Here is a 114,999-nt window from a genome sequence, read left to right on the forward strand (position 1 = left end):
GACTTCGAGGTCGTGGTGGTCGACGACGGGTCGAAGGACGACACGGTCGAGATCCTGGTGCGCGAGTTCGACATGGTCGAGGTGCCGCTGGTGCCCGGCGGCTCGATCCCGACGAAGGGCGAGGTGCTCAGCACCTGGGTGAGCCGGCGCGGCGCGCACAACCTCGCGCTGGTGGTGAAGGGCAACGGCGGCAAGGCCGACGCGCTCAACGCCGGCATCAACCACTCCCGCAAGGAGCTGGTGTGCATGGTCGACGCCGACTCCCTGCTCGACCCCTCCGCCCTGCTCAACGTCGCGCGGCCCTTCGCCGACGACCCCGGCCGGGTGATCGCGGCCGGCGGCGTGGTGCGCGTGGCCAACGGCTCGCGCGTGGAGCGGGGCCGTGTGTCCAACCCCCGCATGCCGCGTCGCTGGCTGGCCCGCATCCAGGTCGTCGAGTACCTCCGCGCCTTCCTCGTGGGCCGCGCCGGCTGGTCGCGCGCCGGCGGGCTGCTCATCATCTCCGGCGCCTTCGGCGTCTTCCGCAAGGACGTGCTGCTCGAGGTCGGCGGGATGGCCACCGACTGCATCGGCGAGGACGCCGAGCTCGTCGTGCGGCTGCACCGGCGCCTCGGCGACGAGGACCTCGAGGGCGACGTCGTCTTCGTGCCCGAGCCGGTCGCGTGGACCGAGGTGCCGGAGGACCGCGGCGTGCTGCGCAAGCAGCGGCGCCGGTGGCACCGCGGGCTGGCCGAGATCTTCGTGCGCCACCGCGGCATGCTCTTCCGGCCCCGCTACGGCGTCATCGGCACCGTGACGATGCCCTGGTTCTTCTTCTTCGAGCTCCTGGCGCCGGTCGTCGAGGTGCTCGGCCTGGTCTACTTCGCCCTGCTGCTGGTCGCGCTGCTCCTCGACCCGTTCGTGGCCTACGAGCTGCAGACCCTGAACGTGCCCTTCGCCTCGCTGCTGCTGACCGCCTCGATCCTCTTCGCGATCTTCGTGACGCTGGTGGCCCTCCTGGCCGAGGAGGTCTCCTTCCGCCGCTACCGCGGCGTGCCCGACCTGCTGCGCGCCGTGCTCGCGGCGGTCGAGGAGAACTTCGGCTACCGCCAGCTCAACGCCTTCTGGCGCCTCGGCGGCATCGTCGAGGTGCTCCGCCGCTCCGCGCACGACTGGGGCGACATGCAGCGCAAGGGCTTCCAGACCGGTGACTAGCACCCGGTCCGGACGTCGGCCCCGACCCGCGCCCGCGGGCGGGTCGACCGGCACGGTCGCGGGCCTGCTGCGGCGCGTGCAGGCGCTGGCGCTGGTCGGTGTGCTGCTGCTGGGCGTCCTCGGTCTCGCGGGCGCCGTGCTGTCGCTGCGCGCCACCTCCACGCTGACCGACGAGCTCATGCCCGTGCAGTCGGCCAACGACTCCGTCCTGCAGGCACTCACCGACGCGGAGACGGGCGTGCGGGCCTACAGCCTGACCGGGCTCCGGACGACCTTGGGACCCTACTTCGCCGGCATCGCCGAGCTGCCCGGCCACGAGCGCGTCCTGCGCCAGTACGCGGAGGGCGACGCCGAGCTCGCCGAGCTGGTCGCGGCGCAGGAGGACGCCGCCCAGGCGTGGCTCGACGGCTACGCCGCGCCCAAGCTCGCCGGGCCGGGAGGGCCGGGGGCCTTCGACGCGGAGCTCTTCGCGACCGGGAGGGCCCGCTTCGACGCGTTGCGCACGCGGCACGCGGCGGTGAGCGAGGCCTTGACCGACCGGGTCGTGGCGATCGAGGAGGACACCCGGCGCCGCCTGGTCGCCCTGGTCATCGGCACGGGGCTCGTCCTCGCCGCCCTCCTCGCCGGTGCCCTGGTCGGCACGCGCCGCCTCGACCGCGAGGTGGTGGTGCCGCTCGCCCGGCTCGAGGACACCGTGCACGCCCTCACCCAGGCCCGGCAGGGCGCCCGGGCGCCCGAGGCCGGACGCCGCGAGGTGCGCTCGGTCGCCGTCGCCCTCAACGAGCTCGCCGAGGCGCAGGAGCGGGCCCGCGCCGTCGAGGAGCAGGTGCGCGACGAGCTGCGCCGCCTCGACGCGGCACGCACCGACTTCGTCTCCAACGTCTCCCACGAGCTGCGCACCCCGCTCACCACCATCGCGGGCTACGTCGAGATGGTCGCCGACGAGTTCGAGGGCGAGCTCTCGCCGCGCCACGAGCGGATGCTCGACGCCGGCCGCCGCAACGTCGAGCGGCTGCGCAGCCTCATCGACGACATCCTCACCCTCTCGCGCGCCGAGAGCCCGAGCACCGACCTGCAGACGGTGTCGCTGCGCGACGTGGTCGCCGACTGCGTCGTCGACCTGCGCATGACGGCGAGCGGTCGCGGGGTCGACCTCGCGCTCGCCCAGGACCGTCGCGACCCGCTGCTCGTGCTCGCCGACCCCGGTCAGCTCTCCCGCGCCGTGCTCAACCTGCTGAGCAACGCGGTGAAGTTCAGCCCGGAGGGCGGCAGCGTCGAGGTGACCAGCCGCCGGGAGGGCGAGGCGCTGGTGCTGACCGTCGCCGACCACGGCATCGGCATCCCCGCGGCCGAGCTGGCGCAGCTCGGCACCCGCTTCTTCCGCGCCTCCAACGCCGTCGACCAGTCGATCCCCGGCACCGGCCTGGGGCTGCGCATCGTGCAGACGATCCTCGAGCACCACGGCGGCCGGCTCCACCTGGCGTCGGTGGTGGGGGAGGGCACGACCGCCACCGTGCGGCTGCCCGCGCAGGCGCGGGAGCAGGGGGCGGAGCTGCAGGGACCGCAGCCGCAGTCGGAGCCGGAGCCGCAGCCAGAGCCGGAGCCGCAGCCGGGAACACCGTGATTCGCGTCGGTGTTCGCACCAGTGGCACACTTGCGTGCTGGTTCCGGCTCACACCGCGCGCGCCCGGCGCACGGTGACCCGGCGACTGAGAGGACACCCCGTGCAGAAGGACATCCACCCCGACTACGTGCCGACCCAGGTGACCTGCACCTGCGGCGCGTCGTTCACCACCCGCAGCACCGCGACGAGCGGCACGATGCACGCCGACGTCTGCTCGCAGTGCCACCCGTTCTACACCGGCAAGCAGAAGATCCTCGACACCGGTGGTCGCGTCGCCCGCTTCGAGGCGCGCTACGCGAAGGCCAAGCAGGCCCAGAAGTAGCACCTCCACGAGCGCCGGTCACCGCCCCTGCGGTGGCCGGCGCTCGTGCGTCCGGCCCTGCTCGCCCGTCCGTTGGAGGAGACCGCCCGTGTTCGAGGCCGTCCACGCCCTCGTGGAGGAGCACGCCACCCTCGAGGAGCGGCTCGCCGACCCGGCCGTCCACGCCGACCCGCGCCTGGCCAAGCGCCTCAACCAGCGCTACGCCGAGCTGTCGGCGGTCGTCCGCACCTGGCAGGAGTGGCAGCAGCTCGGTGACGACGCCGCCGCGGCGGCCGAGCTCGGCGCGGAGGACCCCGCCTTCGCGGCGGAGGCCGAGGAGCTCGCCGCGCGTCACGGCGAGGTCGCCGAGCGGCTGCGCCAGCTGCTGGCCCCGCGCGACCCCGCCGACGCCAAGGACGCGATCCTCGAGCTGAAGTCGGGGGAGGGCGGCGAGGAGTCCGCGCTGTTCGCCGGCGACCTGTTGCGCATGTACACCCGCTTCGCCGAGCAGCGCGGGTGGCGCACCGAGGTCCTCGACGCCACCGTGTCCGACCTCGGGGGCTACAAGTCGGTCACGCTCGCCGTGCAGGCCACGGGCACGCCGGGGCCCGGCGAGGCGCCGTACGCCCTGCTGAAGTTCGAGGCGGGCGTCCACCGCGTGCAGCGGGTGCCCGTCACCGAGTCGCAGGGGCGGGTGCACACGAGCGCCGCCGGCGTGCTGGTGCTGCCCGAGGCCGAGCCGGTCGACGTGGAGGTCGACGACGCCGACCTGCGCATCGACGTCTTCCGCTCCTCCGGCCCCGGTGGTCAGAGCGTGAACACCACCGACTCGGCCGTGCGCATCACGCACCTGCCGTCCGGCATCGTCGTCAGCTGCCAGAACGAGAAGAGCCAGCTGCAGAACAAGGAGCAGGCGCTGCGCATCCTGCGCTCGCGGCTGCTGGCGGCCGCCGAGGAGCAGGCCGCCGCCGCGGCCTCCGACGTGCGCCGCAGCCAGGTGCGCACGGTCGACCGCTCCGAGCGGATCCGCACCTACCACTACCCGGAGAACCGCATCTCCGACCACCGCACCGGCTACAAGGCGCACAACCTCGACCAGGTGCTCGACGGCGACCTCGGGCCGGTCGTCGAGTCGTGCGTGCGCGCCGACACCGAGGCGCGGCTCGCCGCGCTGGAGACCTCGTCGTGACGCCGCGCGGGCTGCTCGCCGCCGCGGCGGTGCAGCTCGCCGAGGCCGGGGTCGCCTCGCCGGAGGCCGACGCGCGGCTGCTCCTCGCCCACGTCCTCGCCGTGCCGCTCGGCCGGCTCCCGCTGGTCGAGGCGGTCGACGCCGACCACCAGGAGCAGTACGCCGCGCTCGTCGCCCGCCGCGCCGCCCGGGTGCCGGTGCAGCATCTCACCGGCACCGCGGCCTTCCGCCACGTCGAGCTGGCGGTGGGCCCGGGGGTCTTCGTGCCGCGCCCCGAGACCGAGCTGCTCGCGGGGTGGGCGGTGGAGCAGCTGCGCGCGCGGGTGGCAGCGGGGGAGGAGCCCGTGGTGGTGGACCTGTGCACCGGGTCGGGCGCGATCGCCCGCGCGCTCGCCGACGAGGTGCCGCAGGCGCGGGTGCACGCCGCCGAGCTGGACCCGGGCGCCCACGCCTGGGCGGAGCGCAACCTCGCCGGCACCGGGGTCGTGCTGGAGCTGGCCGACCTGGCCGCGGCCTTCCCCGAGCTCGACGGCGGGGTCGACGTCGTCGTCAGCAACCCGCCGTACGTCCCGCTCGAGGCGTGGGAGTCCGTGGCGACCGAGGCCCGCGAGCACGACCCCCACCTCGCGCTCTTCTCCGGTGACGACGGCCTCGACGCGATCCGCGCGCTCGAGGTGCGCGCGGCCGCGCTGCTGCGACCCGGCGGCCGGCTGGGCTTCGAGCACGCCGACGTGCAGGGCGCGTCCGCCCCCGCGGTGCTCACCGCCACCGGGCGGTGGGCCGAGGTGCGCGACCACCGCGACCTCGCCGGGCGTCCGCGCTTCACGACGGCGCGGCTGGCACGATGAGCCCCATGAGCGAGCGCTACCCCACCGGCACCGACGAGGAGCGCGAGGCGGCGGTCGAGGCCGCCACCCTCGCCGTGCGCCGCGGCGAGCTGGTCGTGCTGCCCACCGACACCGTCTACGGCATCGGCGCCGACGCCTTCGACCCGGCGGCCGTGCGCGCGCTGCTGGCCGCGAAGGGCCGCGGGCGCGACATGCCGCCGCCGGTGCTCATCAGCGCGGCGACCACGCTCGACGCGCTCGCGACCGCGCTGCCGGGCTACGCCCGCGCGCTGGTCGAGGAGTTCTGGCCCGGGCCGCTCACCCTCGTGTGCCGCCAGCAGACCTCGCTGCAGTGGGACCTCGGCGAGACCCGCGGCACCGTCGCCGTGCGCATGCCCGACCACCCCGTCGCGCTCGAGGTGCTCGAGCGCACCGGGCCGCTCGCCGTCAGCTCGGCCAACCTCTCGGGCAGCCCCGCCGCGACGTCCGCCGACGACGCGGAGCGGATGCTGGGGGAGTCGGTCGCGGTCATCGTCGACGACGGCCCCTCGCCGCGCCGCGACGCCTCCACCATCGTCGACGTCACCGGGGCCCAGGGGCGGGTGCTGCGCGAGGGCGCGCTGCCCCTCGAGGCGCTCAACGCCGTGCTCGAGCCGCTCGGCGCCACCCTCACCGAGGAGGGCGCGGAGGAGGAGGCGGAGGAGGCGGAGGTCGACCCCGTCCACGGCGCCGACGCACCCGCTGAGGGCACGGACCACCCCGAGCGGGCCTGACGGTCGCGTGCGCGAGTACCTCCTGGTCTTCCTCGTCGCCGCCTCGGTCACCTACCTGCTGACCGTCGTGGCCCGCGAGATCGCGCTGCGCACCGGCGCGGTCGCCGCCGTGCGCGACCGCGATGTGCACGCCGAGCCCATCCCCTACCTCGGCGGGCTCGCGATGCTCGGCGGCCTCGTCGCGGCGTACGTCGTGGCGCGCGAGCTCCCGTTCCTCTCCCGCGGGGGCGAGGAGGTGCTGCGCCCGGCCGGGGTCGTGCTGGTCGCGGGTGCGCTGATCTGCTTCGTCGGGGTGCTCGACGACATCTTCGACCTCGACGCGCTCACGAAGTTCGGCGGGCAGGTGCTCGCGGCCGGGCTGATGGCCGCCCTGGGCGTGCAGTACGTCTTCTTCCCGGGCCCGGGCGGCACCTTCTTCTCCCTCGACGCGACCCAGGGCGGCCTGCTGACCGTGCTGGTCGTGGTCGCGACCGTCAACGCGGTCAACTTCGTCGACGGCCTCGACGGCCTGGCCGCGGGGGTGGTCGGCGTGGGCGCCGTGGCGTTCTTCGCCTTCTGCTACCAGCTGGCCAACGTCAACGGCCAGAGCCTCGCGATCACCGGGGCGATCTTGAGCGTCGCGCTCGCGGGGGCCTGCACGGGCTTCATCCCGCACAACTTCCACCCCGCCCGGCTCTTCATGGGCGACTCGGGGTCGATGCTCATCGGACTGGTGCTCTCGGCGTCGGCGATCACGCTGACCGGCCAGTTCCCGGCCGGTGACCTCTCCCAGGGCGCGGGCGGCTCGGAGGCGAGCCTGCTGCCGACGCTGCTGCCGATCCTGCTGCCGGTCTCGATCCTCGTGGTGCCGCTGGTCGACCTGGTGCTGGCCGTGGTGCGCCGCACCCGTGCCGGGCGCTCGCCCTTCGCCCCCGACAAGCTGCACCTGCACCACCGGCTGCTCGAGATCGGGCACTCCCACCGCCGCGCGGTGCTGATCATGTGGTCGTGGGCCGCGCTCTTCGGCTTCGGCACGGTGCTGGTGAGCCTCGCGACCGGACCGCGGATGTGGGCCCTCCTGGGCACGATGGTCGCCGCCACGCTGGCGGCGACCTTCCTGCTGCCCGTCGTGCGCGGCGTGCCGATGCTCGACGAGGACGACACCCCCGCGCCCGAGGACGCCGCCGGCCCGCTCCCGGGCTGACCGGACCGGGGGAGCGGTCTCGAGGTACCCCGGGTACGGCCGCCCCCAGACTTTGTGCTAACTTTCACAAGCGCCCACCGAGAGGGTGGGAGCACTCGCCCGACCCCCAGCAGAACGGCCGCCACCATGACGACCGAGTCGACGCAGGCACCCCGCGGAGCAGCCGCTCCCGGCAGCGTGACCGTGCTCCTCGGCGCCGCCGTCGCCGCCCTGGTCGCCGGGCTCGTCCTCGCGCTGGTGGGTGGCACGACCACCGGCACGGCCGCGGCCTTCGGTGCCGTGGCCGGCACGCTGCTCGTGGTGGTGGTGCTGGCCGCAGGGGCCCTGACCGTGGGCCTCGTGGCCGGTGCGCTTCCGACCGCCTCGCTGCTGGTCGCGCTGCTGACCTACACCCTGCAGGTGCTGCTGCTCGGCCTGGCCTTCCTGGCGCTGCGCGACTCCGGGCTGCTCGACGGCACCCTCGACCCCCGCTGGGTCGCCGGCGGCGTCGTGGCCGGCACGCTGGTGTGGCTGGTGGCCCAGGTGGTGCTCACGGTGCGCGTGCGCATCCCCGTCTACGACCTCCCCGCGTCGAGCCCGACGCAGCCCGCTCCGAGCCCCTCGCCGGCCGCTCCGGAGGCGCCCGAGGCAGGTGCGCGGTGACCCGGCGCGGCTGCTACAGTCCGGCACGCGATGGCTCAGCCAGGACCCTCCTCCCCACGAGCGCCGCACGAGAGCTCCGACGGTCACCAGGGCGATCCCTGGCACGCCTTCGGCTACCTCGTGGCCGGTGTGCTGGTGTACGGGCTGGTCGGCTGGGGGCTGGACCGGTGGCTCGGGACCTCGTTCCTGGTGGTCGTCGGGATCCTGCTCGGTGCGGTCCTGGGCCTCTACATGACCTGGGCCCGGTTCAACCGGCCGCCCGCAGACGAGACGTAGCAGTGCAGACGACACAGGAGACACCGTGAGCCTGATCGCCACGACCGTGGTCCGTGCCGCCGAGGGCGAGGGTTTCACCGCGCCGGGGCCGAGCAGCTTCGAGTACCCCCCGATCGGTGGCTCCACCTCGGTGGACGTCCTCGGCCTCAGCATCGACCTCGCGGTCACCAAGCCGATGCTGCAGCTGGTGCTGGCCGCCGTGCTCGTCTTCGGCTTCTTCTACGCCGCGGCCCGCAAGGGCGCGATGGTGCCGGGCAAGCTGCAGTACGTCGGCGAGGAGGCCTACGGCTTCGTCCGCAACTCGATCGCGCGCGACATCATCGGCAGCCACGACTTCGCGCGGTTCGTGCCCTACCTCTTCGCGCTCTTCTTCTTCATCCTCTTCAACAACTTCATGGGCTCGATCCCGGGCATCAACTTCCCGACGTTCTCGCGCTCGGGCATGGTCTACGGCCTGGCCGCCCTGAGCTGGGTCATCTACAACGCGGTCGGCATCAAGAAGCACGGCTTCGTCGGCTACTTCAAGCTGCAGTCGGTGCCCTCCGGCGTGAAGGGCCCCATCCTCGCGCTGCTGATCCCGCTGGAGTTCCTCTCCAACATCGTCGTCCGCCCGGTCACCCTGGCGCTGCGACTCTTCGCGAACATGCTCGCGGGCCACCTGCTGATCATCCTGTTCGCGGTCGGCGGCGAGTACCTCCTGCTCGAGATGTCCGCGGCCTACGCGCCGGTCGGCATCCTCGCCTGGATCATGTTCATCGCGATCTCCTTCCTGGAGCTGCTGGTGCAGTTCCTGCAGGCCTACGTCTTCGTCCTCCTCAACGCCATGTACATCCAGGGCGCGCTGGCGGACGAGCACTGAGGCGCACGACCCGCACGACCGGCACCTCCCTCCCGACCCCCTAGTTCTCGCACCGAGAAAACCCGAAAGGAAGCATCGTGGAACTCACTGGCTCCATGAACATGATCGGCTACGGCCTGGCCGCCATCGGCCCCGGCGTCGGCATCGGTCTGATCTTCGCCGCCTACATCAACGGTGTGGCCCGGCAGCCGGAGGCCCAGGGCCGCCTGCAGTCGATCGCCATCCTGGGCTTCGCCCTCGCCGAGGCACTCGCCATCATCGGCATCGCGCTCGCGTTCGTGCTCTGACCTCGTAGGACGACAAGAAGGACCGGCCCATGCAGACGAAGAACGTGCTGGCGGCGGAGGAGCTGAACCCGCTCGTCCCGGCCACGATCGAGATCATCCTCTCGCTCGTCGTCTTCGCCATCCTGTTCTACCTGGTGAAGAAGTACGTCGTCCCGAAGTTCGAGGCGACGTACGCCGAGCGCACGCAGGCGATCGAGGGCGGCCTCGCCGCGGCCGAGACCAAGCAGGCCGAGGCCGACGCCAAGCTCGCCGAGCTCGAGAAGCAGCTCGCCGACGCCCGGCACGAGGCGGCACGCATCCGCGAGGAGGCCCGCGAGCAGGGGGCCGCGATCGTCGCGGAGATGCGCGAGCAGGCGCAGGCCGAGTCCTCGCGCATCGTCGAGCACGGCAAGACGCAGATCGAGGCCGAGCGCCAGCAGGCGATCACCTCCCTGCGTGCCGAGGTCGGCTCGCTCGCGACCGGCCTGGCCGGTCGCATCGTCGGGGAGAGCCTGGACGACGAGGCTCGCCAGAGCCGCGTGGTCGAGCGCTTCCTCGCCGAGCTCGAGAGCGACCAGTCCGCCGCGGGCGGAGCGCGCTGATGGCCTTCCGCGGAGCCTCGGCCGAGGCCGTCGCCACCCTGACCGACGCGCTGTCGGCCCGGGTGGACGGCGGGGCCGACGCCGCTCGGGTCGGCGGTGACCTCTTCTCGGTCGCCGGCGTCCTGCGCACCGAGCCGGGCCTGCGCCGGGTCGCGACCGACGCGTCGCTCGCCGCGGAGGCCAAGTCGGGGCTGGTCCGCCAGCTCTTCGCCGGCAAGGTCGACGACGCCGCGCTCGACCTGGTCGCCTCGGCCGTCGAGCGGCGCTGGACGACGACCCGCGACCTCGCGGACGCCGTCGAGCACCTGGGCGTCATCGCGGTCGTCCGCTCCGAGGCTGACGCCGGCCGCCTGGCCGACGAGCTCTTCGCCGTGGCCCAGACGGTCAAGGGGGAGCCGCAGCTGCGCGACGCCCTCTCCGACCCGTCGCGGTCCGCTGCGGACAAGCGCGGACTCGTCCGCACGCTCCTCGAGGGCAAGGCGCTCCCCGCGACCGTCGCCCTGGTCGAGCAGTCCCTGGCCGGCACCTACCGCACCGTCGGTGTGGCGCTGGCCGCGTACTCCCAGGTCGCCGCCCAGGTGCACGGGCAGGGGGTGGCCACCGTCCGCGTGGCCCGCCCGCTCTCCGACACCGACCGGCAGCGTCTGACCGACGCCCTGTCCCGCCAGCACGGCCGCGAGGTCCACCTCAACGTCGTGGTCGAGCCCGGGCTCATCGGCGGCATCCGCGTCGAGATCGGCGACGACGTGATCGACGGGACGGTGCGCAACCGCCTCGACGAGGCCACGCGCGCGCTGGCCGGCTGAGCCGACCCGTCCGCACCCCCCGGTCCCGACCGGACACCCACCCCGCCCTCGCACCGGGCACCTACAACGTGAAGGAAGAGTGATGACGGAGCTCTCTATCCGTCCGGACGAGATCCGGGACGCGCTCCAGCGCTTCGTGTCGGACTACCAGCCCGAGACCGCGAGCCGCGAGGAGGTCGGCACCGTGGCCGAGGCCGGCGACGGCATCGCCCGCGTCAGCGGCCTGCCCTCGGTCATGGCCAACGAGCTCCTCGAGTTCGAGGACGGCACGCTCGGCCTGGCGCTGAACCTCGACACCCGCGAGATCGGCGTCGTCATCCTCGGCGACTTCGCCGGCATCGAGGAGGGCCAGACGGTCCGCCGCACCGGCGAGATCCTCTCCGTGCCCGTGGGCGACGGCTACCTCGGTCGCGTGGTCGACCCGCTCGGCACCCCGATCGACGGCCTCGGCGAGGTCGAGACCGTCGGCCGCCGCGCGCTCGAGCTGCAGGCGCCCACCGTGGTGCAGCGCAAGTCGGTGCACGAGCCCCTCGCCACCGGCATCAAGGCCATCGACGCGATGACCCCGATCGGCCGCGGCCAGCGCCAGCTCATCATCGGCGACCGCGCGACCGGCAAGTCGACGATCGCGATCGACACGATCATCAACCAGAAGCAGAACTGGGAGTCGGGCGACCCGACCAAGCAGGTCCGCTGCATCTACGTCGCCATCGGCCAGAAGGGCTCCACCATCGCCTCGGTGCGCGGTGCCCTCGAGGAGGCCGGCGCGCTCGAGTACACGACGATCGTGGCCTCGCCCGCGTCCGACTCGGCCGGCTTCAAGTACCTCGCGCCCTACACCGGCTCGGCCATCGGCCAGCACTGGATGTACGAGGGCAAGCACGTCCTCATCGTCTTCGACGACCTGACCAAGCAGGCCGAGGCCTACCGCGCCGTGTCGCTGCTGCTGCGCCGCCCGCCGGGCCGCGAGGCCTACCCGGGCGACGTGTTCTACCTGCACTCCCGGCTGCTCGAGCGCTGCGCGAAGCTCTCCGACGAGCTCGGCGCCGGATCGATGACCGGTCTGCCGATCATCGAGACCAAGGCCAACGACGTCTCGGCGTTCATCCCGACCAACGTCATCTCGATCACCGACGGCCAGATCTTCCTGCAGTCCGACCTCTTCGCCTCGAACCAGCGCCCGGCCATCGACGTCGGCGTCTCGGTCTCGCGCGTGGGCGGTGCGGCGATGACCAAGGCGATGAAGGCCGTCACCGGCTCGCTCAAGGTCGACCTGGCGCAGTTCCGCGCGATGGAGGCGTTCGCGATGTTCGCCTCCGACCTCGACGCGGCCTCGCGCCAGCAGCTCGAGCGCGGCCAGCGCCTGATGGCCCTGCTCAAGCAGCCGCAGTACTCGCCGTACCCGATCGACGAGATGACGGTGTCGCTGTGGACCGGCACCACCGGCCGCCTCGACAAGGTCCCGACCGACGACGTGCTGCGCTTCGAGCAGGAGTTCCTCGACTACCTGCGCCGCTCGCACGACGGCGTGCTCGCCTCGATCCGCGAGTCGCTGAAGTTCGACGACGACACCGCCGCCGCGCTGGCCTCGGCCTACGACTCCTTCCTCGACCAGTTCCAGACCTCCGAGGGCCACTCCCTCAAGGCGGGACGCGAGGACCACGAGGCGCTGGCCGACGAGGACGTCGAGCAGGAGCAGATCGTCAAGCAGAAGCGGGGCTGACCCATGGCCGTATCGCTGCGTGAGTACCGCGCGCGGATCCGATCGACCGAGTCGATGAAGAAGATCACGCGCGCCATGGAGCTCATCGCTGCGTCCCGCATCATCAAGGCGCAGCAGCGGGCGCAGGCGGCCGCGCCGTACGCCCGCGAGCTGACCCGTGCGGTCTCGGCCGTGGCGACGTTCTCCAACGTCGACCACGCGCTGACCACCGAGCCCACCGACCCCCGCCGGGCGGCGCTGCTGATCGTGACGAGCGACCGCGGCCTCGCCGGTGCCTACAGCGCCAGCGTGCTGAAGGAGGCGGAGCGGCTCACCGAGAAGCTCCGCGAGGAGGGCAAGGAGGTCGACGTCTACGTCAGCGGCCGCAAGGGCGAGGCGTACTTCAAGTTCCGCCAGCGCCCGGTCGTGCGGGCGTGGACCGGTCACTCCGACCAGCCCACCTACGACGTCGCGGCCGAGATCGGGGCCACCCTGATCCAGGCGTTCCTCGCCGAGACCGGCGAGGCCGCCGGCGACGACGAGGCCGTGCGGGGCGTCGACGAGGTCCACGTGGTCTACACGCGGTTCCGCTCGATGCTGGTGCAGGAGCCGACCGCCGTACGCCTGCTGCCGCTCGAGGTCGTCGAGGGCACCGAGGCGCCCGGCGAGGCCGAGCTGCTCCCGCTCTACGAGTTCGAGCCGTCGCCCGCCGACGTGCTCGACTCCCTGCTCCCGCGCTACGTCCAGAGCCGCATCTTCTTCGCCCTGCTGCAGGCCGCCGCCTCCGAGCTCGCGGCCCGCCAGAAGGCGATGAAGTCGGCCACGGACAACGCCGACGAGCTCATCAAGAAGTACACACGGATCGCCAACCAGGCCCGCCAGGCCGGCATCACCCAAGAAATCAGCGAGATCGTCGGTGGCGTCAACGCCCTTGCCGACGCACAAGCCGGGAGTGAGTGAGAAATGACTGCCACTGTTGCTGAGGGCACCGAGACCAAGGGCGGCGGCGTCGGCCGGATCGCCCGCGTCATCGGCCCGGTCGTGGACATCGAGTTCCCGACCGACGCCATGCCCGACATCTACAACGCGCTCAAGGTCGAGATCACCCTCGGCGGCGAGACCAACACGATCACGCTCGAGGTCGCCCAGCACATCGGCGACGGCATGGTGCGCGCCATCTCGATGCGCCCCACCGACGGCCTGGTGCGCGGCGCCACCGTCACCGACACCGGCGAGCCGATCACGGTCCCCGTCGGCGACGTGACGCTCGGCAAGGTGTTCAACACCACCGGCGAGTGCCTCAACCTCGAGGAGGGCGAGCGCCTGGAGGTCAACGAGCGCTGGGGCATCCACCGCAAGGCGCCGGCCTTCGACCAGCTCGAGGCCAAGACCCAGATGTTCGAGACCGGCATCAAGGTCATCGACCTGCTCACCCCCTACGTGCAGGGCGGCAAGATCGGCCTCTTCGGCGGTGCGGGCGTCGGCAAGACCGTGCTGATCCAGGAGATGATCGCGCGCGTCGCCAAGGACCACGGTGGTGTGTCGGTCTTCGCCGGCGTGGGTGAGCGCACCCGCGAGGGCAACGACCTCATCGCGGAGATGGAGGAGGCGGGCGTCCTCGGCCAGACCGCGCTCGTCTTCGGCCAGATGGACGAGCCGCCGGGCACCCGCCTGCGCGTCGCGCTGTCGGCCCTGACGATGGCGGAGTACTTCCGCGACGTGCAGCAGCAGGACGTGCTGCTGTTCATCGACAACATCTTCCGCTTCACCCAGGCCGGGTCCGAGGTCTCGACCCTGCTCGGCCGCATGCCCTCCGCGGTGGGCTACCAGCCCAACCTCGCCGACGAGATGGGTCAGCTCCAGGAGCGGATCACCTCGACGCGCGGTCACTCGATCACCTCGCTGCAGGCGATCTACGTGCCCGCCGACGACTACACCGACCCCGCGCCGGCCACGACCTTCGCGCACCTCGACGCCACCACCGAGCTCTCGCGCGAGATCGCCTCGCTCGGCATCTACCCGGCCGTCGACCCGCTGACGTCCACCTCGCGCATCCTGGACCCGCAGTACATCGGCCAGGCGCACTACGACTGCGCGATCCGCGTGAAGCAGATCCTGCAGCGCAACAAGGAGCTCCAGGACATCATCGCGATCCTCGGTGTCGACGAGCTCTCCGAGGAGGACAAGGTCATCGTGACGCGGGCGCGCCGCATCCAGCGGTTCCTCTCGCAGAACACCTACGTCGCCAAGCAGTTCACCGGCATCGAGGGCTCCACGGTGCCCGTGGCCGACACCATCGAGGCGTTCAACAAGATCGCCGACGGTGAGTACGACCACGTGGCCGAGCAGGCGTTCTTCATGTGCGGCGGTCTCGACGACGTCGAGGCCAAGTGGGCGGAGATCCAGAAGAACCTGTGACCGCCACCCACCCGACAACCCCAGGAAGGACAGCACCGTGACCGACGCGCTGCAGGTCGAGCTGGTCTCCGCGGACCGCCTCGTGTGGTCGGGCGAGGCCACGCAGGTCATCGCCCGCACCACCGAGGGCGACGTGGGCATCCTGCCCGGCCACGCCCCGCTGCTCTCGCTGCTCGTCGACGGCGTCGTCGACGTGCAGACCGCCGAGGGGGAGACCTGGGTGGCCGCGGTCAGCTCGGGCTTCCTCTCCGTGGCGGCCGGGCGGGTCTCCGTGCTCGCCGAGTACGCCGAGATGTCGCACGACATCGACCTCGAGAAGGCGCGCCACGACCTCGAGCGAGCGCAGGCGGCCGGCGAGGACGACGAAGCCGCGATCCAGGCGGTCCGCCTGGCCGAGGCCCGGATCCGGGCGGTCGAGAAGGCCTCCTGAACCACCCCGGACGGGCGCGGCGCACGCCACGCGGCCACGCCGTCGCCCGACCGTCGTCACCGGCGCCGACCCCCTGCGGGGTCGGCGCCGGTGGCCGTTAGGGTGAGCGCACCCTCGCAGGCGCGGTCGGGACAGGCGCGGTCGGGACAGGCGCGGTCGGGACAGGAAGGCGGTGCGGCGATGCCGTGGTGGCAGTGGCTGCTCGACGTCGCGGGCCTCCTGCTGCTGCTGCTCGTCCTCTACGGTGTCGCGCTGGTCGTGCGCCGGCGCTACCTCTCGCGCCACGGCGGCACCTTCGAGCTCAGCCACCGCGTGCGTGCCGACCGCCACGGTCGCGGCTGGGTGCTCGGGCTGGGGCGCTACTCCGGCGAGGAGCTCGAGTGGTTCCGCATCTTCTCGCTCTCGCCGCGACCGCGCCGGGTCTGGCGCCGCCGCGAGCTGCGCTACACCGACCGCCGCGAGGCGCGGGGCGTGGAGCAGATGAGCCTCTACGCCGAGCACGTCGTCGTGCGCTGCGCGACGCCGCACGGCGAGGTCGAGATGGCGATGAGCCCCTCCTCGCTCATGGGCTTCCAGTCGTGGCTGGAGTCCGGACCGCCCGGGGCGAGCTGGGAGTCCGGCCCCGTCCGCTGAGCCGGGCGAGGGGCTGCGGCTCAGTCGCGGCCGAGGGCCGCCTGGGTCTCGACGACGAGGGTGACGAGAGCGTCGAGGTGGGCCTGCACGCGCTCCTCGAGGGGGAGCGGCACCTCGTCGTCGCCGAGGTGGTCGACGACCGGCACGACCATGACGACCGCGGTCGTCGGCCCGTCCTCGGGGTAGGCCGCGAGCGTCGCCTCCTCGGACTCGCGCACGACCACGTGCAGCGCGACGTCGTCGACGAGCGCCCGGCGGCGCTGGAACTCCGGGTCGACCGCGAGCAGTGCGACAGCGGCGTCCCACGCCGGATCGGCGCTCGGCAGGGGGTCGGCCGCGGGGTCGTCCTCGGCCTCGCCGACCCGCGGTGCCTCGACCTCCGGCGGCACGACGGCCGCGCGCCAGCGCAGGGTCAGGCCGAGCGCGGTGTCCAGCGCGTCGTCAGCCACGCTCGCCACCGGGCACCCACAGCACGTCGCCGCGCTCGAGGTTGGCGTGGCGGGCGAGGATGAAGAGCAGGTCGGAGAGCCGGTTGAGGTAGGTGATCGCGACCTTGTTCATCGTGGCCTCGTGCTCCGCCCAGGCGGCCCAGGCCGAGCGCTCGGCGCGCCGGCAGACGGTGCGGGCGACGTGCAGCTGCGCCGCGGCCGGGGTGCCTCCGTTGAGGATGAAGGAGCGCAGTGGAGTGAGGTGCTCGTTGTACTCGTCGCACCACGCCTCGAGCCGCTCGACGTAGTCGGGGAGGACCCGCAGCGGCGGGAACTCCGGGTCGGGCACCACCGGCGTCGCGAAGTCGGCGCCCACGTCGAAGAGGTCGTTCTGCACCCGCGTCAGGAGGGTGACGACCGCGTCGTCGAGCCCGCCGGTGGCCAGCGCCACGCCGACGTGCGCGTTGGTCTCGTCCACGTCGGCGTACGCCGCGAGGCGGGTGTCGGTCTTCGACGTCAGGCTCATGTCGCCGAGCCTGGTCTCGCCGGCGTCGCCGGTGCGGGTGTAGATCCGGGTGAGGTTGACCATGAGCGCACCCTAGCCGCGGCACGCACGTCCGGCGCCCGCTCGTCGCACCACGAGCCCCAGCCGCCCCACGCGTCACGTACCGGACGGCGGAGGCCTCCGGTGCCCGGAAGCCGGTCGATCTGCTCCTGCGCGCCGCCGTGACGGTGTGGGTGCAACCCGACGGGGTACTTCTGCGTCACATTCGTGACAGGCGTCGCACGGGCGGCGTCGGCGCACAGGTGCCCGAGCGGCTCGGGCACCGGCAAGGGGCAGGCATGACCACGAGCGTCCACACCCTCTCCGACGTCGGCGCGACCGGCGACGCCGACGGCGCCACGATCCGGCTGGTCGGGTCCTTCGACGCCCGCTGCACCGCCGAGGTGCGCGACGCGCTCCACGCCCTGCTGGCCGAGCACCGCACCGTGGTGGTCGACCTCGCCGAGGTGCACGGGGTCGACCTCACCGCGCTGCGGGTGCTGGCCGCGGCGAGCCACCAGGCGCAGCGCGAGGGCCACCACGTCGTCCTGCGCGGCTGCGGTCCCGCGGTGCGCCGCCTGCTGCACCTCAGCCACCTGATCCGGGCCGTGGAGGTCGAGCGCGTGGCGGTCCCGGCCTGAGGTCCGCGCTGACTCCGGACCGACGAGGCCCCGCCGGCCGTGTGGCGTGCGTCGCACGGGGTTACCGACGAGTCGCCTGCGCCCTAGTCTGCCCCTCATGAGCAGCGAGAAGCGCGAGAAGGACCGTCCCTGGGTCATGCGGACCTACGCCGGCCACTCGACGGCGAAGGCGTCCAACGCGCTCTACCGCGGCAACCTCGCCAAGGGCCAGACCGGTCTCTCGGTCGCCTTCGACCTGCCGACGCAGACGGGCTACGACCCCGACGACGCGCTCGCGCGCGGCGAGGTCGGCAAGGTCGGCGTGCCGGTGCCGCACCTCGGCGAGATGCGCGCGCTCTTCGACGACATCCCGCTCACCGGGATGAACACCTCGATGACCATCAACGCCACGGCGATGTGGCTGCTCGCGATGTACCAGGTGGTGGCCGAGGAGCAGAACCCCGACCTCTCGCCCGAGGAGGTCGCCGCGCAGCTCGCCGGCACCACGCAGAACGACATCATCAAGGAGTACCTCTCGCGGGGGACCTACGTCTTCCCGCCCGAGCACTCGCTGCGCCTGATCAGCGACATGATCGCCTACACGGTCCACCAGATCCCGAAGTGGAACCCGATCAACATCTGCAGCTACCACCTGCAGGAGGCCGGGGCCACGCCGACGCAGGAGCTCGCCTACGCGCTGTGCACCGCGATCGCCGTGCTCGACCAGGTCAAGGCCGCCGGGCAGGTCTCCGACGAGGACTTCCCCCGGGTCGTCGGCCGCATCTCCTTCTTCGTCAACGCGGGGGTCCGCTTCGTCGAGGAGACCTGCAAGATGCGGGCCTTCACCCAGCTGTGGGACGAGATCACCCGCGAGCGCTACGGCGTCGAGGACCCCAAGATGCGCCGCTTCCGCTACGGCGTGCAGGTCAACTCGCTCGGCCTGACCGAGGCGCAGCCCGAGAACAACGTGCAGCGCATCGTGCTGGAGATGCTGGGCGTCACGCTCAGCAAGGACGCCCGCGCCCGCGCCGTGCAGCTGCCGGCGTGGAACGAGGCGCTCGGCCTGCCGCGGCCCTGGGACCAGCAGTGGTCGCTGCGGCTGCAGCAGGTGCTGGCCTACGAGTCCGACCTCCTGGAGTACGACGACATCTTCGCCGGCTCGCACGTCGTCGAGGCGAAGGTGGCCGAGCTCGTCGCCGGTGCCCGGGAGGAGATCGACCGGGTGCAGGCCATGGGCGGCGCCATCGCGGCCGTCGAGTCCGGCTACATGAAGCAGGCGCTCGTGAGCGCCCACGCGGCCCGTCGGGCGCGCATCGAGTCCGGCGAGGAGAAGATCGTCGGCGTCAACTGCTTCGAGACCACCGAGCCCTCGCCGCTGACCGCCGACCTCGACACCGCGATCCAGGTCGCCGACCCCGAGGCCGAGCGGGCCGCCCGGCGCAGCGTGGAGGAGTGGAAGGCGCAGCGCGACGAGACCGAGGTGACCGCCGCGCTCGAGCGGCTCGCCGCCGACGCGAAGAGCGGCGTCAACCTCATGGAGGCCACGCTCGCCGCCGCCCGGGCCGGTGCGACGACCGGCGAGTGGGCCGGCACGCTGCGCGAGGTCTTCGGCGAGTTCCGTGCCCCCACCGGCGTCAGCGGCGCCGTCGGCGTCGCCGAGGCGGGCGCCGACCTCACCACGGTCCGCGAGCGGGTCAGGGCCACGGGCGAGGAGCTCGGCGGTCGGCTGCGCCTGCTCGTCGGCAAGCCCGGTCTCGACGGGCACTCCAACGGCGCCGAGCAGGTCGCCGTGCGTGCCCGCGACGCCGGCTTCGAGGTGGTCTACCAGGGCATCCGGCTGACCCCGGAGCAGATCGTCGCGGCCGCGGTCGCCGAGGACGTCCACTGCGTCGGCCTGTCGATCCTCTCGGGCTCCCACATGGAGCTGGTCCCGACCGTCCTCGAGGGGCTGCGCGACGCCGGGCTCGGCGACGTGCCCGTCATCGTCGGCGGCATCATCCCGACCTCGGACGCCCGGCGCCTCGAGGAGCAGGGCGTGGCGGCGGTCTACACCCCGAAGGACTTCGGGCTGACCGAGATCATGGGCGGCATCGTCGAGGTCATCCGCCGGGCCCACGGCCTCGACTGAGCCCGGCCACGACCGGTCGGCCCCGGCCCCGCCCCCTCAGTCGGCCGGGCACGACAGCTCGCGGCACAGCCACGCGTCGAGGAGCCGACGTGTGGTGGCCGCGCTCGCCTCGAGCGGGAGGGCGCTGCCCGCGCCCTCGACCACGGCCTCGTCGATCTCGAAGGCGTTGGCGAACGACGCCCGGTGCGCCGCGCGTGCCTCGGGGGCGTTGAGCGCGTCTGCCCCGCCGTAGAGCAGGAAGAGCTTGGCCTGCAGCTCACCGGCGAGGGCGTTGTTGGTCGCGACGAGCGAGGCCAGGCTCAGCGCGTCGCCGCACGGGTCGGGGTTGCGCAGGCGGCTCGCGGTCGCCTGCACCGCGGGGGAGGCGGTGGCGAAGAGCAGGGAGCGGAAGTCCTCGGCGGTCGCGCCGAAGAAGGCGTAGTTGGTGCGCTCGTCGACGCGGTCGCCGCCGGAGGCGCAGCGCTGGTGCTGGTCGCCGACCTCCTGCACGGCCGCGGGGGTCGGACCCTGGTTGGTCCACGACATCTGCACGGTGCCCGCGACGTCGCGCCACGTGGCCGCCTCGAGCTGCGCGATGGCCGCGCCCACCGAGTGGCCGACGGTCACGACGTGCCCGGCCCGCTTGCGCGGGATGCGGGCGGTGCAGCGACCGGTGCGCAGCTGCTGCACCACCTGGTGGAGCATGTCGGCCTGCGCCCCGAAGCACGTGCCGCTGCCGTCGAGCAGGGCGCTGCCGCTGCTGTCGTAGCCGAGCCGGTCGAGCACCACCGAGACGTGCCCGCGGCGCGCCAATTGCCGGGCGTGGTCGACCGCGGGGTGCCGGCCGAGGTTCCAGAACCACCGGCCGGTCGTCACGTCGTGCACGTGCAGGAGCACCCGGAACATCTCGAAGGGGCGCTGCAGCTCGCGACGCTGCGCGAGGAGGCGACCGCGGAGCACGTAGGTCTCGCCGTCGGCGACGCAGGGCATCGCGGTGCGGTTGGTGTTGGTGACCCGGAAGGCGACGGGCCGGCTCACCACCTCGTCGAGGTCGACGCGTCGGCGCGGCGTCAGGGCGACCCGGGCCGCGGGCTGGGCGGACGCCGCAGCGGGCGCCGGCCCGCCGCTGGCGGGCGGGGTCGCGACCAACGCGACGGGCGCAGTCAGCAGCAGCGCGGTGGCGAGGCGGGTCAGGGCACGAGCGCGGCGGGGGGTCCGGCGGGTGCGGTGCAGGGGGGACACGGGGGCTCCTCTCGACACCGCGCTCAACGACCGGGTGTGACCTGCGTTACGCAGGCGTGGTGACCTGCGGCACACTTCCGGCGTGGGCGCGGGAGGCGGCAGCACGCGGGTGGTCGTGGTCGGGGCGGGCGTCGTGGGCCTCACCTGCGCCGTGCGGCTGCTCGAGGCGGGCCACCGCGTCGACGTGCTGGCGCGCGACCTCCCGCTCGAGACGACCTCGGCCGTGGCAGCCGCGCTCTGGTACCCCTACCGCGCCCTCCCGCAGGAGCGGGTCACCGCCTGGGCGGCGACGTCGTACGCCGTGCTCGACGCGCTCGCCGACACCGAGCCGGAGGCGGGGGTGCGGGTGCTCGAGGGCACCGAGGTGCTCGCCGCGCGCACGCCGGACCCCTGGTGGCGCCCGGCCGTGCCGGCGCTGACCCGCGAGACCGCACTGCCCGCGGGGTGGGGCGACGGCTGGACCTTCCGGGCGCCGGTGGTCGACACCGCGGTGCACCTGCCGTGGCTCGCCGCGCGGGTGCACGCGCTCGGGGGCACCCTCACGCGCGCCGCGCTCACGGCGCTGCCCCGCGCCGACGGTGTGGTCGTCGTCGACTGCGCGGGCCTGGGTGCCCGCCTGCTCGCCGGGGACCGCTCCGTGGTGCCCGTGCGCGGCCAGGTGGTCCACGTCGAGCAGTGGGGCCTCGAGCGCTGGTGGCTCGACGCCGCCGGACCGACGTACGTCGTGCCCCGGGGCGAGGTGGTCGTCGTCGGGGGCACCGCGCAGGAGGGGGAGTGGAGCCGCAGCCCCGACCCGGCCACCGTCGAGGAGCTGCTGGCCCGCGCGGCCCGGCTCGTGCCGGAGGTGCGCGGGCGCCGGGTGGTGGCGCACCGTGTGGGACTGCGACCCGTGCGGCCGGCCGTGCGGGTCGAGCGCGTCGGCGACGTCGTCCACTGCTACGGCCACGGCGGGGCGGGCGTCACGCTGGCCTGGGGGTGCGCCGAGGAGGTCGTGAGGCTCCTCGCCCGGAGCGGCGACGCGCCGGCCGCCCCGACGTCGTAACCTCGGGTCCGTCGGTGCCGTGCGGCACCCTGGAGCACCGTGCGGGACCGTGCGGCACCGTGCGGCACCGGGTCGAGCCGCCCGCGTGGCCGCGCGGGCGACGGCGAGAGGAGGCGGCGTGGACGACCAGGTCGACCCCGTGCTAGCCCAGGCGCTGCTCGAGCACAGCCCGGACGCCCACCTCGTGGTCTCCGCCGAGGGCGAGGTGCTGCACGTGAACGCCGCGGCCGAGACGCTGCTGGGCCGGTCGCGCGGCGAGCTGGTCGGCAGCAGCGTCCTCGCCCTGCTCCCCGAGCGGCTCGTGGAGCGCGTCGAGCTGGGACTGGGCCGCTACCTCGCCGACCCCGTGGCGGTGCCGATGGACGGCACCCACGGTGGTGGGCTGGCGCTGCTGCGCGCCGACGGGAGCGAGGTGGCGGTCGACGTCTCGACGACGCCGGTGCGCGACGCCGCCGGGCGCACGGTGCTCGGGATCGGGCTGCGCGACGCCGCACGTCGGCAGTCCACCGGCACGCTCTTCCGCGACCTGCTGGAGGCGGCCCCCGACGCCATGGTGATCGTCGACGCCGACGGCCAGGTCGTGCTCGTCAACGAGCAGGCCGAGCGGATGTTCGGCTGGTCCCGCGCCGAGCTGGTGGGTCAGCCGGTCGAGGTGCTCGTGCCCCACCGCTTCCGCGGTGGCCACCCCGAGCGCCGCGGCACCTTCTCGCGTGCCGCCACCCACCGCCCGATGGGCGACGAGCAGCTCTTCGCGCTGCGGCGCGACGGCACCCAGTTCCCGGCCGACATCTCGCTCTCGCCGCTCGCGACCGGCGACGGCGTGCTCTTCTCCGCCGCCGTCCGCGACGTGAGCGACCGCCAGCGGGTGCGCGACGAGACCGACCGCATCCGCGACGAGCTGATCGCGACCGTCTCCCACGAGCTGCGCACGCCCCTCACCTCGATCCTGGGCTACACCGAGCTGCTCGCCGACCTCGACGACGACGAGCTGGGCCCGGTGGCGCGCCAGATGCTGTCGGTGGTGCAGCGCAACGCCACGCGGGAGCTCAACCTGGTCAACGACCTCCTCACGGTCGCCTCCGTCCACGCCGAGCAGCTCGCGCTCGACCGCGAGCCGGTCGACCTCGGTTCCGTGGTCGCCGGGGCGGTCGAGTCGGCGCGCCCGCTGCTCACCGACGCGGGCCTGGAGCTCGTCGTCGACCTCGACGCGGTGCCGCCGGTGGCCGGCGACCCGCGCCGCCTCGGGCAGCTGCTCGACAACCTGCTCACCAACGCCGCGAAGTTCACCCCCCGCGGGGGGTCGATCCGGGTGCAGCTCGGCCGCGACGAGGACGAGGTGCTGGTCCGGGTCAGCGACACGGGTGTCGGCATGAGCGAGCAGGAGACGCGCCTGGTCTTCGAGCGCCTCTACCGCGCACCGTCGGCGGTCTCCTCCCACGTGCAGGGCGCGGGTCTCGGGTTGTCGATCGTGCGTGCCGTCGTCGAGGCCCACGGCGGGAGGGTCGAGGTGGCCAGCACGCCGGGGGAGGGGAGCACCTTCAGCGTCTGGCTCCCGGTGCCCGCCGCCTGAGCCGGACCGCCGGGTGCCGCCCTCGGCGACCCGGGTGCGGTGTCGGGCTCAGAAGAGGCGGTGCTCGGAGTCGTCCATGCCGCGCAGGGCGTCGTAGTCGACGACCGCGCACGCGATCCCGCGGTCGGCGGCGAGCACGCGGGCCTGCGGCCTGATCTCCTGGGCGGCGAAGATCCCGCGCACGGGCGCCAGCAGCGGGTCGCGGTTGAGCAGCTCGAGGTAGCGCGTGAGCTGCTCCACCCCGTCGATCTCCCCGCGCCGCTTGACCTCGACCGCGACCGAGGCGCCCGCGGCGTCGCGGCACATGAGGTCGACCGGACCGATGGCGGTGGGGTACTCCCGTCGCACGAGCGTCAGCCCCTCGGCCAGCGAGGCGGGGTGCTCGGCCAGCAGCTCCTGCAGGTGCTTCTCGACGCCGTCCTTGACCAGGCCCGGGTCGACACCGAGGTCGTGGCGGGAGTCGTGGAGCACCTCGTCGACGACGATGCGCAGGGTGTCGTCGTTCTTGCCGGTCACCACCCACTCGACACGGCCGTCCTCGCCGACGCCCTCGCGCACGGTGCACGGCGGCGACATCCAGTTCAGCGGCTTGTAGGAGCCGCCGTCGGAGTGGACCAGCACGCTGCCGTCGGCCTTCAGCATGAGCACCCGGGTGGCCATCGGCAGGTGGGCGGTGAGCCGACCGGCGTAGTCGACCTGGCAGCGGGCCACGACGAGTCTCACGGGCGGCAACCTACCCCGACGGGGGTCGGGGGTCGGGTCACGGTGCGGTCACGGTGTGCGCCTGCTCACCCGTGCGGGTTGCGCCCGCTGGGGCGGTGGGGTTGTGTGGTGGACCATGTCAGCGACCACACCCCTGCTGCCCCTCGCCGGAGGCCCCGCCGTCGCCACCCCCGACCGCGTCGCCCTGGCGGCCGAAGCCACCCAGGACGGCTGGCTCGGCGACCTGGAGACCGCGATCAGCGACGGCTTCGACCCGATCGCGACCGCGGTGGCCGACGTCATCTTCTTCAGCGTCACGATCGGGTCGGTCACCTTCCCGCTCATCGTCTTCTGGCTGGTGGCTGCTGCCGCGATCTTCACCGTCTACTTCCGCGGCATCCAGTTCACGAGCTGGCGCACCTCGGTCGACCTGGTGCGCGGGAAGTACTCCCGCCAGAGCGACCCCGGCGAGGTCAGCCACTTCCAGGCGCTCTCCTCGGCCGTGTCCGGCACGGTCGGCCTCGGCAACATTGCCGGCGTGGGTGCCGCGGTCGCGCTCGGTGGGCCCGGCGCGACCTTCTGGATGATCGTCGCCGGACTGCTCGGCATGTGCACGAAGTTCGTCGAGTGCACCCTCGGCGTGAAGTACCGCGAGATCCACGAGGACGGCACGGTCACCGGAGGCCCGTTCAAGTACCTCCCGGTCGCCTTCGCCCGCTTCGGCACCCTCACGAGCACCGTCTTCACCGGCATCTTCGCCGTCGCCCTGTTCTTCTTCGGCGCCGTGGGCGGCAACATGTTCCAGGCCAACCAGACCTTCGCGCAGGTGCGCGACGTCACCGGTGGCGAGGACGGCCCGCTCGGCTCGGCCGGCGCGGCCCTGGTCTTCGGCATCGTGCTCGCCGCGCTCGTGGGCGCCGTGATCATCGGGGGCATCACCTCGATCGGCAAGGTCACCGCGCGCCTCGTGCCGGCGATGGCCCTCATCTACGTCGTCGCCTGCCTGCTGGTGATCCTGGGCAACGTGGGGCAGGTGCCCGAGGCCATCGGCGCGATCGTCACGGGGGCGTTCGCCCCGGAGGGCGTCGCGGGCGGTGCCGTCGGCGTGCTGATCATCGGCTTCCAGCGCGCGGCCTTCTCCAACGAGGCGGGTGTCGGCTCGGCGCCGATCGCGCACTCGGCCGTCAAGACCAAGCACCCGGTCAGCGAGGGCTTCGTCGCGCTGCTCGAGCCGTTCATCGACACGGTCATCATCTGCACCATGACGGCGCTGACCATCGTCATCGCCGACACCGCCTTCTACGCCGACGCCCAGCAGCAGGCGCAGGAGGGCGACGTCCCCGACGGCGTGCTCGTGACGGCCGATGCGTTCGACACCTTCCTGCCCGGCTTCGACATCGTGCTGACGGTCGCCGTGGTGCTGTTCGCCTTCTCCACGCTCATCACCTGGAGCTACTACACGATGAAGGCGTGGACGACGCTCTTCGGCCGCACGCGGACGAGCGAGAACGTCTTCAAGGTGCTCTTCTGCCTCTTCACCGTCGTCGGCACGGTCATCTCGTTCGGCTCGGTGCTCACCTTCGCCGACTCGATGCTCTTCGTCTGCGCGATCTTCAACCTGCTGGCCTGCTACATCCTGCTGCCGAAGGTGCGCGACGAGCTGCGCAGCTTCCGCGAGGGACGGCGCACGGGCGAGATCGCCGAGGTCCCGGTGGAGGAGCGCGCCACCACGTGAGGCCACCGCGGGCCCGGCCCGGCCCGGGCGAGGCGTGACCGACGTCTCAGCCCGGGTCGCGGACGGACCCTTACTGACCGGTAGCACGCGGTGTCACACTGCCGCGCATGACCTCCTCCGGTGCCACCCCCGCCCAGCTGACCGACACCCTGGTCCTGCCCTACCTCAACCACGCCGTGCGGATGTACGAGTCGGGCTACGCCACGGGCGCCGACATCGACGCCGCGATGCGCTTCGGCTGCGGCTACCCGGTCGGGCCCCTGGCGACGATCGACCAGCGCGGGGCGGCCGCGGTCCGCGACGGGCTGGCGGCCCTGCACGCCGAGACCGGCGACCCGCTGCACCGGCCCGCGGACCTGCTGGAGAAGCTCGCGGTCGAGGGCCGCACCTTCGCCGAGGAGACGACCGACGGCACCGTCGACGAGCCCCGGCTGCGCCGGCCGGTCGCACGTGTCGGCGTGGTCGGCACCGGCACCATGGCCGCCGGTATTGCGCAGGTCTTCGCGCAGAGCGGGCTGGAGGTCGTCTACGTCGGCCGCACCGACGACAAGGTCGCCGCCGTGCGCGCCGGCATCGAGAAGGGCACGGCCAAGCTGGTCGAGAAGGGCCGCCTCGACGACGCCGCTCGCGAGCAGGTGCTCGCGCGGCTCACCGGTGCGACCACCCGCGAGGCGCTCGCCGACGTCGACCTGGTCGTCGAGGCGATCGCGGAGGACCTCGCGGTCAAGACCGAGCTCTTCGCCGACCTCGACCGCATCTGCCGGCCGGGCGCGATCCTCGCGACGACCACCTCGTCGCTGCCGATCACCCGCCTCGGCGAGGCGACCTCACGACCGCAGGACGTCGTGGGCATGCACTTCTTCAACCCCGCCACCATCATGAAGCTGGTCGAGGTCGTGACCACCGAGGCCACCGCCGCCGACGTCGACGAGACGGTCCAGGCGCTGTGCGCCCAGGTCGGCAAGGTGGCCGTGTCCTGCGGCGACCGCTCCGGCTTCATCGTCAACTGCCTGCTCTTCCCCTACCTCAACGACGCCGCGAAGCTCGCCGAGACCGGTGCCGCCTCCCTGGCGGAGCTCGACGCGGCCGTCAAGGAGCACGCCGGCTTCCCGATGGGTCCCTTCCAGCTGCTCGACGTCGTCGGCAACGACGTGTCGCTGGCGATCCAGCAGCAGCTGCACGCCGAGTTCGGCGAGCCGGGCTTCGCGCCGGCCGCCTCCCTCGAGCAGGCCGTCGCCGAGGGCCGGCTCGGTCGCAAGACCGGTCAGGGGTTCCACGACTACCGCTGAGCGGGCGTCGCGTCGGCGCGTCGGGGCTCAGGCCTCGGCGCGCCGCTGCCGCTCGCGGTAGGCCGCGACCGCGGCCCGGTTCGTGCAGCCGGTCGAGCAGTAGCGGCGCGAGCGGTTGCGCGAGAGGTCGAGGACGAGACCGTCGCAGTCCTCCTGGTCGCACACCGAGAGGCGCGACATCTCGTCGGCGCGCACCACGTCGACCATCGCCATCGCGGTCTCGACGCTGATGCGCACCGCCAGCGGGCTGTCGGGGTCGACGGCGTGCAGGTGCCAGTCGAAGCGGTCGTGGCGCACGAGCTGCGGCAGCGCACCGGCCTCGGCCAGCATCGCGTTGACCTGCTCGACGGCGTCGTCGCGGCTGCTGGTGAGCAGCCGGCGCAGGCGCGCGCGCAGGGCGCGCACCTCGTCGAGCTCGGCGCGGGTGCGCTCGTGGCGACCCGTGAACTCGTAGCGCTCGTAGAAGTCGTCGAGGTCGGCCACCTCGGTGAGGGTGTCGGGCTCGCCCGCGGAGTTCACCAGCTCGACGGCGGACTGCAGCGAGACCTCCGTGTCATGGGTGAAGAGCATTTTGACACCTTACCACCGCAGGCGTACCGTCATGTGCCATGACCGCCGTGACTCGTGACAGTACCGCCCGCTCCACCGTCGCCCCCGGGGCTGCGAGCGCGGCCGCGAGCGCCCACCCCGGGCTCGGCCCCGGTCTGCTCCTCGCCCTCGTGTCGGCGCTCGCGTTCGGCACGGCGGGCGCGGTCGCCCGCGGCCTGCTCGACAGCGGCTGGAGCCCCGGCGCCACGGTGCTGGTGCGCGTCAGCATCGGCGCGCTCGCGGTGCTGCCCTTCGGCGTCCACGCCCTGCGCGGTCGCTGGGTGCTGCTGCGCCGCAGCGCCGGGGTGGTGGTGCTCTACGGTGCCCTCGCCGTCGCGGTCGCGCAGTTCTGCTACTTCTCGGCGGTCCAGCACATGCAGGTCGCGCCCGCGCTCCTCGTCGAGTACGCCGCGCCCGTCGTCGTCGTCGGGTGGATGTGGTGGCGCCGGGGCGAGAAGCCCTCGGCCCTGACCCTTGCCGGCGCCGCCGTCGCCGTGGCCGGCCTCGTGCTGGTGCTCGACCTCTTCTCCGGGGCCGAGGTCAGCGTCGTCGGCATGGCGTGGGCCCTTGCCGCGATGGTCGGGCTCGCCGGCTACTTCGTCATCTCCGCCGACGAGCGCAACGGCCTGCCGCCCATGGCGTTGGCCTCGGGCGGGCTCGTCGTCGGCGCCGTGCTGCTCGGCCTGCTGGGCCTCACCGGCCTGATGCCGATGTCGGCCTCGACCGCCGACGCGCAGTACGCCACCTTCGCCGTCGCCTGGTGGGTCCCGCTGGTGGTGCTCGGCCTCGTCAGCGCCGGCTTCGCCTACGGCACGGGCATCGCCGCCAGCCGCCGCCTGGGCTCGCGCCTGGCTTCCTTCGTCGCGCTCCTCGAGGTGCTCGCCGCCGTCGGCTTCTCCTGGTGGCTGCTCGCCGAGCTGCCCGGGGCGGTCCAGCTGGCCGGCGGCGCGCTGGTCCTCCTCGGCGTGGTCGGGGTGCGGGCCGGCGAGCGCCGGGTCGTGCGGCGCGAGCCGCTGCCGGCCTGACCCGGCCCGGGTGCCAGGCTAGGCCCGTGATCGACCTCGACGCCCTGCGCCGCCAGCTGCCCGCGCTCGCCGACGGCCGGGCCCGCTTCGACGGCCCGGGCGGCTCGCTCGTGCCGCGGGCGGTGGCGCACGCCGTGGCCTCGACCCTGGCCTCCGGGATCTGCCAGCGTGGCCCCGGGGAGGTGGGCTCGCGCGCGGAGCGGGTGGTGGTCGAGGCCCGGTCCGCAGTCGCCGACCTGCTCGGCGGCGACCCCCGCGGTGTCGTCTTCGGCCGCTCGATGACGCAGCTGACCTTCGACCTGGCCCGCACCCTGGCCCACGACCCCGCACGGCCGTGGCGCGCGGGCGACGAGGTCGTCGTGACGCGGCTCGACCACGATGCCCACGTGCGGCCGTGGGTCACCGCGGCCGAGCGCGCGGGCGCGACCGTGCGCTGGGCCGACCCCGACCCGGCCACCGGTGACCTCCCGGACGAGGTCGTGACCGCCCTCGTCGGCCCTCGCACGCGCCTCGTGGCGATCACCGGCGCCTCGAACCTCATCGGCACGCGGCCCGACGTCGCCGCGGTCGCGGCGGCCGCCCACGCCCACGGCGCGCTGGTCAGCGTCGACGCGGTCGCGCTCGCCCCGCACGCCCCTGTCGACCGCGCAGCGCTCGGGGCCGACGTGGTGCTCTGCTCGCCCTACAAGTTCCTCGGCCCGCACCTCGGTGCCATGGTGGCCGACCCGGCGTGGCTCGAGACGCTGCACCCCGACAAGCTCGCGCCCTCCACCGACGCGGTGCCCGAGCGCTTCGAGCTCGGCACGCTGCCCTACGAGCTGCTCGCCGGCACGACCGCGGCCGTCGAGGTGCTGGCCGGGCTGGCGCCCGGCGGCGGCGACGGTGGCGCCGAGGCGCCGCGGCGCGCGCGGCTGCGCGCCTCGATGACCGCCGTCGAGGAGCACGAGCACGCTCTGCTCGCGCAGCTGCTCGCCGGCCTCGATGACCTCCCGCACGTGCGGGTGCAGCCGGCCCCGCCGCGGCGTACCCCGACGGTGCTGCTCCACGTCGACGGCCTCGCCCCCGCCGAGGTCACCGAGCGGCTGGCCGCGGCGGGCGTCGACGCCCCGGCCGGCACGTTCTACGCCCACGAGCTCGGGCAGCTGCTCGGCCTCCACCCCGCCGGCGGCGTGCGGGTCGGGCTCGAGTGCTACACCACCCCCGACGAGGTCGACCGCCTCGTCGCCGCGCTCGCCACGCTGGCGTGAGCGGGCTGTCCCGGCCGTCGCCCCCGCCCGGGTCGCCCCGCGACTCCTTCCGGCGCGGCGTGCGCGCGGGCGTGCCCCTGTCGCTCGTCTCCTTCCTCCTCGCGCTGTCCTTCGGCGTGCTCGCCGTGCAGTCGGGCTTCACCGTGGCGCAGGCGGTCGCGATGTCGGCCCTGGTGCACGCGGGCTCCGCCCAGTTCGCTGCCACCTCGATCGTGACCGCCGGTGGCGGCCTGCTGCCGGGGGTGCTCGCCGGCACGCTCATGAATGCCCGCTTCCTCGCGATGGGCATCGCGCTGGCACCGTCGTTGACGCGCGGGCCGGCGGTGCGCGCGCTGCAGGGCCAGACGGTCGTCGACCCGTCGTGGGTGCTGGCCAACCGCGGCGACGGCACCTTCGACCGGCACCTGCTGATGGGCGCCACCGTCCCGCAGTACGCCGGGTGGCTCAGCGGCACGCTCGCCGGGGCGGTGGCGGGCGACCTGGTCGGCGACACCGCCCGCTTCGGGCTCGACGCGGTCTTCCCCACCTTCTTCCTCGCCCTGCTCGCCGCCGAGCTGCGCGACCCGCGCTCGCGGGGTGTCGCCGTCGCCGGGGCGGTGGTCGCGCTCGCACTGGTGCCCGTCGCGCCGCCCGGGGTCCCGGTGCTGGTGGCCGCGGTCGTCGCGCTCGTGGGGCTGGCCCGGTGACGGTCTGGCTGCTGATCGCGGCGCTCGCGGTGAGCACCGCCCTGGTCAAGGCGGCCGGGCCCGTGCTCCTCGGCGGCCGGTCGCTGCCGCCGCGGTGGGCGGGCGTGGTGCGGCTGCTGCCGCCGGTGCTGCTGGCGGCGCTCGTGGTGACCTCCACCCTGGCCGACGGCGCGCGGCTGCAGGTCGACGCCAGCACCGCCGGCGTGGCGGTCGCGGCGGTCGTCATCTGGCGCCGCGGGCCACTGCTGCTGGCCGTGCTCGTGGCGGTCGGCGTGACCGCGGTGCTGCGCGCCGTCGGCTGAGGCGGGACGGGAGCTAGCGGGCGTCCTGGCGGCGGACGAACACCTCGCGGGTCAGCAGCAGCACCGCCGCGGCGGTCGGGATCGCGAGCAGCGCGCCCACCACGCCGAGCAGGCCGGCGCCGAGCAGCGCGGCGACCACGATGAGCGCGCCGGGCATGTCGACCGAGCGCGACATCACGCGGGGGTAGACCAGGTAGTTCTCGACCTGCTGGTAGATCACGTAGAACACCACGCACGCGATGCCGATGCGCACGTCGGTGGCGAAGCCGATGGCGCTCACGAGCACGGCGCCGAGCGTCGCCCCGATCATCGGGATGATGTCGAGGAGCGCGACGGTGAAGGCGAGCGCCACGGCGTACTCGCCGAGGCCCACCGCGAAGAGGAACACCAGCGAGGTCACCCCGGCGACGGTCGCCACGACGAAGGCGCCGGAGACGTAGGCGCCGATGTTGGCCAGGATCCGGTCGCCCAGCAGCGAGACGCGCTGGCGCCGGCTGGCCGGGGCGAGGCGGTAGACCGACTCGGTGATCGAGGGCAGCGAGGCCAGGAAGTAGAGGGTCAGCACGATGATGAAGAAGGTGTTGACCAGCGCCGAGAGCACGGCGATGCCGAAGCCGAGGACGCCGCCGAAGGCCGCGGAGGCGAAGTCGCCGTTGGCGACGTAGTCGCGCAGCTTGTCGACCACCTCGTACTCGGCGTTGAGCTCCTGGACCCGCGGGTTGTCGAGCAGCGCGTCGAACCAGCCGGGGGCGTTCTGGGTCAGCCGCTGCACCTGGTCGCTGATGACCGGCACGAGCGTGACGAGGAAGAGCGCGAGGGCGCCGAGCACGGCCAGCGTCACCGCCAGCACGGCCCAGCCCCGCCCGAGGCCGCGGCGGGTGAGGAACGTGACCGCCGGGCTCAGGCCGACCGCGAGGAAGGCAGAGACGACGATGAGCAGCAGGCTCGAGGTGACGGTCTGCAGCTGGGTGGCGAGGAAGATCGCGAGCAGCGCGCCCGAGGCGCCCAGGAAGCCGACGTAGAAGGGGGAGTGCGCCGCCAGCGGCACGCCCGGCGCCCCCAGCGGGTGCTCGGGCACGAAGACGTGCGCCCCCCGCGGGACGGGCTCGGGCTCCGGTGCCGGCGCGCGCAGCGGCTCCGGGTCGGGCCCGGACTGCGGCCCCGGCCGGGGCTCGGACCCGCCGCCGGGCGGGTCCGACGGCGGGGGCGCGGCGCCGCTCAGGACGCGTCCTCGTCCTCGGCGAAGCCCGCCACCACGTCGCGCAGCGCACCGAGCTGCGCCGCGATCGCGTCGCGGCGACGGGTCATGCGCGTGACCTCGGCCGTGACCTGTGCCAGGGCGCGCTCGGCCTCGGCGTTGCCGGAGGCGGTGATCGACTCGGCCTGGGTGCGGGCCGAGGCGACGACCTGCTCCGCCTCGCGGCGGGCGCGGGAGAGGATCTGCTCCGACTCGGTCTGCGCCTGCTGCCGCTGCGCGGTGGCCTGCTGGTTGGCCTCGGCGGCGCGGGCCTCGGCGGCGGCGGCGCGCTGCTCGGCCTCCTCGACGAGGCGGCGGGTCTCGGCCATCGCGCTCGCGTGGTGGTCGGTGGCCTCGCGCGCGAGGCGCTCCTTCTCCACCGCCAGCGTGCGCCGGGCCTCCTGCACCTCGCGGTCGGCACCGGCGCGCAGCTGCTCGGCCTCGCGGGTCGCGCCGGTGCGCAGCTCGTTGGCCTCCTGCTGGGCCGCGAGGCGCAGCTGGTCGGACTCGCGTCGCGCGGCGGCGCGCAGGTCCTCGGACTCGCTGCGGGCCAGCACGCGCTCGCGCTCGGCCTCGGCGAGCACCCGCGCACGCTGCTCCTCGAGGTCCTTCAGCTGCACCATGCGCATGTCCTCGGCCTCGCGCTCGGCGTCGGCGCGCGCGGCGCGGGCGTCGCGGGTGGCCTGCTCGCGGATCTCGAGGGCCTCGCGGTGGGCGGCCTCGCGGATCTCCGCGGCCTCCTCCTCGGCCAGGCGCAGCATCTCGCTCGCGCGGCCGCCGAGCCCGGCGTACGACGGCGACTCCGCCTCCGCCGCGCGGCGCTGCAGCTCCGCGACGTGGGCCTCGAGCTGCTGCGCGCGCTGCTGCAGGCCGGCCAGGGCGCCGCGCAGCTCCTCGCGCTCGCCCTGCAGGCGTCGCACCCCGTGGTCGACCGCCTCGCGGTCGTAGCCGCCGCGGCGCACGACGGGGAAGGTGACGGCCGCGGCCGGGGGCGGCGGCACGGCCGGGGCGGCGGCCGGGGCGGGGCTGCCTGCCGGGGTGCGGGCCGGGGGAGCGGCGGTCGCGCCCGAGGCCCGGGTCGGCGGGGTCGCCGGGCGGGGGGCGACGGCGGGGATCACCTGCGTGGCCTCGGCGTCGGGGCCCTCCACGTCGGCGCCCTCCCGGTCGGGCCCGTCCGCAGCGGTGGGGCGGGCCGGCGCGGCTCCGGCGGCGGTGCTGCCGCCCTTCGGGCGCTCGCCGTCGGGCTCGTCGAAGATGGACAGGCCTCGGTCGCTCATCGCGTCGCGTTCCTCTTCCTGGGTGCAGGTCGGTGCAGGTCGGTGCAGGTCGGTGCAGGTCGGTGCAGGTCGTGCGGGCCGGGGTGGCCGGCGAGGTCCCAGTCTGGCCGATGCCCCCACAGCACGACACCCCGGCGCGCGGGGCGGGCCGGGGTGTCGCGGGTGGTGCGGGTGGTGCGGGTGGCGCGGGTGGCGCGGCTCAGACGCCGCGGAAGCGGTTGATCGCCTCGAGGTGCTCCTCGCGCATCTCGGGGTTGCGCACGCCGAGGCCCTCCTCGGGGGAGAGGCAGAGGACGCCGACCTTGCCCTGGTGCTTGTTGTGGTGCACGTCGAGCGCGGCCTGGCCGGTCTCCTCGAGGGTGTAGGTGCGCGACAGGGTGGGGTGGATCTTGCCCTTCGCGACCAGGCGGTTGGCCTCCCACGACTCGCGGTAGTTGGCGAAGTGCGAGGAGACGATCCGCTTGAGGTTCATCCACAGGTAGCGGTTGTCGTACTCGTGCATGTAGCCGCTGGTGGAGGCGCAGGTCGTGATGGTGCCGCCCTTGCGGGTGACGTAGACCGACGCGCCGAAGGTCTCGCGGCCGGGGTGCTCGAAGACGATGTCGATGTCCTCGCCGCCGGTCAGCTCGCGGATGCGGGCGCCGAAGCGCTTCCACTCCTTCGGGTCCTGGGTGCGCTCGTCCTTCCAGAACTGGTAGCCCTCCTCGGAGCGGTTGATCACCAGCTCCGCGCCCATCGAGCGGGCGATCTGGGCCTTCTCCTCGTTGGAGACGACGCAGACGGGCGTCGCGCCGCCGTTGAGGGCGTACTGCGTCGCGAAGCCGCCGAGGCCGCCGGACGCGCCCCAGATGAGGACGTTGTCGCCCTGCTTCATCGCGCCGCCGTTCTTGGAGACCAGCTGGCGGTAGGCGGTGCAGTTCACGAGGCCGGGGGAGGCGGCCTCCTCCCACGTGAGGTGCTCGGGCTTCGGCATCAGCTGGTTGGCCTTGACCATCGCGACGTCGGCGAGGCCGCCGAAGTTGGTCTCGAAGCCCCAGATCCGCTGCTGCGGGTCCATCATCGCGTCGTCGTGGCCCTGCGGGTCCTCGAGCTCGACCGAGAGGCAGTGCGCGACGACGCGGTCGCCCGGCTTCCACTTCGTGACGCCGGGGCCGACGGCCAGCACGACGCCGGAGAGGTCCGAGCCGACGATGTGGTAGGGCAGGTCGTGGCGCTTGGTGAGGTCGGACTGGCGGCCGTAGCGCTCGAGGAAGCCGAAGGTCGAGACCGGCTCGAAGATCGAGGTCCACACGGTGTTGTAGTTGATGGCCGAGGCCATGACGGCCACGAACGCCTCGCCCGGGCCGAGCTCGGGCAGCGGCACCTCGTCGACGTGCAGGGACGCGCGGGGGTCCTTGTCGCGGGTGGCGACGCCCTCGAACATGTCGACCTCGTCCTTGTGCACCGTCACGGCGCGGTAGGACTCGGGCAGGGCGAGGGAGGCGAAGTCCTGGGCGGTGGAGTCCTCCGCCTGGATCGCGTCGAGGATGTGCTGCACGGTGCGTCTCCTGTCTGGTGGGTGGCGCGGTGCCCGCTGGCGGGGGCAGGGGCGAGGCGAAGGTACCGGGCGGTAACTTCGGGTGGGTCGAGGTGTGGCGCGACTCTCAGTGCGCGGCGGTGCCGTGGCCGCCCGCCGCCGGCTCCACGAGCTCCACCAGCACGCCGCCGGCGTCCTTCGGGTGCACGAAGTTGATGCGGCTGTCGGAGGTGCCGCGCTTGGGGGCGTCGTAGAGCAGGCGCACGCCGCGCTCGCGCAGCACGGCCGACACCGCCTCGACGTCGGTGACGCGGTAGGCGAGCTGCTGCAGGCCCGGGCCCGAGCGGTCGAGGAACTTCGCGATCGTCGACTCCGGGGTCAGGGGAGCGAGGAGCTGGATGCACGAGCCGGAGTCGCCGACCGCGACCATCGCCTCGCGCACGCCCTGCTCCTCGTTGACCTCCTCGTGCACCACGTGCATCCCGAAGGTGTCGCGGTAGAAGGCGGTGGCCTCGTCGAGGTCCGCCACGGCGATGCCGACGTGGTCGATCGCGGTGAAGAGGTGGCCGGGGACGTCCAGGGGTGCGGTCATGGCCGACATGGTGGCGCCGGGGCTCCGCCGCGCGCGAGGGGGTGTGACGAGCGCGACACGGCCGCGGGCGCTCCGGCTGGGCGGCAGGCCTGTCGGGGCGCGGCGTGCCGTGGGTATGGTCGCCGGACTGCCCGACCCCGTCCGCCCCGTCCTGTGGAGGCCCCTCATGTCCGACCGTTCCCCGAGCGTCATCGTCGCCGGCGCGCGCACCCCGATCGGCCGCCTGCTCGGCGGGCTCAAGACCCTCACCGCCGCCGACCTCGGCGGCGTCGCGATCAAGGGCGCCCTCGAGAAGGCCGGCGTCTCGGGCGACCAGGTCGACTACGTGATCATGGGCCAGGTCATCCTGGCCGGAGCGGGGCAGAACCCCGCCCGCGGCGCCGCGGTCGCCGGCGGCATCCCGATGAGCGTCCCGTCCATCACCATCAACAAGGTCTGCCTCTCGGGCCTCAACGCCATCGCCACGGCCGACCAGATGATCCGCGCCGGCGAGTGCGAGATCGTCGTCGCCGGCGGCATGGAGTCGATGACCAACGCCCCGCACCTGCTGCCGAAGTCGCGCGAGGGCTTCAAGTACGGCGACACCGCGCTGGTCGACTCGATGGCCTACGACGCGCTCTTCGACCAGGTCACCTCGCAGGCGATGGGCCTGCTCACCGAGGAGTGCAACGCGGCCTCGGCCAACCTGACCCGCGAGGAGCAGGACCACTTCGCCGCCCAGTCGCACCAGAAGGCCGCGACGGCGTGGAAGAACGGCGTCTTCGACGAGGAGGTCGTGCCCGTCGAGATCCCGCAGCGCAAGGGCGACCCGGTCGTCGTCGCCACCGACGAGGGCGTGCGCGGCGACACCACCGTCGAGTCGCTCGGCAAGCTGCGCCCCGCCTTCCGCAAGGACGGCACCATCACGGCCGGGTCGGCCTCGCAGATCTCCGACGGCGCCTGCGCCGTCGTCGTCATGAGCAAGGCCAAGGCCGAGGAGCTCGGGCTGGACTGGCTGTGCGAGATCGGCGCCCACGGCATGGTGGCCGGCCCCGACTCGACGCTGCAGCTGCAGCCGGCGGCCGCCACGGCGAAGGCGTGCGAGAAGGAGGGCATCAGCCCGACCGACCTCGACCTCGTCGAGTTCAACGAGGCCTTCGCCGCGGTCGGCATCTCCTCGGCCCGCGAGCTCGACCTGCCCGACGAGAAGGTCAACGTCAACGGCGGCGCGATTGCGCTGGGCCACCCCGTCGGGATGTCCGGTGCCCGGGTCGTGCTGCACCTCGCGCTCGAGCTCAAGCGCCGCGGCGGCGGCGTCGGCGCGGCCGCGCTCTGCGGCGGCGGTGGCCAGGGCGACGCGCTGATCGTGCGCGTCCCGGGCGCCTGAGCGCCTCCGACGTGACGCCCTCCTCGTCGCCGCGCGCCCCGCGCGGCGCGACGGGGAGGGCGTCGTCGCGCGCCGTCGACGTGCCCGCGCTCGTCGAGCAGGCACGGGCCGGGCAGCCGCGCGCCGTCGCCCGGCTCGTCTCGCTCGTCGAGGACGCCTCGCCGCTGCTGCGCGAGGTGATGGCGGCACTCACGCCGTACGCCGGTCGCGCGCACGTCGTCGGCCTCACCGGTGCCCCGGGCGTGGGCAAGTCGACCACCACGAGCGCCCTCGTCACCGAGCTGCGCCGCGCGGGCAAGCGGGTCGGCGTGCTCGCGGTCGACCCGTCGTCGCCCTTCTCGGGCGGCGCGCTGCTCGGCGACCGGGTGCGCATGGCCGAGCACGCCCTCGACGAGGGCGTCTACATCCGCTCGATGGCCTCCCGCGGCCAGCTCGGCGGGCTGTCGTGGTCGACCCCGCAGGCCGTGCGCGTGCTCGATGCGGCCGGCTGCGACGTCGTGCTGGTCGAGACCGTCGGCGTGGGCCAGAGCGAGGTCGAGGTGGCGGGCCTGGCCGACACGACCGTCGTGCTGCTGGCGCCCGGCATGGGTGACGGCATCCAGGCGGCGAAGGCGGGCATCCTCGAGGTCGGCGACGTCTACGTCGTCAACAAGGCCGACCGCGAGGGCTCCGAGGAGGTGCGGCGGCACCTGCGCGGGATGCTCGCGCTGGCCGACCGCCCGGCGGCGGCGTGGCGACCGCCGATCGTGCGCACCGTGGCCGCGCGAGGCGAGGGGCTCGACGAGCTCGCCGCCGCGCTGGCCGACCACCTCGCGTGGCTGGGGGAGGACGGGCGCCGGCGCCGGGCGCAGGTGCGCCGCGCCCGCGACGAGGTCGAGGCGATCGCGCTGGCCTCGCTGCGCGCCCGGTGGGGGGACCTCGGGGACCACCGCGGCCTCGACGAGCTCGCGGCCCGCGTCGTCGACGGCGACCTCGACCCCTACGCCGCGGCGGACTCGCTCCTCGTCGACCGCTGACGCCGGCACGCCCGCGCACCGCTGCGCGGCCGGGTGGTCCGGCGTGGCTCCCACCCCGCGGGGTGGCGCACTGCTAGACAGGTCGGGTCTGCGTCCCTTCCCCGACCGAGACGGAGCCGTGCGCGCATGAAGAAGGTCCTGCTCTGGCTGCTGGTGGCCTTCCTGGTCTTCTGGATGGTCACCGACCCGAGCGGCATGGCCGACCGCACCGGCGCCGGCGCGGAGTCGCTGCTCGGCCTGCTCGCCGACGGCGCCGCGGCGCTGCGCGACTTCCTCGGCGAGCTCTGAGCCCGGCGTGGGCCTGCGCACGGCCCTGACCGACCCCCAGGTGCACCGGCACCTGCTGCGGGAGGAGGGCGAGGTCGTCGTCGACGAGGTGCGCCACCACTGGGTGGTCTACGTGCGCCCGCTCCTCGAGGGCCTCGTCGCGATCGCCCTCCTCGCACTCGTGCCCTTCGCCCCCCTCGACCTCGCCTGGCTCCCGCTCCTCGCGGCGGCCGGGCTCGCACTGCACGCGACCTGGCGGGCGCTCGCGGCGCACGTCGACCGCTTCGTCATCACCAACATGCGCGTCTTCCGGGTGCACGGGGTCTTCTCCCAGCAGCTGTCGACGATGCCGCTCACCCGGATCCTCGACATCACCGTCGCCCGGCCGCTGCACGGCAGGCTCCTCGGCTTCGGCCACTTCGTCTTCGAGTCCGCCGCGCAGGAGCAGGGCCTGCGCGACATCCGCTACGTCGGTCGCCCGCACGAGCGCGACCTCGCGATCCAGCGCGTCGTGCAGCGCTCCGGGCTGCGCGGGCCGCGGGTCCCGTGACGACGCGGCCACCCGACTGAGGTTAGGCTGCCCTCACCTGGCCGTCTGCGCGGCCCAGACGAGGGGGAGACGTGTCGCTGCTCGACCGACCGGCGGGGGTCCCGGAGCTGCCGGGCACGCCCGGTGCGCCCGGTGCGCCCGGTACGTCCGGTGCTGCGGGCACGGCGGCGGGCACGGCACGCCGCGGAGCGGTGGGGACCGTCGTGCTGCTGGCCCTGCTCGGCCTCACCGTGCTGGCGAGCCTCGCGCTGGGTGCCCGCGACGTGGCCCCGGCCGACGTCTGGGCCGCTCTGGTGTCCCCGGTGCCGGGCGACAACGACCACCTCGTGGTGCGCGAGCTGCGCCTGCCGCGCACGCTGATCGGTCTCGTCGGGGGAGCGGCCCTCGGGGCCGCCGGCGCCCTCGTGCAGGGCGTCACGCGCAACCCGATCGCCGACCCCGGTCTGCTCGGCATCAACGCCGGCGCGTCGCTGGCCGTCGTGGTCGCGATCGCGGCGCTCGGCGTCGGCTCCGTCGGGGGCTACCTGTGGTTCGCCTTCGCGGGCGCCGCCGTCGCGGCCCTGCTGGTGCACGGAGCGGCGTCGCGCGGCTTCGAGGGCGCGACGCCGGTCAAGCTGGCGCTCGTGGGTGCTGCGGTGACCGCGACCTGCACCTCCCTGGTCTCGGTGGTGCTGCTGACCGACCGCAACACCCTGGACGAGTACCGCTTCTGGCAGGTCGGCTCGCTGGTGGGCCGCTCCCTGCCCGTGCTCGCCACGGTGCTGCCCTTCGTGCTGGTGGGCCTCGTGCTCGCCCTGGCCGCTGCACGCGTGCTCAACGCACTCGCGCTCGGCGACGACGTCGCACGCGGGCTGGGCGTCGACGTCGCGCGCGGCCGGCTCCTCGTCGTGGTGTCGGTGGTGCTGCTGTGCGGCTCGGCGGTCTCGCTCGTGGGTCCGATCGCCTTCGTCGGCCTGGTCGTGCCCCACGTCGCCCGGCTGCTCGTCGGCCCGGACCACCGCTGGACGGTCCCGCTCTCCGCGCTGGCCGGGCCCGTGCTGCTGCTGACCGCCGACGTGCTCGGGCGGCTCGTCGCCGGGCCCGCGGAGGTCGAGGCCGGGCTCGTGGTCGCCGTCCTCGGCGCCACGGTCCTCCTCGCGCTGGTGCGGCGGACGAGGAGCGTGGCCGCGTGAGCGCCCCGGTCCTCGACGCCCCCGCCCTGGCGCAGCGCGCCGCCGCGGCCGGCGACGCGGTGCTCCGCGCTCGCCGCCGCCGGGCGGGCCGCGCGGTCGGCGTCACGACCGGCCTGCTCGTCGTCATGGCGACGGTCTCGCTCGCCGCGCTCGTCCTCGGCGACTACCGCCTCACCCCGGTGCAGGTCGCCCAGGCGCTGCTGGGCGGCGAGGGGCCCGCACGCTTCGTCGTGGTCGACCTGCGCCTGCCGCGGCTGCTGCTCGGCCTCCTCGTCGGCGTCGCCTTCGGCCTGGCCGGCGCGCTCTTCCAGTCGGTCCTGCGCAACCCGCTCGCGAGCCCCGACGTCATCGGCGTGACCCAGGGTGCCAGCGCCGGTGCGGTGGCCGCGCTGCTCCTCGCCGGGGCCGGCGGCGCGACCGTGTCGCTCGCCGCGCTCGGGGGCGGCGCGGCCGTCGGGCTGCTGCTGTACGCCGTGGCGTGGCGCGCCGGCATGACCGGTCACCGCTTCGTCCTCGCCGGGATCGGGGTGTCCTACCTGTGCGCGAGCGTCGTCGGCTACCTGCTGACCCGCAGCGACGTGCGCGAGGCCCAGGCGGCGCTCTTGTGGATGACCGGCAGCACCGCCCAGGCCACGTGGCCGCTGGTGGCGGTGCTCGCCGTGGCGCTGGCCGCCCTGGTGCCCCTGGTGGCCCTCGTGGCCCGGGGGCTCGGGCTGCTGCTGCTCGGCGACGACCTGGCCGGGGGCCTCGGGCTGCGGACCGAGACGGTGCGGGCGCTGGTGGTCGCGCTGGGGGTCGCCCTCGCCGCCGTGGCGACCGCGGCCGCGGGCCCCGTCGCGTTCGTGGCCTTCGTCGCCGCTCCGGTCGCGCGACGCCTGCTCGGCGACGGCGGGCTCGGCCTCGTGCCCGCCGCGCTCGTGGGGGCGGCGCTGGTCGTCGGGGCCGACGTCGTGGCGCAGCACCTGCTGCCCGCCGACCTGGCGGTGCCCGTCGGCGTCGTCACCGGCGTCGTCGGCGGCCCCTACCTGGTGTGGCTGCTCGCCACCGGTCACGGGCGGGCCCGGTGACCGGGCTCGTCGCGCACGACCTGCACCTGGCCTACGGCGAGCACACCGTCGTCCACGGCGTCGACCTCGCCGTCCCCCCGGGCCGCATCACCGTGGTCGTCGGGGCCAACGGCTGCGGCAAGTCCACGCTGCTGCGCGCGCTCGGGCGCCTGCTCACCCCGACGCGGGGCCGTGTCGAGCTGGACGGCCAGGACCTCGCCCGGCTGCGCCCGCGCGACGTGGCGACCGTGCTGGGCCTGCTGCCGCAGCAGCCGGCCGCCCCCGAGGGCATCACCGTGGCGGACCTCGTCGGCCGGGGCCGGCACCCGCACCAGGGCGTCTTCCGCCGCTGGAGCGCCGAGGACACCGCCGCCGTCGCCCGCGCGCTCGCGCTCACCGACACCGAGGACCTCGCCGCGCGCCGCGTGGAGGAGCTGTCGGGCGGTCAGCGGCAGCGGGTGTGGATCGCGATGGTGCTGGCGCAGGACCCGGCCACGATGCTGCTCGACGAGCCGACGACCTACCTCGACATCGCCCACCAGGTCGACGTGCTCGACCTGCTCGCGGAGCTGAACGCCGAGCGCGGCACGACGGTGGTGATGGTGCTGCACGACCTCAACCTCGCCGCCCGCTACGCGCACCACCTCGTGGTGATGTGCGAGGGGCGGGTGCTGCGCGAGGGCGCGCCTGCCGACGTCCTCGACGAGGCCTGCGTGGCGGAGGCCTTCGGCCTGCGCTCGCAGGTGGTGCCGGACCCGGTGACCGGCTCGCCCATGGTGGTGCCCGTGGGGCGTCGCACCACGGCCGACCGCCCGCTGCCGCGGTCGGCTCCCGACATCTGTTAGGTTAGCCTCACCTAATCACCACGACCGGGCTCGGCCGGTCCCGTCACGGAGGAGCGGACGTGTCGTCCCTTCGCACCCGCGGCCTGCGCCGCCTCGCCCTGCCCACCGCCGTCGCCCTGCTCGCGCTGCCGCTCGCGGCGTGCGGCGGCGGCAGCAGCTCCGACGCGGGAGCCGACAGCGGCTCCGGCACGGACGAGGCCTACGAGCCCGTCACGGTCGAGCACGCCTTCGGCACCACCGAGATCACCGAGCGCCCCGAGCGCGTCGCCGTCTGGGGCTGGGGCTCCGCCGATGCCGCGATCGCCCTCGGGACCATCCCGGTCGCGATGCCGCGGAACTCCTACGGCGCGACGGAGGAGGGACTCATGCCGTGGCAGGAGGAGGCGCTGGCCGAGGCCGGGGCCGAGACGCCGACGCTGCTGAGCGAGACTCCCGAGGCGCCGCTGGAGGAGATCGCCGCGGCCGCGCCCGACGTGATCCTCGCGCACTACTCGGGCATCACCGAGGCGGAGTACGACAAGCTCTCGCAGATCGCTCCCGTGGTGGCCTACCCCGACGAGGCCTGGTCGACGCCGTGGCGCGAGGTCGTCACGACCACCGGCGAGGTGCTCGGCAAGAGCGAGGAGGCCGAGGCGCTGCTCGCCGACATCGACGAGGAGGTGGCCGCGGCCGCCGAGGCGCACCCCGAGTTCGAGGGCACCAGCATCGCCGCGGTCGCGATCGACCCCAGTGCCTTCTACGTCTACCGCGGCGCCGACCCGCGCGTGGAGTTCCTCACCGACCTCGGCTTCGAGCTGGCGCCCAGCGTCGACGAGCTCGACACCGCGGAGTCGACGTTCTTCTACACCCTCAGCACGGAGCGGGTCGACGAGCTGACCTCCGACGTGCTGCTGTCCTACGTGCCGAGCGAGGAGCGCGCCGAGGAGATCGAGGCGGACCCCGCCTACGACGCCATGGCGCAGTTCCAGGAGGACCGCGTCGCCACCGTCGTCGGCGAGGCGACCGTCTCGTCGGTCTCGCCCCCGACCGCGCTGTCGCTCACGTGGGGTCTCGACGCCTTCGTCGACGCCCTGGTGCCGGCCGTCGAGGCCGCGCAGGCGCGCTGAGGCGCGCCGGAGCCCAGGCCCCCGGGGTCGCCACACCACTGGGACCACGAGGCCGCTCGACCGCGGGGGTCGGGCGGCCTCGTGCCGTCCCCGGGGTGCTGCGCGGGGCGCGCCGGGGGATCGGCGATGATGGGCCCATGACGCAGCAGCCCTTCTCCCGTCCCGGTGCGATCGACCTCTCGGCGCTGAAGCGGCCGGCCCCGGCGGGTCCGCCGAGCGGTGCCGCGGGCGGCCCGGGAGCGGGCGGCCCGGGTGCGGGTGGCGCCCCCGGTGCCCCGGCGGCGGCGGGCGCCTCGGCGTACTCGCTGCGGCTCGACGAGCAGTCCTTCCAGTCCGTGCTGGAGGCGTCGATGACCGCGCCGGTGCTGCTGGTCTTCTTCTCGCCGAGCCGGATGCCCGAGAGTGCGCAGCTGGCGGCCGACGTGGCACAGGTCGTCGAGGAGCTCGAGGGCCGCTTCCTGGCCGGCCTCGTCGACATCGACGCCACCCCGGCGATCGCGCAGGCGATGCAGATCCCGAGCATCCCGCTGGTGGTGGCGGTGGTCGACGGCCGCCCGATGCCGCTGCTGCAGGACGTCGTGCCGCTCGACCAGCTGCGCACCGCGTTGCACCAGGTCGCCCAGCAGCTCACCACGCAGGGCATCACCGGGCGCCACCAGCCGCGCTCGGGCGCCCCCGTCGACGCGGAGGCCGGGGAGGGCCCGGCGGTCGACCCGCGCTACGCCCCCGCCCAGGACGCCCTCGAGGCGGGCGACGTCGACCGGGCGGTCGCGGAGTACCAGAAGCTCGTCGACGCCAACCCCGCCGACAGCGAGGCCGCCGCCGGCCTGGCCATGGCGCAGGTGCTCCAGCGCACCCTCGGCGTCGACCTGCACGCCGCCCGGGCCGACGCCGCGGCGCGCCCCGACGACGTCGACGCGCAGACGCTCTGCGCCGACCTCGACCTGCTCGGCGGCCACGTCGACGACGCCTTCGCCCGGCTCGTCGAGCTCGTGCGCCGCAGCGCGGGCGACGACCGCGACCGGGCGCGCCAGCACCTGCTCGGCCTCTTCGCCGCCGTCGGCAACGACGACCCGCGCGTCCTGCGCGGACGCCAGGCGCTCGCCTCCGCGCTCTTCTGAGCGCCGCGGGGCCGCGCTAGCGGCCCGACTCGGTGTACGCCGTGCCGCCGCCGTCGAGGGACGCGAGCGCGCTGCGGATGCGGCGCGCGGTGAAGTCGGCGCAGCGCTCCTCGACCTCGTCGAGGCTGCAGAAGGCGGCGTGCCGGATCTCGCGCTCCTGGCGCACGATGTCGTCGACCACGGCCGCGTCGTGGACCCCGCCGTCGAAGACCAGGCAGAGTGCGTCGTCCCACCCGGCCCACGCCGGGAGCCAGTCGGTGAGCAGCAGCGCGCCGGCCTCGACCTGCAGCCCGAGCTCCTCCTCGACCTCGCGCGCCACCGCCACCTGCGGCGACTCGCCCACCTCGACGACGCCGCCGGGCAGGTCCCAGTCGCGCTTGTAGGTCAGCTGGCACAGCAGCACCCGGCCGTCGTGGTCGCGCAGCAGCATCTGGCTGATGGCCCGCTTGCGCGGCAGGAAGGAGTTGAGCAGCTCGCGGAAGCCGTCGGGCTCGTGGGCGGGACGGTCGGTGGCCAGGCGGGCGTAGACGACCCGGTCGACGGGTTCGCCCGCGACCGTGACCCCGCGCATGACGCCCTCGCGGCGCAGCCCCGACCAGGTCGCGACCCGCTGGCCGGCCTCGTCGTCGACCGCGACCAGGGTCTCGACCCGGGCGTGGGTGGTCAGGGCGTCCTCCACCCGGCGGCGCACCACCTCGACCGCGTCGCCGTGGGTCGGCGCACCCGCGTCCGTGGTCCCGGGCGCTCCGGCACCGGCGCGCCAGGCGACCCGGGCGACACCGTCGGCGACGGTCTCGACGGTCGCCTCCACCTGCGCTCCGGTGTCGTGCTCGGGGGTGCGTTCCGTGCCAGCCGCCATGCTCGCCAGCCTAGCGAGCGGTCACGCGCCCGGAGCCGGGGCGGCCGGGCCTCCGGTGGCACCCGTGGTGGGCTCCGCGGTGGGCTGCGCGGTCGGGGCCTGTGCGCGGCGGCGCAACCACACGGTCGCGAGCGGGGGCAGCACCAGGTCGGCGTGCGCGGGCTGGCCCGACCACTCGCCGTCGTGCGCCTCGACGCGTCCGAAGTTGCCCACGCCCGAGCCGGTGTAGCCCGCGGCGTCGGTGTTGAGGACCTCGTCCCACGTGCCGGGGGCCGGCAGGCCGAGGCGGTAGCCCTCGTGGGGCACCGCCGCGAAGTTGGTGACGCAGACGACCTCGTCGCCCGCCCCGTCGCGGCGGACGAAGGAGAAGACGTTGTGGCCCGCGTCGTTGGCGTCGACCCACGCGAAGCCGGCCGGGTCGTGGTCGAGCGCGTGCAGCGCCGGCGCCGAGCGGTAGACCGCGTTGAGGTCCCGCACGAGCGACTGCACGCCGCGGTGCTCGGGGTGGTCGAGCAGCCACCAGTCGAGCTCGCGGGCCTCGGCCCACTCCGACTCCTGGCCCATCTCGGCGCCCATGAAGAGCAGCTGCTTGCCCGGGTGGGCCCACATGAAGGCGAGGTAGGCACGCAGGTTGGCCAGCTGCTGCCAGCGGTCGCCGGGCATCTTGCGCAGCAGCGAGCCCTTCCCGTGCACGACCTCGTCGTGGCTGATCGGGAGCACGTAGTTCTCCGACCAGGCGTAGACGAGCGAGAACGTCATCTCGCCGTGGTGGTAGGCGCGGTGCACCGGGTCGTGGGCGACGTAGCCCAGCGAGTCGTGCATCCAGCCCATGTTCCACTTGAAGCCGAAGCCCAGGCCGCCGGCCGAGGTCGGCTCGGTGACGCCGGGCCAGGAGGTCGACTCCTCGGCGACCGTGACGATGCCGGGCACCCGGCGGTAGACGGTGGCGTTCATCTCCTGCAGGAACTGCACCGCCTCGAGGTTCTCCCGGCCGCCGTGCACGTTGGGGGTCCACTCGCCCTCGGCGCGCGAGTAGTCGAGGTAGAGCATCGAGGCGACGCCGTCGACGCGCAGGCCGTCGGCGTGGAACTCCTCGAGCCAGTAGACGGCGTTGGCGTAGAGGAAGTTGCGCACCTCGTGCCGGCCGAAGTCGAAGATGTGGCTGCCCCACTCCTTGTGCCAGCCGCGCTGCGGGTTGGGGTCCTCGTAGAGCGGGGTGCCGTCGAAGCGGGCCAGGGCCCACTCGTCGGTCGCGAAGTGGCCGGGGACCCAGTCGAGGATGACGCCGACACCGGCCTGGTGGAGCCTGTCGACCAGCATCTTGAAGCCGTCGGGGTCACCGAAGCGCGAGTCGGGGGCGAAGTAGGAGGTGACGTGGTAGCCCCAGGAGCCCCCGAAGGGGTGCTGCATCACCGGCATCATCTCGACGTGGGTGAAGCCCAGGTCGGCGCAGTAGGCCGGCAGCTCCTCGGCCAGCTGCTCCCACGTCCGCCCCCGCCGCCACGACGCGAGGTGCACCTCGTAGGTCGACATCGGCTCGGCGACCGGCTGCTTGCCCGCGCGCGCGGTCATCCACTCGTCGTCGCCCCAGGTGTAGGTCGACTCGAAGACCTTGGAGGCGGTCAGCGGCGGGTGCTCGGCCCACGCGGCCAGCGGGTCCGCCTTCTCGCGCCAGACGCCGTCGGCGCCCAGCACGGCGTACTTGTAGGTGGTGCCGGTGCCGACGCCCGGCACGAACAGCTCCCAGACGCCGGAGGTGCCGAGCTGGCGCATCGGGTGCTCGCGCCCGTCCCAGGCGTTGAAGTCGGCCTTGAGGCGGACGGCGCGGGCCGAGGGCGCCCACACCGCGAAGGAGGTGCCGCTCACCGGGCCGGCGGCACCGTCGTAGTGGCGCACCCGCGCGCCGAGGACCGTCCACAGCTCCTCGTGCCGGCCCTCGCCCACCAGGTGCAGGTCGACCTCGCCGAGCGTGGGGAGGTAGCGGTAGGGGTCGTCGCTCTCGACCGGGTCGCCGTCCCAGGCCACGGCGAGGCGGTAGTCGGGGACCTCCGCGACCGGCAGGACGCCGACCCAGACGCCTTCGTACTCGTGCTGCAGCGGGGTGCGGGTGCCACCGTGCAGCACCGTCACCGAGGAGGCCAGCGGTCGCAGCACGCGCACGGTGACCGCGCCGTCGTGCACGTGCGGGCCGAGCACGCGGTGGGGGTCGCCGTGCTCGCCGCGCACCAGCAGCTCGAGCTCGTGACGCTCGACCGGGGCGGGGGAGGGCGCGCGCGGGGGCGTGGGCGTGCTGGACATCAGGCTCCGATCCTGGCGACCGCGGCGAGCGGGATCTGCACCCAGCTCGGGCGGTTGCGCGTCTCGTAGACGGTCTCGTAGACGGCCTTGTCGGCCTCGTACGCCGCCAGCAGCGTCCGCTCCTCGTCGGTGAGGCCGCGGCCGGCGTAGGCGTTGACGAAGTGGTTGCGGTTGCGGTGGCTCCACTCGGCGGCACGCTCGTGGAGCTGCTCGGCCCACGCGGGGTCGCCCTCGGCGAGGGTGCGGGCGACCACGTGCGGGGCGTAGTCGAGCGAGCGCATCATGCCGGCGACGTCGCGCCACGGCGAGTCCGGGAGCACCCGCTCGTGCAGCGGACGCGCGGGCTCGCCCTCGAAGTCGACGAGCTTCCAGCCCTCGACGGTGCGCAGCGTCTGGCCGAGGTGGAGGTCGCCGTGGACCCGCTGGACCGCGACCTCGGGCAGCGCCGCGACGGCCGCGTAGAGCGAGCGCAGCGCGCCCTCGTGCGCGGCGAGCTCCGGCACGGCGGCCAGCGCGTCGTCGAGGCGGGCCTCCATGGCCGCGGCCAGTCGGGCCGCGTCGTCGCCGGTGAGGCGGTCGGTCGCGAAGTGCTCGGCCAGCACCGCGTGGGTCTCGGCGAGCGCCGTGCCGAGGCGGGCGGCCTCGGCGGAGAAGTCGCCGCCCACCTCGCGGGCGTGGAGGTCCTCGCTCGTGAAGAGGTTGCGCACCGACGCGAGCGCGAGCTCCCAGCCGTCGCTGGCGGTGCGGAGGTAGGCCTGCAGCATCGCCAGCTGCAGCGTCTCGCCGCTCGCGGGGTCGCGGGCGTCGAGCCAGCCGCGGAGGGCGGCGACGTGCTCGGAGCCGGCCCGGGTGAGCGCGGCGTGCACCTCGATGTCGGGGTTGGTGCCGACGGTGACCTTGCGGAAGAGCTTCATCAGCGCGTCCTCGCCGAAGGCGAGCGAGGAGTTCGACTGCTCACCGCTGAAGAGCGTGGAGGTGGCCTCGAGGTCGAGGTCGTGGCCGGGCAGGCGGTGGAAGGTCAGCGCCCCGTCGGTCAGGGTGCCGTCGGGCTCGCGGGCCGCCCGGTCGAAGGAGCGCAGCCAGCAGGCCGCCGCCTCCCGGTCGTGCGCCGCGTCGTAGGCGTGCACCCAGCCGAGCTCGGGGTCCTCCCACCACCCCACGAAGGCGTGGTCGAGACGCTGCTGGGCGTCGGGGTAGCAGGCCAGCGGCACCTGGTAGCGCTCGCGGGCCTGGTCGCCGCCGCGGGCCGCGGCCTCGTCGTCGTAGGCCACCTCGACCAGGTCGAGCACGACCCGTGGGCCACCGTCGACGCTGCCGGGCAGCAGCCCGAGGCGCTCGGCGCCGGTGACCCGGAACGGTCGGCCCTTGCCGGCGAACCAGCGGGTGCGGGCGAGGTAGCCCGACCAGTCCTCGGGGCTGCCGGGCATGCCGGGTGCGGCCTGGTCGCTCACAGCAGCTGCCCCTCGTCGTGGTCGTCGTCCGCGGTGAGGCGGAACCAGTAGAAGCCGTACCCCGACAGCGTCAGGAGGTACGGCAGCTCACCCACGCGGGGGAAGGGCACACCGCCGAGCAGCTCGACCGGGACCATCCCCTCGAAGCGGCGCAGGTCGAGCTCGACCGGCTGCGGGAAGCGCGAGAGGTTGTGGACGCAGAGGATGACGTCGTGGGTGCCGTCGGCGGCGGCGTGCTCGCGCACGTAGGACAGCACGCTGGGGTTCGAGCCGCCGAGGTCGGTGAAGTCGCCGAGGCCGAAGGCGGGGTGGCGGCGCCGGGCCTGCATCATCCGGCGGGTCCAGTGCAGCAGGCTGGAGGGGTTCTCCATCTGCGCCTCGACGTTGACGCTCTGGTAGCCGTAGACGGGGTCCTGCACGGTCGGCAGGTGCAGCTTGCCCGGGGTGGCGGAGGAGAAGCCCGCGTTGCGGTCGGGCGTCCACTGCATCGGGGTGCGCACGCCGTCGCGGTCGCCGAGCCAGATGTTGTCGCCCATGCCGATCTCGTCGCCGTAGTAGAGCACCGGAGAGCCGGGCAGGCTCAGCAGCAGCGCGGTGAAGAGCTCGATCTGGTCGACGTCGTTGTCCAGCAGGGGCGCCAGGCGCCGGCGGATGCCGATGTTGGCCTTCATCCGCGGGTCCTTGGCGTACTCGGCCCACATGTAGTCGCGGTCCTCGTCGGTGACCATCTCGAGGGTCAGCTCGTCGTGGTTGCGCAGGAAGATGCCCCACTGGCACGACTCGGGGATCGGCGGGGTCTGCGCCAGGATCTCCGAGATCGGGAAGCGGCTCTCGCGCCGCACCGCCATGAAGATGCGCGGCATGACGGGGAAGTGGAAGCACATGTGGCACTCGTCGCCGCCGGACTCGAAGTCGCCGAAGTAGTCGACGACGTCGGCGGGCCACTGGTTGGCCTCGGCGAGCAGCACCCGGCCGGGGTAGTGCTCGTCGACGTAGGCGCGGACCTTCTTGAGGAACTGGTGGGTCTCAGGGAGGTTCTCGCCGTTGGTGCCGGGCCGCTCGTAGAGGTAGGGCACCGCGTCGAGGCGGAAGCCGTCGAGGCCCATGTCGAGCCAGAACGACAGCGCCTCGAGCATCGCGTCGTGGACCTTCGGGTTGTCGAAGTTCAGGTCCGGCTGGTGGCTGAAGAAGCGGTGCCAGAAGTACTGCCCGCGCACGGGGTCCCACGTCCAGTTCGACGGCTCGGTGTCGACGAAGATGATGCGCGCGTCGGAGTAGAGGTCGTCGGTGTCGGACCAGACGTAGAAGTCGCCGTAGGGCCCGTCGGGGTCGCTGCGGCTGGCCTGGAACCACGGGTGCTGGTCGCTGGTGTGGTTCATGACGAAGTCGATGATCACGCGGATGCCGCGCGCGTGGGCGGCGTCGAGGAACTCCTGGAAGTCCTCGACCGTGCCGATCTCGGGCAGCACGCCGGTGTAGTCGGCGACGTCGTAGCCGCCGTCGCGCAGCGGGCTGGGGAAGAACGGCGGCACCCACAGGCAGTCGACGCCGAGCCACTCGAGGTAGTCGAGCTTCTCGGTGAGGCCGCGGAAGTCGCCGGTGCCGTCGCCGTCGGAGTCGCGGAAGGAGCGGACCAGCACCTCGTAGAAGACGGCCGTCTTGAACCAGTCGGGCGTCTCGCCGATCACCGTGGTGCCGTGCTCGGTCTCCGGCGTGGCGTGGTGGTCGGGGAAGGGGTCGGTGCCGGCGGCGGGGGAGCCGCTGGGCTCGGCGGGCAGGGGGGTGGGGGCGTCGCTCAACGGGGGCTCCTGACGTGCAGCACGTGGGCGGGCTCGTGGCCGGGGTCGAGGCGGACGTAGTCGTGCTGCGACCACGTCCACGACTCGCCGGTGATCTCGTCGTGGGCGACGAAGGAGTCGCCCCAGTCGAGCCCGAGGGCGGGCAGGTCGAGGTGGACGGTGGTCTCGCGGGTCCCGTGCGGGTCGAGGTTGACCACCACGACCACCGTGTCGCGGCTGCCGTCGGCCAGCACCGCGGACTTCGAGTAGCAGACCACCGACTCGTCGTCGGTGTGGTGCACCACCAGGTTGCGCAGCTGCTGCAGTGCCGGGTGCGCCCGCCGGACCTCGTTCAGCCGGGTGAGGTACGGCGCGAGCGTGCGGCCCTCGCGCGCCGCGCCCTCCCAGTCGCGCACCCGCACCTGGTACTTCTCCGAGTCGAGGTACTCCTCGCTGCCGGGCTTGACCGCCACGTGCTCGTAGAGCTCGTAGCCGGAGTAGACGCCCCAGCTGGGCGAGCCCGTGGCCGCCAGCACCGCGCGGACCTTGAACATCGCGGGCCCGCCGTACTGCAGGGAGGCGTGGAGGATGTCGGGGGTGTTGACCCACAGGTTGGGCCGCATCAGGTGGGCGGTCTCGCGGCTGAGCTCGAGGAGGTACTCCTCCAGCTCGCGCTTGGCGGTGCGCCAGGTGAAGTAGGTGTAGCTCTGGTGGAAGCCGACCGCGCCGAGCCCGTGCATCATCGCGGGCTTGGTGAAGGCCTCGGACAGGAAGACGACGTCGGGGTCGGTGCGCTTGACCTCGTCGAGCAGCCGCTCCCAGAAGGCGACCGGCTTGGTGTGGGGGTTGTCGACCCGGAAGATCCGCACGCCGTGCGACATCCAGTGCCGCACGACCCGCAGCACCTCGCGGTAGATGCCCTCGGGGTCGTTGTCGAAGTTGACCGGGTAGATGTCCTGGTACTTCTTCGGGGGGTTCTCGGCGTAGGCGATGGTGCCGTCGGCGCGGGTGGTGAAGAACTCGGGGTGCGCCTCGACCCACGGGTGGTCGGGCGCCGCCTGCAGCGCGAGGTCGAGCGCGACCTCGAGGCCGAGCTGCTGGGCGTGCTGCACGAAGGCGTCGAAGTCCTCGAGCGTGCCGAGGTCGGGGTGGACGGCGTCGTGGCCGCCGTGGCGCGAGCCGATCGCCCAGGGCGATCCGGGGTCGTCGGGGCCGGGTGTGAGCGTGTTGTTGGGGCCCTTGCGGTTGACCTCGCCGATCGGGTGGATCGGGGGGAGGTAGACCACGTCGAAGCCCATGGCCGCCGCCCGGTCGAGGCCGGCGACCGCGGTGCGGAAGGTGCCGCTCGTGACCTCGCCGGTCTCCGGGTCGCGGGTCGCGCCCTCGGAGCGGGGGAAGAACTCGTACCAGCTGCCGACCAGCGCCCGCGGGCGGTCGGCGTACGCCGGGTAGGGGCCCTCGACGGTCACGAGCTCGCGCAGCGGGTGCTCGCGCAGCACCTGGCGCAGCTCGGGCGACTCGAGGGCGGCGAGCCGGGCCTCGACGGGGCGGTCCTCGTCGGTGGCGGCGTCGAGCCCGCCCTGCACGACTGCGGCGGCGGGGGAGCCCGCGGGCAGGGAGGCGAGCACCCGCTCGAGCAGCAGCCGGCCCTCGAGGAAGCTCAGGTCGACGTCGACGCCCGCGGGGATCTTCAGCCCGGCGGCGTGCTGCCAGGTGGCGACCGGGTCGGACCAGGCGTGCACCTCGAAGGTCCACGCACCCTCGGCGTCGGGGGTGACCTCGGCGACGTAGCGGTCGGGCACCTCCACGCCGACCGGCCGCATCCGCACCGGCGGGCGGCGCCGGCCGTCGGGGCCGGTCGCCACCACCTCCGCGCCGAGCTTGTCGTGACCCTCGCGGAAGACCGTCGCGAGGACCGGGAAGGGCTCACCGAGGGTGGCCTTCGCGGGACGCCGACCGAGGTCGACGACCGGGTGCACGTCCATGACGGGGATGCGTCCGACCATGCTCGCCAACCTAGCGACGTCGGGGGTGCCCGCGGCAAACCCTCCTCGGGTGAGTGCCCCACCTGCGGGGGTGGGTACGCCGACGGCGGGCGCCCCCGAGGGGACGCCCGCCGCTGGCTGGTGCTGGGTGGGAACCGCTCAGCGGGCGAAGACCTGCAGCTCCGCGGCGCGGACCGACTCGTCGCGGTCCGAGGCGCTCTTGCAGTCGACGTCGTTGAGGGGGTCGGCGTCGCCGCCCTCCCCGGCGTAGCCGGCGTAGCCGGTGCACTGGTTCTCCAGGGCCACCAGGCGCACCGCGGCCGCCCGGACCGCGCGGGGCAGCCGGAAGGAGCGCAGCGTCTGGTTCGGCGCGACGGGGCGGGGCCGCACGGCCGGGAAGGCCGCCGGGCCGGAGGTGAAGACCCGCTTCCAGCGCGCCGACGGCGAGCCGCACCGGGTCGTGCAGACCTCGAGGGCGAAGCGGCGCAGCGCGGTGAAGCGCGAGCCGGCCTCCGGGTCCTGCGCGAGCGCCACCGGCAGCTCCTCGCCCGTCGTGTCGCTCGGGCGCAGCAGCGCGCTGACCTGCAGGCGGCGCACGGTCTGCACCCCGCCGGCGAGGTCGACGGCGACGAACGGGTTGCGGCTGTCGACGCTCACGTCGGGGGCGTTGATGCCGGCCCAGTTGGTGGCCTCGGTGCCGTCGAGGAGGGCGTCGGCGTTGAGCGAGCCCGCGCTCGCGGCGAGCACCTTCGCGCCCGACCGCAGCGCGGCGAGGTTGCGCTGGCCGCGCAGGTCGAGCACCTTCGCCCGGCCGTCGCGCACCACGAGCGTGGCGCGCTGGAAGCCGTGGGTGGGCGAGGTCCGCACGATGCGGTAGGTGCCCGGGGTGAAGGAGGCGCTCGCCCCGAGCTTCGTGCCCTTGACCGTGTCGGCGACGGGGGTGCTGCGGGCCTCGTAGACGCCCACGTAGACCTTCGAGCCGGCCGGTGCGCGGAAGGTCACCCGCGCGTTCCTCGACCGCGGCGAGACGAAGCTCGGCACCGTGTCGCCCGAGTCGGCGCTGGGCGTGCGTGCGCCCTTGCCGAGCCCGCGGCGGGCGAAGGCGTCCCACATCGCCTTCTGGTTCTTCCCGCCGAAGCGCATGCGGTCGGCGGCGAGCATCGCGTCGCGGGCGTCGAGGTAGGACGTCGCGCCCTGCTGCAGCAGGAACGAGTCGAACATCAGCGCCACCCAGCGCCGGTTGCCCGGGCAGGTGACGGGGTGGCGGGGCGACTGGCCCTGGATGCCCTGGGCGCAGGCGAGCTGCAGCTGGCGGTTGCCGTAGGGGAAGCGGGCCTGGTGCTTGCGCACCAGTGCCTGGCGCACCTCCCAGTTGATGCCGTTCCAGATCTCGCCGTCGGCGTGCACCTCGTCACCGGTGGTGTCGAAGCCGTAGTTGCTCCAGTTGAGCGGGTTGCGGTTGATCGCGTAGTCGCGGATCGCGACCTCGGCGTTGCCGGTGGCGTAGGACCCGACGGCCCAGACGTTGCCGCCGGTGGAGTAGCCGTGGCTGAACTGGTACTCCGCGGCGACGAGGTCGCTCCACGACTCGCCCATCGCGCCGCCCTGCTCGGAGGTCAGGCCCTCGTCGGGCCCGCCGACCATGCGGTTGCTGATGGCGTGGGTGTACTCGTGGCCGACGATGCCCATGTCGAGGCCGCCGTCGGTGCAGGGGGCGTAGAAGGCGCCCGCGATGGGCTGGAAGAGGTACTGGTTGGTGATGCCCGGGACGCCGTCCTGCAGCGTGATCTGGTTGGCGTTGTCGCGGCCGAGGCCGGTCAGGTGGTTCGCCCCGGTGATGGCGCCGGCCTGCGCGTTGCCCGTCTCGGGGTCGCCGCCCACGCCGCCGCGGCCGAGGTTGTCGACCTGCATGTTGAAGTTCTTCTCGGTGAAGCCGAGGTAGTAGCTGTAGTCGTGCATCCGGTTGTGCGCCACGAAGAGGTTGCCGACCGAGAAGTCGACGTCGTTGCCGCCGGGCCGCAGCTGCGCGGGGTCGCACCTGCTGTTGTTCCAGGCGTCGGTGAACTCCGCGGTGTACTCCCGGGTCGGGGAGACCGGGGCCTGGAAGAGGCCGCCCGGCGTCAGCGGCGAGGCCCACGCCTCGTGGGTGTTGGCGTTGTTGCCGACCGTGGTGAACGTGCTGAGGCCCTGCGGCGGCACGGTGTCCCACGGGCCCGGCGCCGCGATGCCGCGCAGCGGCCCCGTCGACAGCGAGCAGTCGTCGTCACCGGGGAACCAGCAGCCGATCACCGAGTTGCGCGGGGTGTGGTCGGGGGTGAAGACCAGCGAGGGGTTGGCGGGGAAGAAGCGCCACTTCGGGTTGGCCTGCACGCCGTCGGTCGAGGTCTCCTCGTCGGAGGTGGTGACCACGAGGGCGTAGGGACCCAGCACGACCGGCACGGTCGGGTCGGCGAAGGGGCACACCTGCGCGCTGTAGGTGCCCGCGGGCAGCGGGTCGCCGGCGTACGTCGCGGCCTCGGGGTTGGTGCCGAGGTCGCCGCTGGTCAGCAGCTCGCCGCTCGGGCGGAAGAGCTTGACGACGTGGTCGTCGGTGGGCGCGCCCACCGAGACCGCGTTGACCTGGCGGGTGGCGTCGTCGGTGAGCTCGAAGGGGTGGCGCGGCCCGCACTCGGTGGCGGTGACGGTGCCGGTGAACTGGAAGGCGTCGGTGGAGTGCTCCACCTTGTTCTCGCGGTGCAGGACCTGCCGGGAGACGGCGTCGACCATGACGGTGAAGCCGTGCGCGGCGCCGTCCTCGGAGTCGACGACGTTGGTCTCGAGCACGGGGCGCACGGAGCCGTCGGCGAGGGCGAGCGCACGCAGTCGCACCTGCTGCTCCTGGGCGAAGCCCGGCACGCGCAGCCGGGTCCAGACGCCTGGGGTCAGGGCGTCGACGCCGCCGTCGACGACCGCGGTGATGCGCTCGGCGACGTCGTCGGTGACGCCGAGGCCGACGTCCTGGGCGGCGGTGCGCCACGCCTGCAGCGGGCTGACGGTCGCGGCCGCCGGGGCGGAGGTGGTGCGGGTGAGGGAGGAGGAGACGTACTCGACGCGACCGTTCGCGACGCCCACGGTGACCATGCTGCCGAGCGCGGGCGTGAGGGCGCCGAAGCGCTGGCGCAGCAGCACGGCGCGCCCGGGGCTCTGCGCGAGCTCCTGCACGCCGACGAGCTCGAGCGCGCGCACCTGGGCGCGGGGGAGGCCGAGCAGGGTGCTGTGGGCCTCGAGCCAGGCGCGGGCGGCGCGCTCGGGGTCGGCGGAGGCGGCGCGGCCGAGCGAGCCGGTGCGCGGCGAGATCGACGCGGGCGTGCCGAAGTCGTTCCAGCGCACGTCGGCGCCGAGCGCGGTGGCCGCGCGCAGCTGGGAGGCGAGCGGGCGGGCGAGGCCGCGGAGGTCGACGTCGGCCGGGCCGTGGGGGGAGTCGCCGAAGGTGCGCACCTCGTCGGGGTGGAGGGCGTTGCCCTCGCTGCGCACACCGGTGGTGGTGGTGGTGGCGGCGCTCGTCGCGGGGTCGGCGACGGCGGGGAGCTGGGTGAGGCCCGGGAGCAGGGTGGCGCTCGCGAGGACCGCGGCCGCGAGCCCGAGGCGGCGGCGCTGGGGTGGTGGGGTCATGAGCCCTACAACTGGTCTGGTCGGGCTCGGTTACGCCGAGGGTCTTGGATCGATCCAACCTGCACGCTAGGTTCAGGCGCGTGCGTGCCATCCGTCGCTTCACCGTCCGCCCCGTCCTGCCCGAGCCGCTGACCGCGCTGGGCACCCTGGCCGCCAACCTGCGGTGGTCGTGGCACCCGGAGACCCAGGCGCTCTTCGCTGCGGTCGACCCCGAGCGCTGGGAGGAGGTGGGCCACGACCCGGTGCGGCTGCTCGGCGCGGTGCCGGTGGGGCGGCTCGAGGAGCTGGCGGGCGACGAGGCCTTCCGGGGGCGGCTCGACGCGGCCCACGCCGACCTGGAGCGCTACCTGGTCGGCGACCGGTGGTACCAGCGTCGGCAGGCCGCCGGTGACGCGCTGCCCGCCTCGGTCGCCTACTTCTCCCCGGAGTTCGGCGTCGCGGCCGTGCTCCCGCAGTACTCCGGCGGTCTCGGCATCCTCGCCGGCGACCACCTCAAGGCCGCGAGCGACCTCGGCGTGCCGGTGGTGGCGGTCGGCCTGCTCTACCGCCACGGCTACTTCCGCCAGTCGCTCTCGCGCGAGGGCTGGCAGCACGAGACCTACCCGCTCCTCGACCCGCACGGCCTGCCGCTGACGCTGCTGCGCGAGGCCGACGGCACCGCAGCCCGCGTCACCGTCGAGACCCCCGGCGGCCCGCTCGGTGCCCGCATCTGGGTCGCGCAGGTCGGGCGGGTGCCGCTGCTCATGCTCGACTCCGACGTCGAGGACAACGCCGAGCCGCTGCGCGAGGTCACCGACCGGCTCTACGGCGGCACCACCGAGCACCGGCTGCTGCAGGAGCTGCTGCTCGGCGTCGGCGGCGTGCGCGCCCTGCGGGTGCACGCCCGCCTCACCGGGGCCCCCGAGCCCGAGGTGTTCCACACCAACGAGGGCCACGCCGGGTTCCTCGGGCTCGAGCGCGTCCGCGAGCTGACCGTCGACCCCGACGGCCCGCGGCTCGACCTCGACACCGCGCTCGAGGTCTCGCGCGCCGGCACCGTCTTCACCACCCACACCCCGGTGCCCGCGGGCATCGACCGCTTCCCGCGCGACCTGGTGGCCCAGTACTTCAGCGACGCCGGCCCGGTGGCGGGCGTCCCCGTCGAGCGCGTGCTCGCCCTGGGTGCGGAGGACTACCCGGGGGGTGACCCGGGCGTCTTCAACATGGCGGTCATGGGCTTCCGGCTGGCCCAGCGGGCCAACGGCGTCTCGCAGCTGCACGGCCACGTCTCGCGGGGCATGTTCAACGGCCTGTGGCCCGCCTTCGACGAGTCCGACGTGCCGATCGGCTCGATCACCAACGGCGTGCACGCCCCCACCTGGGTGGCCCCGGAGCTCTTCGCCCTGGCGCGCGGCGCCGGCGCGCAGCCCGGCGCCGACCCCGACGACGACGACCCGGCGGACGTCTTCGCCGCCGTCGACCGGGTCGACGCCGCCACCATCTGGTCGACCAAGCGGGTGCTGCGCGAGCGGCTGGTGCGCGACGCCCGCCGTCGGCTCCGCGCCTCCTGCGAGGAGCGGGGCGCCGCGCCCGCGGAGCTCGCCTGGACCGGCACCGCGCTCGACCCCGACGTCCTGACGATCGGCTTCGCGCGCCGCGTCCCGTCGTACAAGCGGTTGACGCTGATGCTGCGCGACCCCGAGCGCCTCAAGCGGCTGCTGCTGCACCCCGAGCGCCCGGTGCAGCTCATCATCGCCGGCAAGTCCCACCCCGCCGACGACGGCGGCAAGCGGTTGATCCAGGAGATGGTGCGCTTCGCCGACGACCCCGAGGTGCGCCACCGCATCGCCTTCCTGCCCGACTACGACATCGCGATGGCGCTACCCCTCTACCCCGGCTGCGACGTGTGGCTCAACAACCCGCTGCGCCCCTACGAGGCGTGCGGCACCTCCGGCATGAAGGCGGCGCTCAACGGCGGGCTGAACCTCTCGATCCTCGACGGCTGGTGGGACGAGTGGTACGACGGGTCGAACGGCTGGGCGATCCCCTCGGCCGACGTCGTGGCCGACGCCGACCACCGCGACGACCTCGAGGCCACTGCGCTCTACGACCTGCTCGAGCACGAGGTGGCGCCGCGCTTCTACGACGTCGACGGCGACGGGGTGCCGACGCGGTGGATCGAGATGGTGCGGCACACGATCCGCACGCTCGGCCCGAAGGTGCTGGCCTCGCGGATGGTGCGCGACTACGTCCAGCAGCTCTACGCCCCGGCAGCGACCGCCTCGGCGCAGGTCGGGGGCGACCACGCGGCGGCGGCTGCGCTGGCGCAGTGGAAGAGCCACGTGCGCAGCGGCTGGGAGGGCGTGCGCGTCGAGCACGTCGAGACCCACGGCGTGCCCGAGGTCGCCCAGGTGGGCGACACCGTCGCGGTGCACGCCTTCGTCGCCCTGGGTGCGCTGAGCCCCGACGACGTGGTGGTCGAGCTGGTGCACGGCACCACCGGCGACGGCGACGAGCTGGCCGACCCCGTCGGCGAGCCGCTGGTGCTCGCCGAGTCGTACGCCGACGGCCGGCACCGCTTCGAGGGTGCGGTCACCCTGTCCCGCACGGGCGGCTTCGGCTGCACCGTGCGGGTGCTGCCGCGCCACCCGCTGCTGGCCGGGCCGGCGGAGCTGGGGCTGGTGGCGCTGCCGGCCTGAGCGGCGACCACGCGCCCGGCCGACTCCCGCGGCCGGTCTGCCGCGCCGCCGGGTCCCGTCGCCAGGGCCGGGTCCGCGGGGACGAGGCTCAGGTGCTCACGCGCGGACCAGGTCGCTCGGCTCGAGGTCCCGGTGGTCCCCGACACCGGCGATGGTCACGGTGATCTCGGTCTCGGCGAGGAGCGTCCGGAGCACGTGCCGGACGCCGGCCTCCGCCCCGAGCGCGAGGCCGTGCACGTAGGGCCGTCCGACGAGGACGGCCTGCGCGCCCAGGGCCAGCGCCCGGTAGACGTCGGTGCCGGTGCGCACGCCCGAGCCGAAGAGCACGGCGAGCCGGCCGCCGACGGCGTCGGCGATGCGCGGCAGGGCGTCGGCCGTCCCGCCCACCCCCGGACCTCGGCGACCGCGCTCGTTCGAGACGACGACGCCGTCGAGGCCGCGCCGCGCCGCCTCGCGCGCGGTCGGCACGTCCTGGACGCCGCCGAGGACGACCGGTCCGTCCCAGGCCTGCCGGACCGCCGCGAGCGGCGCCCAGGTCTGCCCGGGTCGCGGGGGAGACAGCAGGAGGTGGGTGCAGCCGGTCGCCCGCGCCCGGGTGAGCAGCACGGGGTCGGGGCCCTGGGCGCCCGGCCAGTCCAGGCCGAACCACCGCGGCCCGGCCGGGGCGGCGACGGCGACCTCCTCGAGCGACCTGCTCGCCTGCGACGAGTGGACGTAGGTGAGCCCGAGCCCCGCCGCCGCCCGGGCGCTGGCGACCTCGCCGTCCGGGTGCGCGAGCGCCTGCCGGCCGACCGGGCCGAGGACCACCGGGGCCGGCATCGTCACGCCGAGCACCGTGGTGGTGAGGTCGCGGTCGCCGCGGTCCACGAACATGCGCGGGACGATCCGCCACGCCGCCAGCGCGCGGGCGTTCGCCCGCACCGCGGCTGCGCCGCCCGCCCACGCGAGCAGGTGGCGGCGAGCGTCCTCGGACAGCACCTCGCCCGCGGCGGACTCCAGCCTGGAGAGGTCGGTGGTGAAGATCGGCTCGATGCCGGCACCCATGCCGGCGACGTAGATCTCGGACTGGTAGGCGCCGAACGGGGCGCCGGGACCGACCGGGAGGGGGGACGGGGGGAGGGGCACGGGTGTCGCGTCGAGCGGCGCCACCCGCGGCGCGGCGAGCGCGGGCGTCGGGAGGAGGGCCGCGGCGGCGGTCGCGGCGCCGACCGCGAGGACCTGACGGCGGGTGTGCTCGGTCATGTCGGGCTCCGTCTCAGCGCGCGCGGGTCAGGGAGGAACGGGAGAGCGTGCGGTGCGTGCGGTGACGCGCGTGGCGGACCTCGTCCCGGAGCTCCTCGACGAGGCTGCGCATGACCGTCCGCGTGCCCCGCTGCCCGTCGAGCGCGAGGCCGTAGAGGTAGGGACGACCGACGAGCACGGCGTCGGCGCCCAGCGCGAGCGCCGTGAAGGCGTCGCGACCGGTGCGGATGCCGGAGTCGAAGAGCACGGGCACGGCGCCGTCGACCGCCCGGGCGATCGGGGGGAGGGCGTCGAGCGCGGCGATGGCCCCGTCGACCTGCCGTCCGCCGTGGTTCGAGACGACGATGCCGTCGATCCCCTGCCGCACCGCGATGCGGGCGTCGCGGGGGCTCTGGATCCCCTTGAGCAGGATCGGGCCGTCCCAGTTGTCGCGGATCAGCGGCAGCCGGTCCCAGCTGAGGCCGGGGTTCTGGAAGACGCGGGCGAACTGCACGCCGGTGGCCAGCGGGGACACCTCGGCCGGCGCGGGCATGTACTTCCGGCGGAAGACCGGGTCGCTCGTGTAGTTCGCGATGCCCTTGTCCTCCAGGAACGGTGAGTACCCGATGTCCAGGTCGAGGGGCCGCCAGCCGAGCAGCGTCGTGTCCAGCGTGATGACCAGGTGGGTGTAGCCGGCGGCCGCGGCGCGGCGCAGGAAGGACACCGTCAGCTCGTCGTCGGTCGGCCAGTAGAGCTGGTACCACCGCGAGCCGTCGCCGTTGGCCGCGGCGACGTCCTCCATCGCGTAGGCGCCCTGCGTCGAGTGCACGTAGGTGAGCCCGAGCTGGGCCGCCGCGCGGGCGCTGGCGAGGTCGCCGTCGGGGTGCGCGAGCGTCTGCACGCCGACCGGCGCGAAGAGGACCGGCGCGGGCATGCGCGTGCCCAGGATGGTGGTGCTGAGGTCGACCCTGTCCGGCCTGCGGCCCACGCGCGGCTTGACCCGCCAGCGCCGGAAGGCCGCGGCGTTGGCCCGCGTGGTGTCCCTGCTCCCCGCCCCCGCGCGGATGTAGCCGAGGGCCTCGGGGCTCAGCTCCGCGGCGGCTCGCGCCTCCAGCTGGGCGAGGCCGCCAGGGGCGGCCGTCTCCGTCGTCGTCACGTCGGGGGAACGAGCCACCCGGCCGTCGGGCTACGGGTGCGGCGTGGAGGTGTCAGTCCTCGCGCAGCACCAGCACCGCGCGGCCGGCGAGGTCCACGTCGCCGCCGGCGACGACGCGGGTGCCCTCGGGGACGGCGGGGTCGGTGCTGAGCACGACCGACCCGGCGTGCACCCAGTCGTTCTCCGGCAGGTGCAGCGTGACCGGGTCGGGGGAGGCGTTCAGCCAGATGACGAAGGACTTGTCCACCTGCTGCTCCCCGCGGGGCCCGGGGGAGCGCAGGGGAGCCCCGGAGACGAACATGCCGACCACGCGCAGCCCGTCGTCGTGCCAGTCGTCCGGGGTCATCTCCCGTCCTGACGGGTGCAGCCAGGCGAGGTCCTTCGGGCCGTCCTGCAGCGCGGGCCGGCCCTCGAACCAGTGCCGCTGGCGCAGCGCCGGGTGCTCGCGGCGCAGCCGCAGCGCCGTGCGGGTGACCTCGTAGACGTCGATCCACGCGTCGTCGGCGCGCCAGTCGACCCAGGAGACCTCGTTGTCCTGGCCGTAGGCGTTGTTGTTGCCCCGCTGGGTGCGCCCGCGCTCGTCGCCCGCGGTGATCATCGGGACACCGGCTGACAGGCAGAGCGTGGCCATGAGGTTGGCCGCCTGCCGCCGCCGGAGCGCGCGCACGCCCGCGTCGTCGGTCTCGCCCTCGACGCCGTGGTTCCACGACCGGTTGTTGTCGGTGCCGTCGCGGTTGTCCTCGCCGTTGGCCTCGTTGTGCTTGCGGTCGTAGGAGACCAGGTCGCGCACGGTGAAGCCGTCGTGCGCGGTCACGAAGTTGACCGACGCGTACGGCGAGCGCCCGTCGTCGGCGTACAGGTCGCTGGAGCCGGCGAGCCGGGTCGCGACCGTGCGCACCCCGGAGGTGTGGCCGCGCCAGAAGTCCCGGACGGTGTCGCGGTACTGGTCGTTCCACTCGATCCACGGCGGCGGGAACTCGCCGACGCGGTAGCCGTCCATCGAGGCGTCCCAGGGCTCGGCGATGAGCTTCACGTGGCGCAGCACCGGGTCCTGGCCGATGGCCGTGAGCAGGTGGGAGCCCATGTCGACCTCGTAGCCGATGCGGGTGAGGGCCGACATCAGGTCGAAGCGGAAGCCGTCGACGTGCATCTCGGTGACCCAGTAGCGCAGCGAGTCGAGGATCAGCCGCAGCGCGTGGGGCTGGGAGGCGTCGACGGTGTTGCCGCAGCCGGTGACGTCCCAGTAGGTGTCGACCCGGGCGGCGGACGGGTCCGACGGGTCCGGCAGCACCTTCTTGTAGAAGGAGTCGTCGAAGCCGCGGAAGGACAGCGTCGGCCCGAGCGGGCCCGCCTCGGCGGTGTGGTTGTAGACCACGTCGAGGATCACCTCGATGCCGGCGGCGTGGAGGTCCTTCACCATCTGCTTGAACTCCGTGACCTGCTGGCCGCGGTCGCCCGACGCGCTGTAGGCACCGTGCGGGGCGAAGAACCCGATCGAGTTGTATCCCCAGTAGTTGACCAGCCCGTGCTCGGCCAGGCCCGGCTCGGAGGTGTGCTGGTGCACGGGCAGCAGCTCGACGGCGGTGACGCCGAGGTCGCGGAGGTAGTCGGTGACCGCCGGCGTCGCGAGCCCGGCGTACGTGCCGCGCAGGTGCTCGGGCACCCGGTCGTGCAGCTGGGTGAAGCCCTTGACGTGCAGCTCGTAGAGCACGGTGTCGCGCCAGCGGCGGCGCATCGGCACCTCGCCGCCCCAGTCGAAGTGCTCGTCGACGACCACGCTGCGCCCGGTGCACGGGGCGGAGTCGAGGTCGCTGCGCTCCTGCGGCGAGCCGAGCACGTAGCCGAACAGCTCCGGGCCGGGGACGACCTCGCCCGAGACGGCACGGGCGCACGGGTCCAGCAGCAGCTTGGCGGGGTTGAAGCGCAGCCCGGCGTCGGGGTCCCAGGGGCCGTCCACGCGGTAGCCGTAGCGGGTGCCCGGGCCGACGCCCGGCAGCGCGCCGTGCCAGATGCCGAGCGACTGCTCGGTCAGCTGGTGGCGCACCTCGCGCCCGTGCTCGGTGCCGTCGTCCTCGAAGACGCACAGCCACACCGCGGTCGCGCGGGGTGCGTGCACCGCGAAGTTGGTCGCCTCGCCGTCCCAGGTCGCGCCCAGGGGCCAGTTGCGACCCGGCCAGACCGAGGCGGTCTGCCCGAGGTGGGTCCACATGCCGGGGGTCACGGGTGGCATCCTCCCCGATGGCGGCGCTCGCCGCCGACACTTGCCCCGAGCAGGTGCCGGACCGGAGATGAGGTGGACCACATGGCTGACCTGGGTGACAACGTGCGGTTGGAGGTCGAGGACGGCGTCGCGACCCTCCGGCTCGACCGCCCGAAGATGAACGCGCTCGACGTGGCGACCCAGGAGGGCATCCGCGCCGCCGCGCACGAGGCCACCGAGCGCGACGACGTCCGCGCCGTCGTCGTCTACGGCGGGGAGCGGGTCTTCGCCGCGGGCGCCGACGTCAAGGAGATGTCGACGATGTCGCACCTCGACATGGTCAAGCGCTCCCACGGCCTCATCTCGGCGTTCACCGCCGTCGCCCGCATCCCCAAGCCGACCGTCGCGGCGCTCACCGGCTACGCCCTCGGCGGCGGCTGCGAGCTCGCCCTGTGCTGCGACCTGCGCTTCACCGCGGAGGACGCCAAGCTCGGTCAGCCCGAGGTGCTCCTCGGCATCATCCCGGGCGCCGGCGGCACCCAGCGCCTGAGCCGCCTCGTCGGCCCGTCCCGGGCCAAGGACCTCATCTTCACCGGCCGCTTCGTCGACGCCGAGGAGGCGCTGCGCATCGGCCTGGTCGACCGCGTCTGCCCGCCCGACCAGGTGTACGCCGAGGCGATGGCGTGGGCGCGCCAGTTCACCACCGGTGCGGCGCTGGCGCTGCGCGCGGCGAAGGAGGCGGTCGACCGCGGCCTCGAGGTGGACCTCGAGACCGGCCTGGAGATCGAGCGCCAGCAGTTCGCCGCGCTCTTCGCCACCGAGGACCGCACGCTCGGCATGGGCTCCTTCGTCGAGCACGGCCCGGGCAAGGCGACCTTCGTCGGGCGCTGAGCGCCCGCGCCCGCCGGGCCCGGGCGCGACCCGGACATCCGTCGGGCGACCCGCGACGAAGGGGGAGTGACCGCGCGGCCCACCCGTGACAGGGTGGGCGCGCGGCAGCCGCGGCACGGTGCCGCGTCGACCGCACCAGGAGGAGACCGCCGTGCTGGGCAAGACGAAGAAGCCGACCGCGACCCACGACGAGACCGAGGGCGCTGCGGCCCCGCAGACCCGCGCCAGCCGCACCTCGCGCCCGCGCCCGTCGATCGACGTGACGGCCGCCGCCGTGCGCACCCGGGTCGCGCAGCTGCTGTGGCTGGTCGCGGTCGTCGCGGCCCTCTTCCTCGCCGTCGGCGCGCTGCTGGTCGCTCTCGACGCCAACGAGGCCAACGACCTGGTCGACTTCGTCGTCTCCGGCGCCGGGGTGGTCGACCTCGGCATCTTCTCCCGCGAGGCCGGCGAGGGGATCTTCGACTTCTCCGGCGACAACGCCGACACCAAGCGGGCCCTGGTCAACTGGGGCATCGGCGCCGTCGCGTGGCTGGTCGTCGGCAAGCTCGTCGAGCGCGTCGTCCAGCCCTGACCGACGCCCGCCCGGCCTGCCCGCACCACCCGTCGTACGCCTGCGGGGGCCTGTGACGTGAGCCACCGGTCGCATCCGTTCCGGTGCTCGTGACTCGCGGGTAGCCTCGCAGCACACCCGACTGCACAGGAGGGGCCTCCCCGGCCAACTGCCATGAACATTGTCGTTTGCGTGAAGTACGTGCCCGACTCGACGGGCGACCGACACTTCGAGGACGACGGCACGGTCGACCGTGTCGGCGTCGAGGGTCTGCTCTCGGAGCTCGACGAGTACGCCGTGGAGCAGGCGTTGCAGCTGAAGGAGAAGCGCGAGGGCGAGGACGTCACCGTCATCGCGCTGTGCGTGGGCCCGGAGAAGGCCACCGACGCCGTCCGCAAGGCGCTGCAGATGGGCGCCGACAAGGGCTACCTCGTCTCCGACGAGGCCATCGCCGGCTCCGACTACCTCGCCACGTCGCTGGTGCTCGCCGAGGCCGTGAAGAAGGTCGGCGAGACCGACGGCCAGGTCGACCTCGTGATGTGCGGCATGGCCTCGACCGACGCCTCCGGCTCGGTCGTGCCGGCGATGCTCGCCGAGCGCCTCGACCTGCCGCAGCTCACCTTCGCCGCCGTGGTGGAGAGCCAGGGCGACCAGGTGCGCATCAAGCGCGACTCCGACACCGCCACCGAGGTCGTCGGCGGCACGATGCCGCTGGTGCTCTCGGTGACCGACCAGACCGGCGAGGCGCGCTACCCCTCCTTCAAGGGGATCATGGCGGCGAAGAAGAAGCCGCTCGAGACCTGGTCGCTCGCCGACCTCGGCGTCGAGGCCGAGAAGGTCGGGCTGTCGGTGGCGTGGTCGGCCGTGGAGGACACCACCGCCCGTCCGCCGCGCACGGCCGGCGAGATCGTGACCGACGAGGACGGCTCGGGCGCCAAGGCGCTCACCGACTTCCTCGCCGCCAAGAAGTTCATCTGAGCAGGACGAGGAGAAGACATGTCTGAGGTCCTGGTCGTCGTCGACCACGTCGACGGCGCGGTCCGCAAGCCGACCCTCGAGCTGCTGGCCCTCGCCAAGCGCATCGGCGAGCCCGCCGCCGTGTTCTTCGGCAGCCCCGACAAGGGCGCCGAGGTCGCGAGCAAGCTCGGCCAGTTCGGCGCCGAGAAGGTCTACGTCGTCGACGACGCGCAGATCAAGGGCTACCTCGTGGCCCCGAAGGCCGAGGCCCTGCAGCAGCTGGTCGAGAAGACCAGCCCCGCCGCGGTGCTCTTCGTCTCCGGCTACGAGGGCAAGGAGGTCGCCGGTCGCCTGGCGATCAAGCTCGGCGCCGGCATCATCACCGACGCCGTCGACGTCGAGGCCGGCCCCGAGGGCCCGGTCACGACGCAGTCGGTCTTCGCGGGCAACTACACCGTCAAGGCGAAGGTCACCCACGGCACCCCGCTGATCACGGTCAAGCCCAACTCCACCTCGCCGGAGGAGTCCGGCGCGGCCGGCACGGTCGAGGAGTTCGCGGCGACCATCAGCGACGGCGCCAAGAAGGCGCAGATCGTCGCCCAGCAGCCCCGCAAGTCCTCGGGTCGCCCCGAGCTGACCGAGGCGGCCATCGTGGTCTCGGGCGGTCGCGGCACCGGCGGCAACTTCGAGCCCGTCGAGGGCCTCGCCGACGCCCTGGGCGCGGCGGTCGGCGCCTCGCGCGCCGCGGTCGACTCGGGCTGGATGCCCCACACCTTCCAGGTGGGACAGACCGGCAAGACCGTCTCGCCGCAGCTCTACGTCGCCAACGGCATCTCGGGTGCGATCCAGCACCGCGCCGGCATGCAGACCTCGAAGACGATCGTCGCGGTCAACAAGGACGAGGAGGCGCCGATCTTCGAGCTCGTCGACTTCGGCGTCGTCGGCGACCTGCACAGCGTGCTGCCGGCCGCGACCGAGCAGATCACCGCGCGCAAGGGCTGAGCCCCGCACCACCTCTCGAGACCGGAAGTCCCCGTGCACCTGGTGCACGGGGACTTCCGCTGTCCCGGGGGTTTGCTCACCCACCGGCACGCGCTCGTCAGCCGGGCAGGTCGACGTCGCACCCCGGGCCGCAGCGGCGCGGGCTGCCCTGCCAGCCGCGGCACCGCAGGACGCCGGCGACCACCGCCGCCAGGCGGCACGGGGTGAGCACCGTGCCCCACCGCGCCCGCAGGGTCAGGTCGCCTCGCGCCGCGCTCGCGAGGTCGCGCTCGAGGTCGCGCCACTGTGCGGCAGCAGGGTCGTGCCCCACGCGTCCGTCGAGCTCGACCCGGACGTCGTAGGCGTAGCGGACGTCGCAGTAGGTCACCGCGCCGGAGGCCTCGTCGAGCGTGCGCACCTGCCGCGCGCCCTCCGGGAGCCCGTGCGCACGCTCGACGTCGCGCAGGTAGCGGCGCTCCAGTGCCGAGCGGGCCCCTGCCGTGACGTCGCCGACCACCTCGGCGAGGAGCGCGCGCCGCGGGAGCCGGGTCATGGTGGCGAGGGTGGCGGCCAGCCGCGCGCCGGTGGTGCGCCGGCTCTGCACGACGTCGCCGAGCACCGCGGCCGCTGCGTCGTCCGTGCGGCACGCGGACGCCGCGGTGAGGGCGGCGTGCTCGAGCCGGGTGCGCGGAGGGTGGAGGCCGTCGCGCACCTGTGCTGCCCAGTCACCCAGACGTCGTACGCGCACGTCCGGCGCCGGACGTGCCCGCCGTGCCGCCGGCACGACCACGTGGACGACCCCGTCGTCGCGGTCGAGGAAGAGCCCGTCGGCCCGCAACGACGACCACCCCGAGAGCGCGGCCGGCGCGTGGGCCAGGACCGCTGCCCAGGCGCGCTGCTCTCGGGTCGGCGGACCGGTGTGGTCGACGAAGACGCCCGGGTGGATGCGCGCCCACTCGCGCCGACGCAGCTGCCGCGCGACGTGCACGTCGCCGAGCCCGAGGTCGCGTGCCTGGCGGCGGCTGACCACACCGGCCTGCCGCGACTGCAGGGCTCGCAGCCCGACGAGGTCCGCTTGGTCCACCCGAGAAGGGTGCCGCGAACCGCTCGGTCGTGCGCCCGGCCTGGGGTGAGCCTGTGGACGGCGGCGACACCGGACGTCCCTGTGCACCAGGTGCACGGGGACATCCGCTGTCTCCGCCTCGGCCACCGGGCGGCTCGCCCGGTCCTCACCGTGGACGGTCGCGGCCCGACCTCGCGCGGCAGACCTAGGCTCGGCACCATGGCTGAGACGGATGGCCCCGACGTCCTCGAGACCGCCCGGCGCGCGCGCGAGGCCTCGCGCGCGCTCGCGCTGGCGACCCGGCAGACCAAGGACGCCGCGCTCCACGCGATGGCCGACGCCCTGCTCGCGCAGGCCGCCACGGTGCTCGCGGCCAACGCCGAGGACGTCGCGCGCGCCGAGGAGGCGGGCACGGCGGCCGGCATCGTCGACCGGCTCCGCCTCGACGACGACCGGCTCGCGGGCATGGCGCAGGGCCTGCGCGACGTGGCGGCGCTGCCCGACCCCGTCGGCGAGGTGGTGCGCGGCGGCACGCTCCCCAACGGCCTCGAGCTGCGCCAGCTGCGGGTGCCCTTCGGCGTGGTCGGGATCATCTACGAGGCGCGCCCCAACGTCACCGCCGACGCCGCAGGCCTGTGCCTGAAGTCGGGCAACGCCGTGCTGCTGCGCGGTTCCTCGAGCGCCCGGTCGAGCAACGCGGCCGTCGTGGCCGTGCTGCGCGACGCGGTCGAGGGCGTCGGCCTGCCCGCCGACGTGGTGCAGCTCGTGCCCGGCGACACCCACGACTCGGTCAAGGCGCTCATGCGCGCCCGCGGCCTCGTCGACGTGCTGGTGCCGCGCGGCGGTGCCGGGCTCATCCGCAGCGTGGTCGAGGAGTCGACCGTGCCGGTGATCGAGACGGGGGTCGGCAACTGCCATGTGTACGTCGACCGCGCGGCCGACCTCGACAAGGCGCTCGCCGTCGTGATCAACGCCAAGACCCACCGCACCAGCGTGTGCAACGCCGCGGAGACGCTGCTCGTCCACGAGGACGTGGCCCACCAGTTCCTGCCCGTGGTCATCGAGGCGCTGCAGGAGCGCGGCGTGACGATCCACGGCGACGACCGGTTCTGCGAGTACGACGGCGTGGTGCCGGCCACCGACGAGGACTGGGCCGAGGAGTACCTCTCGCTCGACCTCGCGGCCGCCGTCGTCGGCGACCTCGACGAGGCGCTCGAGCACGTGCGCCGCTGGTCGAGCCAGCACTCCGAGGCGATCGTCACCGAGGACCAGGCGGCGGCGCGCCGCTTCGTCGCCGAGGTCGACTCCGCCGCCGTGCTCGTCAACGCCTCGACCCGCTTCACCGACGGCGGCGAGTTCGGCTTCGGCGCCGAGATCGGCATCAGCACCCAGAAGCTGCACGCCCGCGGCCCGATGGGGCTCCCGGAGCTCACCTCGACGAAGTTCGTCGTCACCGGCGACGGCCACGTGCGCTGACCGGCACCGACCGTCGGTGCGGCGGCGGGGCCGGACCCCCGGTATCCTCGACGCCATGCCGACGCTGACCTCCCCGCTCGTGACCCTCGCCGCCGAGGCCGGGCACTCCGAGCTGCCGATCCACCCCTACCTCATCGGCGCGATCACGCTCGCGGTCCTGCTCGCGCTGGTCATCGCCCTCGTCGCCTTCGGTGGCGGTCGCGAGCACTCCTGAGGTGCCGGCCGCGCAGCCCGCAGGTCCCGCGGCCGGGGCCCCTGCCGGCTCCGGGCCCCGTCGGGTGGGGGTCATGGGCGGCACCTTCGACCCCGTGCACCACGGCCACCTCGTGGCCGCCTCGGAGGTGCAGGCGTGGTTCGGCCTCGACGAGGTGGTCTTCGTGCCCACCGGCGACCCGTGGCAGAAGTCGGACCGCCAGGTCTCGGCGGCCGAGCACCGCTACTTGATGACGGTGGTCGCCACGGCGAGCAACCCCCGCTTCACCGTCAGCCGCGTGGACGTCGACCGCGCGGGCCCGACGTACACGATCGACACGCTGCGCGACCTCGCCGCGGCGATGCCCGACGCCGAGCTCTACTTCATCACCGGCGCCGACGCGCTGGCCGAGATCTTCACCTGGCGCGACGCCGCCGAGCTCTTCGAGCTCGCGAACTTCGTCGGCTGCACGCGCCCGGGCTACACCATGGACGACGCCACCCTGGCCGCCATCCCCGCCGACCGCGTGACGATGGTCGAGATCCCCGCGCTCGCCATCTCCTCCACCGACTGCCGCGAGCGCACCCGCCGCGGCGAGCCGGTGTGGTACCTCGTGCCGGACGGCGTCGTCCAGTACATCGCCAAGCACGACCTCTACGCCCGGAGCTGACACCGTGACCGCCACCGACCACGCCCTCGAGCTCGTGCAGGCCGCCGCCCGCGCGGCCAGCGACAAGCTCGCCCAGCAGATCGTCGCCTTCGACGTGAGCGAGCAGCTCGCGATCACCGACGCCTTCGTGCTCGCCTCGGCGAGCAACGACCGCCAGGTCAAGGCGGTGGTCGACGAGGTCGAGGACCGCCTGCGCGACCTCGGCGCCAAGCCCGTGCGCCGCGAGGGCCAGCGCGACGGCCGCTGGGTGCTCATCGACTACGGCGAGATCGTCGTGCACGTCCAGCACGAGGAGGAGCGCCGCTTCTACGCCCTCGAGCGGCTGTGGCGCGACTGCCCCACGATCTCGCTGCCTGAGGACGTCACCGGCCCGCCGGCGCAGGGCCAGGCCGTGACCGACCGCGGCGACCTCGACGACCGGGCGGACCTCGACGACCGCCCCGACCTGGACGACCCCGAGGCCCCGGCCCCGGCCCCGCCGTCGGCGTGAGCGCCACGCGCCTGCTCCTGCTGCGCCACGGCCGCACCGCCTGGAACGACGCGGCCCGCATCCAGGGCCAGGCCGACGCCCCGCTCGACGAGGTCGGCCACGCCCAGGCACGCGCCGTCGCGCCGGTGGTCGCCGCGATGCGGCCCGACGTGCTGTGGTCCAGCGACCTCTCGCGGGCGGCGGACACCGCGTCCTACCTCGCCCAGGCCGCGGGGCTCGTCCTCGTGCGCGACCGGCGGCTGCGCGAGACCGGGCTGGGGGAGCGGCAGGGCACGACGCACGCCGACTACGTCCGCGAGCACCCCGAGGAGTACGCCGCCTTCCGCGCCGGCGACTTCGACGTCGTGCCCGGCGGGGAGCGGGGCGCCGACGTGCGGGAGCGGATGGTGAGCGCCCTGCGCGACCTGCTCGACGCCGTGCCGGCGGGCGGGCTCGGCGTCGCCGTCACCCACGGCCACGCCGCCAAGCACGCGGTCGCGGGCCTCCTCGGCTGGCCGCCGGAGGCGCACCTGGGGCTGCACGGCCTCGACAACTGCGGCTGGGCACTGCTCGACCGCCCCAGCGGCGACGCCCCGCCCGGACCGCTGCGGCTGCGGGCGTGGAACCAGCACCTCGACGCCGTGCCCGACCCACGACCGGCCCCGCTGCCGACCCCCGATTTCGACTCGTCGGCGGGTTGTTGCTAGTGTTCCCGAGTCGTCAGGGCCCCCGGGCTCCGACGACCGGCTCGGGGCTGTGGCGCAGCTGGTAGCGCACCTGCATGGCATGCAGGGGGTCAGGGGTTCGAGTCCCCTCAGCTCCACCGAGACGACAGGCCGGTCACCGCACGCGGTGGCCGGCCTCTCGCGTCCTCGGAGCGGGACGCGCGGCTACCCTCGGCGCGTGCCCGCCGACCCGACCGCCGACCCCGCCCTGCCTGCCGCGCTGCCCACCTGGGACGACGCGGCCCGCCCCACCACCACGGCGTACGCCGAGGTCGACGCCGCCGCGCGGGCCCACGGCGACCACCTGCGGCTGATCCACGACGTGTACCGCGACGGCCTGCGCCGCGCCGCCGAGGTGCTCGGGCGCGTCGCCGACGGCACCGCGGAGGTGGGGGAGGCACGCTCCGCGCTGCACGACGTGGGGCTGCGCGCGGCCTACGACCAGCTCGGCTCCTTCTGCGGCCAGCTGTGCCGCGGCATCGAGGTGCACCACCGCATCGAGGACGCCCACCTCTACCCGGCGCTCCGCGCCGCCGACGAGGCGGAGCTCGGCGCGGTGCTCGACCGGCTCGTCGACGAGCACGACGTGGTGCACGCGCTGCTGCTGCACCTCGACGAGGCGTTGCTGCGCCTCGCGCGACCCGAGGCCGGCCCGGGCGACCTCGCGCACCTGCGGCACGGCTTCGACCACCTCGTGCGGCTGCTCGAGTCGCACTTCCGCTACGAGGAGGAGCAGCTCGGCGGCGCCCTCGGCGTGCACCGCGTGCCGGTCTGAGGGTGAGGCCCGGGTGAGGTGAGCCGGCGGCCGTTCGTGGGAACGTCCTTGCCGTGCACAACCTCACCGGGGCCGCGCTCGCCGCGGGCGACGCCGACCGGTCGCTGCGCCTCGACGCCGGCTGGGTCGACTACCTGCTGATCGGGCTCTACTTCGCCTTCGTGCTGGGCGTGGGCGTCCTGGCGCGCCGCTCGGTCTCGAGCAGCATCGACTTCTTCCTCTCCGGGCGCGCGCTGCCGGCGTGGGTGACGGGGCTGGCCTTCGTCTCGGCCAACCTGGGCGCGGTCGAGATCGTCGGGATGTCGGCCAACGGCGCCGACATCGGGCTGGCGACCATGCACTACTTCTGGGTCGGCGCCGTGCCCGCGATGCTCTTCCTCGGCGTCGTGATGATGCCGTTCTACTACGGCTCGAAGGTGCGCAGCGTCCCGGAGTTCATGCGGCGCCGCTTCGGCACGGGCGCCCACCTCGTCAACGCGCTCAGCTTCGCGGTGGCGCAGCTGCTCATCGCGGGCATCAACCTGTCGCTGCTCGCCGTGGTGCTGGAGGTGCTGCTCGGCTGGTCGCTCTACCTCAGCCTGGTGGTCGCCGCTGCGATCGTGCTGACCTACACCGCGCTGGGCGGGCTCTCGGCGGCGATCTACAACGAGGTGCTGCAGTTCTTCGTCATCGTCGCCGCCCTCGTGCCGCTCACCTTGCTGGCGCTCAACAGCGTGGGTGGCTGGAGCGGGCTGAAGGAGCGCGTGGCCGAGAGCCCCGGCGGCTCCGAGCAGCTCTCGACGTGGCCGGGCACGGCGCTCAGCGGCTTCGACAGCCCGATCCTCTCGGTCGTCGGCATCGTGCTCGGCCTCGGCTTCGTGCTGTCCTTCGGCTACTGGACGACCAACTTCGTCGAGGTCCAGCGGGCGATGGCGTCGAGCTCGATGTCGGCCGCGCGCCGGGCGCCGGTGATCGGCGCCTTCCCGAAGATGTTCATCCCCTTCGTGGTGGTCGTCCCGGGCATGATCGCCGCGGTCTCCGTGAGCGAGCTGGTCGACCTGAAGGCGGGGGAGGCCAACGGGGCGGAGTACGACGACGCGATCCTCTACCTGATGCGCGACCTGCTGCCCGACGGCATGCTCGGGGTCGCGATCGCCGGCCTGCTGGCCTCCTTCATGGCGGGCATGGCGGCCAACATCTCGGCCTTCAACACCGTCTTCTCCTACGACCTGTGGCAGCAGTACGTCGTGAAGGACCGGCCCGACGGCTACTACACGCGGGTGGGGCGCTGGGCCACCGTCGCCGCCACCGTGGCGGCCATCGGGACGGCGCGGCTCGCGGCGTCCTACGACAACATCATGGACTACCTCCAGACGCTCTTCGGCTTCTTCAACGCCCCCCTCTTCGCCACCTTCATCCTCGGCATGTTCTGGAAGCGGATGACGCCGACGGCCGGCTGGGCGGGGCTGGTGGCCGGCACGGCGTCGGCCATCGGCGTGTGGGTCCTGAGCGGCGACGTCACCGGCACCATCACCCTCGCGGGGCAGGGCGCGGCCTTCGTCGCGGCGGGGGTCGCCTTCGCCGTGGACATCGTCGTCAGCGTCGTCGTCAGCCTCGCCACCAGGCCCCGAGCGGAGTCCGAGCTGCGCGGCCTCGTCTGGTCGCTGACCCCGAAGGAGGACTTCCACGACCCGGAGGAGGCGACGCTGCCGTGGTGGCAGCGGCCCACCCGCCTCGCCGCGGTCGGCCTGGTCGTCGTCCTCGCCCTCAACGTCGCGTTCGCCTGAGGAGGCACCCGTGAGCAGCAGCGAGACCACCGGCGGCGCCGGGAGCGGGACGGGCGAGCGGGAGCCGCAGGCCCACCGGGCCGGGGCCTTCGACATCCGTGTCTTCATCGGCGCCCTGCTCGGCCTCTACGGCGCGATCCTCCTCGCCACGTCCGTCCTCGGCACGACCGAGGCGGAGCTCGAGAAGGCGGGCGGGGTCGACGTCAACCTGTGGACCGGCCTCGCGCTCCTCCTGGCCGCGGCCGCCTTCGTGGCGTGGGCGCGGCTGCGTCCCGTGGTCGTCCCGGCGGAGCCCGACGAAGCGGGCGAGGAGCCCTCTCCGCGCTAGCCTGCACCGTGCAACGACGTCGCCCCTGGCGTACGTCGAGGGTGCAGGACCGAGGGGCCGCCACGGGCGGTCGGGCAGGAGCAGCAGGGGTGTCACCGAGCGCAGGAGCGCGCAGCCCGCTGCCGGTCCTCGTCACCGCCGTCCTCGTGGTCGCGACCGCCCAGCAGCTGCTGATCCCGGTCATCGCGCCCCTCGCGCGCCAGGTGGGCCTCGCCGAGGTCTCGGTGGGCTTCGTGATGACCTGCGCGGCCCTCGTCTACGCCGTCACCAGCCCGCTGTGGGGGCGGGCCGTGGACCGCGTGGGCCACCGCCGGGTGCTCGTGGGCGGGCTGGTGCTCGCGCTGGCCGGGCTGGCCGGCTTCGCCGTCGTCAGCGACCTCGCGCTCGGCCGGCAGCTGCGCGGCGACCCCGCGATCGTCTCCCTCATGGTGCTGACCCGCAGCGTGCTCTTCGGCGCCGGCATGGGTGCGGTGCCGGTGGCCGCGATGTCGTGGGTCGCGGCCAACACGGCGACGACGAGCGAGCGGGTGGCGGGCCTGAGCCGCATCGGAGCGGTGCAGGGCCTCGCGATGGCGCTCGGCCCGGCCATCGGCGGCCTGCTGGCCGTGCTCGGGTTGCTGGCGCCCGTCTGGCTCGCCCCGGCGCTGGTCGTGCTGGTCCTCCTGGGCGTCCTCGTGGCCCTGCCGCGGCGCCCGCGTGCGGTGCCGGCCGTCGACGGCACGGGCGCGGCCGTCACGCCGCTGCCCCGGGTCGCGCTGCGGCCCTGGGACGCCCGGCTGTGGCCGGTGATGGTCGTCGGCTTCGGCATCTTCCTCAGCCTGGGGCTCACGGTGGTGCCCCTCGGCTTCCTGGTGCAGGACCGCCTCGGCGTGACCGGCACCGAGGCGGTCCGCGCCGCCGCGGTGGTCTCCTCCTGCGCCGGCATCGCGATGGTGGTGGTGCAGGGCCTCGTCGTCCCGCGGCTCGGCTGGGCGCCCTGGCGGCTGCTGCGCACCGGGGTGCCGGTCGCCGGGCTCGCCGTGCTGGGCCTCGTCGTCGCCGACACCCAGGTGTGGATGTGCGCGGCCATGGCGGGCGTCGCGGCGGGCGTCGGGCTCGCCGCCCCGGGCTACACCTCCTCGCCCACGCTGCTCGTCGGGCCCGACGAGCAGGGCTCGGTGGCGGGCCTGGTGCAGATGGTCACGGGTGCGACCTTCGTGCTCGGCCCGCTCAGCGGCTCCGCGCTCTACGCCGTGGCCCCGGAGCTGCCCTTCGTCGCCGCCGCCGTGATGTGCGGTCTCGGCACCGCCTTCGTGTGGGTGCGCCGCTCGCCGGTGCCGGCGGTCGCGGTCGGCGCCCCGGTGCCCGCGGCAGACCCCGAGGCCGCCCCCGCCACTGACCCCGAGGCCGACCCGACCGCCGCCACGCAGGCGGCGGCGACCGAGGAGGTCACGACCGCAGCCGCGGTCCGAACGTGAGGGAGAACGGGTCGGCCAGCAGGTGCAGCACGGGGCGGGCGCCGTCGAGCCAGCCCAGGGGACCGTCGGCCGGGAGCTCCCACGTCGCCGAGGCCCGTCGCACGCGCCCGCCCGCCCGGATGCGGGTCGCGACGGTCTCGCCGGCCAGGGTCTGCACGACCCGGCCGACCAGCGGCAGCGGCAGCCGGAGCGCCGGGCCGCGCGCCGCGGCGTACGTCGCGCGGGCCGCGACCCGGCCGTCGACCAGCGCCGCCGTGGTGGCGGCGCCGGCGCGGCCCGTCGGTGCGGCGGTGCCGTCCGGGAAGTCGGCGAGGTCCTTGGGGATGCCCCACAGCCCCCGGCCCCCGGCCAGGCTGACCTCGCTGTCGACCCAGATGTCGGTGATGCTGAGCGCGACGCCGCGCCCGTGCCGCGCGAGGACGCCGGCGAGGAGCTCGTGGTAGGCCATGAGTCCGGTCGGGGCGTAGTCGACGAACGCGGTGACGGCGAGGGCGCGGCCGCGCGCGACCAGCGGCCGGGCGCCGTCGGGCAGGGCCGGCACGCGCGCCGCGTCGACGCGCCAGGCACCGACCTGGCCGGTGCCCTCGAGGTCCCAGGGCTCGGGCGGGTAGGCGGTCACGACGAGACCTCCTCGGGGGTGCGGTGGACGACGTGCAGCGGCAGCAGCCGCAGGGCCGCCGGCGCGCCGGGCGGCACGACCGGCGCCCGCGGGGGCACCGGCGCGAGCCGCTCGTAGGGCGCGCCGAGCGGCGGCCGCGGGTCGCGCTCGCCCTTGTTGGGCCACAGTGCGGTCGCGCGCTCGGCCATCGCGGTGATGGTGAGCGAGGGGTTCACGCCGAGGTTGGCCGCGACGACGGAGCCGTCGACCACGTGCAGGCCGGGGTGGCCGTGCACGCGGTGGTAGGGGTCGACCACGCCGTGCTCCGCGTCGAGACCCACCGGGCAGCCGCCGGTGAAGTGCCCGGTGATCGGCACGTCGACGAGGTCGGTCACCCCGGCGCCGGCCACCCCGTCCATGTGGCGGGCGGCGCGGCGCGCGACGTCGTGCGCGGCCGGGATCCAGGTGGGGTTCGGCTCGCCGATGCCCTGCCGGGTCGTCATCCGCCGGCCCCAGGGACGCCGCACGGTGAAGGTGGTCAGCGAGTTGTCGAGGCTCTGCATCACCAGGAACGGCACGGTCTGCTGCGACCACCGGCGGGGGTCGTGCAGGCGCGGCAGGTCGCGCCGCTGCCGCCACAGCTCGCGCACTGCCAGGGCGAGCCGCGGCCGCCCCGGCTCGGGGTCGGTCAGGACCGCCATCATCAGGCCCATCGTGCCGGACCCCTTGCCGTAGCGGCACGGCTCGACGTGGGTGTCGCCGTCGACGTGCACGGAGGAGGTGATCGCCACGCCCTCGCTGTAGTCGACGTCGTCGCCGCGGGCGCGCACGCCCAGGATCTGCTCGGAGTTGGTGCGGGTGAGCTCGCCGAGGCGCGGCGAGAGGTGCGGCAGGCTGCCGCGGTCGCGCAACCGGTGGAGCAGCCGCTGGGTGCCGAGCGCGGCGGCGGAGAAGACCACGTGCTCGGCGGTGAAGGTGCGCCGGCCGGCCCCGCGGCGCCGGGCGGCGAGCCGGTCGGTGGGCCGCGTGGTCACGGCGTATCCGCCGCCCGGGAGCGGTCGCACGTCGGTGACCGTGGTGAGGGCGTGGACGACCGCCCCGGCACGCTCGGCGAGGTGGAGGTAGTTCTTGACCAGCGTGTTCTTCGCGCCATGGCGGCAGCCCGTCATGCACTCACCGCAGTGGCGGCAGGCGCGGCGCTCGGGCCCGACGCCGCCGAAGTAGGGGTCGGGCACGACCTCGCCGTCGGCCACGCCGTGGTCCTCGCCCAGGACGACGCCGACGTCGGTGGGGCCGAAGGTGTCCTCGACGCCGAGCTCCTCGGCGACCGCGCGCACGACGCGGTCGGCGGGGGTCGTGCGGGTGTACGTCGTGACGCCGAGCATGCGCCGCGCCTGGTCGTAGCAGGGGGCGAGCTCGTCGGCCCAGTCGGTGACGTGCGCCCAGTGCGGGTCGTCGAAGAAGGCGCGCGGCGGCTGGTAGAGCGTGTTGGCGTAGACCAGCGACCCGCCGCCGACCCCGGCGCCGCTGAGCACCAGCACGTTGCGCAGCAGGTCCACCCGCTGGATCCCGAGCAGCCCGAGCGAGGGCTTGAAGAGGTAGTCGCGCAGCTGCCAGGACGTGGCGGCGAACTCGTGGTCGGCGAACCGGCGCCCCGCCTCGAGGACGGCGACGCGGTAGCCCTTCTCGGTCAGCCGCAGGGCGGTGACGGACCCGCCGAAGCCGGAGCCGACCACCACGACGTCGTGGTCGAAGCGGTCCCCGTGCCCGCCGTCCTCGGCGGCGGCGGTGCTCACGAGGCGGTCTCCCGGGTGCGGGCGGGCACCGCCGGCTGCGCGGGCAGGTCGTGGTACTCGGTGAAGGAGACGCGGGCGAGGCGGTGCTCGTACTCGCGGGCGAGGCCGGGCCAGTTGGTGCTCACGGTGCCGCCGTCGTTGTACCAGTTCGAGCACTGCGTCCAGACGCTGTCGGCGAGCCGCGAGCCCATCTCCGCCTCGAAGGCCTCCGCGACCTCGGGGCGCACGTCGAGGCACTCGACGCGGCCGGCGGCGAGGGCGTCGACGACCTGCACGACGTAACCGGCCTGCGCCTCGAGCATCTGGATGATCGAGGACCCGCCCAGGTTGGTGTGCGGGCCGTAGACGACGAACATCTGCGGGAAGCCGGGCACGGCGAGGCCGAGGTGGGCGTGCGCCTTGCCGCCCCACACCTCGTGCAGGTCGGCGCCGCCGACGCCGGTGACCTCGAGCGTCTCGAGGAAGCGGGTCGCCGCGAAGCCGGTGCCCCAGACCAGCACGTCGGCGGCGTGCTCGCGGCCGTCCGCGGTGCGCACGCCGTGGGGCAGCACCTCGGCGACCGGCTCGGTCACCACCTCGACGTGCTCGCGGGCCAGCGCCGGGTACCAGTCGTTGCTGAACAGCACCCGCTTGCAGCCGATCGGGTAGTCGGGGCGCAGCCGACGCCGCAGCCGGCGGTCGCGCACCTGCACGAGCAGGGTGACCTCCCACGCGGCGCGCAGGGCGGGGGTCAGCACGCTGCGGTGGGTGAAGGAGCGGTTGAGCCACTCCGAGATCGCCCGGGTGAGCCCGCGCCCGAAGGCCTGGGTCGGCGGCAGTGCGCGGAAGGCGGCGCCGTGCAGGCGGGTGTAGGCGCGGTCGGGCTTCGGCACGACGTACGGCGCGGAGCGCTGGAAGACCGTCATGGCGCCGACCCGGTCGACGATGCCGGGCACGAACTGGATCGCGCTCGCCCCGGTGCCGACGACGGCGACGCGCTTGCCGGTGAGGTCGACGTCGTGGCGCCACCGCGCGGAGTGGAAGGCCGGGCCCGCGAAGTCGTCGAGGCCGGGCAGCGCGGGCACGACCGGCTGCGAGAGCTGGCCGACGGCCGGCACGAGGACGTCGGCCTCCAGCACCTCGGTGCGTCCGCCCGTCTCGACGGTGACCTGCCAGGTGCGGCTGCCCTCGTCGAAGACGGCCCGTCGCACCGCCGTGCCGGTGCGCACGTGGGGGAGCAGGCCCTCGGCGGCGGCGACGCCCCGGACGTAGTCGAGGATGTCGGGCTGCTGGCTGTAGCGGCGGGGCCACGACGGGTGCGGCGCCCACGACCAGGAGTAGAGCGAGGACGGCACGTCGCAGGCGGCGCCGGGGTAGGTGTTGTCGCGCCACACGCCGCCGACCTCGTCGGCGCGCTCGAGCACCGTGACGTCGGTGTGGCCCGCCTGCAGCAGGGCGCGCAGCACGGTCAGGCCGCCGAAGCCCGCGCCGACCACCAGCACGCGCGGGGCGCGGCGGGACCCGGCGGCGGCGTCACGGGCGCGGGGGGCCGGGCGGAGGGGGGTGTCCATGCCCGGCACGCTAGGGGCCTCCACGTGTGACGAGCGAGACATCCGCGGCCAGCTGGTCGAGAATTGCGGACACCTTGCGGCAGGATGGCGGAGTGCTCGAGCTGCCCCGACCGGCCTCGCCGGCGACCCGCCGCCCCGACTTCCCCCGCGGGGTCGGCAGCACGGTGCTGCTCGTCGAGTACGCCGCCTCGCGCGGCCTCGCTCAGGAGGCCGCCCTGCGCGGCAGCGGGCTGACCGCGGCCGACCTCGCCGACCCCGACCGGCAGGTCACCGCCGAGCAGGAGCTGCGGGTGGTGCGCAACCTGCTGGTGCTGGTGCCCCGCGAGGAGCAGGCGGCCGCCGGGCGCGAGGTCGGCCGGCGCTACCACGTGAGCACCTTCGGCATCTTCGGCTTCGCGCTGCTCAGCAGCCCGACCGTGCTCGACGCCGTCGACGTGGCGCTGCGCTTCTGGGACCTCAGCTTCGCCTTCGCGCTGCCCGAGGCCCACCTCGAGGGCGACGCCGTCGTCTTCTCGCTCTCCACCACCGGGGTGCCGGCCGACGTGCAGCCCTTCGTGCTGGCCCGCGACGCGGCGGCGGTGGAGACGGTGCTCGACGAGCTGCTGCCCGGCGAGCCGGCCCCGCGCTTCGAGCCCGGCACCCACCGGCTGCCGCTGCCCGCGGCGTACCTCTCCCGCGCGCTGCCGCAGGGCAACCCCGGCACGCTGGCGGTGTGCCGGGCGATGTGCGAGGACGTCGTGATGGCGCGCCGGGCGCGCAGCGGCCTCGCCCAGCGGGTGCGGGTGCTCGTGACCCAGCGGGTCGCGGCGGGCGCGGCGATGGAGGCCGTCGCCTCCGACCTGGGGATGTCGGGCCGCACGCTGCGGCGACGGCTGGCCGAGGAGGGCACGAGCTACCAGGCGCTGCTCGACGAGGTGCGCGAGTCGCTCGCGCTCGAGATGCTCGGCACCGGCCGGCTGCCGGTCGAGGACGTCGCGCTGCGCCTGGGCTACGCCGAGGCGTCGAGCTTCATCCACGCCTTCCGGCGCTGGCGCGGCACCACCCCGGCCGCGCACCAGCGGGCGCTGCGCGAGGCCGGCGACCCGGCCTAGGGCTCAGGTGATGGTCATGCCGCCGTCGACGGCCAGCGTCTGGCCGGTGACGTAGCCCGCGGCGGGGGAGGAGAGCCAGACCAGCGTGGCGGCGAGCTCGCGCGGGTCGCCCTTGCGCCCGACGGGGATGCGCGGGCCCTGCGACTCGAGGTAGCCGTCGGGGTACTGGTCGGTCATCTCGGAGGTGAAGAAGCCCGGGGCCAGCGCGTTGACGCGGATGCCCTTGCGCCCGGTCCACTGCTGGGCCAGGTCGCGCGTGAGGCCGATGAGCCCCGCCTTCGACGCGGCGTACGCCGCCTGGGGCAGGCCGGCGGTCGTCAGGCCGAGGACGCTGGAGATGTTGGTGATCGACGAGCCGGGGCGCATCACCCGACCGCAGGCCTGGGCCATCCAGTAGCAGCCGTTGAGGTTGACGTCGATGACCTGGCGGAACTGCTCGGGGGTCTCGCGGGTGGCCGGGACGGCGGTGCCGATGCCGGCGTTGTTGACGAGCACGTCGACGCTGCCGAGCTCTCGCACCGCGGTCTCGACCAGCGCGGTGCACTGCTCCGGGTCGGCGACGTCGGTGGCGACCGTGACCACGCGGCGGCCGAGGTCGCGCACCATCGCCGCGGTCTCCTCGAGCCGGTCGGTGCGTCGGGCGCCGAGCGCGAGGTCGGCACCGGCCTCGGCGAGCGCCTGGGCGAAGGCGACGCCGAGGCCGCTCGACGCGCCGGTCACGACGGCGACCTTGCCGTCGAGGGAGAACATGTCGGAGATCGTCATGGCCGCACCCTAGGCCCCCCGCCGCAGCGCGCCGGTCGGGCGCGGTCGGGCGCGGCTCAGGAGGCCGGCAGCTCCTCGCGCGGCAGCCCGAGGGTGTCGCGCAGTGCGTCGAGCGCGCTGACCCGCGGTCGCCAGCCCAGCTCGGTCCTCGCGCGGGTGGTGTCGACCAGCGCGGGGTGGGCGAGCGCCTCGACCCACTGCGCGGGCTGCGGCAGCCCCGGGAAGGACGCGGCGAGGCGGGCCGCGGCGTGCGCCGGCCCGGGCGGCAGCGGCACGGGCACCCCGCCGAGGACGCGCACGACGTCGGCGGCGGTGACGACCTCGTCGGCGGCCACGTTGTAGGCGCCCGGCGGGCCGGCGCCGAGCACGCAGAGCAGCAGCGCCTGCCCGACGTCGCTCTCGTGCACCAGCTGCAGCGGGACGTCGGGCACGGGCACCGGCACGGGTGGCAGCCGCTTCGGCAGGTGCGCCAGCAGGTCGCCCAGCGGCCCGGCGAGGCCCTGCGCCCACCCCGGCAGCGGCAGCCGCTTGCCGCCCGCGGCGTGGGGGCCGAGCACGATCGGCGGGCGCAGCAGGTAGAGCTCGGGGCCGCCCGGCTCGCGCTCCTGCTCCTCGCGCAGCAGGGTCTCGAGCTCGGCCTTCTCCTGGGCGTAGAAGAGGCGCTCGGCGGGGCGGGTCGGCCAGTCCTCGGTGATGCCGAGCGGGTTGTCGGCGTGGAAGCCGTAGGCCGCCACCGAGCTGGCGTAGACGAAGCGGCGCGCGCCGACCTCGCGGGCGGCGCGGTAGGCGTTGAGCGTGCCCTGCACGTTGATCGCGCGGCTCTGCGCCGCGGAGCCGCCGGTGATGAGGAAGGCCAGGTGCACCACCACGTCGGCGCCGGCGAAGGCCTCGACCAGCCCGGCGGCGTCCTGCACGTCCCCGCGGCGGTAGTCGGTCTTCACCCACCCGCGCGCGGCCGGGTCGACGGCGCTGCGGGCGGTGCCGACGACGCGGGCCACCCGCTCCTCGGCCTCCAGCAGGGGCACCAGGCCGGAGCCGAAGGTGCCGGTGGGGCCGGTGACGGCGACGGTCAGCTCGCTCTCGCTCATGGCGCGCAGGTACCCCGACGCCGGTGTCTGCAGCGGCTCCGCGACCGGTATCCTCGCCCTCGTGACGACGCAGCGCCGGCTCGCATGAGCCAGACCAGCCCGGACCAGCCTGCGAGCCGCGACGCCGCGACGTACGACGTGGCGGCGGTGCAGGAGAAGTGGCTGGCCCGCTGGGCCGAGCTCGACCCCTTCGCCGCCGACGACGGCGCCGTGGCGCGCGGGGAGCGCGAGAAGCGCTACGCGCTGACGATGTTCCCCTACCCCTCCGGCGACCTCCACATGGGCCACGCCGAGGTCACCGCGCTGCACGACGTGCTGGCGCGCTACTGGTGGCAGCGCGGCTACGAGGTGCTCAACCCGATGGGCTGGGACTCCTTCGGACTACCCGCCGAGAACGCCGCGATCCGCAACGACGCGCACCCCGCCGACTACACCTACGGCAACATCGACACGCAGTTCGAGTCCTTCCGGCAGTACGCCGTGAGCTTCGACTGGTCGCGCCGGTTCAACACCTCCGACCCGGAGTACTACCGCTGGACCCAGTGGCTGTTCCTCAAGCTGCGCGAGCAGGGCCTGGCCTACCGCAAGAAGAGCCCGGTCAACTGGTGCCCCCACGACCAGACCGTGCTGGCCAACGAGCAGGTCGTCGACGGCGCCTGCGAGCGCTGCGGCGCGGAGGTCACCAAGCGCGAGCTGACGCAGTGGTACTTCCGCACCACCGCCTACGCCCAGGAGCTGCTCGACAGCCTCGACGACCTGCAGCACACCTGGTCGACCAAGGTGGTCAACGCCCAGCGCAACTGGATCGGCCGCTCCGAGGGTGCCCACGTCGACTTCGCGCTGGACCTGGCCGACGGCGGCGAGCGGACGGTCACCGTCTACACGACGCGGCCCGACACCCTGCACGGCGCGACCTTCATGGTGGTCGCTGCGGACGCCCCGCTCGCGGCCGAGGTCGTGGCCCCGGAGCAGCGCGAGGCGCTGGCGGCCTACCTCGAGGAGACCCGCAAGGCCTCCGACATCGACCGGTTGGCCACCGACCGCCCCAAGAGCGGCGTGCCGCTGGGGATCGAGGCGACCAACCCCGTCACCGGCGAGCGGATCCCGGTGTGGGCCTCCGACTACGTGCTGGCCGACTACGGCACCGGCGCCATCATGGCCGTGCCCGCCCACGACCAGCGCGACCTCGACTTCGCGAAGGCCTTCGGCCTGCCCGTGCGCCGGGTGGTCGACACCGGGGAGGACAACCCCGAGGAGACCTACGTCGCCACCACGGGCGACGGCACCTACGTCAACTCCGGCGACCTCGACGGACTGTCCGACAAGGCCACCGGCATCGCGCGCACGGTCGCCCGGCTCGAGGCCGACGGCCTGGGCTCGGGCGCGGTGAACTTCCGGCTGCGCGACTGGCTGCTCTCGCGCCAGCGCTACTGGGGCGCGCCGATCCCGATCATCCACTGCCCGGTGGACGGCGAGGTCGCCGTGCCCGAGGAGCAGCTGCCGGTGCGGCTGCCCGAGCTGCGCGGCGCCGACCTCAAGCCCAAGGGCGTCTCGCCGCTGGGTGCGGCCACCGACTGGGTCTCGGTCGAGTGCCCGACGTGCGGCGGCCCGGCGCAGCGCGACACCGACACCATGGACACCTTCGTCGACTCGTCCTGGTACATGTTCCGCTACTGCTCCCCGCACGACGACACCCAGCCGTTCGACCGCGACCTGGTCAACGCGTGGATGCCGTGCGACATCTACGTCGGCGGCGACGAGCACGCCGTGCTGCACCTGCTCTACGCACGGTTCTTCACCAAGGCGCTGCGCGACCTGGGCCTCGTCGACTTCGACGAGCCGTTCTCGGCCTACCTGAGCCAGGGCAAGGTCATCAACGGCGGGCGCAAGATGAGCAAGTCGCTCGGCAACGGCGTGAGCCTCGGCAGCCAGCTGGCGGAGTTCGGCGTCGACGCCGTGCGGCTCACGCTGGTCTTCGCCAGCCCGCCCGAGGACGACATCGACTGGGCCGACGTCTCGCCCGCCGGGTCACTGCGCTTCCTGCAGCGCGCCTGGCGCCTGGCCGGCGACGTCACCAGCGAGGTCGGGGCCGACCCGGCCGCCGGCGACGAGGCGCTGCGCCGCGTCACCCACCGCACCGTCCACGACGCCGCCGGGCTGGTCGAGTCGCACCGCTTCAACGTGCTGGTCGCCCGCACGATGGAGCTGGTCAACGCGACCCGCAAGGCGATCGACTCCGGCCCGGGAGGGGCCGACCCCGCGGTGCGGGAGGCCGTGGAGGCCGTCGCCGTCCTGCTCTCGCTCGTCGCGCCGTACACCGCCGAGGAGATGTGGGAGGCGCTGGGTCGCGAGGCCTCGGTCGCCCGGGCCGGCTGGCCGCACGTCGACGAGGCGCTGCTGGTCGAGGAGTCCGTGACCGCGGTCGTGCAGGTGCAGGGCAAGGTCAAGGCGCGCCTCGAGGTGGCCCCCGACGTGTCCGAGGCCGACCTCGAGGCCACGGCGATGGCCCACCCCGACGTCCAGCGGGCGCTGGCGGGCAAGCAGGTGCGCAAGGTGGTCGTGCGCGCACCCAAGCTCGTCAACGTCGTCGCGGGCTGAGGGTCTGGGACGCACCGTGGGCGGCCGCCCCGTCGTCGTCACCGACTCCACCGCGAGCCTGCCGCCCGCGCTGGTGGCGGAGCGCGGCCTCGTCGTGGTGCCGCTGCAGGTGGTCATCGGCTCCGAGGTGGTCGCCGAGGGCGACGAGGGCGCGACGCCCGAGCGGGTGGCCGAGGCGCTGCGCGCCTTCGTGCCGGTGAGCACGTCGCGCCCGTCGCCGGAGTCGGTGCTCGCGGCCTACGTCGAGGCGGCGCGGGCCTCCGGCACCGACGAGCTGGTCTCGGTGCACCTCTCGGGCGACATGAGCGGCACCGCGGAGTCCGCGCACCTCGCCGCGCGGGAGGCGGCCACCCGCCACGGGCTGCGGGTGCTCGTCGTCGACACGCGCCAGGTCGGCGTCGCGACCGGGTACGCCGCGCTGGCCGCCGCCGACGTCCTCGACGCCGGTGGGTCGGCCGACGAGGCGGCCGCGGCCGCGCGCCGTCGCGCGGCCGCCGCGACGTCGCTCTTCTACGTCGACACCCTCGAGCACCTGCGTCGCGGCGGGCGCATCGGCGCCGCCGCCGCGCTCCTCGGCAGCGCCCTGGCCGTCAAGCCGCTGCTGCGCATCGAGGACGGCCGCGTCGGCTCGCTGGAGAAGGTGCGCACCTCGGCCCGCGCCCTGAGCCGGCTCGAGGACCTCGCCGTCGAGGCGGCGGCGCTCGCCGACGACGGGCTGCCCGGCGAGGACGACGAGGGCCTGCACCACGAGCAGGTGCCCGTCGACGTCGGCGTCTTCCACCTCGCCAACCCCGACCGCGCCGCCGCGCTGGCCGCTGCGCTCGGTGAGCGGCTCGCCGACCGGCTCGAGGGCCGCGAGGTGTGGTGCGGCGAGCTCGGCGCCGTCCTCGGTGCCCACGTCGGCCCCGGCATGGTCGCGGTCTGCACCTCGCCCCGCGTCTGACACCTGCGTCGGGGCTGCCCCCGGCGCCTGCGTCCGGGGCCGCTCGACGTGCACAGGCGGGGTCGGCGCGCCGGTCGTCCACAGGTCGGTGGTGACCCGGCCACGGGCGGCCCGCGGATTCCTAGCGTCGCCGCCATGCGACCTGCCCGCTCCCGCACCGCACGCGCCCACCAGGAGGTGGTGCACCGGCGTCTCGCGCTGCTCGCCGCCGAGCTGGCGGCCGCCCCCGGGCCCGCGGTGCGCCCCGACCCGGGCCACGAGGTGGGCCCCGACCCGGGTCAGGAGGTGCGCCCCGAACCGGGTCACGCGGGCGGCCCCGACGTCGCGCGCGGGACGGACGTCGTGTCCGGCCGCGCCGCGCCGGCCGAGCTCCCGGTGCCTGGGCTCCCGGTGCCCGTGCTCCCCGTGCCCGAGCGCCCCGTGCCCGAGCTCCCCGTGCCCGTGCTCCCCGTGCCCGTGCTCCCCGTGCCTGGGCGCCACGCGGCGCGGCGGCCGCGGCCGGCGCCGGCCGCCGCCCTGCGCGCCCGGGTCGCCGCACGGCTGCCCCTCGCGCACGCCGCGTCGTGGCGCGCCTCCGAGCGCGCCGGGGAGCCGGGCAGCTGGCGGCTCGGGCCGACGCACCTGTCGGTGGTCGCGGTGGTGGTGGCCGTCGCGCTGGCCCTGACGACGTGGTGGGTCGTGCGGGCGACCCCGCAGCAGGTGCCGCTGCCGCCGGCCGCGCCCGTGGCGCCGCTCCTGCCGGCGGCCGTGCCGTCCGTCGAGGCCACCGAGGTCCCCGGGTCCGCGGCCCCCGGCACCGCGGCCCCCGGCGCTGTGGCCCTCGCCGGCGCCTCGCCCGCGGCGACGGGTGCCGGGCAGGAGGTGGTGGTGCACGTCGCCGGTGAGGTGCGGCGACCGGGCCTCGTGGTCCTGCCGACGGGCAGCCGCGTCGCCGACGCGGTCGAGGCGGCCGGCGGTGCCCGCCGCGGCACCGACCTCACCACCCTCAACCTCGCCCGGCCGCTCGTCGACGGCGAGCAGGTGGTCGTCGGCGCGCCGGCCGGGACCGCCGCGGGCGGCGGGCCGCTGCCCGGCCCCGGCGCCGGACCGGGGGCCGCGGGCGGGCTCGTCGACCTCAACACCGCCGATCAGGCGCTCCTCGAGACGCTGCCGGGCGTCGGCCCGGTCACGGCCACCGCGATCCTCGACTGGCGTGCGGAGCACGGCGGCTTCACGGCGGTCGAGGAGCTGCTCGAGGTGGACGGCATCGGCGACGCGACGCTCGAGGACCTCGCCCCGCTGGTCACGGTCTGACGTGCCGCGGCCGGAGGCGCTGCCGGAGGGGGAGCGACGCGACCTGCGGGTGCCGGCGGTGGCGCTCGCCGGCTGGGCGGGCGGCCTGGCGGCGCACCTCGTCCCGGCACCGCGGCCGGCGGCGGTGCCCGCCGGGCTGCTGGTCGTGGCGTGCGTGACGGCGCTCGTGGTGCGACGACGGGCGTGCGCCGGGCTCGTGGCGGCGTGCCTGGTGGCGGCGGTGGCCGTCGGCGCCGTCACGGCGCTGCGCCTCGAGCGCAGCGGCACCGGTCCGGTGGCCGAGCTCGCGGCGCTCGGTGCCGCCGTCGACGTCGACCTCGAGGTGACCTCGGATGCGCGTGCGGTGACGGGACGCTACGGCGAGGTCGTGCTCGTCCGCGGCACGGTGGTCGCGATCACCGGCCGCGGCGTGCGCCACGAGGTGCGTGCGCCCGTGCTGGTGCTGGGAGGCGAGGCCTGGCAGCGCGTGCCCCTGGGCTCCCGGGTGCGGGCCGGAGGGCTGCTGGGGGCCGCCGACGACGGGGGGTTGTCCGGGGTGCTGCGGGCGCGGGGCTCGCCCGAGGTCCTGCGACCGCCGGGTCCGCTCTGGCGCGCCTCGGCGGCCGTGCGGGCCTCCTTGCGGGCCTCCGTGGCGCACCGGCCACCGGCCGAGGCCGTGCTCGTGCCGGCGCTCGTGGCCGGCGACGACGCGGGTCTCGACCCCGAGGTCGAGGAGGACTTCCGCACGACGGGGCTGACCCACCTGACGGCGGTGTCGGGCACCAACCTGACCCTCGTCGTCGGCGCCCTGCTGCTCGCGGCCCGGTGGGCCGGTGTCCGCGGTCGGTGGCTGGTGGTCGTCGGCGGGCTGGGCATCGCGGGTTTCGTGCTGGTCGCCCGCACCGAGCCGAGCGTGGTGCGCGCCGCCGCGATGGGCGCCGTGGCCCTGGTCGGGCTGGCCTCGGGAGGGCGTCGCCGCGGGCTGCGCTCGCTCGGGGTCGCGGTGCTGGTGCTGCTGCTCGTCAGCCCGGGGCTCGCGGTGAGCGTCGGCTTCGCCCTGAGCGTGAGCGCGACTGCCGGCATCCTGCTGCTCGCGCCGGGCTGGCGCGACGCCGCTGCGCCGTGGTCGACCCGGCCGCTGGCCGAGGCGGTCGCGGTGCCCGCCGCGGCGCAGCTGGCCTGCACGCCGCTGGTGGCGGCGATCTCGGGACAGGTGAGCCTCGTGGCGGTCCTCGCCAACCTGCTGGTCGCGCCGGCCGTCGCGCCCGCCACCGTGCTGGGCCTGCTGGGCGGCCTGGTGGGGCTGGTCTGGAGTGACGGCGCCCGGCTGCTCGGCACCGGCGCTGCCTGGTGCGTGGGTTGGATCGTGGCGGTCGCGCGGCGCGGAGCGGACCTACCGGGTGCGGCCGTGGCGTGGGCGCCGTCGGCGTGGTCGCTGAGCGCGCTCACCGCCCTGTGCCTCGTCATCGCGGCGGCCGCCCCGTGGCTGCTGCGGCGCCCGCGGCGCGCCGTACCCCTCGCCCTCGCGGGCCTGCTCGTCGTCACCGTGCGCCTGCCGACCCCCGGCTGGCCGGGGGAGTGGTCGGTGGCGGTGTGCGACGTCGGGCAGGGCGACGCGGTCGTGCTGCGGGCCGGGGCGGGTGCGGGGGTCCTCGTCGACGCCGGCCCGGACTCGGCCGCGGTCGACCGCTGCCTCGACCGCCTGGGGGTGCACACCCTCCCGCTGGTGGTGCTGACGCACTTCCACGCCGACCACGTCGACGGGCTCGTTGGCGCCCTCGACGGCCGCGTCGTCGGGCAGGTGGTGACCTCGCCGCTGCCCGAGCCGGCGGGCGGCGCCCGCGGGGTCGCCGAGGTAGCGGCGGCCGCCGGTGCGCCCGTGGCGCCCGCGCAGGTGGGCAGCGCCGGCGTGGTCGGTGCCGTGACCTGGCAGGTGCTCTGGCCGACGCCCGCCGCCGTGGCGGGCGGGGAGGCGGGCGCGGAGGGCGACGCGGCCAACGACGCGAGCGTCGTGCTGTGGGTCGAGGTCGACGGCCTCTCGCTGCTGCTCACCGGCGACGTGGAGCCGCCGGCGCAGCGCGGCCTGGCGCGGCTCCTGGCGGGGGTGCGCGTCGACGTGCTCAAGGTGCCGCACCACGGCAGTCGCCACCAGGACCTCGAGCTGCTCACGGGCCTGGCGCCGCGCCTCGCCCTGACGAGCGTGGGCGCCGACAACGACTACGGCCACCCCGCGCGCGAGGTGCTCCTCGCCCTCGAGGCCGCAGGCGCGCGGACCGCCCGCACCGACGTCGACGGCACCCTGCTCGTCGCGGTCGACGACGGTGAGCCGGTGCTCCGCACGGAGCAGTGACCGCGGGCGCGGCCGAGCACGGCTAGCGCTGCAGCCGCAGCCCGGTGATGGTGAGCACCAGCCGCTCCAGCGTGTACGCCGCGTCGCCGGCCGCGCCCTTCACCTCGGCGTCGGCGCGGGCCACCGCGCGCACCGCGGCGCCGAGGCCGGCGGCGTCCCAGCCCCGGGACTGCTCGCGCAGCGAGCGCAGCTTCCAGGGTGGCACGCCCACCTCGCGGGCGAGGTCGGCCTCGCGCATCCCGCGCGGCGCGGCGACCAGGCGGGCCAGCCCCCGCGCGCTGCCGGCGAAGGCGGAGGTGACCAGCACCGCGGCCGTGCCGCCGTCGACGGCCCAGCGCAGCTCCTCGAGCGCGGCCGCGCGGCGCCCGGAGAAGGCGGCGTCGGCGACCGCGAACGACTTGGCCTCGGCCCGGCCGCCGAAGAACCGGCCGACCTCGTCGGCCCCGATGGTGCGGTCGGGGAAGTCGGCGGTGAGCTGGCTCGCCGCCGCGGCGAGCGAGCGGAGGTCCTGGCCGACGGCCGTGACGAGCGCCGAGCTCGCCTCGTCGTCGATGCGGCCGCCGTGGCGGCGCACCTCGGCGGCGACGAAGCGCGGCAGCTCGGAGGGGCGCAGCTCGGCGGACTTCACCTCCGTCACCGACGCCGCCTTGCGCAGCTTGGCGAGGACACCGGTGCCCTTCTGCCCGCCGGAGTGCACCAGCACCAGGGCGACGTCCTCGACCGGGGCGGCGGCGTAGTCGAGCAGCCCGGCCACGGACTCCTCCGGGAGGTCCTCCAGCCCGCGCACGACCACGCAGCGCGTCGAGGAGAACAGCGAGGGTGCGGCCAGCTCGCCGAGGGTGGCCAGGCTCAGGTCGGCGCCGCGCGCCTCGGAGGCCTCGGCCTCGGCGTCGTGGGCGCGGACCGCGGCCCGGACGGCCTGCACGGTGCGCTCGGAGAGGTACTCCTCCTTGCCGGTGACCAGCGTGACCCGGCCGAGCACGTCGGCGGGGCGGGGGGATGCGGCTGCCATGGTCGGACCACCTTCCCACAGGGCGCCGACAGGCCACGTGCACGGGCGCAGCCGGCCGCCACCCCGAGCACGACGAACGGCGCCGCCCCCGAGGGGACGGCGCCGCGAGTGGACGTCGAGGCGCGCGGGGCGCGCCGGACGGTCAGAGGCTGTTGGCCCGCTTGGCGATCGAGGCCTTGCGGTTGGCGGCCTGGTTCTTGTGGATGACGCCCTTCGAGGCGGCCTTGTCGAGCATGCGCGAGGCAGCCCGGCCGGTCTCGACGGCCTTGTCCTTGTCGCCAGCCTCCGCGGCCTCGCGGAACTTGCGGACCGCGGTCTTCAGGCCGGTCTTGACGGCCTTGTTGCGCTCGCGGGCAGCCTCGTTCTGCTTGTTGCGCTTGATCTGGGACTTGATGTTCGCCACTGATGCGCCTTCGTCTCGGTGTGCGGTGCTGGAGTCGTGGGGTGTCGGCGCGCACGGGCGCCAGACACGAGGAGCAAAGTTACCAGCGCGCCGGTCCGCCCCCCAAATCCACCTCAGGCCCAGCCGCGCCGCTCGCGCAACCAGTCCAGCACCACGTCGCGCTGCCAGGCCTGCGCGGCCCGCAGGTGCGGTGAGGTGGGCGGCACCGGCTGGTCCGCCGCGTGGCAGAAGTAGCCCAGCAGCAGGGCCAGCAGCGCGTCGACGTGCTCGGCCGGCACACCGGTGAGCAGCGGTCGGGCGGCCAGCACGCCCTCGACGTCGAGGCCGTCGCCCCGCGGCCCGACGAGCGCCATCGCGGTGTCGACCCATGCCGCGCCGCGCACCGGCCAGTTCCAGTCGCACAGCACCGCGCTCCCGTCGGCGCGCAGCAGCACGTTGTCGTCGCGCACGTCGGTGTGCACGAGCGTGTCGCCGGCCGTCACCTCGAGCGCCAGGGCGGCGAGGTGGGCGCCGTCGTCGAGCGTGGCGGGGGACAGGTCGGGCCGCGTGGCGCGCACGTGGTCCCAGTGGCCCCGCAGCGCCCCGAACTCCTCGGCGAAGGTGGCCACCGCCAGTCCGGGTGGCACGGGTGTCAACGCCGTCGAGGCCGCCCCGAGCGCGTCGAGCAGGGCGTCGAGCTCCGGTTGCCGCCAGGGTCGCGCCGGCGCCCGCCCCTCGACGTACGCCGTGCAGAGGACGACCCAGCCGTCCTCGTCGAGGACCCACCGCAGGGGGGCGGCCGGTGCCGCGGGCGGGAGGGCGGCGAGCTTGCGCGCCTCCTCGCGGTAGGCCTCGGCGAAGGTGCGCTGGGCCGCGACCGAGGCGGCCTTGACGAAGTGCCGGGTGCCGTCGGCGCCGACGAGGACCGCCGCCATCCCCGGGGTGAAACCGGCGTCCTGCGAGCGCGCCTCGACGACGGTGGTGCCGAGCCGACCCTCGACGCTGCGGCGCAGCAGCGGCGGCAGGTGCGCCCACTGCAGGCGGCGTGCGGTGCGGCCGTGGGGGATGCGGGTCGGCACGGGCGGTCGCACGGCGTCGGTCACGCGGCCATCGTCGCGCACCGGGCGTCGGGGGCCGCCGCGAGGCCGGTCCCGGCGGGCCTCCACGACCCCCCGACGCCCGGCGTGGCTCAGCGCGGCGCGGGGTCGAGGGTGCGGGTGAAGAGCGCCGCGCCCTCGACGTCGCGCAGGGTGACGGTGAGCCGGCCGGTCCGGCCCTCGACCTGGACCTCGCCGAAGAACTGCGAGCCCTCCGCCGGCGAGGTGTTGGGCCGCGGCGCCGCAGCGACGAACTCCCCCCGGGGCCCGAAGGTCGCGTCGAGGGCGTTCGGACCGAAGGCCCCGGCGTTGAGCGGGCCGGAGACGAACTCCCAGAACGGGTCGAAGTCCTGGTAGGTCGCGCGGTCGGGGGAGTAGTGGTGCGCCGCGGTGTAGTGCACGTCGGCGGTGAGCCAGACGTGGTTGCGGATGCCGAGCCGCTTCAGCCCGCTCAGCACCCGCGCGAGGTCGAGCTCACGGCCGAGAGGCGCGCCGCCGTCGCCCTGGGCGATGCCCTCCTGGGCGCTCGCCCCGTCGGGCACGACCAGCCCGATCGGCAGGTCGGCGGCGATCACCTTCCACGTGGCCGTCGACCGCTCGAGCTCGCGCAGCAGCCAGGCGGTCTGCGCCTCGCCGAGCACGCCCCCGTCGGCGAGCGGCTCGCGGTTGCCGGTGTTGGGGTCCTTGTGGGTGCGCATGTCGAGCACGAAGAGGTCGAGGTGCGGGCCGTGGTGGAGCACGCGGTGGAGGCGGCCCTCGGGGTCCGGGGAGACCGGCGCGACCGGCACGTAGTCGTGGAAGGCGCGGCGTGCCCGCGCGGCGAGCACGTCGACGCGCTTCTCGGTGTAGCGGGCGTCCTCGAGCAGCTCGCCGGGGTACCAGTTGTTGGTGACCTCGTGGTCGTCCCACGAGCCGACCTGCGGGGTGGCGGCGAGGAAGGCGCGCCAGTTGTCGGCGAGCAGGTTGTAGCGGTACTGCCCGCGGAACTCGTCCAGGGTCTCGGCGACCTTGCTCTTCTCCGCGGTCACCAGGTTGCGCCAGGTCGAGCCGTCGGGCAGGACCACGCGCTCGCTCACCGGGCCGTCGGCGTAGACGGTGTCGCCGGAGCACAGGAAGAAGTCGGCGTCGCGGGCCAGCATCGCGTCGGCGATGCGGAAGCCGCCGAGGTCGGGGTTGACGCCCCAGCCCTGCCCGGCGACGTCGCCCGACCACAGGAAGGTGACGTCCTGGCCGGCCCGCGGGGCGGTCCGCAGCCGGCCGGTGAGCGGGGCCGAGGAGCGGCGGTCGTCGTCGAGGTCGACCGCCCGCAGGCGGTAGTGCAGCTCGGTGCCGGGGGGCAGGCCGCGCAGGCCCACCTCGCCGGTGAGGTCCGTGTCGGGGGTGACGACCGGGCCGCGCACGGTGCGCACCCCGCGGCGGAAGGACGGGTCGCGGGACACCTCGGCCAGCAGCCGGGCCGGCCGGTCGGCCCGCGTCCACAGGGTCGCGGCGCCCTCGCGGACGTCGCCGGCCTGCACGCCGTGGGTCAGCAGCGGGCGACCGGACCGCACGAAGGCGGGCGCCGTCCGGGCGCGTGCCGGGCCGAGGAGCCCGGGGGCACCGAGCAGGGGCGCCGCGGCCGCGCCGAGGGCGGCCGCGCGCAGCAACGAGCGACGAGCGAGCGCCGGGGAGGACGAGACGGCAGGGACGGTGGGCGAGGGGCGGGGGTCCGAGAGGGTCATGCCCGACACGCTGGCGGAGCCGTCGTACGCCGTCGCGCACGGCAGGTGCCGAGCCGTCGACGGGCAGGTGACCGGGTGGTGGCCCGCGGTCGATTCCGCCGCGCACCCGCGCGGGTGGGAGACTGGGGGCTCCCCGCCCCTCGACCGAGAGCAGCGAGAGCCGCACGTGCCGCCGAAGACCGCGACCCAGGCGCCCCAGCCGGGGCAGACCGCCCCGTCGATCCTGCGCAACTTCTGCATCATCGCCCACATCGACCACGGCAAGTCGACGCTGGCCGACCGGATGCTGCAGCTGACCGGCGTGGTCGACGCGCGCGCCGCCCGCGCGCAGTACCTCGACCGCATGGACATCGAGCGCGAGCGCGGCATCACCATCAAGAGCCAGGCCGTGCGGATGCCGTGGACCGTGCCGGACGGCAACGAGCAGGGCGCGGAGCCGGGCACCTACGTGCTCAACATGATCGACACCCCCGGCCACGTCGACTTCACCTACGAGGTGTCGCGCTCGCTCGAGGCCTGCGAGGCGGCGATCCTGCTCGTCGACGCGGCGCAGGGCATCGAGGCCCAGACGCTGGCCAACCTCTACCTCGCCATGGGCGCCGACCTGCACATCATCCCGGTGCTCAACAAGATCGACCTGCCCAGCGCCAACCCCGAGAAGTACGCCGCCGAGCTCGCCGGCCTCGTCGGCTGCGAGCCCGAGGACGTCCTGCGCGTGAGCGCCAAGACGGGCGTGGGCGTCGAGGCGGTGCTCAACGAGATCGTCAAGCAGACCCCGCCGCCGGTCGGCGACCCCGACGCGCCGGCCCGCGCGCTGATCTTCGACTCCGTCTACGACACCTTCCGCGGCGTCGTCACCTACGTCCGGGTCGTCGACGGCAGCCTGCGCCACCGCGACCGGATCAAGATGATGAGCACGGGCGCGACCCACGAGATGCTCGAGGTGGGCGTCATCAGCCCCGAGCCGGTCAAGGCCGGCGAGATCGGCGTCGGCGAGGTCGGCTACCTGATCACCGGCGTGAAGGACGTGCGGCAGTCGCGCGTCGGCGACACGGTGACCAGCCAGCACGACGGCGCGACCGAGGCGCTGGGCGGCTACGCCCACCCCAACCCGATGGTCTACGCGGGGCTCTACCCGATCGACGGCGACGACTACCCGACGCTGCGCGACGCCCTCGACAAGCTGCAGCTCAACGACGCGGCGCTGGCCTACGAGCCCGAGACCTCGACGGCGCTGGGCTTCGGCTTCCGCTGCGGCTTCCTGGGCCTGCTGCACATGGAGATCACGCGCGACCGCCTCGAGCGGGAGTTCGGCCTCGACCTGATCTCGACGGCGCCCAACGTGGTCTACACCGTGACGATGGAGGACGGCACCGAGCACCTGGTGACCAACCCCAGCGAGTACCCCGCCGGCAAGGTCGCCGAGGTGCGGGAGCCGGTCGTCAAGGCCACGATCCTGGCGCCCAGCGACTACATCGGCACGATCATGGAGCTGTGCCAGTCCAAGCGCGGCACGCTCGGCGGGATGGACTACCTCTCCGAGGACCGCGTCGAGATGCGCTACACGCTGCCGATGGCCGAGATCGTCTTCGACTTCTTCGACCAGCTGAAGTCGCGCACCAAGGGCTACGCCTCCCTCGACTACGACTTCACCGGCGACCAGGTCGCCGACCTCGTCAAGGTCGACATCCTGCTGCAGGGCGAGCCGGTCGACGCGTTCTCGGCGATCGTGCACAAGGACGCGGCCTACTCCTACGGCGTCATGCTGGCGGGCAAGCTCAAGGACCTGATCCCGCGCCAGCAGTTCGAGGTGCCGATCCAGGCCGCGATCGGCGCCCGGGTCATCGCGCGGGAGAACATCCGCGCGATCCGCAAGGACGTGCTCGCCAAGTGCTACGGCGGCGACATCACCCGCAAGCGCAAGCTGCTGGAGAAGCAGAAGGAGGGCAAGAAGCGGATGAAGATGGTCGGCCGCGTCGAGGTCCCCCAGGAGGCCTTCGTGGCCGCGCTCTCCAACGCCCCCAGCGGCGGGGACAAGTCCGGCAAGAAGTAGTGCGCCTGCCGGCCGGTTTCGCCGCGTACGCCGCGCGCGGCCCGGCGTTCGACGACTTCCTCGCCGCTCTCCCCGGCGTGGTCGACGGCCTCGTCGAGGAGTGGCGGCTCACCGTCGACCTCCCGGCCGGTGCGGAGCCGGCCCACGGCTACTGCGCGCTGGTGGTGCCGGTGCGCACGGCCGGGGGAGCGCCCGCGGTGCTCAAGGTCGGCTTCCCCCACGAGGAGGCCGAGCAGGAGCACCTCGCGCTGCGCCACTGGGACGGGCGCGGGGCCGTGCGGCTGCTGCGTGCCGACCCCCACCGCCACGCCCTGCTGCTGGAGCGGCTGCACCGCGAGGACCTCGGGGACCTCTGGGACGTCGAGGCGTGCGAGGTGGTGGCCGGCCTCTACGGCGCCCTGCACGTGCCGGCACCGGCGAGCGTGCGGCGACTCGCGACGTACGCCGAGGGGTGGGCCGCCGGCCTCCGGGCGCTCCCGCGCGACGCGCCGCTGCCGCGTCGCCTGGTCGAGCAGGCCGCCTCCCTCGCGGCCGACCTGGCGGCGGCGCCGGTCGACGGGGGAGACCGGCTGCTGCACGGCGACCTGCACTACGCCAACGTCCTGGCGGCCAGCCGGGCGCCGTGGCTGGCGATCGACCCGAAACCGCTGGCCGGCGACCCGCACAGCGAGGTGGCGCCGCTGCTGTGGAACCGGTGGGAGGAGCTGCTGGGCGCGCACCGCAGCGTGCGCGACGGGATCCGGCTGCGCTTCCACACGGTCGTCGACGCCGCCGGGCTGGAGGAGGAGCGGGCACGCGACTGGGTGGTGGTGCGGGCGCTGACCAACGCCCTGGGACGGCTGCAGGACGAGCCGGGCGCGGTGCGGCAGACGCCGACCGACGCCTACCTGACGCAGTGCGTCACCCTCGCCAAGGCCGTGCAGGGCTAGCGCCTAGCCTCGGGCCGTGACGACGACGCGCGAGCCGACCACCCCAGGTCCACCCGGCCCGCGCCGGACGTCGTTGCTCTCGCCGGCCTACCGGGGCGCCTCCCTCGGCTCCTTCGCCCTCGTCTTCCTCGCCGCCTTCGAGGCGCTGGCGGTCGCCACGGTGATGCCGGAGGTGAGCGCCGACCTCGACGGCCGGGCCTGGTTCGCGACCGCCTTCTCCGCGACCCTGGCGGCGAGCCTGGTCGGGATGGTGCTGGCCGGGTCGTGGTCGGACCGGCGCGGCGCCGTGCGGCCGCTGCTCACGGCCGTCGCGCTCTTCGGCGTCGGTCTGCTGGTGGCCGGGCTCGCGCCGTCGATGGGCCTGCTGGTGCTCGGACGGGTGCTCCAGGGACTCGGCGGGGGAGCGCTGACGGTCGCGCTCTACGTCCTCGTGGCGCAGGTCTACGCGCCGCCGGACCGCCCGCGGATCCTGGGGCTCTTCGCCCTGGCGTGGGTGCTCCCCGGGCTGGTGGGGCCGTTCCTCGCGGGGGTGGTGGCCGAGACGGTCGGCTGGCGCTGGGTCTTCCTGGGGGTCGTCGGCCTGGCGGCCGCGGCGCTCACCCTGATGGTCCCGGCACTGGCCGGGGTGCAGCCCCCACCGGCCGGCGAGCGGCGGTCGCGCGAGGCGCGGCGCCGCGACCGGCGGCGCGTCGGGCTCGCCCTGGTCGTCGCCCTCGCCCTGCTCGGGCTGAACGGCGCCGGGGGCCTCACGGGGCCGCTCGCCGTCGCCGGCGCGGCGGGTGCGCTCGTGGCGGTGGTCGCTGCGCTGCGGCCGCTGCTCCCGGCCGGCACCCTGCGCGCGGGTCGCGGGGTGGCCGCCGTGGTGGCGCTGCGCGGGCTGGTCGCCGCCACCTTCTTCGCCAGCGAGGCCTACCTGCCCTACCTGCTCCAGGAGCAGTACGACCTGCGCATCTGGCTCAGCGGGCTGGTGCTGACCGGCGCCACCCTCGGGTGGGCCGCGGCCTCGCAGGTGCAGGCGAGGCTCGGCGACCGCCTCCCCGACGAGGCCGCCCTGCGCGCCGGGTCGTCCGTGCTGGCGGCCGGGGTGACCGCGATCGCCGCCGCCACGGCGCTCGGGCTCCCGGCGCTGCTGCTCGTGGTCGGGTGGGTGGTGGCCGCCGCGGGCATGGGCCTGATGTACCCCCGCACCACCGTCGCCGTGCTCGCCCGCACCTCGGAGGCCGACCGTGGCTCCGGATCTGCCGGCCTGACCCTCGCCGACGCCGTCGGGTCCGCTGCGGCCGTCGCGGTCGCCGGGCTGGTGTTCACCGCGGTCGGCACCGCCGACGACCGTGCGGCCTTCGTCGCGGTCCTGACGCTCACCACCGCCCTCGGCGCCCTCGCCGTCGTCGTCGCCCGCCGCGCCTGACCCCGCCGGCGGGTCGCGCGCTGCGCTCGCGTCGAGGGGTCGCGCGCTGGGCTCGCGTCGAGGGGTCGCGCGCTGGGCTTGTGTCGAGGGGTCGCGCGCTGCGCTGGCGTCGAGGGGTCGCGTGCTGGGCTCGCGTCGAGGGGTCACGCGCTGGGCTCGCGTCGAGGGGTCACGCACTGGGGCACTCGGGTCTCGGGGTGGCCCGCCGAGGCCGTCCCGAGCCGGTTGGCTGAGCCTGGTCTGCGCCACTTCCTGTCCATAGGCGACCGTCGTGGATCCGTTGTCCACAGCGCGATCCGGGCAGTTCTCCAGGCGCGCGTGACTGTCGGTGGTCGGTGGTTGAGTAGGCGGTATGGCAGACCACCGCGACCACGCACCGCAGCACCCGCTGCTGGCCGCGTTGGCCTGCCTCGACACCGACCTGCACCACGCGTCGGGTACGCCGACCTGGTCACTCACCGCGCCGGAAGCCGAGGCCGCGTTGGTGGAGCTCGCCAGGTGTCGTGCCCGCCTCGCCGCGCTCGAGCTCACCACCGTCGCCGCCGCGGACCGTGCCGGTGTCGGCGACGCCACGGGTGCCACCTCCACCGGGGCGCACTGGGCACGACTCACCCACCAGACCCGGGCGAAGTCAGTCGCCACCGTCCGCCACGCTGCGGCACTCGAGGCACGCCACGGCACCATGCTCGCGGCGATGAGCGCCGGGGTGGTGCTGCCCGAGCAAGCCGAGGTCATCACCCGCGCGGTCGACGCCCTGCCGGTGACCCGGGTCGGGGTCGCAGTGGTCGACGCCGCCCGCGCCCACCTGCTGGAGTTGGCCGCCATGTTCGACGCGGTCGAGCTGAAACGCCTCGGCGACCGCATCCTCGACGTCGTCGCCCCCGACATCGCCGACGACGTCGAACGCGACCGCCTCGAACGCGAAGAAGCAGCAGCAGCCGCGGCAGCCAGCTTCACCATGACCCGCGACGGCCACGGCAAAGCCCACGGCCGGTTCACCATCCCCACCGCCGAAGCCGACATGCTCGCCACCGCCCTCGACGCACTCACCGCACCCCGCCACCACCACGCCACCCACGGCACCGACCCGGTGCCGGTCGATCAGCACGGCAACCGCGTCCCGCGGCCGCTGCGGCGGGGGCACGCGTTCTGCGAGTACGTCCGCACCCGCCACCGCTCCGCCGCCGACGCCGCTGCCACCACCGCCGCGACCCAGGCCGGTGGGGTCGACGCCACCGTCACCGTCACTCTGGACCTGGCACAGCTCACCGGCACCGGCGACGGCGCCGACGCACCCGTGTCGTTGTCGACCGGGACCCGGATCACCGCCGCGAAAGCCCGGTTGTGGGCGTGCGGCGCTAGGATCGTGCCCGTCGTGCTCGGCGGAGCCTCGCAGCCCCTCGACGTCGGACGCACCCGGCGGTACTTCACCAAGACCCAACGCCTCGCCCTCGCCCGCCTCCAAGGTGGCTGCACCGCCGACGGCTGCGACTGGCCACCCTCGATGTGCCACGCCCACCACCGCACCCCCTGGCACACCGGCGGACGCACAGACCTGGCCGAGGGCTACCTGCTGTGCCCCAGACACCACGCCAGGGCCCACGACCCCGCCTACGAGACCACCTACCACCGCCACCGGATCACGTTCGCGCGCACCCGGCCCATGCGGACCTGACACCCCGCAACGGCAGCCAGACCCACCCGCACCGCCCGGCACGGCGTACACCTGCATGACCAACCCCCGCCGCCGACCCCCGCCGCCGACCCCTGCAGCCGACTCGTGCAGCCGGCCGCCCTCGAGACCGAGACCGACGGTCTCCGTCGACCACCGGGGACCGCCGGCCAGCGGGCGACCCCTCGACGCATCCCCAACGCGCGACCCCTCGACGCGTGCCCAACGCGCGACCCCTCGACGCCAGCCCAACGCGCGACCCCTCGGCGCGTGCGCAGCGCGTGACCCCTCGGCGGTCTGGAGACGGGCGTGACGGACCTCCTCGACCACCGGAGGTCGAGGCTGTGGACGACGCCAGCGGGGAGACCCCGGACGAGCGAGGGTGGTCGGGTGCCCCTCGCCGAGCCCGAGCGCCTCCCGGTCAGCGCGGAGCGCTCCGCGCGCATGGGTCAGATCCGCAAGACCCGCACGGCCCCGGAGCTGGCGCTGCGCCGCGAGCTGCACCGGCGCGGTCTGCGCTTCCGGGTGGACCACCCGGTGCCAGGAGCACCGCGCCGCCTCATCGACCTCGCGCTGACCCGCGCGCGGATCGCGGTCTTCGTGGACGGCTGCTTCTGGCACGGGTGCCCCGAGCACTTCCACGCGCCCCGCAACAACGCGCTGTGGTGGCAGTGGAAGATCGCCACCGTCCAGCACCGCGACGACGACACGACCCGTCTCGTCACCCAGGCGGGGTGGCTGGCCCGGCGAGTGTGGGAGCACGAGGACGCCCGCGACGTCGCCGACGAGGTCGAGCGCGCCTGGCGACGCCGGACGGGAGAGGCTGACGGCGCGCACCGGTCCGGCGTACGCCGGTCGCCCCCGCGCCCCCGCGCCCCCGCCCCGGACCCCCGCGCCCCCGACCCCCGTGCGACCCCGTGCGACCCCGTGCGCGCCACGGTTGGCGCGAGGGGCCGCGCGGCCGCACCATGTGCGGGTGCCGCACACCCACCACCCCCACACGGACCACCCCGGCCACCGCACCGCGCAGGTGCTCTCGGTCAACACCGGCGGACCGCGCACGGGCGCCTGGACGGGCCGGGTGGGTCGCAGCGCCATCGACAAGAGCCCGGCGGGGGCCGCGGTCGCGGTGCGCTTCGACGGCCTGGTGGGCGACCACGTGTGCGACCGGAAGTACCACTCCGGGCCGGACCACGCCGTCTACGCGTTCGCGCGGGAGGACCTCGACCGCTGGGGCGAGGAGCTCGGCCAGCACCTGCCCGACGGCTTCTTCGGGGAGAACCTCACGACCCTCGGCATCGACGTCAACGAGGCGGTGATCGGGGAGCGCTGGCGCGTGGGCACGGCACTCCTCGAGGTGGCCAAGGTGCGCACGCCCTGCCGCGTCTTCGCCGGCTGGCTGGGCGTGAACGGGCTGCCCGAGGAGGGGTGGATCAAGCGGTTCGCGGCGGAGGGGCGGCCCGGCCCCTACCTCCGGGTGCTGGAGGAGGGCGTCGTCGAGGCGGGCGACCCGCTCGTGGTGGAGCACCGCCCCGACCACGGCATCACCGTCGCGACCGTCTTCCGCGCGGTCACCACCCGACGCTCGCTGCTGCCGAGCCTGCTCGACGCCCCAGAGCTCGCCGCCGACGTGCGGGCGAAGGCCCTGAAGGAGCGTGAGCGGCGGGCGGCGCTGACCGCAGGCCGGCCGGGAGCGGCCGGCGCCGTCCTGCCGTAGCAGCCGCCGGAGGTGCCCAGCGGGCGGGTTCTGCTACCGATGCGTAACCGCGTGATCTAGGTTACGCACCAAGTGATCGTCCAAGGGCCACCCCGGGCCCGGAAGCAGGGAGCACGATGCCGATCAACCACGACACCTCCTTCGTCGAGCGGATGCCGCGCAACGTCGCGCTGCAGTTCCTCACCCGCGTGGAGACCTCGCCGGACCGGGAGGCCTACCGCTTCCCCCAGGGTGACGGCTGGGAGTCGGTGACGTGGCGTGAGACCGGCGCCCGCGTCTCGAAGCTCGCCGCCGGCCTCATGGCCCTCGGCATCGAGCAGGAGCAGCGCGTCGGCATCGCCTCCGGCACGCGCTTCGAGTGGGTGCTGGCTGACCTCGCGAACATGTGCGCGGGTGCCGCCACCACCACCGTCTACCCGTCGACCAACGCCGAGGACGTCGCCTACATCCTGGGCGACTCCGAGTGCCGCGTGGTCTTCGCCGAGGACGACGAGCAGATCGCCAAGCTGGTCGCGCACAAGTCCGAGCTGCCCCACCTCGAGAAGGTCGTGACCTTCACCGGCGCGGCCGACGGCGACTGGGTCATCTCGATGGACGACCTCGCCGCGCTGGGCGAGAAGCACCTGGCCGAGCACCCCGACGCGATCCGCGAGCACGCCGAGGCGATCGGCCCCGACCAGCTCGCGACCCTCATCTACACCTCCGGCACGACCGGCCGCCCGAAGGGCGTGCGCCTGCAGCACAAGGCGTGGGTCTACGAGGGCGAGGCCATCAAGGCCCAGGGCATCCTCGACGAGAGCGACCTGCAGTACCTCTGGCTCCCGATGGCGCACTCCTTCGGCAAGGTGCTGCTTTCCTCGCAGCTGGCGTGCGGCTTCGCCACCGCGGTCGACGGCCGCGTCGACAAGATCATCGACAACCTCGCCGTCGTGAAGCCGACCTTCATGGGCGCGGCCCCCCGCATCTTCGAGAAGGCCCACGCGCGCATCGTCACGATGACGGCCTCCGAGGGCGGCGCCAAGGAGAAGATCGCCACCCAGGCGTTCAAGGTCGGCATCCAGGTCGACCGCCTCAAGCGCGAGGGCAAGTCGGTGCCGCTGCCGCTCAAGCTGCAGCACGGCCTCTTCGACAAACTGGTCTTCAGCAAGGTCCGCGACCGCTTCGGTGGCCGCGTCCGCTTCTTCATCTCCGGCTCGGCGGCGCTCAACGCCGAGATCGCCGAGTGGTTCCACGCCGCGGGCATCCTCATCCTCGAGGGCTACGGCATGACCGAGAACGCCGCGGGCGCGACGGTCAACCACCCCGACCACTACAAGATCGGCACCGTCGGTCCGGCCATCCCGGGCGCCGAGGTGCGCATCGGCGAGGGCGACGAGGTCCAGCTGCGCGGCCCGCACATCATGGACGGCTACCACAACCTGCCCGAGGCCACCGCCGCCGCCTTCACCGAGGACGGCTGGCTGCGCACGGGCGACAAGGGCTCGCTGGACGCCGACGGCTTCCTCACGATCACCGGCCGCATCAAGGACCTCTTCAAGACCTCCGGCGGCAAGTACATCGCCCCCTCGGCCATCGAGTCGAAGTTCAAGGCGATCTGCCCCTACGTCAGCCAGTTCATGGTCTTCGGCAACGAGCGCAACTACTGCGTCGCGCTCATCGCCCTCGACCCCGACGCCATCGCGGGCTGGGCCGAGGAGAACGGCCTGGGCGGCAAGTCCTACACCGAGATCGTCACCAGCGACGCGGCCCAGGCGATGGTCGGCGACTACGTCGAGCAGCTCAACGGCCGCCTCAACCGCTGGGAGACCATCAAGAAGTGGCGCGTGCTCGACCACGACCTCACCATCGAGTCGGGCGAGCTGACCCCCTCGATGAAGGTCAAGCGCAACGTCGTGGAGGACAACAACAAGGCCCTCATCGACGCGCTCTACGCGTCCTGACGCCGGCTCGCCCGGCCCGCCCGGGCAGCCGCACCTGACGCACGACGGGCGTCGACCCCCACGGGGGTCGACGCCCGTCGGCGTGTCCGGGCTGGGACGATGGTGCCGTGCCCTCCGCCCCGCCCCCCGGTGACCCCGCGCCGCGCGACGGCGCGCTGCCGGAGGCGGCCCTCGCCCGGCTCGGCCGCTCGACCTTCTCGGTCTACGTGCACGTGCCGTTCTGCACCGTGCGCTGCGGCTACTGCGACTTCAACACCTACACCGCCACCGAGCTCGGCATGCCCGGGTCTGCGCCCGGCGCCTCCCGCGCGACGTACGCCGAGGCGGCGGTCGCCGAGGTCCGCCTCGCCCGCCGCGTGCTCGGGGAGGCCGACCTGCCGGTCGCGACCGTCTTCGTCGGCGGCGGCACGCCGACGTTGCTCCCGCCCGCCGACCTCGGCCGGGTGCTCGGCGCTGTGCGCGCGGAGTTCGGGCTGGCCGCCGACGCCGAGGTGACGACCGAGGCCAACCCCGACAGCGTCGACCCGGCCTCGCTCGCCGCGCTGCGCGAGGCCGGCTACACCCGCATCTCCTTCGGCATGCAGTCGGCCGTGCCGGGCGTGCTCGCCACCCTCGACCGCACCCACGACCCGGAGCGGATCGGCCCGGTCGTCGCGTGGGCGCGCGACGCAGGCTTCGAGGAGGTGAGCCTCGACCTGATCTACGGCACGCCGGGGGAGTCGGCGGCCGACTGGGCGACCAGCCTCGACGCCGCCCTCGACGCCCGGCCCGACCACGTCTCGGCCTACGCCCTCATCGTCGAGGAGGGCACCGCCCTGCACCGCCGCGTGGCGCGCGGCGAGCTGCCGGCGCCCGACGACGACGACCTCGCCGACAAGTACCTCGCCGCCGAGGAGCGGCTGGCTGCCGGCGGTCTCGGGTGGTACGAGGTGTCGAACTGGGCCCGCCGCGAGGAGAGCCGCTGCCGGCACAACCTCGCTTACTGGCGCGGCGGCGACTGGTGGGGCGTCGGCCCCGGGGCCCACAGCCACGTCGGCGGCGTGCGGTGGTGGAACGTGCGGCACCCCGCGGCGTACGCCGACCGGATCGGCGCCGGCGCGAGCCCGGCCCACGCCCGCGAGGTGCTCTCGCCGCAGGACCGGCAGGTCGAGCGGGTGCTGCTCGAGGTGCGGCTCGCCGACGGCCTGCCTGCCGACGCGCTCACCGGCCTGCCGCCCGGGTCCGGCCGCGACGCGGTGCCCGCCCTGGTCGAGCGCGGGCTCGTCGAGCCCGCGCCCTGGCGCGACCACGACCGCGTGGTGCTGACGCTGCGCGGCCGGCTGCTGGCCGACGGCGTGGTGCGCGAGCTGCTCAGCTGACCATCCGGATCGTCAACGGGTAGCGGTAGGGCTCGCCGTTGCTGGCCTTCACCGAGCCGATGATGGTGAAGACGAGCCAGTACGCCGCGAACGCCAGTGCGAGCGGCACGACCAGCAGCGCGCCGACGCCGAGGGTGACCACGACCACGAGGACGCCCAGCACCGCACCGACGATGCCGAAGAGCAGCACGGAGAGCTGGAAGTTCAGCGACTCGGCCGCCTGCCGGCGGACGTAGGGCGAGGAGCCCTTCGCCAGCAGCACCACGAGCGGGCCGAGGAAGGCCAGCGCTACGAACGCCGCCACGAGCGCGCTCCAGTGCGCCGCGCCGCCCCACGTCTGCTCCTCGGCGCTCGCCGGCCGGTCGGGGTGGGCGCCGTACGCCGCGCCGTACGGCTGGCCCAGTCCGTACTGCTGCCCGTAGCCCTGCCCGTAGCCCTGCCCGTACTGCTGGCCGTACGGCTGGGCCTGCCCGTACGGCGCGGGCTGGCCGCCCCAGGACGGGGGCGGCTGCTGGCCGGGCGGCTGCTCGCCCGGCTGGTGCGGGTCGGGCTGGCCGGGGGACTGGCCGGTGGGGTCGCTCATGGCGGCAGCGTAGTGCGCGCCGGCCTCAGCCCGCGGTGACGAAGTCGATGAGCTCCTCGACGCGGCCGAGGAGCTCCGGCTCGAGGTCCTGGTAGCCGCGCACGCCGCCCAGCACGTGCTTCCAGGCGCGGGCGACGTCGGCCTGGTCGCGGTGCGGCCAGCCGAGCAGCTGGCAGGTGCCCTTCTTCCAGTCGAGGTGGCGCGGCACGTCGGGCCAGCGCTGGAAGCCGAGGCGCTGCGGCTTGACCGCCTGCCAGACGTCGACGAAGGGGTGGCCGACCACGAGCACGTGCGGCCCCATCGGCCCACGGGCCACCGCCTGGGCGATGCGGCTCTCCTTCGAGCCCTTCACGAGGTGGTCGACCAGCACCCCGACGCGGCGACCCGGCCCCGGGCGGAAGTCGCGCAGGTGGTCGGCGAGGTCGTCGACGCCGCCGAGGTACTCGACGACGACGCCCTCGACCCGCAGGTCGTCGCCCCAGACCTTCTCGACCAGCTCGGCGTCGTGGCGGCCCTCGACGAAGATCCGGCTGGCGCGGGCGACCCGGGCGGGCGCGTCGGGCACGGCGAGCGAGCCCGACGCGGTGCGGGTCGGGGCGGCCGGCACCGTGCGGTGCACCGGCGCGTGCAGCACGACCGGGCGGCCCTCGAGCAGGAAGCCGGGCCCCAGCGGGAAGGTGCGGCGCTTGCGGCGGCGGTCCTCGAGCGTGACCGTGTGCAGGTCGCGGTCGACGGCGACCACCTCGCCGCACCAGTCGGTGGTGACCTCCTCGACCACGAGGCCCAGGTCCGCGGCCTGCTCGGTGGCGCGGCCGCGCCTCGGCGCGCGCCAGTCGGTGGCCAGCACGTCGTCGCCGTAGCGGTCAGCGGGGGAGGTGCGTCCCGGGGCGCCGGGGCTCGTCGAGGTCACCGGGACACGCTAGGCGGGCGCGCACCCCGCGCGGCGGGGGCGCGCCGAGCTCACTCCCCGTCGGGCCCGCCCTGCCCGGGCGGGCCGTCGCCCAGCTTCTCGGTGGGGTCGGGCACGCCGAGGTCGAGGTCGTCACGGGCCTCGTCGGGGTCGAGGGGCTCGGCGAGCGGGTTGTCCTCGCCGGGCTGCAGGTCCTCGGGCAGCTGGTCGTCGGGGATGCCCGCAGCGCCGTCGGTGCCGTCGCCGTCGGTGCCCGCCGGGCGCTCGTCGCTCGCACTGGTCATGGCGACCACGCTGCCACGGCCGGGGGCGCGCCCGCCTCGCCCGCTCAGAGGAGCGGCAGCCGCTTCTGGCTGCGCGGCAGGTGCTCGTAGCCGCGCCGCACCGCGTGCTCGAGCGCCTCTGCGGGGTAGGGCCACGAGGCCGACGCCAACGCCTGCGACACCGGGACGCCGCGACCCGCGGCGTCGCGCACGGTCTCGGCCACCACCCCGATCGCGGCGCGCTGCTCCTGCACGAAGTCGAGGCCCACCGGCGCGCCGTGCCCGGGCAGGACGACGGTCTGCGGCGTCAGCAGCCCGATCACCAGGTCGAGCGCGCGGGGCCACTCCAGCGGCCAGCAGTCCTCGCCGTACGCCGGGTGGCCGGACTCCTCGACCAGGTCGCCGGCGAGCAGGACGTCGGCGTCGGGCACGCGCACCACGAGGTCGCCGGCGGTGTGGCCCCGGCCCGGGTGCACCAGCTCGAGCACCCGGTCGCCCAGGTCGAGGACGGTCGCCGAGGAGAAGGTGTGCGTGGGCAGGACGACCTCGGTCGCGAGCACGTCGTCCCGGTGCGGGTCGCCCGGGTCTGTCGCGTAGCGCGCCTTCAGCCGGTCGGCGCCGGCCGCGAGCTCGTCGGCGGCGACCTCGTGGGCGTGCACCGGCACCGCGCCGTACGCGTCGGTGACGGCCACCGTGCCGAAGGTGTGGTCGACGTGCCAGTGCGTGGTGACCACGGCGGTGACCTCGCCCACCCCGAGGCGTCGCACGTCCTCGACGACGGCTCGCCCGGCAGCAGCGGAGCCGTGCGGGTCGACCAGCACGAGCCCCGCCTCGCCCCCGACGAGCACGACCCCGACGTCGCACCAGGAGCGCCGCGCGTGCCACACACGGTCGGCGACCTCGCGGAAGTCCTCGGTCCGGCTCACCGGGCGAGCCTACGAGGGGGAGTAGGATTGGCACTCCGTCGAGTTGAGTGCCAGCAGAGGAGGAGCCGTGGTCGAGGACCGTCGCCTGGCCGTCCTGCGCGCGATCGTGGAGGACTACGTCGCCACCGAGGAGCCGGTCGGCTCCAAGGCGCTGGTGGAGCGCCACGGCCTCGGGGTCTCCCCGGCGACCGTCCGCAACGACATGGCGGTGCTCGAGGAGGAGGGGCTGATCCGCCAGCCCCACACCAGCGCCGGCCGGGTGCCGACCGACGCGGGTTACCGCCTCTTCGTCGACCGCCTCACCACCGTCAAGCCGATGAGCCAGGCGGAGCGGCGGGCGATCTCGCAGTTCCTCGACGGCGCCGTCGACCTCGACGACGTCGTCTCGCGCAGCGTGCGGCTGCTCTCGCAGCTGACCCGCCAGGTCGCGGTCGTGCAGTACCCCACGCTCACCCGCTCGACGGTGCGCCACGTCGAGCTCGTGGCGCTGACCCCGTCCCGGCTGCTGGTCGTGCTCATCCTCAGCAGCGGCCGGGTCGAGCAGCGGCTCGTCGAGCTCGGCGCCGACCTCCCCGACGACCGGCTCGCCGACCTCCGCACGCGGGTCAACCGCGCCGTCACGGGCGAGCGGATCGCCGAGGCGACCGGTGCGCTGGCCGACCTGCCCGCCGCCGTGCCGCCCGACTGCACCGAGGAGGTCGCGGCAGCCCGGGCGGTGGTCGCGGCCCTCGTCGAGGCGATGTCGGACCACCGCTCCGACGAGCGGGTCGCCGTCGGCGGCGCGGCCAACCTGGCGCGCTTCGGCGACAGCTTCGACTCCGCCGTGCGCCCCATCCTCGAGGCGCTCGAGGAGCACGTCGTGCTGCTCAAGCTGCTGGGCGAGGCCTCGACCGGCGGCGCGGTCACCGTGCGGATCGGCCACGAGGGGCCGATCCAGGAACTGGCCAGCACCAGCGTCGTGGCCACCGGCTACGGCCCGGGCGAGGAGGCGCTGGCCTCGCTGGGCATCCTCGGGCCCACGCGCATGGACTACCCCGGCACGATGGCGGCGGTCCGCGCGGTCGCCCGCTACGTCTCCCGGATCCTCGACGAGGCCTGACCGGCCCCGGCCGGCCCGCCACCCGCACGCCCCGTCCCACCCCGACCCCACCTTGCCCCCGACTCGCCACCGACGAAGGACCCACGTGAGCCAGGACCTCTACGAGCTGCTCGGCGTCAGCCGCGACGCGGACGCCGACGCGATCAAGAAGGCCTACCGCAGGCTGGCCCGCCAGCTGCACCCCGACGTCAACCCCGACCCGGAGAGCCAGGAGCGGTTCAAGCAGGTCTCCGCGGCCTACGAGGTGCTCTCCGACCCGCAGAAGCGCGCGTCGTACGACCGGGGCGGCGACCCCTTCGCGGGCGGCTTCGCCGGCGGGGGACAGGGGGCCGGCTTCTCCTTCACCGACATCATGGACGCCTTCTTCGGCGGCGGCGCGCCCGGTGCCGGCGGGGCGGGCGGCGGCCGCGGCCCGCGTCCGCGCACCCGCCGCGGGCAGGACGCGCTCATCCGCGTCGAGGTCGAGCTGGCCGAGGCCGCCTTCGGCGCGACCCGTGAGCTCAAGGTCGACACCGCGGTCGTCTGCGGCACCTGCCACGGCGACGGCGCGGCGCCGGGGTCCTCTCCCGTGCCCTGCGAGACCTGCCGGGGTGCCGGCGAGGTCGCGCACGTGCAGCGGTCCTTCCTCGGGGAGATCCGCACGCTGCGGCCCTGCGCGGCCTGCCGTGGCTTCGGCACGATCATCCCCGACCCCTGCCGTGAGTGCTCCGGGGACGGCCGCGTGCGCTCACGCCGCACGCTGACGGTCAAGATCCCCGCAGGCGTCGACACCGGCACCCGGGTGCAGCTGCCCGAGCAGGGTGAGGTCGGCCCCGGCGGCGGGCCGGCCGGCGACCTCTACGTCGAGGTGGCCGTGGCGCCGCACCAGGTCTTCACCCGTCACGGCGACGACCTGCACTGCACCGTCACGGTGCCGATGACCGCCGCCGCGCTCGGCACCACGCTCACCCTCCCCACGCTGGAGGCCGACCTCGTCGCCGAGGGCGCGGAGCCCGAGACGGCCGACCTCGAGACCTCCTTCGAGCTGGAGGTGCGACCCGGCACCCAGTCGCACACCGACACGGTGCTGCGCGGCCGCGGGGTGCCGGGGCTGCGCGGTGCCGCCCGCGGCGACCTCGTCGTCACGACCGTGGTGGAGACCCCGACGCGCCTCGACGCGCCCCAGGAGGAGCTGCTGCACCAGCTCGCCACGCTGCGCGGCGAGGAGTCGCCCGACGGCCAGGTGCGACCGGCCCACCACAAGTCGGTCTTCGGCCGGCTGCGCGACGCCTTCGGCGGCTGAGCGGCGCCGTGTCCCTCCCGGTGCACCTCGTGCCCGACCTCGCCGCCACCCGCGTCGGCGACGAGGTCGTCGTCGAGGGCGACGAGGCCCACCACGCCGTCGCCGTGCGGCGGCTGCGGGTGGGGGAGCGGGTCGTGCTCACCGACGGGCGTGGCCGCGCGGTCACCGGCGTCGTCGCCTCGACGGGCAAGCGGGTCTTCGCGGCCGTGGCCGAGGAGGTCGTCGACGCCGCGGAGCCGTCGCCCCGCCTCACCGTCGTGCAGGCGCTGCCCAAGGGCGAGCGCGGCGAGCTCGCCGTCGAGGTGCTGACCGAGGTCGGTGCCGCCCGCGTCGTGCCGTGGGCCGCGGCCCGCAGCGTCGCGGTGTGGAAGGGGGAGCGGGCGGCCAAGTCCCACGCCCGCTGGCAGGCCACGGCGCGCGAGGCCGCGAAGCAGGCGCGCCGCCCCTGGCACCCCGTCGTCGACCCGCTCGCCACCACCGACGACGTCGTCGCGCTCGTCGCCGACGCGCGCCTCGCGGTGGTGCTGCACGAGGACGCCGCCGCGCCGCTGTCCTCGCTCGCGGTGCCCGCCGAGGGCGACGTCGCGGTCGTCGTCGGGCCCGAGGGCGGCCTCACCCCCGACGAGGTCGAGCGCCTCGCGGCGGCCGGCGCCCACGTCGTACGCCTCGGGGCCGAGGTGCTGCGCACGTCCACCGCCGGCGTCGTCGCCTGCGCCGCCCTCCTCAGCCGCACCGCGCGGTGGGGCTGAGGTCCCGCCTCACTCCACGGTGACCGTGCGGGTGTCCTCGTCGGGACCGCCGCCCTCGGCGCCCCCGCTGGGGTCGTCGGTGCGCGCCAGGAAGGTGTAGGTGCCGGGCTCGAGGCCGCTGACGTCGACCTCGGCGCTCCAGGGGAAGAGCCGCTCCTCCATCCACCCCTCGGCGGTGGTGTAACCCTCGGCGACGACCGCGCCCGCGCCGTCGAGCACCTGCCACTGGACGTTGGCCTCGAAGCCGTTGCTCACGCCCTCGGCGGTGAAGGTGTCGCCGACCGTCGCGCCCTCGGCGGGGGTCGTGATGCTCATGAGGGAGAGGGTCTCGAGCAGCGGTGCCTGCGCGAGCGGCTCCGCGGTCGGCACGCCCAGCACCTCGGCGACCGGCTTGCCGTCGACCGTCAGCTGGACGGGCAGGCGCTCCTGCAGCGCGCCCTGCACGGAGTACACGACGCCCTGCACGGCCAGCTCGGCCTCGCGCTCGGTGAGGTCCCCGCGCGGCGGCGCCGCGGTGAGGTCGACCCGGGCGACGCCGCCCTGGACCGCCACCGCGGCGACCTCGGTGCCGGCCGGCCAGACCGAGCGGTAGTCGGGGTCCAGCGGGTCGCCGCCGACGACCTCCTGCGCCGCTGCCAGCGCGACGTCGCCCCCGGCGACCTGGGTCTCGTGGAACTCGCGGAAGAGCACCGGGCCGCGCGGGCCCTCGCCCACGTAGTACGCCGGGACCACGACGGCCTCGCCGGCCGGCGGCGCCGCGCTGCTCGGCGCCGCGCTGCTCGGCGCCGCGGACGGCTCCGGCGTCGGCTCCGCGGCCGTCGGGGTGGGCTCGCCCGCCGCGGGCGCGGGGTCGTCGTCGCCACCGGTGAGGGAGCCGCCGGCGACGGCCACGGCCACGACGACCGCCGCGGCCGCCACCGCCGCTCCGGCCGCGGCGTAGGTCCAGGGGCGTCGGTCGCTCATCGGGGTCACCTTCTGTCGTGGACGGGGGTCGCTGCGGGAGTTGCTGAGGGGGTGGGTGGCGCGGGGTGCGCCCGACCCGGTCCGCCGCTGGATCGCGGCGAGCCGGTCGGTCGGTCGCAGGTCGTCGACGGCGTCGGCGAGCAGCTGGTGCAGCCGGTCAGGCGGGTCGGCGTCGCCGGGCGGGTGCGCGGGGTCGCGTCTCACGGCTGGTCCTCCCAGTAGGTCGCGAGGATCGTCCGCAACCGTGCGGACGCCCGCGAGGTGTGGCTCTTGACCGCGCCGCGGCTCAGCCCGAGCGTGTCGGCGACCTCGGCCTCCGACAGCTGCAGGTAGTGGCGCAGCACGACGACCTCCCGCTGCCGCCCGGGCAGCTGCCGGAGCGCGTCGAGGACGGCTGCGCGACGGTCGGCGTCGAGCGCGCTGGTGTCGCTGCCCGGTGCCGCCGGGTGGGGTGCGGCGGCCTCGCGCTCCTCGTGGCGGCGCACCACCCCGCGGTGGCGCAGCTCGGAGCGCGCACGGTTGACCACGGCCTGGCGGAGGTAGGCCGCGGCCCGGTCGTGGTCGCGCAGCCGGTCCCAGCGGGCGTGCGTGGCCAGGAAGGCGTCCTGGACGACGTCCTCCGCGGCGGTGCGGTCGTGGACCAGCAGGACGGCGAGCCGGACGAGCCGCGCCCAGTGCGCGGCGTACAGCTCGACGAGGGCCTGGTCGGCGCCGGAGCGGTCAGGGGCGCCGGGGGAGCCGGCCGCGCCGCCCCCGCGCGACCCGTGCTCGCCGTCGGGCGGGACGCGGGACGACCCGGCCGCGGGCGCGCCGCGGCTCACGCCGGGGTCCCGGAGGGTCGTCGCTGCACGTGTCACCACGCTAGTGGGACGCCCCACCCGTCACGGTGGTTCACACGCCGAGGCGACCGGACCGCCGGTCTAGGCTGGCGTGGTGACCAGCACCGCGAGCGACCCCGACTGCCTCTTCTGCCGCATCGTGGCCGGGACCGTGCCGGCCGACGTGGTCCACGAGAGCGCCACCACCGTCGCCTTCCGCGACATCTCCCCGGGCGCCCCCACGCACGTGCTGCTCGTGCCCCGCGACCACCACGCCGACGCGGCGTCGCTGGCCGCGGCCGAGCCGGCCCGGGTGGCGGAGCTGGTCGCCGCCGCGGGCGAGGTGGCGCGGCAGGAGGGCCTCGAGCGGGGCTACCGGCTGGTGTGGAACACCGGGCCCGACGCGGGCCAGACCGTCCACCACGTCCACCTGCACCTCCTCGGCGGTCGCGGGCTCGGCTGGCCGCCGGGCTGACCCGGGGTACCGGGTGCCGGGTGCCGGTCGGCGCCGCGGCGTGGTCGGCGCTCAGGGCAGCGGTGCGCCGCGGGCGGTGACCCACAGCGCGTACCACTCCTCCTGGGTCAGCTCGGGCTCGCGCAGCACGGCGTCGCGGCACGCCGCGATCCGGCCGGGGTCGGTCGTGCCGACGACCGGCGCGATGCGGGCGGGGTGGCGACGCAGCCACCACAGCACCACCGTCTCGGGCGTCGTGCCCCGCTCGGCGGCGGTGCGGGCCACGAGCTCGGTGGTCGCCACGTCGGCCGCGGTCTCCGCGCGGCCGGTGTAGCGGCCCTGGGCAAGCGCGCCCCACGCCTGCAGGCCGACGCCGTGCGCGGCGCAGTGCTCCAGCGTCCCGTGCGGGAAGCCGGTCGAGCCCTCGGCGGTGTTGACGAGCACGCCGGCCTCGACGAAGCCACGGTGGTGCAGGCTCATCTCGAGCTGGTCGGCCACGAGGGGCAGCGCGAGGTGCGCCTGCAGCGCCGCGAGCTGGTGGTGCGAGGCGTTCGACAGCCCGACGGCGCCCACGAGCCCCTCGCGGTGCAGCTCCTCGAGCGTCGCGGCGACGCCCGCCAGGTCTGCCAGCGGGTCGGGGCGGTGCAGCAGCAGCACGTCGAGGCGGTCGGTGCGCAGCCGCTCCAGGCTGCGCTCCACCCGCTCGCGCACGTGCGCGGGGCGCCAGTCGTAGTGGCCGACGGCCCCGTCGCGCGGCAGCGTGATGCCGCACTTCGACTGCAGCACGACGCGCTCGCGGAGCCCGCGGTGGCGGTCGAGGAGGGCACCGAAGACCGCCTCGGCGCCGCCCGCGGTGTAGATGTCCGCGTGGTCGAACCAGGTGATGCCCGCGTCCAGCGCCGCCTCCACCGCGGCCTCCGCGCGCGCGAGGTCGGCGTCGTCGAAGGCGGCGTCGTCCCAGGAGCCGCCGAGGCCCATGCAGCCGTAGAGCGCCGTCGGGGGCGGGAGGGCGGTCACCACCGGACCGCGTCGAGGAGCTCGCCGAAGAGCCGCAGGGCCAGCAGCACGGCCGGCACCGCGAAGGTCACCAGCAGCACCCACGCCACGGCGCGGTGCGCGGGCCGGGTCGCGTCGAGCGACGAGGCGAACTCCAGCAGCGCCCCCTCCTCGGTGCGGGAGTCGAAGCCCATGCGCTGCTGCTCGGGGGTCAGGCGCAGCCGCTGGTGCCACAGGTGGGGATCGAGCGGCTCGGAGTGCCCGGGGTCGCCGCCCGGGCCCCCCGCGCGGTCGTGACCGTCGGGACCCTCCCAGGGCTCGACGGGGCTGCGGTCGTCCACAGCGCCAGCGTACGTCGGGGAACGGGGTGGGAGGCGTCGGCGCCGCGCCGTAGCATGGAGCGCACGATGACCCAGTCCGAGCAGCCCGCCGCGGCCAGCGGCAGCCCCGAGACCCGCACCCGCCACACCGTGCTGGTCCCGCCCAGCGTCGACATGGTGAGCGTGCTCGGCCCCGGCGACGAGCACCTGACGATCCTCGAGCGCGACTTCGCCTGCGACGTCCACGTGCGCGGCAACCGCATCACCCTCACCGGCGAGCCGGGCGAGGTGGCGCTGGCCGAGCGCATGCTCGACGAGCTCGTCACGATCATCCGCACCGGCCAGGGCGTCACCCCCGAAGCCGTCGAGCGCATCATCGCGATGCTGCGTGCCGAGACCACCGAGCGCCCCGTTGACGTGCTGAGCCTCAACATCCTGAGCAACCGCGGGCGCACGATCCGGCCCAAGACGCTCAACCAGAAGCGCTACGTCGACGCCATCGACAAGCACGCGATCACCTTCGGCATCGGTCCCGCCGGCACCGGCAAGACCTACCTCGCGATGGCGAAGGCCGTGCAGGCGCTGCACGCGAAGAACGTCACGCGCATCATCCTCACCCGCCCCGCGGTGGAGGCGGGCGAGCGCCTCGGCTACCTGCCGGGCACGCTCAGCGAGAAGATCGACCCCTACCTCCGCCCGCTCTACGACGCCCTGCACGACATGGTCGACCCCGAGACCATCCCCAAGCTGCTCGC

Annotated in this window: 103 protein-coding genes, 1 tRNA gene and 2 pseudogenes (2 of these 106 running past the window's edge); 70 read left to right on the forward strand and 36 right to left on the reverse strand. The window is 74.7% G+C overall.

What is annotated here, in order from left to right; all coding sequences use genetic code 11:
- The 18 genes from BJ989_RS08740 to BJ989_RS08825 form a co-directional block, all read left to right on the forward strand.
- Positions 1-1,194: the 3' portion of a glycosyltransferase gene (locus BJ989_RS08740; RefSeq protein WP_179517874.1), read on the forward strand. Its footprint begins 273 nt before the window's first position; 1,194 of the gene's 1,467 nt are visible here — the last part of the coding sequence; the start codon falls outside the window, past its left edge; its stop codon occupies positions 1,192-1,194.
- The gene (locus tag BJ989_RS08745) at positions 1,187-2,818 is read left to right on the forward strand and encodes an ATP-binding protein (protein ID WP_179517875.1); all 1,632 of its coding nucleotides are present in this window, start codon (positions 1,187-1,189) and stop codon (positions 2,816-2,818) included. The genes BJ989_RS08740 and BJ989_RS08745 overlap by 8 nt, the downstream gene beginning before the upstream one ends.
- Positions 2,819-2,918: 100 nt before the next feature.
- On the forward strand, positions 2,919-3,140 hold the full coding sequence (rpmE, locus tag BJ989_RS08750) for a 50S ribosomal protein L31 (protein ID WP_179517876.1): 222 nt from the start codon (positions 2,919-2,921) through the stop codon (positions 3,138-3,140).
- Positions 3,141-3,228: 88 nt separating this feature from the next.
- Positions 3,229-4,308, forward strand: coding sequence for a peptide chain release factor 1 (prfA, locus tag BJ989_RS08755; RefSeq protein WP_179517877.1), 1,080 nt, complete (start codon positions 3,229-3,231; stop codon positions 4,306-4,308).
- Entirely contained in the window at positions 4,305-5,156 is an 852-nt protein-coding gene (gene prmC / locus BJ989_RS08760) for a peptide chain release factor N(5)-glutamine methyltransferase (RefSeq protein ID WP_179517878.1), read from the forward strand. The genes prfA and prmC overlap by 4 nt, the downstream gene beginning before the upstream one ends.
- A gap of 5 nt (positions 5,157-5,161) precedes the next feature.
- Entirely contained in the window at positions 5,162-5,908 is a 747-nt protein-coding gene (locus BJ989_RS08765) for an L-threonylcarbamoyladenylate synthase (RefSeq protein ID WP_179517879.1), read from the forward strand.
- 7 nt (positions 5,909-5,915) lie between these two features.
- Positions 5,916-7,091 carry an MraY family glycosyltransferase gene (locus BJ989_RS08770; protein ID WP_179517880.1) on the forward strand — a complete coding sequence of 392 codons (1,176 nt, stop codon included), beginning with the start codon at positions 5,916-5,918 and terminating at the stop codon, positions 7,089-7,091.
- A gap of 126 nt (positions 7,092-7,217) precedes the next feature.
- On the forward strand, positions 7,218-7,733 hold the full coding sequence (locus BJ989_RS08775; protein WP_179517881.1) for a hypothetical protein: 516 nt from the start codon (positions 7,218-7,220) through the stop codon (positions 7,731-7,733).
- Between the two features lie 30 nt (positions 7,734-7,763).
- On the forward strand, positions 7,764-8,009 hold the full coding sequence (locus BJ989_RS08780) for an AtpZ/AtpI family protein (RefSeq protein ID WP_179517882.1): 246 nt from the start codon (positions 7,764-7,766) through the stop codon (positions 8,007-8,009).
- A gap of 25 nt (positions 8,010-8,034) precedes the next feature.
- On the forward strand, positions 8,035-8,868 hold the full coding sequence (atpB, locus tag BJ989_RS08785; RefSeq protein WP_343049210.1) for a F0F1 ATP synthase subunit A: 834 nt from the start codon (positions 8,035-8,037) through the stop codon (positions 8,866-8,868).
- A 95-nt stretch (positions 8,869-8,963) separates the two neighbouring features.
- Positions 8,964-9,155, forward strand: coding sequence for an ATP synthase F0 subunit C (gene atpE, locus BJ989_RS08790; RefSeq protein WP_218849224.1), 192 nt, complete (start codon positions 8,964-8,966; stop codon positions 9,153-9,155).
- Between the two features lie 29 nt (positions 9,156-9,184).
- Complete coding sequence (locus tag BJ989_RS08795; protein WP_179517884.1) at positions 9,185-9,736, forward strand: F0F1 ATP synthase subunit B; 552 nt, start codon at positions 9,185-9,187, stop codon at positions 9,734-9,736.
- Positions 9,736-10,542: a F0F1 ATP synthase subunit delta gene (locus BJ989_RS08800; RefSeq protein ID WP_179517885.1), complete on the forward strand. Its 807-nt coding sequence runs from the start codon at positions 9,736-9,738 to the stop codon at positions 10,540-10,542. The genes BJ989_RS08795 and BJ989_RS08800 overlap by 1 nt, the downstream gene beginning before the upstream one ends.
- A gap of 82 nt (positions 10,543-10,624) precedes the next feature.
- On the forward strand, positions 10,625-12,265 hold the full coding sequence (gene atpA / locus BJ989_RS08805; protein WP_179517886.1) for a F0F1 ATP synthase subunit alpha: 1,641 nt from the start codon (positions 10,625-10,627) through the stop codon (positions 12,263-12,265).
- 3 nt (positions 12,266-12,268) lie between these two features.
- Positions 12,269-13,204 (forward strand): F0F1 ATP synthase subunit gamma, encoded by a 936-nt coding sequence (locus tag BJ989_RS08810; RefSeq protein ID WP_179517887.1) that lies wholly within the window; start codon positions 12,269-12,271, stop codon positions 13,202-13,204.
- Between the two features lie 3 nt (positions 13,205-13,207).
- Positions 13,208-14,662 carry a F0F1 ATP synthase subunit beta gene (gene atpD / locus BJ989_RS08815; protein WP_179517888.1) on the forward strand — a complete coding sequence of 485 codons (1,455 nt, stop codon included), beginning with the start codon at positions 13,208-13,210 and terminating at the stop codon, positions 14,660-14,662.
- A 37-nt stretch (positions 14,663-14,699) separates the two neighbouring features.
- Positions 14,700-15,092: a F0F1 ATP synthase subunit epsilon gene (locus BJ989_RS08820; RefSeq protein WP_179517889.1), complete on the forward strand. Its 393-nt coding sequence runs from the start codon at positions 14,700-14,702 to the stop codon at positions 15,090-15,092.
- Positions 15,093-15,272: 180 nt separating this feature from the next.
- A complete protein-coding gene (locus BJ989_RS08825; RefSeq protein ID WP_179517890.1) occupies positions 15,273-15,725 on the forward strand; it encodes a DUF2550 domain-containing protein in 453 nt (150 codons plus the stop codon).
- A 20-nt stretch (positions 15,726-15,745) separates the two neighbouring features.
- Here BJ989_RS08825 and BJ989_RS08830 read toward each other — a convergent pair whose 3' ends face one another.
- Together BJ989_RS08830 and BJ989_RS08835 are read right to left on the reverse strand one after the other, a co-directional pair.
- On the reverse strand, positions 15,746-16,174 hold the full coding sequence (locus tag BJ989_RS08830) for a hypothetical protein (RefSeq protein WP_179517891.1): 429 nt from the start codon (positions 16,172-16,174) through the stop codon (positions 15,746-15,748).
- Entirely contained in the window at positions 16,167-16,742 is a 576-nt protein-coding gene (locus tag BJ989_RS08835; RefSeq protein WP_179517892.1) for a cob(I)yrinic acid a,c-diamide adenosyltransferase, read from the reverse strand. The genes BJ989_RS08830 and BJ989_RS08835 overlap by 8 nt, the downstream gene beginning before the upstream one ends.
- Positions 16,743-16,996: 254 nt before the next feature.
- Here BJ989_RS08835 and BJ989_RS08840 point away from each other — a divergent pair, with 254 nt between their 5' ends.
- Both BJ989_RS08840 and BJ989_RS08845 read left to right on the forward strand, forming a co-directional pair.
- A complete protein-coding gene (locus BJ989_RS08840) occupies positions 16,997-17,338 on the forward strand; it encodes an STAS domain-containing protein (RefSeq protein WP_179517893.1) in 342 nt (113 codons plus the stop codon).
- Positions 17,339-17,435: 97 nt separating this feature from the next.
- Complete coding sequence (locus tag BJ989_RS08845; RefSeq protein WP_179517894.1) at positions 17,436-19,445, forward strand: protein meaA; 2,010 nt, start codon at positions 17,436-17,438, stop codon at positions 19,443-19,445.
- A 36-nt stretch (positions 19,446-19,481) separates the two neighbouring features.
- On the opposite strand, the gene BJ989_RS08850 is transcribed toward BJ989_RS08845, so the two are convergent.
- Complete coding sequence (locus BJ989_RS08850; protein WP_179517895.1) at positions 19,482-20,666, reverse strand: alpha/beta hydrolase family protein; 1,185 nt, start codon at positions 20,664-20,666, stop codon at positions 19,482-19,484.
- An 82-nt stretch (positions 20,667-20,748) separates the two neighbouring features.
- On the opposite strand from BJ989_RS08850, the gene BJ989_RS08855 reads away from it, so the two are divergent.
- Complete coding sequence (locus BJ989_RS08855) at positions 20,749-21,708, forward strand: FAD-dependent oxidoreductase (RefSeq protein WP_179517896.1); 960 nt, start codon at positions 20,749-20,751, stop codon at positions 21,706-21,708.
- Between the two features lie 118 nt (positions 21,709-21,826).
- Complete coding sequence (locus BJ989_RS08860) at positions 21,827-23,278, forward strand: PAS domain S-box protein (protein WP_179517897.1); 1,452 nt, start codon at positions 21,827-21,829, stop codon at positions 23,276-23,278.
- 48 nt (positions 23,279-23,326) lie between these two features.
- Here the strand turns inward: BJ989_RS08860 and nucS are convergent, their stop codons facing one another.
- Positions 23,327-24,001: an endonuclease NucS gene (nucS, locus tag BJ989_RS08865; protein WP_179517898.1), complete on the reverse strand. Its 675-nt coding sequence runs from the start codon at positions 23,999-24,001 to the stop codon at positions 23,327-23,329.
- A 115-nt stretch (positions 24,002-24,116) separates the two neighbouring features.
- Between nucS and BJ989_RS08870 the strand changes: the two genes are divergently transcribed.
- Together BJ989_RS08870 and BJ989_RS08875 are read left to right on the forward strand one after the other, a co-directional pair.
- Positions 24,117-25,715 (forward strand): alanine/glycine:cation symporter family protein, encoded by a 1,599-nt coding sequence (locus BJ989_RS08870; RefSeq protein WP_179517899.1) that lies wholly within the window; start codon positions 24,117-24,119, stop codon positions 25,713-25,715.
- Between the two features lie 107 nt (positions 25,716-25,822).
- Entirely contained in the window at positions 25,823-27,004 is a 1,182-nt protein-coding gene (locus BJ989_RS08875) for a 3-hydroxyacyl-CoA dehydrogenase NAD-binding domain-containing protein (protein ID WP_179517900.1), read from the forward strand.
- A 27-nt stretch (positions 27,005-27,031) separates the two neighbouring features.
- On the opposite strand, the gene BJ989_RS08880 is transcribed toward BJ989_RS08875, so the two are convergent.
- On the reverse strand, positions 27,032-27,574 hold the full coding sequence (locus tag BJ989_RS08880) for a CGNR zinc finger domain-containing protein (protein ID WP_179517901.1): 543 nt from the start codon (positions 27,572-27,574) through the stop codon (positions 27,032-27,034).
- 38 nt (positions 27,575-27,612) lie between these two features.
- On the opposite strand from BJ989_RS08880, the gene BJ989_RS08885 reads away from it, so the two are divergent.
- The 4 genes from BJ989_RS08885 to BJ989_RS08900 are packed head-to-tail and all read left to right on the forward strand — an operon-like array spanning position 27,613 to position 30,852.
- Positions 27,613-28,617, forward strand: a complete 1,005-nt coding sequence (locus BJ989_RS08885; protein WP_179517902.1) for an EamA family transporter — start codon at positions 27,613-27,615, stop codon at positions 28,615-28,617.
- A gap of 26 nt (positions 28,618-28,643) precedes the next feature.
- A complete protein-coding gene (locus BJ989_RS08890; RefSeq protein WP_179517903.1) occupies positions 28,644-29,864 on the forward strand; it encodes a cysteine desulfurase-like protein in 1,221 nt (406 codons plus the stop codon).
- Entirely contained in the window at positions 29,861-30,550 is a 690-nt protein-coding gene (locus BJ989_RS08895; RefSeq protein ID WP_343049212.1) for an AzlC family ABC transporter permease, read from the forward strand. The genes BJ989_RS08890 and BJ989_RS08895 overlap by 4 nt, the downstream gene beginning before the upstream one ends.
- On the forward strand, positions 30,547-30,852 hold the full coding sequence (locus BJ989_RS08900) for an AzlD domain-containing protein (protein ID WP_179517904.1): 306 nt from the start codon (positions 30,547-30,549) through the stop codon (positions 30,850-30,852). The genes BJ989_RS08895 and BJ989_RS08900 overlap by 4 nt, the downstream gene beginning before the upstream one ends.
- Positions 30,853-30,865: 13 nt before the next feature.
- Here the strand turns inward: BJ989_RS08900 and BJ989_RS08905 are convergent, their stop codons facing one another.
- From BJ989_RS08905 to mce, 4 genes are all read right to left on the reverse strand, one after another.
- Complete coding sequence (locus BJ989_RS08905) at positions 30,866-31,930, reverse strand: AI-2E family transporter (protein WP_343049213.1); 1,065 nt, start codon at positions 31,928-31,930, stop codon at positions 30,866-30,868.
- Between the two features lie 140 nt (positions 31,931-32,070).
- On the reverse strand, positions 32,071-33,366 hold the full coding sequence (locus BJ989_RS08910; protein WP_246283420.1) for a coiled-coil domain-containing protein: 1,296 nt from the start codon (positions 33,364-33,366) through the stop codon (positions 32,071-32,073).
- 199 nt (positions 33,367-33,565) lie between these two features.
- Complete coding sequence (gene ccrA / locus BJ989_RS08915; RefSeq protein ID WP_179517905.1) at positions 33,566-34,903, reverse strand: crotonyl-CoA carboxylase/reductase; 1,338 nt, start codon at positions 34,901-34,903, stop codon at positions 33,566-33,568.
- Positions 34,904-35,009: 106 nt separating this feature from the next.
- Entirely contained in the window at positions 35,010-35,474 is a 465-nt protein-coding gene (gene mce / locus BJ989_RS08920) for a methylmalonyl-CoA epimerase (RefSeq protein ID WP_179517906.1), read from the reverse strand.
- Positions 35,475-35,640: 166 nt separating this feature from the next.
- On the opposite strand from mce, the gene BJ989_RS08925 reads away from it, so the two are divergent.
- The 9 genes from BJ989_RS08925 to BJ989_RS08965 all read left to right on the forward strand — a co-directional run bounded on the left by BJ989_RS08925 (position 35,641) and on the right by BJ989_RS08965 (position 43,963).
- A complete protein-coding gene (locus tag BJ989_RS08925) occupies positions 35,641-36,840 on the forward strand; it encodes an acetyl-CoA C-acetyltransferase (RefSeq protein ID WP_179517907.1) in 1,200 nt (399 codons plus the stop codon).
- A gap of 80 nt (positions 36,841-36,920) precedes the next feature.
- Positions 36,921-37,856 (forward strand): methylmalonyl Co-A mutase-associated GTPase MeaB, encoded by a 936-nt coding sequence (gene meaB / locus BJ989_RS08930; protein ID WP_343049495.1) that lies wholly within the window; start codon positions 36,921-36,923, stop codon positions 37,854-37,856.
- Between the two features lie 126 nt (positions 37,857-37,982).
- Positions 37,983-38,144 carry a hypothetical protein gene (locus BJ989_RS08935; protein ID WP_179517909.1) on the forward strand — a complete coding sequence of 54 codons (162 nt, stop codon included), beginning with the start codon at positions 37,983-37,985 and terminating at the stop codon, positions 38,142-38,144.
- 7 nt (positions 38,145-38,151) lie between these two features.
- A complete protein-coding gene (locus BJ989_RS08940; RefSeq protein ID WP_179517910.1) occupies positions 38,152-38,673 on the forward strand; it encodes a PH domain-containing protein in 522 nt (173 codons plus the stop codon).
- Positions 38,674-38,744: 71 nt separating this feature from the next.
- Positions 38,745-39,845 (forward strand): FecCD family ABC transporter permease, encoded by a 1,101-nt coding sequence (locus BJ989_RS08945; RefSeq protein WP_343049214.1) that lies wholly within the window; start codon positions 38,745-38,747, stop codon positions 39,843-39,845.
- Positions 39,842-40,912, forward strand: a complete 1,071-nt coding sequence (locus BJ989_RS08950) for an iron chelate uptake ABC transporter family permease subunit (protein WP_343049215.1) — start codon at positions 39,842-39,844, stop codon at positions 40,910-40,912. The genes BJ989_RS08945 and BJ989_RS08950 overlap by 4 nt, the downstream gene beginning before the upstream one ends.
- A complete protein-coding gene (locus BJ989_RS08955) occupies positions 40,909-41,736 on the forward strand; it encodes an ATP-binding cassette domain-containing protein (RefSeq protein ID WP_179517911.1) in 828 nt (275 codons plus the stop codon). The genes BJ989_RS08950 and BJ989_RS08955 overlap by 4 nt, the downstream gene beginning before the upstream one ends.
- Before the next feature lie 59 nt (positions 41,737-41,795).
- On the forward strand, positions 41,796-42,842 hold the full coding sequence (locus BJ989_RS08960) for an ABC transporter substrate-binding protein (RefSeq protein ID WP_218848778.1): 1,047 nt from the start codon (positions 41,796-41,798) through the stop codon (positions 42,840-42,842).
- A 137-nt stretch (positions 42,843-42,979) separates the two neighbouring features.
- Entirely contained in the window at positions 42,980-43,963 is a 984-nt protein-coding gene (locus BJ989_RS08965) for a co-chaperone YbbN (RefSeq protein WP_179517912.1), read from the forward strand.
- A gap of 16 nt (positions 43,964-43,979) precedes the next feature.
- On the opposite strand, the gene BJ989_RS08970 is transcribed toward BJ989_RS08965, so the two are convergent.
- The 6 genes from BJ989_RS08970 to BJ989_RS08995 form a co-directional block, all read right to left on the reverse strand.
- Positions 43,980-44,822: an NUDIX domain-containing protein gene (locus BJ989_RS08970; protein ID WP_179517913.1), complete on the reverse strand. Its 843-nt coding sequence runs from the start codon at positions 44,820-44,822 to the stop codon at positions 43,980-43,982.
- A gap of 21 nt (positions 44,823-44,843) precedes the next feature.
- Positions 44,844-47,120 carry a 1,4-alpha-glucan branching protein GlgB gene (glgB, locus tag BJ989_RS08975; RefSeq protein WP_179517914.1) on the reverse strand — a complete coding sequence of 759 codons (2,277 nt, stop codon included), beginning with the start codon at positions 47,118-47,120 and terminating at the stop codon, positions 44,844-44,846.
- Positions 47,120-48,547, reverse strand: a complete 1,428-nt coding sequence (locus BJ989_RS08980; RefSeq protein ID WP_179519501.1) for a maltokinase N-terminal cap-like domain-containing protein — start codon at positions 48,545-48,547, stop codon at positions 47,120-47,122. The genes glgB and BJ989_RS08980 overlap by 1 nt, the downstream gene beginning before the upstream one ends.
- Positions 48,548-48,567: 20 nt before the next feature.
- Positions 48,568-50,259 carry a maltose alpha-D-glucosyltransferase gene (gene treS, locus BJ989_RS08985; RefSeq protein WP_179519502.1) on the reverse strand — a complete coding sequence of 564 codons (1,692 nt, stop codon included), beginning with the start codon at positions 50,257-50,259 and terminating at the stop codon, positions 48,568-48,570.
- 107 nt (positions 50,260-50,366) lie between these two features.
- Positions 50,367-52,355, reverse strand: a complete 1,989-nt coding sequence (locus BJ989_RS08990) for an alpha-1,4-glucan--maltose-1-phosphate maltosyltransferase (protein ID WP_179517915.1) — start codon at positions 52,353-52,355, stop codon at positions 50,367-50,369.
- A 138-nt stretch (positions 52,356-52,493) separates the two neighbouring features.
- Entirely contained in the window at positions 52,494-55,985 is a 3,492-nt protein-coding gene (locus tag BJ989_RS08995; RefSeq protein WP_179517916.1) for a M36 family metallopeptidase, read from the reverse strand.
- An 80-nt stretch (positions 55,986-56,065) separates the two neighbouring features.
- On the opposite strand from BJ989_RS08995, the gene glgP reads away from it, so the two are divergent.
- A complete protein-coding gene (gene glgP, locus BJ989_RS09000) occupies positions 56,066-58,663 on the forward strand; it encodes an alpha-glucan family phosphorylase (RefSeq protein ID WP_179517917.1) in 2,598 nt (865 codons plus the stop codon).
- Between the two features lie 96 nt (positions 58,664-58,759).
- Here glgP and BJ989_RS09005 read toward each other — a convergent pair whose 3' ends face one another.
- Genes BJ989_RS09005 through glgX form a run of 3 tightly spaced genes read right to left on the reverse strand, consistent with a single transcriptional unit; the run spans position 58,760 to position 63,261 of the window.
- Entirely contained in the window at positions 58,760-59,905 is a 1,146-nt protein-coding gene (locus BJ989_RS09005; RefSeq protein WP_246283421.1) for an alpha-hydroxy-acid oxidizing protein, read from the reverse strand.
- Between the two features lie 13 nt (positions 59,906-59,918).
- Complete coding sequence (locus tag BJ989_RS09010) at positions 59,919-61,040, reverse strand: alpha-hydroxy-acid oxidizing protein (protein ID WP_343049217.1); 1,122 nt, start codon at positions 61,038-61,040, stop codon at positions 59,919-59,921.
- Positions 61,041-61,092: 52 nt separating this feature from the next.
- Positions 61,093-63,261, reverse strand: coding sequence for a glycogen debranching protein GlgX (gene glgX / locus BJ989_RS09015; RefSeq protein WP_343049218.1), 2,169 nt, complete (start codon positions 63,259-63,261; stop codon positions 61,093-61,095).
- 81 nt (positions 63,262-63,342) lie between these two features.
- On the opposite strand from glgX, the gene BJ989_RS09020 reads away from it, so the two are divergent.
- From BJ989_RS09020 to BJ989_RS09035, 4 genes are all read left to right on the forward strand, one after another.
- Positions 63,343-64,131, forward strand: a complete 789-nt coding sequence (locus tag BJ989_RS09020) for an enoyl-CoA hydratase/isomerase family protein (protein ID WP_179517920.1) — start codon at positions 63,343-63,345, stop codon at positions 64,129-64,131.
- 151 nt (positions 64,132-64,282) lie between these two features.
- Positions 64,283-64,702 carry a hypothetical protein gene (locus BJ989_RS09025; protein WP_218848780.1) on the forward strand — a complete coding sequence of 140 codons (420 nt, stop codon included), beginning with the start codon at positions 64,283-64,285 and terminating at the stop codon, positions 64,700-64,702.
- Between the two features lie 171 nt (positions 64,703-64,873).
- Positions 64,874-65,659, forward strand: coding sequence for an electron transfer flavoprotein subunit beta/FixA family protein (locus BJ989_RS09030; RefSeq protein ID WP_425489986.1), 786 nt, complete (start codon positions 64,874-64,876; stop codon positions 65,657-65,659).
- Positions 65,660-65,677: 18 nt separating this feature from the next.
- Entirely contained in the window at positions 65,678-66,640 is a 963-nt protein-coding gene (locus BJ989_RS09035; RefSeq protein ID WP_179517922.1) for an electron transfer flavoprotein subunit alpha/FixB family protein, read from the forward strand.
- Between the two features lie 97 nt (positions 66,641-66,737).
- On the opposite strand, the gene BJ989_RS09040 is transcribed toward BJ989_RS09035, so the two are convergent.
- The gene (locus BJ989_RS09040) at positions 66,738-67,703 is read right to left on the reverse strand and encodes a type IV toxin-antitoxin system AbiEi family antitoxin domain-containing protein (protein ID WP_179517923.1); all 966 of its coding nucleotides are present in this window, start codon (positions 67,701-67,703) and stop codon (positions 66,738-66,740) included.
- 198 nt (positions 67,704-67,901) lie between these two features.
- Between BJ989_RS09040 and BJ989_RS09045 the strand changes: the two genes are divergently transcribed.
- From BJ989_RS09045 to BJ989_RS09090, 10 genes and pseudogenes are all read left to right on the forward strand, one after another.
- Complete coding sequence (locus BJ989_RS09045) at positions 67,902-69,158, forward strand: glutamate-5-semialdehyde dehydrogenase (protein ID WP_179517924.1); 1,257 nt, start codon at positions 67,902-67,904, stop codon at positions 69,156-69,158.
- 55 nt (positions 69,159-69,213) lie between these two features.
- Positions 69,214-69,372: a hypothetical protein gene (locus tag BJ989_RS09050; RefSeq protein ID WP_179517925.1), complete on the forward strand. Its 159-nt coding sequence runs from the start codon at positions 69,214-69,216 to the stop codon at positions 69,370-69,372.
- Between the two features lie 64 nt (positions 69,373-69,436).
- The gene (nadD, locus tag BJ989_RS09055) at positions 69,437-70,021 is read left to right on the forward strand and encodes a nicotinate-nucleotide adenylyltransferase (RefSeq protein WP_343049496.1); all 585 of its coding nucleotides are present in this window, start codon (positions 69,437-69,439) and stop codon (positions 70,019-70,021) included.
- A 4-nt stretch (positions 70,022-70,025) separates the two neighbouring features.
- Positions 70,026-70,397, forward strand: a pseudogene (gene rsfS / locus BJ989_RS09060) (ribosome silencing factor); the annotation flags it as partial.
- Between the two features lie 110 nt (positions 70,398-70,507).
- Positions 70,508-71,197: a histidine phosphatase family protein gene (locus BJ989_RS09065; protein WP_179517928.1), complete on the forward strand. Its 690-nt coding sequence runs from the start codon at positions 70,508-70,510 to the stop codon at positions 71,195-71,197.
- Positions 71,198-71,240: 43 nt separating this feature from the next.
- Positions 71,241-71,313: transfer RNA gene (locus tag BJ989_RS09070), tRNA-Ala, on the forward strand.
- Between the two features lie 80 nt (positions 71,314-71,393).
- Entirely contained in the window at positions 71,394-71,990 is a 597-nt protein-coding gene (locus tag BJ989_RS09075) for a hemerythrin domain-containing protein (protein ID WP_179517929.1), read from the forward strand.
- A gap of 104 nt (positions 71,991-72,094) precedes the next feature.
- Complete coding sequence (locus tag BJ989_RS09080) at positions 72,095-73,756, forward strand: sodium:solute symporter family protein (RefSeq protein WP_218849237.1); 1,662 nt, start codon at positions 72,095-72,097, stop codon at positions 73,754-73,756.
- 10 nt (positions 73,757-73,766) lie between these two features.
- Positions 73,767-74,084, forward strand: a complete 318-nt coding sequence (locus BJ989_RS09085; protein ID WP_425489987.1) for a hypothetical protein — start codon at positions 73,767-73,769, stop codon at positions 74,082-74,084.
- Between the two features lie 89 nt (positions 74,085-74,173).
- Positions 74,174-75,541, forward strand: coding sequence for an MFS transporter (locus BJ989_RS09090; RefSeq protein WP_179517931.1), 1,368 nt, complete (start codon positions 74,174-74,176; stop codon positions 75,539-75,541).
- Here the strand turns inward: BJ989_RS09090 and BJ989_RS09095 are convergent.
- The 3 genes from BJ989_RS09095 to BJ989_RS09105 are packed head-to-tail and all read right to left on the reverse strand — an operon-like array spanning position 75,513 to position 79,485.
- The gene (locus tag BJ989_RS09095; RefSeq protein ID WP_179517932.1) at positions 75,513-76,160 is read right to left on the reverse strand and encodes an acetoacetate decarboxylase family protein; all 648 of its coding nucleotides are present in this window, start codon (positions 76,158-76,160) and stop codon (positions 75,513-75,515) included. The genes BJ989_RS09090 and BJ989_RS09095 overlap by 29 nt on opposite strands.
- The gene (locus BJ989_RS09100; protein WP_179517933.1) at positions 76,157-77,935 is read right to left on the reverse strand and encodes an FAD-dependent oxidoreductase; all 1,779 of its coding nucleotides are present in this window, start codon (positions 77,933-77,935) and stop codon (positions 76,157-76,159) included. Before BJ989_RS09100 ends, BJ989_RS09095 begins: the two co-directional genes overlap by 4 nt.
- Complete coding sequence (locus BJ989_RS09105) at positions 77,932-79,485, reverse strand: flavin-containing monooxygenase (RefSeq protein WP_179517934.1); 1,554 nt, start codon at positions 79,483-79,485, stop codon at positions 77,932-77,934. The genes BJ989_RS09100 and BJ989_RS09105 overlap by 4 nt, the downstream gene beginning before the upstream one ends.
- A gap of 92 nt (positions 79,486-79,577) precedes the next feature.
- Here BJ989_RS09105 and BJ989_RS09110 point away from each other — a divergent pair, with 92 nt between their 5' ends.
- Complete coding sequence (locus BJ989_RS09110; RefSeq protein WP_218848781.1) at positions 79,578-80,576, forward strand: AraC family transcriptional regulator ligand-binding domain-containing protein; 999 nt, start codon at positions 79,578-79,580, stop codon at positions 80,574-80,576.
- 3 nt (positions 80,577-80,579) lie between these two features.
- Here BJ989_RS09110 and BJ989_RS09115 read toward each other — a convergent pair whose 3' ends face one another.
- Both BJ989_RS09115 and BJ989_RS09120 read right to left on the reverse strand, forming a co-directional pair.
- Entirely contained in the window at positions 80,580-81,341 is a 762-nt protein-coding gene (locus tag BJ989_RS09115; protein ID WP_179517935.1) for an SDR family NAD(P)-dependent oxidoreductase, read from the reverse strand.
- 56 nt (positions 81,342-81,397) lie between these two features.
- Complete coding sequence (locus tag BJ989_RS09120; protein ID WP_179517936.1) at positions 81,398-82,429, reverse strand: NAD-dependent epimerase/dehydratase family protein; 1,032 nt, start codon at positions 82,427-82,429, stop codon at positions 81,398-81,400.
- Between the two features lie 84 nt (positions 82,430-82,513).
- Here BJ989_RS09120 and leuS point away from each other — a divergent pair, with 84 nt between their 5' ends.
- The 4 genes from leuS to BJ989_RS09140 all read left to right on the forward strand — a co-directional run bounded on the left by leuS (position 82,514) and on the right by BJ989_RS09140 (position 89,592).
- On the forward strand, positions 82,514-85,027 hold the full coding sequence (gene leuS / locus BJ989_RS09125; RefSeq protein ID WP_179517937.1) for a leucine--tRNA ligase: 2,514 nt from the start codon (positions 82,514-82,516) through the stop codon (positions 85,025-85,027).
- A gap of 16 nt (positions 85,028-85,043) precedes the next feature.
- Entirely contained in the window at positions 85,044-85,970 is a 927-nt protein-coding gene (locus BJ989_RS09130) for a DegV family protein (protein ID WP_179517938.1), read from the forward strand.
- Between the two features lie 135 nt (positions 85,971-86,105).
- A complete protein-coding gene (locus tag BJ989_RS09135) occupies positions 86,106-87,263 on the forward strand; it encodes a ComEA family DNA-binding protein (RefSeq protein WP_218848782.1) in 1,158 nt (385 codons plus the stop codon).
- A gap of 1 nt (position 87,264) precedes the next feature.
- On the forward strand, positions 87,265-89,592 hold the full coding sequence (locus BJ989_RS09140) for a ComEC/Rec2 family competence protein (RefSeq protein WP_343049220.1): 2,328 nt from the start codon (positions 87,265-87,267) through the stop codon (positions 89,590-89,592).
- Positions 89,593-89,614: 22 nt separating this feature from the next.
- Here the strand turns inward: BJ989_RS09140 and holA are convergent, their stop codons facing one another.
- From holA to BJ989_RS09160, 4 genes are all read right to left on the reverse strand, one after another.
- A complete protein-coding gene (gene holA, locus BJ989_RS09145; RefSeq protein WP_179517939.1) occupies positions 89,615-90,604 on the reverse strand; it encodes a DNA polymerase III subunit delta in 990 nt (329 codons plus the stop codon).
- Positions 90,605-90,746: 142 nt separating this feature from the next.
- Positions 90,747-91,007, reverse strand: coding sequence for a 30S ribosomal protein S20 (rpsT, locus tag BJ989_RS09150; protein WP_179517940.1), 261 nt, complete (start codon positions 91,005-91,007; stop codon positions 90,747-90,749).
- A gap of 113 nt (positions 91,008-91,120) precedes the next feature.
- The gene (locus BJ989_RS09155) at positions 91,121-92,089 is read right to left on the reverse strand and encodes an aminoglycoside phosphotransferase/kinase family protein (RefSeq protein WP_179517941.1); all 969 of its coding nucleotides are present in this window, start codon (positions 92,087-92,089) and stop codon (positions 91,121-91,123) included.
- 86 nt (positions 92,090-92,175) lie between these two features.
- Positions 92,176-93,804 carry an alkaline phosphatase D family protein gene (locus tag BJ989_RS09160; protein WP_179517942.1) on the reverse strand — a complete coding sequence of 543 codons (1,629 nt, stop codon included), beginning with the start codon at positions 93,802-93,804 and terminating at the stop codon, positions 92,176-92,178.
- A gap of 166 nt (positions 93,805-93,970) precedes the next feature.
- Between BJ989_RS09160 and lepA the strand changes: the two genes are divergently transcribed.
- The 8 genes and pseudogenes from lepA (at position 93,971) to hemW (ending at position 104,881) form a co-directional block, all read left to right on the forward strand.
- A complete protein-coding gene (gene lepA / locus BJ989_RS09165) occupies positions 93,971-95,857 on the forward strand; it encodes a translation elongation factor 4 (protein WP_179517943.1) in 1,887 nt (628 codons plus the stop codon).
- Positions 95,857-96,786, forward strand: coding sequence for an aminoglycoside phosphotransferase family protein (locus BJ989_RS09170; protein ID WP_179517944.1), 930 nt, complete (start codon positions 95,857-95,859; stop codon positions 96,784-96,786). Before lepA ends, BJ989_RS09170 begins: the two co-directional genes overlap by 1 nt.
- Before the next feature lie 16 nt (positions 96,787-96,802).
- Complete coding sequence (locus BJ989_RS09175) at positions 96,803-98,194, forward strand: MFS transporter (RefSeq protein WP_179517945.1); 1,392 nt, start codon at positions 96,803-96,805, stop codon at positions 98,192-98,194.
- A 352-nt stretch (positions 98,195-98,546) separates the two neighbouring features.
- The gene (locus BJ989_RS09180; protein WP_179517946.1) at positions 98,547-99,869 is read left to right on the forward strand and encodes an HNH endonuclease signature motif containing protein; all 1,323 of its coding nucleotides are present in this window, start codon (positions 98,547-98,549) and stop codon (positions 99,867-99,869) included.
- Between the two features lie 387 nt (positions 99,870-100,256).
- Positions 100,257-100,478 (forward strand): annotated as a pseudogene (locus BJ989_RS18245) (PDDEXK family nuclease); the annotation flags it as partial.
- Between the two features lie 364 nt (positions 100,479-100,842).
- Entirely contained in the window at positions 100,843-101,583 is a 741-nt protein-coding gene (locus BJ989_RS09190) for an MOSC domain-containing protein (protein WP_343049221.1), read from the forward strand.
- A 116-nt stretch (positions 101,584-101,699) separates the two neighbouring features.
- A complete protein-coding gene (locus BJ989_RS09195; RefSeq protein ID WP_179517947.1) occupies positions 101,700-103,523 on the forward strand; it encodes an AMP-dependent synthetase/ligase in 1,824 nt (607 codons plus the stop codon).
- Positions 103,524-103,630: 107 nt separating this feature from the next.
- Entirely contained in the window at positions 103,631-104,881 is a 1,251-nt protein-coding gene (gene hemW, locus BJ989_RS09200) for a radical SAM family heme chaperone HemW (protein WP_179517948.1), read from the forward strand.
- On the opposite strand, the gene BJ989_RS09205 is transcribed toward hemW, so the two are convergent.
- The 4 genes from BJ989_RS09205 to BJ989_RS09220 are packed head-to-tail and all read right to left on the reverse strand — an operon-like array spanning position 104,874 to position 107,563.
- The gene (locus tag BJ989_RS09205) at positions 104,874-105,464 is read right to left on the reverse strand and encodes a DUF4870 domain-containing protein (protein ID WP_179517949.1); all 591 of its coding nucleotides are present in this window, start codon (positions 105,462-105,464) and stop codon (positions 104,874-104,876) included. The two genes, hemW and BJ989_RS09205, sit on opposite strands and share 8 nt — an antisense overlap.
- Before the next feature lie 25 nt (positions 105,465-105,489).
- Positions 105,490-106,374 (reverse strand): DUF3097 family protein, encoded by an 885-nt coding sequence (locus BJ989_RS09210; RefSeq protein ID WP_179517950.1) that lies wholly within the window; start codon positions 106,372-106,374, stop codon positions 105,490-105,492.
- 50 nt (positions 106,375-106,424) lie between these two features.
- Positions 106,425-106,658 carry a hypothetical protein gene (locus BJ989_RS09215; protein WP_179517951.1) on the reverse strand — a complete coding sequence of 78 codons (234 nt, stop codon included), beginning with the start codon at positions 106,656-106,658 and terminating at the stop codon, positions 106,425-106,427.
- 44 nt (positions 106,659-106,702) lie between these two features.
- A complete protein-coding gene (locus BJ989_RS09220) occupies positions 106,703-107,563 on the reverse strand; it encodes an MBL fold metallo-hydrolase (RefSeq protein WP_179517952.1) in 861 nt (286 codons plus the stop codon).
- A 67-nt stretch (positions 107,564-107,630) separates the two neighbouring features.
- Here BJ989_RS09220 and hrcA point away from each other — a divergent pair, with 67 nt between their 5' ends.
- The 3 genes from hrcA (at position 107,631) to BJ989_RS09235 (ending at position 110,693) form a co-directional block, all read left to right on the forward strand.
- Positions 107,631-108,662, forward strand: a complete 1,032-nt coding sequence (hrcA, locus tag BJ989_RS09225; protein WP_179517953.1) for a heat-inducible transcriptional repressor HrcA — start codon at positions 107,631-107,633, stop codon at positions 108,660-108,662.
- Positions 108,663-108,747: 85 nt separating this feature from the next.
- Positions 108,748-109,944 (forward strand): molecular chaperone DnaJ, encoded by a 1,197-nt coding sequence (gene dnaJ, locus BJ989_RS09230; RefSeq protein WP_179517954.1) that lies wholly within the window; start codon positions 108,748-108,750, stop codon positions 109,942-109,944.
- Between the two features lie 8 nt (positions 109,945-109,952).
- On the forward strand, positions 109,953-110,693 hold the full coding sequence (locus BJ989_RS09235) for a 16S rRNA (uracil(1498)-N(3))-methyltransferase (RefSeq protein WP_179517955.1): 741 nt from the start codon (positions 109,953-109,955) through the stop codon (positions 110,691-110,693).
- A 9-nt stretch (positions 110,694-110,702) separates the two neighbouring features.
- Here the strand turns inward: BJ989_RS09235 and BJ989_RS09240 are convergent, their stop codons facing one another.
- Positions 110,703-111,860: a Gmad2 immunoglobulin-like domain-containing protein gene (locus BJ989_RS09240; RefSeq protein ID WP_179517956.1), complete on the reverse strand. Its 1,158-nt coding sequence runs from the start codon at positions 111,858-111,860 to the stop codon at positions 110,703-110,705.
- A complete protein-coding gene (locus tag BJ989_RS09245; RefSeq protein WP_179517957.1) occupies positions 111,857-112,477 on the reverse strand; it encodes a SigE family RNA polymerase sigma factor in 621 nt (206 codons plus the stop codon). Before BJ989_RS09245 ends, BJ989_RS09240 begins: the two co-directional genes overlap by 4 nt.
- A gap of 112 nt (positions 112,478-112,589) precedes the next feature.
- Between BJ989_RS09245 and BJ989_RS09250 the strand changes: the two genes are divergently transcribed.
- A complete protein-coding gene (locus tag BJ989_RS09250; RefSeq protein ID WP_179517958.1) occupies positions 112,590-112,949 on the forward strand; it encodes an HIT domain-containing protein in 360 nt (119 codons plus the stop codon).
- Positions 112,950-113,000: 51 nt separating this feature from the next.
- Here the strand turns inward: BJ989_RS09250 and BJ989_RS09255 are convergent, their stop codons facing one another.
- Both BJ989_RS09255 and BJ989_RS09260 read right to left on the reverse strand, forming a co-directional pair.
- Entirely contained in the window at positions 113,001-113,945 is a 945-nt protein-coding gene (locus tag BJ989_RS09255) for an aldo/keto reductase (RefSeq protein WP_218848786.1), read from the reverse strand.
- Positions 113,942-114,265 (reverse strand): hypothetical protein, encoded by a 324-nt coding sequence (locus tag BJ989_RS09260; protein ID WP_179517959.1) that lies wholly within the window; start codon positions 114,263-114,265, stop codon positions 113,942-113,944. The genes BJ989_RS09255 and BJ989_RS09260 overlap by 4 nt, the downstream gene beginning before the upstream one ends.
- 66 nt (positions 114,266-114,331) lie before the next feature.
- Between BJ989_RS09260 and BJ989_RS09265 the strand changes: the two genes are divergently transcribed.
- Positions 114,332-114,999 carry the 5' portion of a PhoH family protein gene (locus BJ989_RS09265; RefSeq protein ID WP_218848787.1) on the forward strand. Its footprint extends 394 nt past the window's final position, so 668 of the gene's 1,062 nt are visible here — the first part of the coding sequence; the start codon lies at positions 114,332-114,334; its stop codon lies beyond the right edge, outside the window.

The organism is Nocardioides perillae, from assembly GCF_013409425.1.
GTDB classification, from domain to species: Bacteria; Actinomycetota; Actinomycetes; order Propionibacteriales; family Nocardioidaceae; genus Nocardioides; species Nocardioides perillae.

What these genes read in the sequence shown, in the direction of transcription:
- BJ989_RS08765 (WP_179517879.1), top strand. Translation starts at nt 5,162, where the DNA reads ATGAGCGAGCGCTACCCCACCGGCACCGACGAGGAGCGCGAGGCGGCG.
- BJ989_RS08775 (WP_179517881.1), top strand. Translation starts at nt 7,218, where the DNA reads ATGACGACCGAGTCGACGCAGGCACCCCGCGGAGCAGCCGCTCCCGGC.
- BJ989_RS08780 (WP_179517882.1), top strand. Translation starts at nt 7,764, where the DNA reads ATGGCTCAGCCAGGACCCTCCTCCCCACGAGCGCCGCACGAGAGCTCC.
- atpE (WP_218849224.1), top strand. Translation starts at nt 8,964, where the DNA reads ATGAACATGATCGGCTACGGCCTGGCCGCCATCGGCCCCGGCGTCGGC.
- BJ989_RS08795 (WP_179517884.1), top strand. Translation starts at nt 9,185, where the DNA reads ATGCAGACGAAGAACGTGCTGGCGGCGGAGGAGCTGAACCCGCTCGTC.
- BJ989_RS08800 (WP_179517885.1), top strand. Translation starts at nt 9,736, where the DNA reads ATGGCCTTCCGCGGAGCCTCGGCCGAGGCCGTCGCCACCCTGACCGAC.
- atpA (WP_179517886.1), top strand. Translation starts at nt 10,625, where the DNA reads ATGACGGAGCTCTCTATCCGTCCGGACGAGATCCGGGACGCGCTCCAG.
- BJ989_RS08810 (WP_179517887.1), top strand. Translation starts at nt 12,269, where the DNA reads ATGGCCGTATCGCTGCGTGAGTACCGCGCGCGGATCCGATCGACCGAG.
- atpD (WP_179517888.1), top strand. Translation starts at nt 13,208, where the DNA reads ATGACTGCCACTGTTGCTGAGGGCACCGAGACCAAGGGCGGCGGCGTC.
- BJ989_RS08825 (WP_179517890.1), top strand. Translation starts at nt 15,273, where the DNA reads ATGCCGTGGTGGCAGTGGCTGCTCGACGTCGCGGGCCTCCTGCTGCTG.
- BJ989_RS08835 (WP_179517892.1), bottom strand. Translation starts at nt 16,742, where the DNA reads ATGGTCAACCTCACCCGGATCTACACCCGCACCGGCGACGCCGGCGAG.
- BJ989_RS08840 (WP_179517893.1), top strand. Translation starts at nt 16,997, where the DNA reads ATGACCACGAGCGTCCACACCCTCTCCGACGTCGGCGCGACCGGCGAC.
- BJ989_RS08845 (WP_179517894.1), top strand. Translation starts at nt 17,436, where the DNA reads ATGAGCAGCGAGAAGCGCGAGAAGGACCGTCCCTGGGTCATGCGGACC.
- BJ989_RS08870 (WP_179517899.1), top strand. Translation starts at nt 24,117, where the DNA reads ATGTCAGCGACCACACCCCTGCTGCCCCTCGCCGGAGGCCCCGCCGTC.
- BJ989_RS08875 (WP_179517900.1), top strand. Translation starts at nt 25,823, where the DNA reads ATGACCTCCTCCGGTGCCACCCCCGCCCAGCTGACCGACACCCTGGTC.
- BJ989_RS08880 (WP_179517901.1), bottom strand. Translation starts at nt 27,574, where the DNA reads ATGCTCTTCACCCATGACACGGAGGTCTCGCTGCAGTCCGCCGTCGAG.
- BJ989_RS08885 (WP_179517902.1), top strand. Translation starts at nt 27,613, where the DNA reads ATGACCGCCGTGACTCGTGACAGTACCGCCCGCTCCACCGTCGCCCCC.
- BJ989_RS08910 (WP_246283420.1), bottom strand. Translation starts at nt 33,366, where the DNA reads ATGAGCGACCGAGGCCTGTCCATCTTCGACGAGCCCGACGGCGAGCGC.
- mce (WP_179517906.1), bottom strand. Translation starts at nt 35,474, where the DNA reads ATGACCGCACCCCTGGACGTCCCCGGCCACCTCTTCACCGCGATCGAC.
- BJ989_RS08925 (WP_179517907.1), top strand. Translation starts at nt 35,641, where the DNA reads ATGTCCGACCGTTCCCCGAGCGTCATCGTCGCCGGCGCGCGCACCCCG.
- BJ989_RS08935 (WP_179517909.1), top strand. Translation starts at nt 37,983, where the DNA reads ATGAAGAAGGTCCTGCTCTGGCTGCTGGTGGCCTTCCTGGTCTTCTGG.
- BJ989_RS08965 (WP_179517912.1), top strand. Translation starts at nt 42,980, where the DNA reads ATGACGCAGCAGCCCTTCTCCCGTCCCGGTGCGATCGACCTCTCGGCG.
- BJ989_RS08970 (WP_179517913.1), bottom strand. Translation starts at nt 44,822, where the DNA reads ATGGCGGCTGGCACGGAACGCACCCCCGAGCACGACACCGGAGCGCAG.
- glgB (WP_179517914.1), bottom strand. Translation starts at nt 47,120, where the DNA reads ATGTCCAGCACGCCCACGCCCCCGCGCGCGCCCTCCCCCGCCCCGGTC.
- BJ989_RS08980 (WP_179519501.1), bottom strand. Translation starts at nt 48,547, where the DNA reads ATGCCCGGCAGCCCCGAGGACTGGTCGGGCTACCTCGCCCGCACCCGC.
- BJ989_RS08990 (WP_179517915.1), bottom strand. Translation starts at nt 52,355, where the DNA reads ATGGTCGGACGCATCCCCGTCATGGACGTGCACCCGGTCGTCGACCTC.
- BJ989_RS08995 (WP_179517916.1), bottom strand. Translation starts at nt 55,985, where the DNA reads ATGACCCCACCACCCCAGCGCCGCCGCCTCGGGCTCGCGGCCGCGGTC.
- BJ989_RS09005 (WP_246283421.1), bottom strand. Translation starts at nt 59,905, where the DNA reads ATGACCGAGCACACCCGCCGTCAGGTCCTCGCGGTCGGCGCCGCGACC.
- BJ989_RS09020 (WP_179517920.1), top strand. Translation starts at nt 63,343, where the DNA reads ATGGCTGACCTGGGTGACAACGTGCGGTTGGAGGTCGAGGACGGCGTC.
- BJ989_RS09035 (WP_179517922.1), top strand. Translation starts at nt 65,678, where the DNA reads ATGTCTGAGGTCCTGGTCGTCGTCGACCACGTCGACGGCGCGGTCCGC.
- BJ989_RS09045 (WP_179517924.1), top strand. Translation starts at nt 67,902, where the DNA reads ATGGCTGAGACGGATGGCCCCGACGTCCTCGAGACCGCCCGGCGCGCG.
- BJ989_RS09050 (WP_179517925.1), top strand. Translation starts at nt 69,214, where the DNA reads ATGCCGACGCTGACCTCCCCGCTCGTGACCCTCGCCGCCGAGGCCGGG.
- BJ989_RS09105 (WP_179517934.1), bottom strand. Translation starts at nt 79,485, where the DNA reads ATGGACACCCCCCTCCGCCCGGCCCCCCGCGCCCGTGACGCCGCCGCC.
- BJ989_RS09115 (WP_179517935.1), bottom strand. Translation starts at nt 81,341, where the DNA reads ATGACGATCTCCGACATGTTCTCCCTCGACGGCAAGGTCGCCGTCGTG.
- BJ989_RS09120 (WP_179517936.1), bottom strand. Translation starts at nt 82,429, where the DNA reads ATGAGCGAGAGCGAGCTGACCGTCGCCGTCACCGGCCCCACCGGCACC.
- leuS (WP_179517937.1), top strand. Translation starts at nt 82,514, where the DNA reads ATGAGCCAGACCAGCCCGGACCAGCCTGCGAGCCGCGACGCCGCGACG.
- BJ989_RS09135 (WP_218848782.1), top strand. Translation starts at nt 86,106, where the DNA reads ATGCGACCTGCCCGCTCCCGCACCGCACGCGCCCACCAGGAGGTGGTG.
- holA (WP_179517939.1), bottom strand. Translation starts at nt 90,604, where the DNA reads ATGGCAGCCGCATCCCCCCGCCCCGCCGACGTGCTCGGCCGGGTCACG.
- BJ989_RS09160 (WP_179517942.1), bottom strand. Translation starts at nt 93,804, where the DNA reads ATGACCCTCTCGGACCCCCGCCCCTCGCCCACCGTCCCTGCCGTCTCG.
- BJ989_RS09180 (WP_179517946.1), top strand. Translation starts at nt 98,547, where the DNA reads ATGGCAGACCACCGCGACCACGCACCGCAGCACCCGCTGCTGGCCGCG.
- BJ989_RS09195 (WP_179517947.1), top strand. Translation starts at nt 101,700, where the DNA reads ATGCCGATCAACCACGACACCTCCTTCGTCGAGCGGATGCCGCGCAAC.
- BJ989_RS09205 (WP_179517949.1), bottom strand. Translation starts at nt 105,464, where the DNA reads ATGAGCGACCCCACCGGCCAGTCCCCCGGCCAGCCCGACCCGCACCAG.
- BJ989_RS09215 (WP_179517951.1), bottom strand. Translation starts at nt 106,658, where the DNA reads ATGACCAGTGCGAGCGACGAGCGCCCGGCGGGCACCGACGGCGACGGC.